Below are 114222 nucleotides of genomic sequence, written 5' to 3'. Positions count from 1 at the left end.
GCCGAGGTTCAGCGCATTCCTGCCCGGCAGCGTCAGCGGACGGGACGTGATGCGCGCCGAGAGCTTCAGGAACGCGACGATCGAGCCGGTGAAGGTGACCGCGCCGATGAAGACGCCGATGAACACCTCGGCGTGGTGGATGCCCAGCAGGTCGGCAGCGATCCGGGTCTGCGCCCTGCCGTGCGCTTCCACCTCCAGATAGCTGTTCCAGCCCACCAGCACCGCGGCGAGGCCGACGAAACTGTGCAGCACCGCGATCAGTTCGGGCATCTGCGTCATCTCGACACGCCGGGCCCGCCACAGGCCGACCGCCCCGCCGAGCGCCATAGCCACCACGATCAGGGTCACCGCGCCCGCAGTGATGCTCCGCGCCGCGAGCACGACCGTGGCGACCAGCGCGAGGACCATGCCGGCGATGCCGTAGACGACGCCGGCGCGGGAGGTGCGGTGCTGGGACAGGCCCGCCAGGCTCAGGACGAACAGCAGCGCGGCGACCAGGTCGGCGGCGTGGGACGCCGTCAGTGAAGTCATCTCGGCTCAGCCTTTCGAGAACATCGACAGCATGCGGCGGGTGACGGCGAAACCTCCGAAGATGTTCACGCTCGTCAGCAGGATCGCCACGAAGGCGAGCGCGGTGACGATCCGGTTCTCGTGCCCGATCTGCAGCAGGGCGCCGATCACGACGATCCCGGAGATCGCGTTGGTCACCGACATCAGCGGCGTGTGCAGCGCGTGGTGCACCTTGCCGATGACGTAGTAGCCGATCACGACCGCCAGGGCGAACACCGTGAAGTTTCCGGCCAGTTGGGCGGGGGCGAAGGCCACCAGCAGGAACAGGGAGAGCATGCCCAGCCCGATCAGGCCGTAGCGCCGAACGGGCGTCAGCCTCGGTCCCCTCGCTTCGGGTTCGCGCTCGGCGGGCACGGTCTGCGGCGACCCGGTCGGCGGGGCGGGTGCGGCCGAGACCGCCACGGGCGGCGGCGGCCAGGTGACGTCGCCGCCCCGCACCACGGTCACGGCCCGTTGTACGGCGTCGTCGAAGTCGATCGTCAGCCGCCCGTCCCCGCCGGGGGTGAGCAGCTTCAGGAGGTTCGCCAGGTTGGTGCCGAAGAGCTGCGAGGCCTGGGCGGGCAGCCGGGAGGCGAGGTCGGTGTAGCCGATGACGGTGACACCGTTGTCGGTGACGACCGCACGCCCGGGCACGGTGCCCTCGACGTTGCCGCCCTGGGCGGCGGCCATGTCGACGATGACGCTGCCCGGCTTCATGACCGCCACGTCCCCGGCCGTCAGCAGGACCGGCGCCGGCCGGCCCGGGATCAGCGCGGTGGTGATCACGATGTCCACGTCCCCGGCCTGCTCGTGGTAGAGCTCGGCGGCGGCGCGATCGTAGTCGGCGGAGGTCGCCCTGGCGTAGCCGTCGGTGCTCGCCTCCTGGACGACGTTCACCGGGAGGTACTCGCCGCCCAGCGACTTCACCTGGTCCGCGACCTCGGGCCGCGGGTCGGTGGCCCGCACGATCGCGCCGAGGCTGGAGGCGGCGCCGATCGCCGCGAGACCGGCCACGCCCGCACCGGCGACCAGCACCTTCGCCGGCGGCACCTTGCCCGCCGCGGTGACCTGGCCGGTGAAGAACCGGCCGAAGACGTGGGCGGCCTCGATCACCGCCCGGTACCCGGCGATGTTCGCCATCGACGACAGTACGTCCATCGTCTGGGCGCGTGAGATGCGCGGCACCGCGTCGAGCGCCAGCGCGGTCACCCCGGCATCCGCCAGTGCCCGCAGCAGTTCGGGCTGCTGTGCCGGGGCCAGCAGGGCGATCACGGTGGCGCCGCCGCGCAGCCGGGTGATCTCCGTGTCGGAGGGAGCGTTCACCTTCAGGACGACATCCGCGTCCCAGGCCTGGCCGATGGCGGCGCCGGCGTCGAGGTAGGCCTGGTCGCCGAAGCCGCTGGCCGCGCCGGCCCCGGACTCCACCACCACCTCGTAGCCCAGGCCCAGCAGGTGACGTACCGTCGACGGCGTCGCCGCGACCCGTGTCTCCCCGGACAGGGACTCGACCACGACGCCGACGCGCTGGGGCGGGTGTTGCGCAGGTTCTTGTGCAGACATGTCTCGTGTTCTCTCCCGGTAGGAGGGTCTGACGGGTATCCGCGGTCAAACGGGCGTCCACAGGACTCGTTCCGTGGACGCGGGCCGCAGGAAACCTACCCCCCGAACCGGGCCGGGCCGACGGACACGGCCCTGGTGTATTTCACTCGGCGGTGCCGCCGCCACGGCGCCGCACACGTACCGCGGTCTCCCAGGACAGGGCGGCGACGGACATCAGGGACAGCAGCAGGTAGAACACGAAGAGCTTGCGCAGGTCGTCGAGGACGTACCAGACCGACGCGGTGGCGCAGAACCAGAAGGCGACCAGTGAACCGGCGCCGCCCCCCTTGCGGCGTGCCGCGCTCACCAGGCAGCAGGCGGCGGTCAGCGCCAGCAGTGCGGCGATGCCGACGTACGAGTGGGCCCACCCGTCATTGGCGCGCCGCAGTTCCGAGTTCACCGCCACGGCCTCCGCCACGGGACCCCAGCCCACGACGCACGACAGACGTGCCGACCAGGGCAGGGCCACCAGCCCCAGCAGGCCGGCCGCGGAGGCGACCCAGCCGAAGTGGGCCGTTTCCACCACGTGGCCGCGTGCGCACAGCAGCGACAGCAGACACCCCGCCAGGGCCAGGACGCTGTCGGCCGTGAGGCGCGGCACGAACCTGCGGCCGGGCGTGGCGGGAGTGCCGGGGCGCGGCGCCGGCGGGAGGGGTGAGGGGGCCTGGGCCGTCGGCATGGCGGACCGGGCCAGGGCCTCGGCGAGAGCGGCACCCATCTGCCGTGCGTCAGCGAATCGTTCCTTCGGATCCTTGCGCAGAGCACGCCGGATCACCGCCTCCACCGCCGGCGGCACCTGCGGACGGAGCCGGGAGACCGGCTCGGGTTCGGCGAACAGATGCTGGTGCATGACGGCGAACGGCGATTCGCCGCGGAACGGCGGCTGCCCGGTCAGCAGTTCGTGCAGCAGGCACCCCATCGCGTACAGGTCGGCCCGGTGGTCGACCTCCGCCCCGTTGATCTGCTCGGGCGAGAGGTAGGCGGGGGTGCCGATAGCGGCGCCGCTGCCGGTGATGCGGGTGGCCGTCTCGGTGAAGGCTTTGGCGATGCCGAAGTCAAGGACCTTCACGGCGCCGGGGCCGGTGCGCATGATGTTCGAGGGCTTGATGTCCCTGTGCACGATGCCGTGTTCGTGGCTGTGCTGCAGCGCGTCCAGCACGGCGCATGCCGTCTCGATGGCCTCGGCGACGGGCAGCGGGCCGTCGCGCAGGGCCTCGGCGAGGGTCGTGCCCGGTACGTATTCCATCACCAGATAGGGCCGCGGGCCGTCGGCGTCGGGCTCCTCCCCTACGTCGTGGATGGTGGCCACTGCGGGGTGGTTCAGCGCGGCCGCCGCGTGTGCCTCGCGCCGGAAGCGGGCTCGTGACTGCGGATCGTGGGCCAGCGCCGAGGAGAGCAGCTTGACCGCGACAGTGCGGCGCAGCTGGCGGTCCACCCCTCGATGAACCGTTCCCATGCCGCCCTGCCCGAGCCTCTCGACCAGCTCGTACCGGTCACTGAGGACTGATTCCCGCCCCACGCACGCCTCCCCGCTCGTCACAAACCCGAGGAAGCTTACGACCCCCGCGACGCATCCCACGTGCCGACGAGGCACGTGGGATGCCCACCACGCCTCGGACGAAGCGAGGTCAGACGTCCTCGACATCGGTGAAGAGGAGGCGCACACCGCCGGTCGCCAGCTCGAAGGCCTTGGCGACGAACGCCGATGCCTCTCCGGTCGTCACGGCCCTGCTGGCCGCGGCGTAGTCGGTGAAGTACATGTCGAGTACGCGATAGGCCGGTGTCGCGCTGCCGTCCTCCTTCGGCCAGACCTTCGCGCTCTCGATCCGCTGGACTCCGGGGATCTTCTTCGCCAGCGCGATCTGCTCGTGGTGACCGGCCTCGAACTCCTCGGGGGATTTCGGGTTCTCGTAGATTGCGGTGATCTTCGTCGGCACTATTCCTGCTCCTTGTCCGTTACTGTTACTGGGTCTTCCATTTCGCATTCTCGGGGATCGATTTGTCGGGCACGTGGACCTGGATGATGGACGGGCTGTCCGAGTTCTTCAGGGCACCCGTCACGGCAGCCGTCAGCTCTCCGTACGTGCCGACTTCCCACCCTCGGCACCCGAACACCTCCGACAGCCGGCTGTAGTTCCACCGGTGCAGGACACACGGCTTGAAGAACGGCTTGTCGGCGTGGAAGACCGACGCATCGCCGAGCCACTGCTCCACGGCGTAGACGCCGTTGTCGATGACGAAGACGATCGGGTTGAGCCTGAAGCGAGTCTGCGTCGAGAGGCACTGGGCGGTCATCTGGAATCCGCCGTCACCCGAGAAGACCACGACTCTCTGGTCGGGCGCCTTCGCCAGGCAGATACCCGTCGCAGCCGCCGCGCCGTAACCGATCGACGAGTAGGACGACTGAGCGATGAACCCGCCCGGCCGTGGCACGTCGAGCAGCAGGCTCCCGAAGTAGTTCATGCTCGCGTCGGCGGCGACGATGGTCTTCCGGTCGATGTACTGCTGGATGAAGTTGTAGAACCCCTGGTACGTGATCACGTCGGACGAGCCCGTGGTCGGCGCGCCACGAGCGGGTTTCTCCGGGAGTTTCCGTGTTTTGGGCGCGACCTTTTGTGCCAGGATGCCGTCCATCAGGTGCTCCAGCGCGACCTGTCCGCCGAAGAAGGTCCCGAGCTTGACCGCGTCGAACGACGCGAACGCGGTCTTGTCGTAGTCCGGCTCCCAGCCGAGCGAGTTGATGTCCGTCAGCCACACGCCGAGGGCCAGCACGAAGTCGGACGTCGCGGCCAGATCCGTGACGGCCGTCGATGACGCCTGGCCGTCGAGCACGCCGGCGAACAGGGGATCGTCCTCGGAAAGGACGGCCTTGCTGAGGAGTTCCGTGACGAAGGGGACGTTCAGCTGCTGGATCAGACTCATGGCCTTGTCCTGAAGGCCGAGCCGGTCGATCTCCACACCGACCCAGACGAGCGGGTTCTCGGCGCTTTCGAGCCTGGCGCAGATCTGCGCCACCGACTGTTCCAGGCTGGTCTCGTCCGACAGGATCCTGGCCAGCTTCAGAACACCCCTCGGCGGCTCGCACGTCAAGTCGACCATGTCCTGGAGAAGCTCGATGTAGATCGGGCGCCGTTCGCTGATGCACCGGGTCAGCGCGTAATCTATCAACGTCGGTGCGACGTCCGGGTTCTCGATGCGTACGGCTGCGACCGTGATGTGCTCGAACGACTGAAGGTCCGTTTCACGTCCGCTGATGAAGTGATGCGCGCTGAAGCCGGTCTGCTCGAAGACGATGGTCTTCTTGATGCTCGGTGTGCCGTTGATCAGCACGAGCGGAACCTTCTCGACATAAGCGCCGGCGACGGCGTTCACGGCACACAGTGCGCCCGCGGAGTAGGTGACACAGAGCGCCCCGACGCCCTTCAGCCTCGCGTATCCGTCCGCCGCGTAACCGGCGTTCACCTCGTTGACTTCCTCGATGATCTCGATGCCGCTCGGCGCGACGTAGCGGTTCAGCCATTCGATCGAGTAGTCGCCCGCGATGGAAAAGAGGTGACCCAGCCCCAGTTGGCGGAGCCGGTCCACCAGGTACTGCCCTACGGTGCAGGTCTCGTTCATGGTCCGAATGCCTCCGGGGTCAGTAGTCGCTCGCGCCGCCGAACAGCCGGGGCAGGTAGATGTCGAATATCCCCGGGCACTTGCGTTCGGGATACCGCTGGAGCATGAAACCCTTGAAGGCGTCGCCCGTCAGCCCGTTGCCGATCGCCTGCCGGGCGGCCGAGAGGTACTCGATGTTGCGAGCGACCTCGTTCTTGTCGGCCGGCAGGCCGTGGCCCGGCATGAACAGGTCGTAGTCGGACAGCAGCATTTCCTGGAGCACCTGGATCCAGTGGTCCATGTGCTGTGTCAGGTACAGATGGGTGCCGCTGTAGATCAGGTCCTGAGTGAAATAGACTCCCAGATCAGGAAGCCTGATGGTCAGGTGGAAGTCGATTTCTGTCTCTGTCACCCGGTCGAAGAGGTACCTGACCCCGTCGATCGTCTCGGTGCCGGGGCCGACGGCCTGCTTGGGCACGACGATCCGGTCCGGGACGAGGTCGCCGAGTTTCCAGTGGTCGCTCCTCGACGCTTCCCCGTGCTCCTGGATGAAGCTCATGGTCTCGGGCAGCGCGTGGATCGGGACGTCGCCGAACGCCGCCCCCACACCGAACCAGTGGTCGGGGTGCCGGTGGGAGACGTACAGCCGCTCGATCGGCTTGCCGAGGCTGTCCGCGTAGTCCCTGAACGCCCTCGCGTAGGGAACGAGAAACTGCCCGTCGACGAGCACCAGTTGGTTCCTGGTCTCGATGATGTGCGTGGCGTTCGCGATATTGCTGTACGCGAAGGAGGCGACGAAGGTGTGAATGCGGACGTCGCCCGACTGCTTCACGACCATGATGATGGGATCCGACACCTGGGCTAGCATGCGGCACCTTTCCCGGGCACTTGGGCGGAAGGAGTGATGACCTGCTCCCGCAGTTCCTCCAGTGCGGCCCTCGCGACGTCGTAGGCGCTGTCGACGCCGGGCACCGGGTCGTCCTCGCCGGGCCGCCAGAACCGCCGGCGTGCCATGCGCATGGAGCTGACGAAGGGCGGGATCGCGTTGAACACCTCGACGAGGTACGGCCCGCGATACACCGGCTCGATCTCGTTCCGGACGACGTCCCACGGGATCCAGCTGTCCTTCACCGCACCCCGGTCGGGCGCGGAGATGTGGACGTAGTGGAGCCGGTCCCGCCGGACCGCTCGCGCGACGTTGTCCCGGAAGACCGACGGGCCCTGGCTCTCCATCACGACCTGCGCGGTGTCGATCGTCACGCCGGCCCCCGAGTGCTCGAAGCCGTCGAGGAAGTCCAGTGCCTCGGAGACCATGTTGGGTGGCGGCGTCTCCCAGCTCTTGACGGGCTCGATGGCGAGCTTCACCTCGCGCGCCGCGGCGTACTCCGCCAGGTCCTCGAAGACGGAACGCGCCGCGCGATAGCGCGACTTCATCCAGTCCTGGAGGGCGTCGCTCCACAGCGGCTCGTCGGCGTCCGTGACCGGGAAGACGCCGTACGGGTAGAGGAACGGCCCCGACATGATCGAGTCGCCGCCCAGGACCCGTGTGATGTCGACGCGTGACGTGAGGTAGGACAGGGCCCGCCTGCGCTGCTCCTCGTAGGGCGACGTCGGGTCGAAGGTCCGCGTGGTCCCGACATTGGTCGTGAACTTCACGTCCTTCAGCCCCGCCTGGTCGAACGCCTTCTTGAGGGCGACGTAGCTGTCGGTTTCGAGCTTGTGGTCGACGGTCGCGGGCTGCGGGGCGATGTGCAGGTCGAAGCCGTCGTAGCCCATGTCGGTGAGGGCCTTCAGATGATTGATCAGGACCGCGGTGTACCGCGCGTCCTGCGGCCTCAGGTCGGCCGTGAACATGAAGAAGCTGAAGAACACGTCCCGTTCGAATGTCTCGTTCATTCCCGGGTCCTCCGTTCGCTACCAGCCCAGGACGTCGGCGAGATAGGCGCGGGCCTTCTTGGCGTATTCGAGCGGGTTGGCCTTGTTCGGGTCCTGCTCGGCCTCCACGACCAGCCACCCCTGGTAGTCGGCGTCGGCCAGCACCTCCAGGATCGGCCGGAAGTCGATCGCGCCGTCCCCGGGCACGGTGAAGACGCCGAGCTCGACGCCCTCCTGGAACGACAGGCCTTCTTCCCGCACCCGGCTCACGACCTCGGGCCGGATGCTCTTCAGGTGGACGTGGCCGATGCGGTCGGCGTGCGCCCTGGCCAGGTCCAGTGGATCGTCGCCCGCGAAGGCGATGTGGGCGGTGTCGAGCAGGAGGTGGACCAGTGCCGGATCGGTCGAGGCCATCAGCCTGTCGACGTCGGCCCGGGTCATGACGCCGGTACCCATGTGGTGGTGATAGCTGAGCTTCATCCCGGCCGAGCCCGCGATCTTGCCGAGCTCGTCCAGGCCCGACGTCAGGGCGTCCCACTGGGCGTCGGTGAAGACGGGACGGTTGGCGAACACGTCGACGGGGAGCAGGTGCGACGAGGCTCCGAACTCGGCCACGACCAGCTCGGTCCCGCCCAGCGCCTTGATGTGGGCCAGCGTCTCCTCGAAGGCGGCGATCGTCTTGTGCCGCATCTTGCCGATCGTGAAGTACGTGCTCGTCCAGGGCTCGGACACCCGCAGGCCGCGCAGATCGAGGGCGGCCTTGAGCGCGGCGGCGTCCGAGGGGTACTTGTGCCCGATGCTGCAGCCCTGGAAGCCGGCGAGCGCCATCTCGCTCACGGCCTGGCCGAAGGAGATGCCGGCGTCGATGGCGGGGAAGTCGTCGTTCCACCACAGGGTGCAGCAGACGCCGAGCTTCACCTTGTCCGGGCCGAGGCGGCCCGCCAAGTCGGTCATTTCGTCGCCCCATTCAGGTAGCGGTCCTCGATGCGGGGTGGCTGGGCCCAGGAGCCGTAGCCGGGCCCCTTGGCGCCGGGAGGATTGGCGCCGATGGCCCGCCACAGCAGCCCCTCCTGGTAGGAGGCGGCGGTGACCGTGGAGGCCTCGCCCGCGGCGTGGGCCCCGTAGCGGTCGGTCCACTCGGGGGGCAGCGCGTACCACATCCCGGCGTACCAGAGCTTGATCACACCTCGGGCCACCGGTCCGAGGCGTTCGTCGCTGAAGATGCGGTGGCGCAGGGACCGGTCGAGCAGGATCCGGTCGAGCAGCATCCGGTCGGGGCTGCCGGCGTCACCGGCCGCGTCGGCCCGGGCCGCCCGGTGGGCGTCCAGGAGGGCGGTGACGATCTCGTCGCCGCAGGCGGCCCGCACCTTGGCCAGGTACTGCCGGGCCAGACCGGTGCCGAGCAGTTCGGTCTCCCCGAAGGCGGTGAGGTCGACCGACAGGCGCAGGAACTCCTCGAACGACGGGGCGGTCACCGTGCCACCGCCCGCTCCGTCTTGCCGGCGGACCGGGAGGCCCCCGGATCGGACCCGACCGCGGCCGGGATCTCGAAGGTCGGGGCGGCGTGCAGGCCGTCGCTGCCCGGCAGGGGGTTGCGAACCAGCTGGGTGAACCCGTCACGCAGGCGGAACATGTCGCAGACGGCGTCCTGCAAGAGGCCCGGCTGCCCGGTGAACGCCCTGGTGAGCAGGGCGAGGAAGGCCCCGTACGCGGCGTTGAAGTCCCGGGCGGCACGGGCGAGTTCCGATCCCGCCGGGAAGTCGGCCAGCCGGGGGCTCACCTTCACCGGGTACACGTCGTCCCAGCTGACACTGAGCGGCGGCCCGGACGGCGCGTCGGGGTCGTCGCCCACCTGGTAGTAGCGGCCGAGCTGCAGCTGCCGGAACCGGTAGTAGTGGGCCAGCTCCCCGTCCGCGTCGTGGATGCCCGAGTCGAGGCCCTCGCCCTGCGCGGCGATGAAGCGCAGCGCCCGGCAGGCCGAGTCCAGGTCGGAGACGACGATCACCGACCCGCCGCCGGAGTAGAAGTACTCGGGCCCCACCTGCAGCGCCGGGTCTCCGGAGAAGAGCCCCGGGTCGCCGGCCGCCACCTTTTCGAGGCCTTCGATGATCTCCGCGTAGAACTCGCCGATGCTGTAGAAGCGCATCCCCTCGGCCGTCGGGCTGAACGCCAGCACCGGACTCCCGCCGTCCGGTGTGCGCAGCAGCCGTGCGTCGGCGCTGGGGGCCCGGCCCGGCCGCTCGATCTTGCAGAACGTCTCCACCGCCTCCGGGGACAGGGACCGCAGGTCGACGGTGAAGTCGCTCTCCCCGTCGGGCAGGTAGGCCGGGTAGGACGGCACGAAGCCGGGGCGGGTCAGGTCGGGCCTGCCGCCGATGGCGTTCAGGACGTTGGCGACGAGGGTCAGGTGCAGCATCTCCTCCACCGCGACCACCCGGATGATGTGGGCGGCGTCGGAGTTGGTGGTGGAGTGTATGGAGTAGTACGCGGTCAGGTACGGGGGGATGGTCGCGTGCTCCAGCGCCATCGCCACGTGCAGATAGCTGATCAGGTCGTCACGGTCGTCGATGGTCGACGCGGTCACCGGGCCACCTCCACGGCGATCGGTGCGGTCTCCGCGTCGAGCCGGGCCAGCATGGCCCGGACGCTGCGCAGGCACAGGGCGGCGATGGTGAGCGTCACGTTCGACGTGCCCACGGTGGGCATGCTTCCCCCGCCGACCAGGTAGAGGTTCTCGTGGTCCCAGCTCCGCTGGTCCGCGTCGACGACCGAGGTCGACGGGTCGCTGCCCATCGTGTGGGTGCCGGCAAGGTGGTTGCCGCCCCGGATCTCGTATCCCTCGCCTGCGTGCACGGCGTAGCCCCAGAAGTTCGGGTCGTACGCCGTGTGGTCCTCGGCTCCGAGGCGGGCGAAGATCCGCCTGGACAGCTGCCGGGCGTACGCCACGCCCCGCATCGTGTAGTCGGGGATGTCGTAGGTGAGGATGGGCCGCATGTTCCCCAGGTGGTCGGTGTAGGCCGGGTCCACGGTGATCCGGTTGCTCGGGTTGGCGGGGACCTCGACCATGAACGCCAGCTGCAGCTGGCGGGAGACCCGGTCCACCAGGCCCTGGCGGAGGGACTCGCCGTAGCGGCCGCCGGCGTCCACCAGGTCGGCCAGGTCGGTCATCGGCGCCCCCCGGGCCCAGCCCCAGCCGTCGTTGTGGATGTCGACGCTGAAGGCCGCCTGGCGGCGGCGGAAGCGGCCCCCGCGCAGGTCGGTGATGCCGCCCGTGCAGTTCGTGCCCCGGAAGGTGCCGGCCACCTCCGGCAGCAGGGCCCACGCCAACAGGTAGGCGTGGTCCATGAAGTTGCGCCCCATCAGGCCGCTGGAGCCGCGCAGCCCGGAGGCCAGCATCAGCCGGGGGTTCTCCACCGCGTTGGCGGCCAGGACGAACAGCCGGCCCCGGGCTCGCACGGTGGTGAAGCCGGGGCTGTCGGGCCGGTCGTAGCGGCGGTACTCGATCTCGGTCACCCGGCCGGTCCGCTCGTCGACGTGCACCTTGTAGGCCACCGCCTGGGCCACCAGGTCGACCCGGCCGCTCTGCAGGGCCACCGCGAGGGTCTTGCCGGCGTGGTACTTGGCCTGCACCGGGCAGATGGGCACGCAGTTGTTGTTGCCCTGGCACCGCCCGCCGACCTCGACCTGGTACGTGCTCACCGCCCCTCGCGGCTGGTAGCCCTTCCCGCCGTCGTAGGCCGGGTTCGGTATCCCGTTGCGTCCCTGCGGGAACGGCCGCACCCGCAGCTCGCGCCGCTCCCCGTCGAGCTCGACCGGCATCCCGTCGAGGTCCCTGGCGACCATCCGGTCCAGGTACGAAAGGGGCAGCCCCTTCATCGGGAACACGTAGTCCTCGTCGAAGGTGATCCCGAGGTAGGCCTGGTCCGCCACGTCGGCGCAGACGCCGATCTCGCGTTCGGCCTCGGTGTAGTACGGGGCGAGGTCCTCGTAGGTGAGCGGCCAGTCGGCCCCCTCGCCGTAGAGCGTGCGCATCCGGAAGTCCTCGGGGAGCATCCGCAGCGTCTTGGCCTCCCAGTGCATGGTGGTGCCGCCGAGGACCCGGGTGTAGGTGGTGTCGGAGGCGAAGGGCCCGCTCTGGACGAGGTAGGCCGAGGCGTCGGGCGCGCCCGGGGGGATGCGGCGTGCGTCGGTGCCGCGGGGCATCGGGGCGGCTGCGACGACCGGGTAGGGGGACTGGTTGTCCTTGCCGGTGGCCGAGTAGAAGCGGTCGAGGTAGCTCTCGTAGCCCCTCAGGGTGAGGTCCTCGGCCGGGCCGGCTTCGAGTATCAGTACCCTCTTGCCGGCGGCGCTCAGCCGCGAGGCGATGAGGGCGCCGGCGATCCCGCCGCCGACGATGACGGCGTCGTAGAGGATCTCGGCCGCCGCCGCGGGGTCGGTGCGCTGTGCCGCCCCCTCGGGGAACTTCGCGTACATGGGGCAGTCACTCCTCCGCTGCCGGGCGTGGCCGGGACCGGTGTGGGGTTGGGGTTGCGCGTCGGTCGGCCATGGGTCACACGGCCTCGGCCCGGGCCCGCATGGCGGACAGGTAGGCGGCATAGCTCCACGTCAGGTTGTGCACACTGCGCTCGAAGCCGGTGGTGCCGTCGAACTGCTCGGAGAGCTCCAGGTTGTCACTGTGGTAGACGACGGCGCGCACCATGGCGTCGCCGGTGGCCGCCAGGGCGGCGGCTGCCGCCGCCGGGGCCGTCGACGCGTCGATGCCGGACTGGGCGAAGAAGGGTGCGGACAGGTCGTCCAGGGGGACCTTGCCGCTGGACTTGATCGCGGCGGCCAGCTTGTAGTGCAGCTCCGCGACGTTGCACGTGGACAGGGCCCAGGGGTGGCCGCCGAGCACCGGGTGCGCGGTGTCGCCGTCGTAGACGTCGCCCGGGTAGCGGCCGAACAGCGGCCCGATGCCGAACGCTTCCTTGTCGGCCTTGTTGATCGGGTAGAAGGCGATGCCGCCCTCCTCCCACTGCGAGCGCAGTCGGGCCGCCGTGGCCAGCAGTTTGGTGTCGGTGACGGGAACGGCGCCGTAGACGGCCGACTGGACGATGTCGATGTTCGGGTCGTAACCGCTGACGACCGGGTTCTGCGGCGACGGCTGGGCCCCGTCACCGGGGTCGGCCAGCATGCTCACGTACACGCTTCCGTCCCAGTGGCTCGCGAGCGCCTGGCGCAGCCACTTGATGGCGGGGCGCAGCCCGGTCGGCTTGTCGATGCCGACGACCGTCGAGGCCTGGATCTCCTCGAAGCAGCGCAGTTGGGCGGAGCGGGCGAAGAAGCTGTAACCGCTGTGCTCCTCCCACAGGTTCGTGGTGGGGGCCTGGTAGACGCCGAGGAGGTAGGCCACGTTCGCGTTCACCAGGTCGACCGCCCGTTTCTGGGTGCCGACGTCGAGTTGGTCGTAGGCGGCCAGGACGGTGATCGTCTGCAGGGCCGGACCGTCGTTCTGCTCGGTCCACGGGCGGGCGTCGCCGGCGATGTTGAAGCAGGCGTGCCCCTTGGTCAGCGGCGGCTGGGCGTTGGAGTGGCACAGGTCGGCGAACTGCACGTAGTCGTTGAGCGTCTGCACCGTCCCGCCCGGGCGGGCGGGCATGTCGGCCTTGGCCACCTCCATGGCCGTGATGGCCCCGTCGCGCACCCAGTTGAAGACGTAGTCCTCGTCGATGCCGGGGGTGTCGGCCGGGAAGGAGGGCGCGGCGATGATGCAACCCGGCTTCGAGTTCCGGGAGATGTCGCCCGGCGACTGAGGATCGCTGAAGGCGAAGCCGTCGCTGGAGATGTTCCGGAACATGAAGGTGTACATGACCGGCACGAGCGACGGCAGATCGATGGCTTCCGGATCCATGGTGATCTGGGCGTTCGCCCGCACGCGGGATGTGTCGGCCGGCCGGTTCGTGCGGGCGGGCGTGCCGGTGGGTGTGCTGGTGGGCTCGGGCATGGCGGAACTCCCCCGTCGTCTTTCGGGCGGAACTATCGGATCCGGTCGGCGCCCTGGTCGCGTGGATCGAAAGGCCGGGAACCGACCGCGTCCATGGGGTGCCTCCACGGGATGCGTGGGCTTGTGTGGCGGGCGCGCCGGATGGACGGCGCTAGAGGGTGCGGATGGTGCACGGGCACGTCGCCGGTGTCGGCCCGCGTGTTGGTATCGCCGCTGGTCATGCCTGATGCGGGGACCACGGCCGCGTCACCGGCGGTGCGCGGGAACGCTCGCGATCGCCGAATGGGCCGCGGGCGCGTTCCGGACGGCTCGGCCGGCCCCGGGCACGGCCCGCCGCCCCTCGCCGGCACCCTGGCGGCCGCACGGGTACGGCAGGCTCCTCGTGAGCCACGCGCGCGGATGGGCCGGGAGGATGGGCGGGCGGTCCCGGACCCGTGTGTTCGCCCCGGGGTCGCGGTGAGGAGAGTGGCGCGCGACAACACCGTCAGGCCTGCGACGACACTCAGAATCAGGCGCCCGAGTCGACACCATTCCCATAATCGCGTCAATAGGGAATACATCCCTCTGTCCCCCCGGTTTTCTCAAAGCGCGCGCGATGCAGGGACTTTCATTTGAATAAGCCTGAGATGTGACCGTGCCACGCGGCGGGTACGCTGCTTCGCAGCACCCTCAACTTTGCGTGCCACACGCTACAGCCGGCCGGGTAGGGCCGCAAGGGGAAATTCGACTGTTGCGTACGAGGCTGGGGTAATCCCGTGCAGCCTACTGTTGCATAACTGTACGTCGGTTCCTGGTGGGGTTTATGGAGTTCCCTTTGGGCAAGGACGAATTCCTGTGCGGTAATTCAGTGCGTTCCGGTCGCCTGGAGCGAGGAGTCCTGCGAGACGGGCATGACAGCGCCCCCTTCTCCGTCCTGCCGGTGCGGAGGAGAATCCGCGGGAGGACTGCGGCGCCGCCTTCCTCGGCCGGCGCGCGAGGACGGGGGCGAGATGGAGACGGAGCAGCGGTACCGCGAGGCCGCCCAGGCCGGAGACCCGGAAGCGATGGTCGAGTTGGGCATCCTGCTCAGGGACCGCCGTGACGTTGCCGAGGCGGAGGTGTGGTTCCGCAGGGCCGCCGAAGCGGGACATGCCCCCGGGATGGGCCATGTCGGCTGGTTGCTTCTTCAACGAGGAGAGCCGGAGCAGGCAGAGCGCTGCTACCGGGAAGCCGCCATGGCCGGCAGCCCCGAGTGGATGGTCCGGCTCGGCGCGCTGCTCCACGAACGCGGGAACCTCGCCGACGCGGAGGAGTGGTACCGGCGTGCTGCCGATGCCGGCCACGTCCCGGCGTGGGGGGCCATGGGAACCGCGCTGGAGGAACGCGGCGACGTCACGGGTGCACAGCGGTGGTACCGGGAGGGGGCGGAGCGCGGGGACGCCCTGGCGGTGCTCAGGGGCGGGGCCCTGTTGGAGCAGCGGACGGACCTCGCCGGGGCGCAGGCGTGGTACCGCCGGGCGGCGGAGGCGGCTGTGAGCCCCTTGGCGCAGGCCCACGCCCTCAACGCGCTCGCCCGGCTCGCGGCCGGGCGCGGAGAGCCGGCCGATGAGGAGCGGCGGTTGCGGGAGGCCGCACGGGTCATCACCGAGGCGCCGTACGACCCGGACTTTCCCGAGCTGTTGTCCCATGTGCTGACGGGATTGGGGCTGCTGCACGAGGACCGCGGGGAAGTGGCCGACGCGGAGGAGTTCTACCGGGTGGCCGCCGAAGCCACCGAGCGTGTCGAGCCCATGTTCCACCTGGGGTCGCTGCTCGAACGCCGAGGCGATCTGGCGGCAGCGGAGCAGTGGTACCGCAAGGGCTCCGAGGGTGGGCATCTGCGGTCGATGCTCATGCTGGGAATGCTGTTGGACGAGCACGGGCGCAAGGCCGAAGCCGAGCAGTGGTACCGGCGGTCCGCCGAGGAGCCTGCTGCGATGGAGCTGTTGGGCCGACTGCTGGAGCAGCGCGGCGACACCGCCGAGGCCGAGGTGTGGTACCGGAAGGCGGCAGCCGCCGGGCTCGCGGGTTCGATGACGAGGATGGCCCACCTGCTGGAGGAGCGCGGGGAGGCTGCCGAGGCGGAGCGTTGGTTGCGCGGCGCGGCCGAGGGCGGGGACGTCCTGGCCATGGTCTCACTGGCGTTCAGGCTGGCCCGGCACGGCGAGCAGGCCGAGGCCGAGCGGTGGTTCCGGGCGGCGGCCGAGGCGGGAGATCCCTCGGCCATGTTCCTCGCGGGAGAGATGGCCTCGCGACGCGGTGACGAGGCCGAGGCGAATCGGTGGTGGCGCAGGGGTGCCGAGGCCGGCAACGGCCGGTCGATGGAGCTCCTGGGGCTGGGTCTCGCCATGGCCGGGGACGTGGCCGAAGGCGAGCAGTGGTGCCGGAAGGCCGTCGAGGCCGGCGTCCCCGAGGCGCTGGAGCATCTGGGGGCAGTGCTGCGAGCGCTGAGCAACGGCTGAGCGGCATTAGGAAGTTGGCGCTTCCGCGGCAGGTCTCCCCCGTGTCGGGCGGTTGTTCCAGCGGCTGCCGACGCCGGGCCGGCCCGGACCATGCCGAAAGGGTGCGCTGCTGCGGCAGCGGCCGGGGGGCGACGGGGCACGCGCGTGGGCGCGGGGCGCGGGATCAGCGGCCGGTGTGGGTGTACGCGGCCCACAGGCTGGGGGTGTTGGGGTAGCGGTCGCGCAGGCGTGTGGTGGCCCGGTGCAGTGCGTGGGCGCTGCGGTGGGTCTGGGCCGGGGTGGTGCCACCGCAGGTGAGGTGGGTGTAGAAGGCGGTGGCGACTTCGGCGGCGGTCCGGTCGTCGACGGGCCACAGGGTGCCGATGACCTGCTGGTAGCCGGCGAGGTGGAAGGCGCCGGTGATGTGCAGGGACTCGTCGACGAGGCGGGGGTCGGTGACGCTGGTGTCGCAGGCGGAGAGGTAGGCCAGGTCGGCGGTCAGGTCCAGGGTGGTGATGTCGGCGAGGGTCAGCGGGGTGGTGGCGTGGTCGGGGAGGACCAGGCGGCTTCGGGACGGGTCGTTCCAGTCGGCGTGGCCGTGGCAGGAGAAGTGGGCGACCCGATGGCCGGGCAGCGCGCGCAGGACCGCGGCGCGTGACGCGGGGTCGAGCAGGTGGGCGTCCGGGATGAGACGGGTGAGGGCCCTCGTCTCGGACCGGACCCCGGGGAGGGGGACGGTGCCGGGGGTGTCGGCGGCGGGGACGATCAGGGTGCCGGGGGTTGCCGGGCCGGCGTGGCGGGTGCGGGCGTGCGCGAGGGCGCGCACGGTGGTGGCGTAGGAGGAGACGACGCGGTCGAACACGGTGCGCGGGCCGCCGGACCGGTCAGGGGCGTCGGCGTGGTGGCCGGCGGCGTGCAGGGGGAAGGCGGACAGCACCCCGACAGGGCACCACCACAGACGGTGCCGGGGCGCACCGGGGCGGGGGGCGGCGGTGTGGCCGAGTCGGGTGAGGACGGGTTCGGTGACGGTGTCCCACAGCCAGGCCAGGACCGCGAGGATCTCCCGCTGGGCTGCGGCGCGTTCCCTGGGGGCGAGTCGGGGGTCGGTGGTGGCCTGAACGGCGGCCTGCAGGTGGTCCGCGTGGGCGACGGCGATCTCGTGGGTCAGGCCGTTCAGGGGCACGGCCTGGACGGGCCTGTCGGGGGTGTCGGACAGGACGAGCGCGTCGCAGCGGCCGGGGCTGGTGGTGACGAAGACGATGGGGCCGTCGTGCGCGTCCCGGGCGAGCCGGTCGATGGGGGGCGCCTGGAGGAAGTCCTCGAACTCCGGCAGGCCGCGGATCCGCCCGAGCAGGCTCTGCCACGCCGCGTGCGTCGCGCGCCGGTCCTCGGCCAGGCGCCGGTCCGCCGCGAGGGTCGCCTCGGTCGCGGTGCTCTCCTGCGCCAGTACGGAGCGGGGACGGTTCAGGGCGTCGAGTCGGGCGCGCAGCCGGTCGAGTTCGACGGCGAGGTGGGGCGCGCGCTCGCGCAGGCGGGCCGTGTCGCGGCTGCGGATGCCGAGGGTTTCGGCGGCGAGGATGCCGCGGGTGCGTTCCAGCAGCTCCACGGCGCGCACGGGCCGGCCCGCGCCCAGCGCGGCGGCCGCGGCCTCCCCCGCCAGACCTGGCAGGCGGCTGAGCTGGTGCTCGCGGTCCGCGCGGGCCAGACTGCCCGGAGCGAGGGCGCCCACCAGATCGATGGCGTCCTCCACGGCCTTCAGTGCGGCCTGGGGAGCACCGGGGCCCGAGGTCAGGAGCGCGAAGGACCGGTACGCGCGGATCCGGGACATCGTCTCACCGGTCGAGGTGTCCGCGGCCTCGCGGTAGCAGGCACACGCCTGTGCCACGAGGTCGGTCTCCGCGGTGCGCTCGGCCAGGAGCCGCAGGGCGTTGCCGAGGGGATTCAGGTAGACGGCGCGGTCGGGATGGTTGGCGGGAGTGGCGGCCACCGCCGCACGGCCCGCCCGCACCGCCTCCTCAAGCGCCCCCACGTCGTCGGTGTGCCCGAACTGCCTCTGCAGGGCGATCCCGAGATTGCTCAGGTACATGGCGCGGTCGGGGTGAACGTCGGGCGCGGCCTCCACCGCCCGACGGCTCACCCGTACCGCCTCCTTGAGCGTCCCCATCTCGCCGGTGTGCTCGAACTGCCTCTGCAAGGCGTTCCTGAGGCTGTTCAGGGTCGCGGGGAGGTGGGGGTGGTCGTCGGGCGTGGCGGCCACCGCCCGACGGCTCACCCGTACCGCCTCCTCAAGCACCCCCTCTTCGCCGGTGCGCTCGAACAGAACCCGCAGGGCGTTCGCGAGATTGCTCAGGGCCGCGGCCCGGTCGGGGCGGTCGTCGGGGGTGAGGGTGACGACGCGACGGCCGATCTCCACGGCTTCCCGCAACGCGGCGATCTCGCCGGTGTGCTCGAAGCGGACCCGCAGGGCGAGCCCGAAGTTGTTCAGGTACATCGCGAGGTTGGGGTGGTCGTCCGGGGTGGCGTCGATCGCCCGACGGCCCACCCGTACCGCTTCCTCCAGCACCTCCGCCTCGCCGGTGCGCTCGAACCGGGCCCGCAGGGTGAACCCGAGATTGCTCAGGTACATCGCGAGGTTGGGGTGGTCGTCGGGGGTGAGGGCCACCGCCCGACGGCCTGTCGACAACGCTTCCTCCAGCGCACACGCGTCATCGGTGCGCTCGAACCGCCTCAGCAAGGCGGCCCCGAGGTTGTTCAGGTACATGGCACGGTCGGGATGGTCGTCGGGCGCGGCAGCCACCGCCTGACGGCTCACCCGTACCGCCTCCTCAAGCACCTCCGCGTCGTCGGTGCGCTCGTACAGGAACCGCAGGGAGGCCCCGAGGGGATTCAGATGGACGGCGCGGTCGGGGGCGTCGTCGGGGGTGAGGTCCACCGCCTCACGGCCTGCCCGCACCGCCGCCCTGAGCAGATCGACGCGGCCGGTGCGCTCGAACAGGGCCTGCAGATCGATCCCGAGGTCGGTCAGACGGGCGGCGTGGCCAGGGTCGTCGTCGGGGGTGGCGGCCACCGCCCGACGGCCCACCTCGACCGCCTCCTCCAGCACACTCACCTCACCGCCCGCTCGTTCGAACAGCATGTGCAGTGCGTGTTCGAGGTTGCTCAGGTGCTCCGCCCGGTCGGGGTGGTCATCGGGGGTGAGGGCCACCGCCCGACGGCTCACCTCGACGGCCTCCGCCAACAGGCCCACTTCCCCGGTGCGTTCGAACAGGACGCGCAGGTCGATGCCGAGGTCGCCCAGCCGCCCTGCACGGTCGGGATCGTCGTCGAGGGTGGCGGCCACCGCCCGACGGCCCGTCTCGACCGCCTCCGCCAACAGGCCCACCTCGCCGGTGTGTTCGTACAGAAGGCCCAGAGCTGTGTGGAGGTTTTTCAGGCACATGGGACGGTAGGGGCCCTCGTCCGGGGTGAGGGCCACCGCCCGACGGCCCGTCTCGACCGCCTCCTCCAGCAGACCCACCTCGCCCACGCGCCCGAACTGGAACCGCAGGTGGCTCCCGAGGTTGTTCAGGTACAAGGCGCGGTCGGGATCCTCGCCTGGGGTGGCGGCCACCGCCTGACGGCTCGCCCGCACCGCCTCCTCCAACAGGCCTGCGTCGCCGCCGCGTTCGACCAGGCTTCGCAGGGAGGACCCGAGGCTGTTCAGGACCGCGGCGCGGGCGGGATGCTCCTCGGGAAGCATGGTGATCAGCGTGCGCATCACGGAGACGGCCTGTTCCAGCAACTCCCGCCGCTGCGTGCGCTCGTAGGCGCGCAGCAGGTCGACGGCACGGACATGCAGGGCGGCTGCGGCGCTGTCATCGGCATCCGGCACCGGGCTCTCGGCGACGAGCCGCTGCAACGTCCCGTGCAGAGCTTCGGGGGTGGACCGCGGGTGTGTCCGGTGGACCAGGGCCAGCAGGCGAACCGCGGCGGCGAGATCGTCCCGGTCGAGGCCTCGGGGAAGGACGAGGTGACGCACCCAGTGGTACCAGCCCAGGGCGTGGGCGGCGGCGAGGTCGCAGGCGGGATCGGCGGCGCCGGCGAGGGCGTGCGCGGCGTTCATGGCCTGCGCCCCGAGCAAGTGCGCGGGGTCGCCGACGGCGCGGTCGAGGTGGTGGTGGAGGGCGGCGAGCGCCGCCTCGCGGTCCGGCATGACAGACATCCCCCCGGAGAACGGCTCACCCTGGAAGCCGATCAACACACCTGCCCAGACGGTGTGGTGACGACGTGGCACGAGCGGTGTGCGTTTGGCAGATGCTACCCACCGCACCGGCTGACGCGGCCTATGCTCGTGCTGCTTCGGGAGGAGCGGCTTCACCCGCCGGCGCGGGGCCGGTGCCGGGGCTCGTGCCGCCCGTCCGAGGCCGGCAGAGGGGGCAGGCATGGACGAAGCGGTGAGCGACCGGGTGGGGATGCTGTGCGATCAGCTCAGCCGCTGGCCGGAGTTGGCGACGACGATCCGCGACGGCGGAGCCCAGGCACAGCTCGCCGAGTTGCTGACGCTGCTCGCCGGCCGGGGCGCCCCCGACGATCGTCGCGTGTCCGCGCTGATCGACGCGATCGAGGACGCATGCGCCCGGCAGGGCCTGCCCGGACTCACCCGCCGCCTGCCATCCCTGCCGCCGGGACTGGGAACGGCGCGACGCACACCGCAAGACGGTGAACCTGCGGGATGGACATGCCCGCTGGACAGGTGCAGCCGCGTCGTCCTCCCGGAGGAGACCCCGTCCGCGCCGATCTGCGCCGCCCACGGCGAGGACGCGCGCATGAGGCCCTACCGCCCCCGTCCGCGATGACGGGCGCCTTCCTGGCCGGCATCGGCACCAGACTCGCCGACCGGTGGGTCAACGCCCTGCTCCTGCCCGGCCTGCTGTGGACCGGGCTGCTCGCCGCGGGCGTGCACCTGGGCCAGGCGCACGCCTTCGCCACGGACCACTTGAGCGCCTGGCTCCAACAACTCGCCGCCCGCCCCGCCGCTCACGCCCCCGGCACCGTCGCGCTCGCCGCCTGCGCGATCCTGCTGGCAGGCGCCGGCGCCGGACTGCTCGCCGGTGCCCTCGGCGGCCTCGTCGAGCGCCTGTGGGCGCTGCCCGGTGACCGGCCCGCCGCCGCCTGGCTGCTCGCCCGGCGCCGACAGCGGTGGGACACGGCGCAGCGGCGACTGAAGACCGCGATCCTGCAAGCCGCCCGGGACACCGGCGGCCGGGACGACGCGGCCCACGACGCCCGGGTGCGTGCCTGTCAGCGCCGCCGCGCCCGCCTCGGCCCCGCCCGCCCGGAGCGCCCCACCCGGACCGGAGACCGCTTCGCGCGCACCACCACCCGCATCGCCCGGTTCAACGGCCTGGACGACCTCGCCCTGGCCTGGCCCCGCCTGTGGACCGTCCTCCCGGACCAGTTGCGCACCGACATCGCCACCGCCCGCGACACCTACGCCGCCACCGCCCGCCTCGCCGCCTGGGGCCTGCTCCATCTCGCCCTCACCGCCGTCTGGTGGCCCGCCGGGCTGATCGGCACCGCCGTCCTCGCCACCGCCACGGTGCGCGCCCACGCCGCCGCGGACGTCCTGGCCGACCTGATCGAAACCGCCTGCGACCTCCACCTCGGCGACCTCGCCGAACGCCTCCGCCTCCCCGCCACCTCGGACACCACGCCGATCGGCCACGCCATCACCGCCCGCCTGCGCACCCCCGCCTCACCACCGGCGCGCACCGGGACACCGACGCCTCGGGCGGAACCGTGAAGCAGGTGGGGTCCGCCGGGCGGGGCCCAGGTGCGACGACACCGGCGCAGAGCATGGCTATCGTGTAACCCGACGGAAGTGGACGATCATGCGGGGTGGACGTGGGTGAGGCGGGACGGCTCCCCGCGGCGTTGAGCAGTGACGGACGGCGCTGGAGCACGGTACTCGCCGAGCGTTCTGTTCTCGGAGTCGTACACAACATCACCTCCGCAACTCGACTGCTGGATCTGCTGTCCGCCTTCGAGAGCGATGAGCGGGTCCAGGTGTTTTTCACCAGTACGGGTTCGTCGGCGCTCGACGAAGGCACGAGGGAATTCCTCGCTTCACGGGGCATGCTCTATGTTCCGTGGGAAGACGCGCTTTCCCAGGATTTCGATGTCGCCATTTCCACCAGTCGGGGCGGAGATCTGCACAGGATTCCTTTCCCTCTCATATGTACACCACACGGAGCCGGTTACAATAAAACGCTGGCAGGGAGCAGGGAGCAGGGAGCAGGGAGCAGGGAGCAGGGAGCAGGGAGCAGGGAGCAGGGAGCAGGGAGCTTTCGGCCTCACGCGTGAGTGGCTCGTGCATGACGGGAAACTGATCCCGTCCGCGATCGTGCTGTCCCATCAGGAGCAACTCGAACGACTTGCTGAGGGGTGTCCTGAAGCTCTGCCGGTAGCTCACGTCGCGGGCGACCCCTGTCTCGACCAGTTGAAGGCCGGTCTCGCCTTCCGCCCGGCATATCGGCGCGCTCTCGGACTGCTGCCGCGCCAGCGTCTGGTCGTTGTGTCGTCGACGTGGGGCCAAGGCTCTGTCCTGGGATCGCCACAGACCGATGTGCTGCGGCGCACCCTCGCCGAACTACCGGCGGACGAATTCCGCGTGTTGGCGGCTGTTCATCCCAACGCCTGGTACGGGCACGGAGCCTGGCAGATGCATTCCTGGCTCGCTCCGCTGATCGACGCGGGTCTCATGCTTCCCCGCCCTGAGACGGAGGTATGGAAGGCCGCTCTGTGCGCTGCTGATTTCCTTGTCGGCGACCACGGATCACTGACGACGTACGGAGTCGCGCTCGGCATTCCCTGCGTTCTCGGCGCGTTCCGGGACCTGGTCGTCGCTCCTGGATCTCCGATGGAGCGACTCGGTGAAGTCCTGCCCCGGCTCGCCACGGCACAGCCGCTTCCGGCCCAGCTCGCGCGCGCCGCGCAAGCCCAGCGCGGCGATCCGGAACTGATCGCCCTGAGGCACCGCGTGACATCGGAACCCGGCAGGTCAGCGGCCCTGTTGCGGCGGCTCTTCTACTCCTGGCTGCGCTTGCCGGAGCCCTCCCGCCCCGCCGCGACTCGACCGATACCCGTTCCATCGGTCTCACCGCTCCACGAACGTCGCCTTCCCCACCTGCCCGCCATGCTGGTCACCACGACGTCGTACGACAGCGGCCTCGCGCCGGGCGTCCGCGTGCACCGTTTCCCCGCCGCGCTCCAGCGAAGGTGGAACACCCCCGTCACCGGTGCTCATCTGGTCGCCGACCCGGATGACCCCGACCTCCGGTGGCCCCGGTCCGCCGATGTCCTCGTGCTTCCGCACGAGCGGTATCCACAGCCCGAAGCGGTGAAGTGGTCCGACGTCGCCGCTCGGTTTCCCGGGTGCGGTCTCATCGCGGTGGAGGCGGCGGACCAGGGCTGCACCGTGCTCTTCGCCGACGACACCAGGCTGCGCGCGCACTGGGTCGACCGCACCGCTTCGACCTCGTACCCCCTCGCCGCATCAGCCGTCCACGCATGGGCGCAGATGTCTCCACTGCGACACCACCTGCGGGGCACCGTCCGGATCGAAGTCCGCGCGAGCGACCAGCTCCCCCCTGCCCTACTGGAGCTCGCCCCCGTTCCTTGAACCGGTCAGCCGTTCCCGCGCTTCCTCCGCGCGATTGCTGCGGGCTGCCGTGAACAGCTCCCGGGAGCACTCCCAATCGGCGGTCGCCCGGCCGTCGTCGCCCAGGTCCCGGTACACGTCGCCGCGGAGCAGATGAGCGGCGGCGAGAACGTAGGCGGAGTCCGCCTCGGCCAGTTCCGCGACCGCCTCGTCCAGAGCCCGGACAGCTTCGCCGGGCCGCCCGCAGGCACGCCGGTCCAGCGCGGTCCGTACCCAGCACTTGCCGACGTTGAGGGCGATGTCCTTGCCCGCGCCGAGTGCCTCGAAGCCTTCGCGCGCCTCCCGCAGGGCGCGCTCTGCGTCGTCGTGACGCCCCAGTGCGGTGTACGTGGCGGCCCGGTGATAGGCCAGCAGGGCGAGACCGCGGGGGTGGTTCACCCCGTCGAGCGCTGCCACGGCCTGGTCGAAGCGTGCGAGCGCGTGCTGCGGGCGCTTGAGCTTCTGCTCCAGGAGCGCCAGTCCTTCCCACGCACTCGACCGCGTACGCTGCTCCGCCTCGCTCCGATCGGGCGTTCCCGCACCGACGATGTCGAGTGCCGCTCCGAGATGTTCGCGGGCCCGGCTCGGGTCGCTCTCCTCCACGCTCCAGCGGTCCAGGTGTGCGAAGCCCAGCTGGTAGTGCATACGTGCCGCCGCCATGCGGTCACCGCACGCCAGGGCCGAGGCGAGGCCGACCTCGTGGGACTCGATCCACTCCGCGTGACTCGCTGTGCGGAGGTAGAAGGTCCACAACCCCTGGCACAGTCGCCAGGCCTCCATGTGCAGCCCGCTGTCGTGGGCGAGGTGCACAGCGGCGAGCAGTCCCGTGCGGCGGCGGGCGAGTTCGCGTTCCGTGTACGTCGCCCGTTCCCCGGTCGATCGCGCCTCGCCGGTATAGACGTTCATGGGGTCGTGTCGCCAGCGGGACGACAGTGCCGCCTCGCCCGACTCGGCCGTGTGAAGGTAGTGGCGCACGATCCGGCCGCGTACCCCGTCGCGTTCGGGCCCTGTCCCGTCCCGTTCCGCGACGGTCGCGGCGTGGTCGTGGACGAGCGGGTGCAGTCGATAGGTGTCGACTCCCTCTCGTTCCACGAGCCGGGCCGAGATCAGCGTCTGGAGACCGCGCCGCGCCGTGGAAGCGTCCCGGTCCGGCAGGAGCGCGTACACGGTGTCCATCTGGAAGTCGACGTGAGGCAGGATGCCCAGTCTCCGGTAGAGCACGGCCGTTCCTTCGGCCAGGTTCGCGTAGCTGACGTCGAGTGCGCCGGGCAGGTCCTGCGCGTCGTCCACGGTCAACAGCTCCTGTCGCGAGGCTCGATCCGCGAGAAGTGCGGTGATGTCCTCCAGGATTCCCGGCACGGGCGACTTCAACTGCCCCGCGATGAGCCGTACGGCGAGCGGCAGGCCGCCCAACTGCCGTACGACGGGCCGAAGCCGCTCGGGATTCTCGGTACTGCGGCTGACCTTCACGAGCAGTTCGAGGGCGTGCTCGTCGTGCAGGGGCGCGACCTCGACCGGTTCGAAGTCCAGCAACGACTCCAGCCCGGTCGGCACCTGCTGACCGGTCATCAGGAGCACGGTGTGGGGCGAGTCCGGGAGCAGCGGGCGGACTTGGGCGAGTCTGGTGACGTTCTCCAGCAGAACGACCATCCGCCGGCGGCGAAGCTGCCCGCGCACCTCCGACGCCTTCTGCTCCAACCCGGCGGGGCGCTCCTCGCGAGGGACACCCAGCTGCTCCAGCCAGCGCTCCAGGATCGCGGCCAGATCGGCGGGCCGGCCCCGTTCGTCCGGTGCCAGATCGGCCTGGAGGACCTCTTCCGGTAGCGCGTCGCGGTGGGACTGGAGCCAGTGGCGGGCCGTGGTGCGCTTGCCCACTCCCGGCAGGCCGCAAAGGAACAGCGCCGTCATGTGGTGCGCCGTGGTGCACCGCGCCCAGTAGGCGTTCATCGCCTGGAGTACGGCGGTGTTGTTGACGTAGTGGAGGATGTTGGCGAACGCCACCGGGGCGGGACTCCGCTCCACCACCTCTCCGACGACCGCCCGCATCCGGTCGGCGGCCTCGGGGTGCTGGGCGAGCAGGCTCTGGAAGCGCTGCGTCCAGGCCCCTTCAGCGGTGGCCACCGCGTCCTCGTCACCGGTGCGGCGCGCGTCGAGCAACTCCTGCCGCAGACGTTCAAGTGCCTCTTCGGCTGCCGCTTGTCCGTCGGAGCCGCCTCGGCCGAGGAGCGTGGCGAACTTCTTCTTCCCCCACCCCCACAGATCCTGCACCGCCAGTGTGGTGAGGCTGCTGGCGCCCATGGCCGCCAGAGCCATCAACTCGGCTTCCACCGTTCTCCCCCATGCTCCGGTCGCTCGTCGTGTGCCGACGGGAACAACCGTAGAGATCGTTCCAGCGATCTGGCACGTGAAACGGGAGGGAACGAGCCAAGCCGTTGCAGTGGGTCATATCCAGTCTTTACGTTTGAAGACCCAGTAGAGCAGCACGGACGCCACGACCATGACACCGGTGGACGTGAGGAAGCCGACATGGGTGTTGACTCCGGGATACGGAACGTTCTGCCCGTAGAAGCCGGTGACCGCCGTGGGCACGGCCACTATCGACGCCCAGCTGGTGACCTTCTTCATGATCAGGTTCATGCGATTGCCCTGAACGGTCAGATTGGTCTCCATGATGGACGTGATCATGTCCCGCAGTGACTCGGTCCACTCGGTGGCCCTGAGGACGTGGTCGTACACGTCCTGGTAATAGGGAAGCAAGGGCTCGGCGACGATGTGCAAGTCACGCCGGAGGAGGCTGTTGACGACCTCCCGCATCGGCAGCACCACGCGGCGCAGCTTGGTGAGGTTCTTGCGCAGTGCGTAGGAATCCCGCTGGACGGAGTCCATCTGCTCGCGTCCCTCGTCGAAAAGCAGGTCCTCCACCGCTTCGATACGGTCGTCGAGGTCCTGCACGGCGGCGAAATGTCCATCGACGATGTGGTCGAGGAGTCCGTGCAGCAGGAATCCCACTCCGTACTTGGCGAGATCGCTGTTGTTGTCCCAGCGTTCGACGACCTTCTCGATGTCGAACCGGTGGTCGGGGCGGATGGTGATCAACGCTGTGGGCGTGATGAACACCGACAGTTCGCTTGCGGTCAGCCGCCCTCCGGTCTCGTCCGCGCTGATGGCGTAGGCGCTGAGGAAGGCATGGGTGCGGTAGCGGTCCAGCTTCGGCCGCTGATGCTCGTGTCGCGCGTCCTCCACCGCGAGCTCGTGCAGACCGAACTCCTCGCTGATCATCGCGAAGTCGGCGGAGCACGGATCGCACAGGTCGAGCCAGACCGCCACGTCCGGATCGTTCACGTATTCCGAGATGTCAGCGGTCGGAAAGTCCTCCAGGATGAGGGAGCCGTTGCGGTAGAGACGTGTACGAGTCATGGCGACGCACCATAAGCCGCCTCGGTAAGAAGCCCCGTGAGTGTGGCGGATCCCGCAGTCGACGGCGAGGGTCTTGCCGGACCCTCCTGCTTCACGCCCCCGCCGCGGGCGGCGTGCTCCCGGACCGCGGCCCGGCCACGGCCGGCCCGTCACCGGGTGGTGCCTGCTCGGCCGACGACCCGGCGCCTGACGACCGCGCAGTGTGCGGGCCGTGCCGGCGCCGGGCAGTGAGCGGTCAGGTCAGGTCGAGTTCCAGTACGGTGACCGAGAGCGCGGGCACGGTACTGGTGAAGGACGCTGCCGCGCCGGTGACGGTGCTCGTCCTGGGCACCAATGTGTCCGGTTCCGTCAGCGTGTTGGTGGCGGTGCGCGAGGTGCCGGTCAGGACCGTCGCGGTGGCACGCCTCTTGACCCCTCTGGCCAGCCCCTTCAGTTCGACCGGCACGCTCACCTTCTGCGTCCCGCAGTTGACGACCGCGAGGTGGAGGCGGTTCCCGGAGCGGGTGGCCACGGTGGCGAGGCCGGGCAGCGCACGTGCGGTGGCGGGCAGCACCGTGGTGCCGAGCCTGCTCGTCAGCATGTGCTGTGCCCAGTAGCTGGGCGACACGTAGCTGGTGAGGTTGTCGTAGGCGATCAGGTTGGTGGCCCAGACGTTGTTCCTGACGTGTGAGAAGAGCGGCGCGTAGCACTCCATGAGGACCTGGTCCGAGTTGCGGATCAGTCCCGCCAGCCAGGCCGCGTCGCCGAGCGCCGCGTTGAGGTCGGGTGTGGGGCGGCCCTCCTGCGCGGCCCACTCCCCGACGAACACCTTCGTGGAAGAGCGGTCCCGGTTGTCGTACTTGTGGGTGGCGGCCTGGGCGGCGGACGGCGCGAGGTAGTAGTGCTCGTCGATCAGGTCCGGCGTGCGGCTCGTCACGGGCGTCGTGGCGATCAGCTTCAGATGCGGGTACTTCGCCTTGATCGCGTCGTGGAAGGCCGCGAACCGCTCGTCGTACGACCCCGAGGAGTCGAACCAGTCCTCGTTGCCGATCTCCACGAACTCCAGCGGGAACGGCTCCGGATGTCCGTCTGCGGCACGTCGTGCGCCCCAGGTGCTGGTGACGGGGCCGGTGACGTACTCGATCTCGTCGAGTGCGTCCTGGACGAACGGCCCCAGCGCGTGACCGGTGACGTGTTCGCCCTTGAGCGAGTAGCCGGCGTAGACGGCGAGGACCGGCTGGGCGTGCATGTCCTCGACCCATTCCAGGTATTCGAGGAGTCCGAGGCCGTCCGTGGACCAGTAGCCCCAGGCGTCGTCCATGTGGCCCGGGCGCTCCCAGACCGGGCCGATGGTGTTCTTCCAGTTGAACCGTGTCGCGACGGTGTTGCCCTCGACGAAGTTTCCGCCCGGGAAGCGCAGGAACTTCGGCTTCAGGGCGACCAGTTTGTCCATCAGGTCGATGCGCAGGCCGTTGGGCCGGTCGTTGTAGGTGGGCGGGAAGAGGGACACGTGCTGGAGCCACAGGGTCTCGCCCGCGGCGGCGGGGTCGGCCGTGGTGACGGTCAGCCTGGCGTCCCCGGTCACGGGGGGGCGCGAGCCGGTCCGCAGGGTCAGCTCGAACGGGCGGCGGGGAAAGGCGGTGCCGATGTGGGGCACATGGGCGGAGGCGTACACCGTCTTGCCGTCCGCCGACTCGATGGCCACCCTGAGCGGGCCGACACGTCGCGACGCCTTGGCGAACAGTCGGGCGGTGTAGACGGTTTCGGGCCGCACCGGTATGCCCCAGAAGCCGTCGTTGGCGACACCGGCCCGGCTTCCCGCCCCCGTGCTGCTCGGCAGCACGACCTTGAGGGACCGGTCGAGCGCGGCATTGAGCGGGGTGTCGGTGTCGAGTGCGAGGGTCGCCTCGCCGACGGCGGACCAGTGGAGGGGCGTGGTGTCGCTGGCCATCATCGAGCGGTTCTGCACCAGTTCGGCGTAGATGCCGCCCTCGCCGGAGTGGTTGATGTCCTCGAACATCAAACCCGGCAGGACGGGGGACACGGCGTGCGCGGGGTTGCCGACGTCCACGCTCAGCAACGGCGTCGTGTTCTCCACCGGGACCCCGGCCAGCGCCGCGACCTGCTCGGGGGCGAGGGCGGACGGGAACATCCACACGTCGTCGATCAGCCCGTGCCACTGGTCGACGTGCCCACCGCCGTAGAGGGCGCGGCCGACGGCGGTGTCGCCGCTGCCGGCCCAGCCCGCGCTGTAGGCGGTCTCCCCCTCCAGCACGCCGTTGACGTAGAGGCGGATGACGCCGGCGGTCGGGTCGCTGACCCCGGTCAGGTGGGTCCAGGTGCCGGTGGTGGGCGCCGAGGCGGCTGCCGCGACCGCGGCGTTCTGGGTGGCGTCCGAGCCCAGCCGGGCGAAGGCGAAGGTGCCGGTGTCGTCGCGCAGCCCCAGGTAGAAGGAGCTGACGACCTTGCCGTCGATGCTGACGGCGGTCTGGTAGCCGCCGAGTTGGGCGAGGTTGACCCATGCGCCCACCGTGAACGCCCGGGAGGTGTCGAGGGCCGGCCCGGACGCGGTGGCGTTGCCACCTACCGTGAGGTTCAGGCTGTGCGCGCCGGCCTTGCCGGTGCCCCAGCCCGCCGCGCCCTGGAGCGTCGCGGTGCGACCGGTGCCGGAGGAGTCGGCGGCAGTGGTGCCGGAGCCCTCGTCGAAGGTCCAGTGGGCGGCCGCCGCGGGGAGCTCCGCGGCGGTGGCGCGCGCGGTCGTGCCGGTGAGTTCGGCGGCCCCGGCGGGAGCCGCGGCGAACGTCCCCGCGAGGGAGGCGGCGCCCAGGACGGTGAGGACGGTTCTGCGGGGCACTCCGGCATCTGAAGGCATGCGGCTCATTCCTTCGTTCGATATTCCGTACGATGGTCGACACTTCGAGCAGAGGGATCTTAGGGTGCCGACGAGCCCCGTCAACACCCCTTGCACAGCAATGCTTTTCAGCCCCCGCCGACCTCACGGCCCTCACAAGACAACGGTGTTCGAGGTCTTGCGCCGCCCTCGCCGACCCGCAACACTCCTCACACCAACAGATTCGCACATAATTCAAACCTCTGAAGCCACGAGTTCTGGTGCAAGTGGTTGGTATTCGGGGGGCGATCAGCTTGCTGGAGGACCAGATGAAGGCTCATGGCCCGGGTCGCCGGGCAGTCAGACGTCGCCTGGCGGTCGCCGCGACCATCGCCCTGGTATGCGGAGCGGGCATGGGCGCACAGCCCGCGGCGGGCGCCGTCCCGGCGTCCTCCGCCGCGCCGGCCGCGGCCTCGCCCGCGGCACACTCGGTGACGTACGACGGCTACTCGTTCATGATCGACGGGAAGCGGACGTACCTGTGGTCGGGAGAGTTCCACTACTTCCGGCTGCCCAGCCAGGCCCTCTGGCTCGACACCCTGCAGAAGATGAAGGCGGCGGGCTTCAACGCGGTGTCGCTCTACTTCGACTGGGGCTACCACTCCGCGGCACCCGGCGTCTACGACTTCACCGGCGTCCGCGACGTGGACAAGCTCCTCGACATGGCCAACGACCTGGGCATCTACGTCATCGCCCGGCCGGGCCCGTACATCAACGCCGAGGTCGACGGGGGCGGCTTCCCCGGCTGGCTCTCCACCACGGCGGGCAACACCCGCACCTCCGACCCCGAGTACCTGAAGTACAGCGACGAGTGGCAGACGCAGATCGACCGCATCATCAAACGCCACCAGCTCACCGACGGCACCGGGTCGGTCATCGAGTACCAGGTGGAGAACGAGTACTACCACGGCTCGGCGGCCGGCCGTACCTACATGAAGCACCTGGAGGACAAGGCGAAGGCCGACGGCATCACCGTGCCGCTGGTCGGCAACAACAACGGCACCTTCAACTCCGGTGACGCCGCCCTGGACGTGGACGGCGCCGACTCCTATCCGCAGGGCTTCAACTGCTCCGATCCCACCAAGTGGAACGGTGTCCCCGACATCAGCTACGACCACGCGGCCGGAAAGCCGCTGGCAACCGCCGAGTTCCAGGGCGGCGCCTTCGACCCGTGGGGCGGCCCCGGCTACGACAAGTGCGCCCAGCTCATCAACGACCGGTTCGCCGACGTGTTCTACAAGCAGAACATCGCGGTCGGCGCGACCTCGCAGAGCTTCTACATGACCTACGGCGGCACCAACTGGGGCTGGCTGGGCATGCCGGAGAACTACACCTCCTACGACTACGGCGCCGCCATCCGCGAGACCCGCCAACTCGACCCCAAGTACGACCAGGACAAGCTGATCGGCTACTTCACCCATGCCGTCACGCCCCTGACCAAGACCGACGCGCTGCCCGCCACACCCACCGACAACCCGAAGATCGTCGACACCGCGCGCGCCAACCCCGACACCGGCACGCAGTTCCATGTCCTGCGGCACGCCGACTCCACCGCCACCAGCAGCGACAGCGCCCATGTGACGATCGACCTCGGCGCCCACACCGGGTACACCTACGACGACCCGGACCCGGCCCTCACGTACACCGGCGGCTGGTCGCACGTCGGCGCGGAGCAGAACTACACCGGCGGCGACTACCAGCACACCGAGTCGTTCTCGAACACCGCCGGCGACACCGTGTCCGTGCCCTTCACCGGCACCGGCGTGAAGTGGATCAGCAACCTCGACACGAACCACGGCATCGCCGACGTCTACCTCGACGGCACCAAGGTCAAGACGGTCGACACCTACGGCGCCGCCAAGCAGAACCAGTACGTGGCGTACCGGGCGAGCGGTCTCACCAAGGGACCGCACACCCTGAAGATCGTGGTGACCGGCACCAAGGACGCCGCGGCCTCGGGCAGTTTCGTGACGGTCGACGCCGTCGACGTGACCACCGGCTCCGCCGCGACGGCGCCCGTCTACACCGTCCCGCAGCAGCCCGGCACCGCCCTCACCCTGGACGGCCGCGAGTCCTCGGTCATCGTCGCGGACTACGACCTGGGCGGCAACCGCCTCCAGTACTCCACCTCGCAGATCATGACCGACGCCACGATCGCCGGACGGGATGTCGCGGTGCTCTACGGCGACCACGGCTCGGACGGCGAGACGGTCCTGCACTACGCGTCCAAGCCGACGGTGACCTCCACGGGCAGCACCGTCACCTCCACGTGGGACCCGGCCACCGGCGACCTGCGCCTGAACTACCGGCACACCGGCCTGACCCGGGTCACCGTCACCGCAGGCTCCCACCCGCTGCTCCTGCTGCTCGCCGACACCGCGACCGCCAAGACCTTCTGGCGGCAGGACACCGCGGCCGGCCCGGTGCTGGTCCGCGGCACACACCTGCTGCGCGGAGCTGAATCCAGCGGCAGGTCCCTGCGTCTGACCGGCGACACCGGCACGGACGGTTCGGTCGAGGTGTTCGCCGACGCCGACTCCCTGACCTGGAACGGCACATCGGTGCGCACGACGGCCTCGGCGGACGGCAGCCTCACCGGCACCGTACCCACCGCCGCCCCCGTCACCCTGCCGGCCCTCACCGGCTGGAAGCACATGCAGGAGTCCCCCGAGGCACAGCGCGGCTTCGACGACTCCACCTGGCAGGTGGCCGACCGGACCACCACCCACAGCACCACACAACCAGGCAGCCTCCCCGTGCTGTTCGCCGACGACTACGGCTTCCACACCGGCAGCACCTGGTACCGCGGCAGGTTCACCGGCACCGGCAAGGAGACCGGCATCACCCTGGCCGCGCAGAGCGGCGGCCGGGCCGCAGCCTCCTCGGTCTGGCTCAACGGCACCTTCCTCGGCAGCTCCACCACCGATGGCCAGAAGACCTACGGCTTCCCGGCCGGAGCGGTCAGGACCGGGGGTGACAACGTGATATCCGTGCTGACGGTCAACATGGGGCACGAGGAGGACTACAACGAGTCCAACGGCAACAAGGCCGCCCGCGGCCTGACCGGCGCCCTCCTCGACGGTGACCCGCTGAACACGGTCACCTGGCGGCTGCAGGGCGTCCGTGGCGGCGAAACCCCCGTCGACACCGTACGCGGCCCACTGGCCACCGGCGGCCTGTACGGTGAACGGGCCGGCTGGATGCTGCCCGGCTACCCCACCGGCGACTGGACCCCGACCAGCCTCCCCGCCACCGACACCGCCCCGGGCGTCTCCTGGTACACCACCGACGCCGCCCTCGACCTGCCCAGGGGACAGGACACCTCGCTCGGCCTGACCATCACCGACGACCCGTCGCGCAAGTACCGCGCCGAGATCTACGTCAACGGCTGGGACATGGGCAACTACGTCAACTACCTCGGCCCGCAGCACAGCTTCCCCGTCCCCGACGGCATCCTGAACCCGAACGGGAACAACCGGATCGCCATCGCCGTATGGAACCTGGACGGCTCCACCGGCGGCCTCGGCAAGGTCGCGCTGACCGACTACGGAACCTACGCGTCCTCGCTGAGGGTCCCGCAGAACGACAGCCCGCGCTACGACCGGACGCGGTACGCCATGCCTGCCGCGCCGGGCGCGCGCCTCACCCTGAACGCGCCCGGGTCGGCCGGCGCCGCACAGCACTTCACCGCCACCGCGACCTTCCGGGTGCCCGCAGGCGCACCCGCGGCCTCCGGCGTGACGGCGCACCTCACCGCACCCGACGGCTGGACGGTCTCCCCCAAGCCCAAGCCCACGCCCACCGCGGCTCGACGGATCCCGCCCGGCACCTCGGTGACCTTCAGCTGGGACGTCACCACCTCCACCGGCATGGCGAAGACCAACACGCTGAAAGCCACCGCGGCGTTCGTCCAGCGCCACCGGTCCGCCACCGCCGCCGACGAGCGGATCGTCGCCACCGTCCCACCCCCGCCACCCGCCGGGACCGACCAGGTCAGCGACCTGCCGTTCCTGTCGGCCAGCAACGGCTGGGGCCCGGTCGAACGCGACCAGAGCGTCGGCGGCACCGCGGCGAACGACGGCACACCGCTCAAACTCGGCGGCACCGTCTACGCCAAGGGCCTGGGCACCAACTCGCCCAGCGACGTCATGGTCTACCTCGCCGGGCAGTGCAGCAGGTTCACCGCGACCGTGGGCGTCGACAACGGTGACCCCGGCACCGTCACCTTCTCCGTCCTCCTCGACGGCAAGGTGCTCACCACCACCCCTGTCCTCAACGGCAAGTCGGCGCCCCTCACCCTCGACGTCCCCGTCCCCGGCGGGCAGGTCCTCGACCTGTCCGTCGGGGACGGCGGCGACGGCAACGGCAACGACCACGGCGACTGGGCGAACCCGGTGCTGACCTGCGCATGACCTCGGGACGAGTGGTGCGCCGGGCGCCGGACAACCGGCGCACCACCGAGCCGCGGCCCTCTGCCACCGCCACACCCGACCGTTGGCCTGCGGCGCGTACGGCCCACCCGCGTCAGCCGTTGTCGGTGCGACCCCCGGCCCGGACGACTTCATCACTGGGCTTCTCCGCGGGGCCGACCGGTCAGCCTCGGCGCATGACCAGCGGCTCATGGCGTCGGAGGAGCACCAGCACCACGACGATGCCGACCAGCCCCAAGCCCTCCAGCACTCCCGAATCCAGCCACCATTGGTGGGCGGTGTGGACCCACAGCGGATCAGCGGAGTGAGGGTGTTTCTCGTCCGTGGGCGGACCGATCCGGCTCAGATCGATGGTGGCCGCCTGTGCGGCGACCGCCCAGCGGGACGGGGCGAGCCAGGAGAGCTGATTCAGGCCCATCTGGTTGAACAGCGGGAAGACCGCGCCGCTGAACATCACCTGGACGACTGTGGCGAGCACCAGCAGGGGCATGGTCTTCTCGGCGGTGCGCACCAGGGCGGAGATGATCAGGCCGAGCATCATCGAGGTGGTGGAGAGCAGTACCACCACCAGCACCAGCTCGATCTCGGACGGTGTGGTCACCAGTCCCACCGTCGGCAGTCGACGGCCGGCCAGTCCGATCGCGACCACCATCAATCCCTGTACCGCGGTGATCAGCCCCAAGACCATCACCTTTGCCAGGACGTAGGCGGACCGGGACAGCCCTATGGCACGCTCCCGCTGGTAGACCACGCGCTCCTGGACCAACTCGCGCACCGAGTTCGCGGTACCGGTCAGACATGCGCCGACTGCCAGCACCAGCAGGACGGGCTGGGCGTCGACGTTGTAGTTCGGAACACAGGACACCGCCTTCACGCAGCTCTGTGTGGCGGCCATGAAGCCGTACTGAGCGGGCACTGTCACGCTGAGCACCCCCATGATCAGGGGCAGGGCGAGCAGCAGACCCGCATGGCCCCGGTCCGCTGCGATGACCGAGAAGTTGCGGCGCATCAGTGTGGTGAACTGGGAGCGCCAGCTCGGCGGACGAACCGATGGGGTACCGGAGGACTCCCGTGACCCGCTCCCCGCCTTCGGTCGTTTCCGCGGCTTCTTCAGTTTCTCCTGTTGCTCCGGATCCCCCGCATCAGGGTTCTTGTTCTGCGCTCCGTCGTCCGGTGCGTCGGTACTCCGGGCCGCCAACTCCTCCATCACCGCGGCGTAGGTGTGGTGGTGGATCGATTCGCGGTAGCGGGCCGCCCAGTCCCGATCGGGATGAAGGTCGAAGGCCTGGAAGACATCCGCCCAGTCGTCGTAGCCGAAGAACTCCAACGCGTAGTGCGACGGGCCGAAATACGCGGTACGGCCGCCCGGCGCGAGGACCAACAGGCGATCGCACAGATGGAGGTTGGCGACGCTGTGCGTGACCACTGCGACGCGGCGGCCACCGTCCGCGAGACCGCGCAACATGTGCATGACCTGCCGGTCCAGCCCCGGGTCGAGGCCGGAAGTCGGTTCGTCGAGCAGCAGCAGAGCGGGTTTGGTGAGCAGTTCCATAGCGACCGAGACACGTTTGCGCTGCCCGCCGGAGAGCGCGGTGATCCGAGTGTCCATGCGGTCCGAGAGTCCCAGTTCCTCAAGTACCTCCTTCACGCGCTCTTTCCGGGCCGCGGCATCGGTGTCGCGCGGGAAACGCAGCTTGGCTCCGTAGTTCAGTGCTTTGCGCACGGTCAGCTGCGGGTGGAGGACATCGTCCTGCGGGACAAGAGCCACGCGCTGGCGGAGTTCCGCGAAGTGCGTGTAGAGGTTGAGGCCGTCGTAGAGCACCTCGCCCTCGTCGGCGGGCTGGTAGCCCGTCAGCGCCCGCAGGAGGGTGGACTTACCGCAGCCGGAGGGCCCCACGATGCCCACCAGGGACTTCTCAGGAAGGTCGAGGCTGACCTGACTGAGCAGGGTCTTCGCCTCACCACGCTGACGCACCCGGACCGTCAGGTCCCGGGCGGTGAAAGAACTTGTGCCTCCGTCGGGGCAGACCAGCCGACCGTCAGTCAGATGAAGTCTGGAATGGCCGATCACCACGGTGTCACTCGGGCCGAGCACGTGCCGGGCAACCTGATGGCCATTGACATACGTGCCGTTGGAACTGTCGAGATCCGCGATTTCAGGCTCGCCCTCGCCCGTCTGCCGCAGCACCGCATGGTACTTGGAGACCATGGGGTCCGGTACGACGAGGTCATTGTCGGGTGCGCGGCCTATTCTGAGGACCCGCTCGGCGTTCGACGACGTCTTATCTGTCATTCCCTGAGCGCCAGTCCTGTTCAGCAGCATATAGAGGCATGCATGGCGCGCGTAAGTCGAACCGCGCCACCGGGACGCGTGACCGCCCCCGGCTCCTGTGGCCGACAGAGTAACCCTTCAACTCTCAGGGCAAGTTCATAAATTTACTTACGTTTCACAATCCGGCGATCTCTCGCTAAAACGGACAGGTGGTCTGCTGGGTCCTGCCGTCGTACGCGGGTCGGACGGCACCGGTTACCAGGGCGAGGAGGCGGGCCTGCCCACCCGGGCGTCCGGTCCGTACCGTGCCGGGGACCACGCGGTCGGAGGGGCCGCGGTCGCCTTCCTCGGGCGCCAGGGCTCGTGGACGCCGCACCGTGCACAGCCAGCAACTCACGTCATTCTCACCGACTGCCAACCCAAGATCCGGACCGGTCCCGGGCCCGGGCACCGTGCGCAACCCTGCTGGCCGCTCCACCGACTTCGGCGAGGAGCTGAGGCAACGGCGTCTGGACGCCGGACTCGGTCTCACCGCACTGTCTGTCGACCATGGTCGCCACGACCGCTTCCGGCGTGCCGGCCACAGGAGTGACGAGCAGGATCGACGAGGAGGAGTGGAGGATGCAGTTGTCACCGGACGGTTCGAGCTGGTTCCAGCCCGTGGGTCGCGTACCCGCTCGCAGTGGTCAGGAAGCTCGCGGTCAGCAGGCGGGCCCGGTTGTGCGACCGGCGCCCGTGTCGCAGTTGCCGCATCGCTGCCCGGTCGGGCTCTGCGGACAAGAGCGATGCTGATACCGGCATTCTCACCGGCAGCCTGGCTGTCATCGGAGCGCCCGAACCACGCCGGTCAGCCGCGGGCGAATGCGAGGAGGTCGGCATTGAACCGTTCGGCGAACTCGGGGACCATCGACAGACCGTGCGGCGCACCCGAGTAGACCGTGAAGGTCACGTCCTTGACGAGCTGTGACGATTTCTGCGCGGAGGCCACGATGGGCACGATCTGGTCGTCGTCGCCGTGAATGATCAACGTGGGAATGTCGAACGTCTTCAGGTCCTCGGTGAGGTCGGTCTCCGAGAACGCCTTGACGCAGTCGTAGGCGGCCTTGATGCCGACCGTCATGCTCCAGAGCCAGAACTCGTCGCGGGTTCCCTGGGAGACGGTCGTTCCTTCGCGGTTGGCGCCGTAGAAGGGGGCACTGAGGTCCTTGTAGAACTGGGAACGGTCCGTCAGCACGCCTTTCCTGATCTCGTCGAAGACCTCGATCGGCAGCCCCTCCGGATTCGCATCCGTCTTGAGCATCAACGGGGGGATCGCACCCAGCAGGACCGCCTTGGCGACACGGCCCGTGCCGTGCCGACCGATGTAGCGCGTGACCTCTCCGCCACCGGTCGAGTGACCGACCAGGATCATGTTGCGGAGGTCGAGGGCCTCGATGACGGAGGCGAGATCCTCGGCGTACGTGTCGAGGTCGTTCCCCTTCCAGGGCTGGCCCGAGCGGCCGCCTCCGCGCCGGTCGTGGGCCACGGCCCGGAAGCCGTTGTCCGCCATCAGCATCAGCTGCGGATCCCATGCGTCCGCGGTCAGCGGCCAGCCGTGGGAGAAGACCACCGGCTGACCCGATCCCCAGTCCTTGAAATAGATCTGCGTGCCGTCCTCGGCAGTGGCGAAGGCCATGATCGCCCTCCAACACTTGTCCGGAATTTTCGCTTCATCAGAATTCGGCGCACGGGCCGCAAGGGGAATGTCACGCCACGGCCGGCAGCGGACGCAAAAGGTGACGGAGAGGCCGACAGCGGAAGCGGCCGATGAGCGCGTCGTATCAGCCACGCTACTCGCAAAGCCCCACTCCAGCGCGCCGGGCAGACCACGGCGACCGGACAGGACGCTCGGCGTTCACCGCCAGCCCGTCCGGCGACGCGCCGGTATCGAACAGCAGCGTGCAGCTCGCGTTCCCGCTGTGGACGGTGACCAGGGCGGAGAAGCCGTGCTCGGCACGCAGCCCCGCGAGGGCCTCGCCGCCGGCGAACTGCCGCGCGGCGGTCCGCCCGGCGTCCACCGACGCCCTGGCGACGCCTTCGGCAGGGGCCAGCAGGGCGTCGAAGGTGTTGTCGACCATCGTCGTGACCCTGACCTCGTCGACCTCGGGCAGTGTCACCGGGTCGACAGCCGGTCCCTCCGCGACGCGAGGCGCCGACCACGCCGCCTCGGCCGCCGAGTGCCCGTGATCGTCGCACATGCTAGAAAGCGCCTCCCCGCCGATACGACCGGCCAGGGAAGCAGATCCCGGTACAAGCCGCAGGCCCACAGCGGTCGTGCCGGCCGGACCGGCCGCGGGCGCCGTGCGGGGTCATGCTTCCACCCGCGCGGGCGGGACGACGATCTCGATGAGCCCGGTGGCCACGTCGTACACGAGCCCTGAGACGATGGCTCCGGCCCGAAGCTCCTGCTTGAGGATGCCGACGTCGACGCGGACGGCGGTGACAGGGTCGGTGACCGCCCGGGCGTCCAGGTCCCCGGCCGGAACGTCGAAGTAATCGGCCAGCAGCTCGGGGAACGCGGCCAGGTCGGTGATCCCGCAGTCGGTGTGGTGCAGGACCGCATAGTGGACGTCGCCCGGGCGAGGGCCGGCCGTGCGGGCCTGCACGACCTTCGAGAGCATCTCCAGCGTCCGGAGTGTCGCGGGCGTGACCCGACCTCCGACGTTGCGGATCACCGCCGCCTCGCCGAGCTTGAGCCCGAGCACGTCGGAGGGGTCGACACGTGGGTCGACGCAGCCGATGACCGTCAGGCTGCCACTGGGCATGAGCTTGAGGCCGGCGAATGATCCGCCGTCGGCGAATCCGGCGTTCCGCTTGGCTAGCTCGTCCGTGTCGATCACTGTGACGGCAACCCCTTGTCGCTCTGATCCTCCCCCCCGGTGACGCCGACGGCGACCTCCGGTTGCCGCCAATCCTGGCCCGCCGTCGCCTCCCATGCCACTCGGCCTTGTGCCGGGCCGCCGGCCACTCGCGCGCGGGTGGCGACTTCGGTGACCCCGAGCGGCGCCTTTGCGTTCACCCGTCCCGAAAGCTCCCGGATGATCGACTCGCCGGCCGGGAAGTCTGCCCGGAAGGGGCCGGAGTCAGCGCGCGTGGTCACGGTGGTCGTGACCCGGGGAGCGTTGTGCCAGGGTTTGGGCACGTGCGATGACCTCGTCCGTGGACACGGCGCTGAGGCCGGCGAGTACGTCCTCCAGGGCGCCCAGCCATAGTCGGTAGTAGGGGTAGGGCTCGTCGTGCTCCCGTGAGGCCGTCCAGGCGGCGATCCGGGCGATCAGCGCGGTCTGGAATTCCGGCCAGCTGACGACGCCCGCCTCGTACAGGGTGACGGCCATGCCGAAGGCTCGGCTTTCCCACGGCTCGGCGAACACCAGCTCGCCGTTGGAGCGGGGAGGTGCTGCCGGGCCCTCGATGTCCAACGGCGCGCTCACGGTGTCGCCACCTTGGCTACGCCGACCATCGCATCCCTGGTGATCAGCGGCACGAGTTCTTCTTCCGTGAGGCGCTCGGTGCCGGGCGGGCGCTCGGGCAGTACGAGCCAGCGCACCTCGCTGGTGGAGTCCCGGACGATGATCTGCACATCGTCGTCGAGCGTGAGTCCCATCTCGGCCAGCACCGTGCGCGGCTCCCTGACTACGCGTGCGCGGTAGGCGGGGTCCTTGTACCAGCTCGGCGGCAGGCCGAGGACCGGCCACGGGTAGCACGAGCACAGCGTGCACACCACGACGTTGTGGGTGGTCGGGGTGTTCTCGACCACGACGATGTGCTCGCCCTGCTGTCCCGAGAAACCGAGTTCCTTGATGGCGGCGGTGCCGTCTTCGAGCAGACGCCGCCGGTAGTCGGGGTCCGTCCACGCCCTGGCGACGACCTTGGCACCGTTGAGTGGACCCACGCTCGTCTCGTAGCGGGTGATGATCGCGTCCATGGCCTTCGGGTCGATCAGGCCGCGCTCGGTGAGCAGTTGTTCGAGCGCCTCGGTGCGCAGCGCCACGGAAGGGCTCTCGTCGGAGCCGCCGGTGGGGGTCATGCGGTCGTCTCCAGATAGCTCTCGTACATGTCCACGATGACGGTGAAGGGTTCGGCGTCGGAGCCCCATAGTTCGCGTGAGTCGAACCGCACCGAGTAGACGTGTTGGGGGTTCTCGCCCATGAAGTGTGCGTTGGTGTCCGGCAGCACATGGGCGGGCTGGATGATCTCGACGACGCCGCTGTGTCCCCGGACGTAGCGCGGCAGTCGAGTGTGCCCGGGCACGGACATGTCCCTGGCACGTACACGCTCGCCTACGCCGAAGGCCGGTGAGGTCTCCACGGACCGCAGTGAGCCCTCGGCGGTGGGTGTGTACCGGGGCAGGGCAGGTATGGGGACCGGTGGCTCCTCCACGTGTTCGCCGTGCAGGTTGCGGGCGCGGGCCTCGACCGCACCGGGCGCCAGGACGGAGTGTTCGGTGAGCATCAGTTCTCCGGCGTTGAGCCATCGCCCGAAGTAACCGTCGTCCAGGTAGGCGGCGCGGTCCAGGCGCTCCAACGCGTGCCGGAAGGCATCCGTGTTGACGCCGCCGCAGGCAACGCGGCTGGAGAGAATCGCCAGCGCGAATGCCTTGCGCTGCCAGTCCTCCGCGAAGACGCGCTCCTCGCGGTCCGGTGGATGAACGTGTCCCCAGCCCTGGGTGCCTCCCATGTCGGCAATTCCGTCCATGGCATAGCCTCCCATTTGCCGCAGAAGCGGACACGCAGTTCCATCGTATTCGGCTGATATCCGTGACGTCGCGCCGTACGCCGTACTGCCATCCGTTCACTGCGGTCGGCGACGGGGCGGCGTGGCGCGGGCATGGGCCCGACGCTGCCGGCGCTCGGGCGGCGGGGGCCGGCCGCCCAGGACCGGTTCACGGGCTCGCGCCCGCGGCAAGCCGGACGGTGGCGGCCCTTCCCGTTGTCGCTCGGTGGGTCGGGCAGACCCGGGTCCTCGATGGGGCAACGGCTGATCCGGAAGGCGAGGGCCCGCTCTGTCGTGCCGGCGGGCACGGTGTGGCCGTACTCCCCGGAGCCGCTGTATACACCCGACCACCGTGCGCTGACCTGCCGACCGCCGGTGGTGCCCTCGGCGGCGGAGTAGGGACTCCGCGTGCACCGGTGCCACCTCACCCAACGGTGTGCTCGCCGCGTATATCCACCGCCCGCGTACCGGCGTCCTGTTCACCGCCGGGCAAGTGGCCGGCCGGCTCGGCTCCAGATGGGGCTCGCGGGCCCCGTACGAGGCGTTCCGGACTGCCGACGGCCGGCTGGCCGTCGGCACACCTGCTGTCACTCAACTCCGGGGGTCGGGGCCCGTCTCAAGGGTTGCGCGAAGGGTGGCCAGGGTCGAGGCGATGCGGGCCAGGTCGTCGGGAGGAACCGCCGCGGTCAGTGAGTTGAGCTCGCTTTCGACAACGGGGCGGGAAGCGGACAACTGCTTCTCACCCGCGGATGTGAGGCGGAGGACGGACGAGCGACGGTCCTGGGGGTGCGCGACCCGCAGGCACCAGCCCGCAGCGACCAGCCGGTCGACCGCCTTGCTGACGGCCCCCACGGTGATCGCCAGTTCGCCGACGATGTCGAGCACGCGGCACCCCGGCACGCGGTCGATGATCTCCAAAAGCTCGAACTGTCCCAGCCCCAGCCCTAGTTCGGCGCGCAATCGGGCGCTCACCGCGTTGTAGAGCCGGGTCTCGACGCGGACCAGATCGGAGAAGATCGGGGTGACGTAGCTCACATTCGCTCCAATAGATTCCCGGGAAGCATCTTCCCTGTAATCCGGTTGGGGTCAGGCAGGTGGATTCCCAGGAATCCATCCTCGCACCCCGACCCATGGAGGCCCCGCATGTCCCGACAGCAGCGCGACGCCCTGGACGCCATACTCCGCTCCGCCCCTCGCAGCGAGACGCGGCCCACTCCCGAGGAGCAGCGCAGCGGTTTCGCCGCGGCTGTCACCCGCCCCGCGCCGGAGGGCGTGATCACCCGCAGGACCGTCCTGGGCGGGCGGCCGGCCCTGGAGCTGGAGCCGGCCGAAGCCTCCGGCCGCGGCCGACTGCTCTACCTGCACGGCGGCGGCTACGTCATCGGCTCACCGGACACCCACGCAGGGCTGGTCGGTGAACTGGCCCGCCGCGCCGGGCTGCGCGCGACGTCGGTGGACTACCGGCTGGCGCCCGAGCACCCTTTCCCCGCGGCTGTCGACGACGGGCTCGCGGCCTACCGGGAACTGCTGGCGTCGGGCACCGACCCACAGGACCTCGTCATGGCCGGTGACTCCGCCGGTGGCGGATTGAGCATCGCCACACTGCTCGCCGCCCGGGAGGCCGGGCTGCCGCAACCAGCCGCCGTGGTCGTCTTCTCCCCCTGGGCCGACCTCACCCTCGCTGGAGGAAGCATCCGTTCCAAGGAGAGCGCCGACCCCATTTTCACCGAGGCCGACGTGCGCGCCTACGCCGATCTCTACGTCGGCGCAGGCGACAGGGCGCACCCTCTGGCCAGTCCGGTGTTCGCCTACCTCACCGGACTGCCCCCACTCCTCGTGCAGGTCGGGGCGAACGAGGTGCTCCTCGACGACGCGGTCCGGCTGGCCGGCCGCGCGGGCGCCGACGGAGTCGAGGTCACGCTCGAAGTCGGCCCCGGTCTCCCCCACGTCTTCCAACACCACTACGGCCGCCTCGACGAGGCGGACGCCGCACTCGACCGCGCCGCCCGCTTCCTCACCGCCCACCTGAGCGCCGGGCGCCCTGACGCAGACCATCTCGAACCGGTCCACTGACACCGACCCCGGCGGCCTCCACGGGTTCGATTTCAGTGAGTTCAACGCCTCTGCGAGGGCATCGGCGTGCTGGACGGCACCGGGTCCCGCTCTTCTTGCCGAGTGTGGGGCGACGAGCTCCTGAAGTCGGGACATGTGACGGGCTACTGCCAGGAGGCCCGGCTCCAGTTGGCTGCGGTGGTCTCTCCGGGAGCGGCCGAGGGCAGGGAGTTTGCGGCTCTCCGGCTCGCCCGGTGCCAGAGGTCCGGGATCCCGAGAAAGCCGGCGGCCTCTTCCAGCGTCATGCCGGCGGCGATCATCACGAGTTGGACGGCGACGAAGCGGCGCAGAGCAACTCCGCTGCCCACCGCCTGCGCTGCGGGACGCACTCGGACTCGCATCCCGCCCGGAATGATCGGAATGAGGTGAGGACCCGGCCGGCTTGCCGGAACGCGCCACCGGCACGATCGTGGAGGCGGCGGGGGCGCACATCCGCCCGTCTGCTCCCCACAGCCGGGCACTCCCAGCGCCGATGCACTGGTCCTGCTGCGGAGCCCGGCCGGTGACACGCTCACCGAGGATCCTGTCCCCGGCGTCGAGGCCCCCCGGCCCGCTGACACCGCCGCGGTGCGTGGGGCCGCCGCCGTCACACGGCGACGTCGGCGTCCAGGAACGGCTGGATCAGTGCGAGCAGGGCCTCGGGGCGATCCAGCGGGATGATGTGACCGCAGTCCTCGATGACATGGCCGGTCAGGTCGTCGGCGATCGGGCGCAACTGCTGTTCGAGCGCGGCACCGACAGGGTGTGCCCCGATGGCCATGGTGGGCATCGTGAGCCGGGCCGTCATGGTGGCATCCCTGATCTGCCGGGCGCTGCCCGGCAGGGCGCGGTAGTAGGAGAAGGCGCGGCGCAAGGCGTCCTCGCCGGTGTAGGCGGCGATGAACGCCTCACGGAGCGCGCCGGGTACGCCGCGACCGAGCGTGCCGTTGTCGAGGAACCAGCCGATGTAACGGTCCTCGTGGCCGGTCAGCACGGATTCCGCGAGACCGGGCTCGGAATGGAATCCGAACCACCATCGGGGTCCGCCCGCCGTGGTCTGCCCACTGCTCGGCAGGCCGCCGAGCAGCGCCTCCATCAGCACCAGGCGCCGGACGAGGCCGGGACGCCGCAGGGCGAGCAGGAAGGCGGGAGGGCCTCCCGCGTCGATGCCGGCCACCGCTACGTCCGTCACGCCGAGCGCCTCCAGCAGGCATTCGGCGTCCCGCGCGAGCGTCGCGGCGTCGTAGCCCTCAGCCGTGGCCTCCGTGCCGGACGCAGCCTTGTCGGTGCGCAGCCACCGCATGTCCGGCGCGATCACCCGGTGGTGCCGGGCCAGCGGGCCGACGACCGCCCGCCACACTTCCCAGGTGTGCGGGAAACCGTGCAGCAGCAGGAGGGCGGGGCCTTCGCCGGCGAGGGCCACCTCACGGGTCATGCCGCCCGCCGTGACGGTCCGTATCTCCACGTCCGGATCGAGGTCTGGACCGGTGGTACGGCTGGCGGGCGAGGGGGTGTGAGGCGTCACATCTGCTCCCATGGCAGTAACTATTGGTTACAAGATGAAAGTAGGTGACTAGGCTCGACGTACCAAGACGGCACTTTCCCGAAAGATGGTGAGCTCCGGGTGACCACCCCAGCCACGGGCCCCGCCGCCGCGCGCGGGGACCTCTTCGATCCGGACTGCCCGACGCGTCGGCTGCTCGACAGGGTCGGTACGAAGTGGACGTCCATGGCGATCAAGGTGCTGTCCGAGGCCGCTCCGCAGGAGGTGCGGTTCGCCGAGTTGCAGCGCAGGATGCCCGGCGTGTCGCAGAAGATGCTGTCGGCCACCCTGAGGAGCCTTACTCACGACGGCCTGGTCTCCCGCCGTGTCGAGCCGACCGTCCCGCCGCGCGTGCACTACCGGATCACCCCACTGGGGCTGTCTCTGGAGGTGCCGCTCGCCGCGCTCCGCTCCTGGACCGAGGAGCACATGGCCGAGATCGACGCCAACCGACGTACCGAGCGGGACGGAACCGGCGAGGGCTGAACCGGTTCCGTCTCCCGACGGGTTCCGCGGTCGACGCTGCCGCGTGGCCCTGTTTCACCCGGTCAGCGCCACGCGGCCGCGTACTCCATCCGGCTTCCGCTGACGTGCGCCATGCGGCCGCAGTGGGGGCGCGTGGCCGGCCGGGCCGTCTGTGTCGACCCGCCCGCATGGGCGTCAGGCCGTGTGCTGGTAGGCCGGATAGGTGAGGTAACCGGTGTCGCCGCCCTGGTAGTACGTGGCTTCGTCGACGGGGGCGATCGGCAGGCCGGTGCGGAGGCGTTCGACGAGGTCGGGGTTGGCGAGGAAGCCGCGGCCGAAGCTGATCAGGTCCGCGCCGAGGCCCAGCCAGTGGTCGGCTTCCGCGCGGCCGGTCTGCTTGGGGCCCATCGGGAGGACCGGATTGACGATCAGGGTGCCGGGCCAGGCGCGGCGCAGGCCGATGAGCACCTCCTCGTCCGTGGTCATCTCCAGGTGGACGTAGGCGAGTTGGAGCCGGGCCAGTTCCGTCAGCAGCGCGGTGTTGAGGGTGAGCGCGTCGGTCTCCTCGACGCCCCAGAAGCCGCCCCCCGGGGAGAGGCGGATGCCCGTCCTGGCCGCGCCGATCGCGTCCACCGTCGCGGCCACGGCCTCTACGGCGAACCGGATCCGGCCCGCGACCGTGCCGCCGTAGCGGTCCGTGCGCCGGTTGGCGTTGGAGGAGAGGAACTGGGAGATCAAGTAGCCGTTGGCACCGTGGAGTTCGACTCCGTCGAAGCCCGCGTCGATCGCGCGGCGGGCCGCCTCGGCGTACGCGTGGGCGTGCTCGGGCACCTCGGCGGTGTCCAGTGCGCGGGGTGTGGGTGCGGGCTGCGGGCCGGTCGGGGTGAAGACGTCGCCCACCGCGGCGATCGCCGAGGGGCCGACGGGCTGGTGGCCGGTCGTGTCGGGGTGCGAGACCCGGCCGCCGTGCATGAGCTGGGCGAAGATCCGTCCGCCGTTGATGTGTACGGCGTCGGTCACGGCACGCCACGAGGCGGCCTGCTCCTCGGTGTGCAGTCCGGGCGTGCCCGGGTTGGACTGCCCGATGAGGCTGGGCTGCACACCCTCGGACACGATCAGTCCGGCTGTCGCGCGCTGCGCGTAGTACGCCGCCATGGACGGTGTGGCGAGGCCGCCGGACGCGGCCCTGACGCGGGTCATCGGGGCCATCACCATCCGGTTGGGCAGGGTCAGGTCGCCGAGTCGGTAGCTGCTGAACAACCTCGTCACGTCGGGCTCCTCCGTCTGTATCGCGTGCCCGGATGCCGGGCACAGCGCTACGCTAAAACCTGACATGGATGTCAGAGGCAAGCGCTGTGGCGTGGTTCACCAAGGGAGGCAGTCGTGCGGATCGGCGAGCTCGCGGCGCGTACCGACGTCAGCGTCCGGTCGCTGCGCTACTACGAGGAGCAGGGGCTGCTGACCAGCAGCCGTAGCGCCAGTGGCCAGCGGCATTACACGGAGGCCGAGGTGGAGCGGGTGCGATTCATCCAGCGCCTGTACGCGGCGGGTCTGTCCAGTCGTACGATTTCCGAGCTGCTGCCCTGCGTCGACACGCCCAGCGAGGGCAACTACGACGCCGCTCTTGAGCGGATGGCACAGGAGCGCGACCGGCTCTCCGAGCACATCGACGAACTCGTGCGGACCCGGACCGCGTTGGACGTCCTGATGGCCACGGCCCGGGCCCATCGGGAGAGCCACGCGCTCGCTCAGGGTGTCCGCTGTGCGTCAGGTGACGGGGCGAGCGCCCCACGCGTTCTGGAGAGCTGACCGCACGCCTTCCCCAAGAACCAGGTGCGTCATGCCGCCTGGCAGGGTGGGCAGCTCAGCCCAGTGAGTCACGGTCTCATCACTGGCAAGGCCGAAAGGCAAACGGACAACCCCGTCGGAATCGACGAAGCAGTCCCTGTGCTCCGCCCCGTCCTCACTCCAGTGCACAGTCGTGAAGACCATCGGCCTCACCAGCCAGAATTCCTCACCCAACGCCGTATCGGCCGCGGACTCAGCGGCGATGTCAGCTGGATACCGGCCCGTGATCGCCGCTGCCACCGGTGTACCGTCCCGAGGCAGCCTCTCGCGTGCGTCGACCCACGTCACCACGGTGTTCGGATTCGTCATCTCCACCCTCACTCGCGCACTCGGCACATCGTCTTCCACCCCCGAACCGGCGCCCGGCAAGGGCACTGCCCCGACCCCGGCATCCGGCAAGACCGAGCGGCGCGCGCGAGGGTTGCTCAAGCCGGAACGAGCACGGCCGGCGGCATCAGGAGCGTTCCGGCCCGTTCGTCTCCTCGGTGGCTGCGGTCCGGGCGCGACGGCGGCTGAGCAAGGTGCCTCCGGCGATCACGAGGCCGATGGCGATGACCCTGGCGGCCTGGTAGTAGCCGGACGCCGACTCCTCCGGGGTGCCGGGCAGCCGGAAAAAGGCCCACGCTGCGGCGAGCCCCCCGAAGACGATCAGTGCGACAGCCCCCCACGTCCCGAGGCCCGCCCACCAGGGCCCCGGGCCGTAACCTCGCCTGTCGGTCTGCTCAACGTCCTTGTCGGCCACGTCTGTTCTCCTGGGCGTGTGGTGGCGGTCGCGCGGGAAGACGCGGGCCGGGGGCGGAAGGTTCACCGGGCCGAACGTTCCCTGCTGAAGCCGGCATCCGGCCGGCCGGCGAGATCTCCCGTCGCCCGACCCCGGCGTTCCAGGAGTCGGGCCATCCGGTGCTGCAACCGCCTTTCCGGGTGCCGCGTCTCCTCGACTGCGAGGAACTCGGCGTGCCGGACGGAACGGGAAGAGCGGTCGATGTCGAACGGAACTACGGGCGCGGTGCTGTGTGCTTTGGCAGCCGTGCTGCTCTTCGCCGTCGCGTGGCGGGAGGCGGCTGTGGTGCGGCGGCTGCGGCGGGACGGCATTCGCGCGCGAGGCGTCGTGGTCGACAACACGCGGGTCGCCGAGGACGACGGGCACATCTGGGTGCCGGTCATCGCCTTCCATGACCAGCAGGGACACCGCGTGGAGTTCTCGCCCCGGATGCGGGGGACCGGGATGGGCCTGGAGACCGGGCGTGAGGTTCCGGTGGTGTACGAAGGTCGGCACCCCCAGACGGCACGGGTGCGCATGTGGCGGCACATGATGGGGACGGCGGTGTCCCTGCTGCTGGGCGGGATGGTCTTCCTCGGTGCCGGTGTACTGATCGTCCTGACGAAGTGACCGCTTCGTCCGGCAGCGGCCCATGGCGGTGCTGCGCGCGGCCCCGGCGTCTTCCGGCCACCCCCTTCCTCTCTCTGGAGCTTGTCGACCATGCGTAACCGGATCTTTCCCCGTCGCTCCGCTGTGGCTTGCGCGGTGTCGGTCGCCGTCGCCTCGTTCCTCGCCATCGCCTGTTCGCGCGGCGAGGATACGGAGCAGTCGCCTTCCTCGTCCGCGACCGCGTCGACCGGGGCCGACGCGGCGTCGGGGAACGCGGTCGAGGGATCGTCCAAGGTGACGCTTCCGCCTGTGCACGCGGGCTTCGACTACCAGCTCGGCGGTCCCTACACCCCGCCGGCCGGGGTGTCCGTCGTCGTCCGTGACCACACGGCGCCGCCCGCACCGGGGCTCTACAACATCTGCTACGTCAACGCCTTCCAGGCCCAGCCGGGCGCGGAGAAGGAGTGGGATGCCGATCTGCTGCTCCGGGACAGGGCGGGCAAGGTCGTCATGGACAAGGACTGGGGGGAGGCCATGCTGGACGTTCACACCGACGCCAAGCGCAAGCGGATCGCGCGGAAGGTGAACGCCTGGATCGACGGATGCGCGGCCAAGGGCTACAAGGCCATCGATCCGGACAACTACGACAGCTACACACGCGTACCCCACGGGCTGCTCACCGCGAACGACGCGAAGGCGTTCCTGTCCCTGCTCGCCGTCCACGCGCACGCGCAGGGCCTGGCCATCGGTCAGAAGAACACGGCGGCGCTGGCTCCGTACCGCAAGCAGGTCGGCGTCGACTTCGCCGTGGTGGAGGAGTGCGGCCAGTACGACGAATGCGGGGACTACGCCGCCGCGTTCGGCCACCACATGATGGTGATCGAGTACACCGAGCAGGGCATGAGGAAGGCGTGCCGGGGCTGGGGCGACAAGATCAGCATCGTCCGGCGGGACCTGAACCTCGTGCCCGCCGGCGACAAGGACTACCACCGGGAAACCTGCGGCACGTCCTGATGCACCGGCATTCGACGCCCGGCTCGATCCGTTCCTGTCGGCCGCACTTCGGCAAGCGCCTGCGGGCCGCCGAGTTCGCCCCGACCGGGCACCGTCACGGCGGGCTGCCTGGTGAACGGCGCGCCGGCGTCCGGCACTTCGACCACCTGGTCGGCCTGGCCGACGGGCACGGTGCCGGGCGCGGGGTGGTCGCGGCGAACGAGGGCGCCACGAACCCGCTGATTGCTACGGCAGTCTCCCCGGACCGAGCCTGACGGCCTCCTCATCCCCGGACTGCGGCGACCGCCTCGTCGAAGGCCCGCTCCATGTCGATCGTGCCGCCGCTGCGCACCCAGGCGTCCGTTGCGGTCTCCAGGCAGGCCAGGGCGCAGGCGGCGAGCGCGCGGGACCGCAGCTCGTCCATCGGGTCCGTGGTTGCGCCCAGGCGTCGCACGATGTCCGGGACGAGCAGGTCCGTCCACTGCTGGCGCTTCTCCAGCTGGCGCGCCCGGAGAGAGGACGAGGCGTGCAGCATGCTGGTGATCTTGAGGAAGTCCTCAGATGAGTAAGGGAGCGAGTCGTAGAGCGCTTTGAGGGCCGCTCGGAGAGCTTCCCAGGGCGGTTCGCCGGCTGGACGCGCTTCCAGTGCGGTCCGCAGGGCCTCGCCGTGCTCGGCGTGGTCGCCGAGCACGATGTCCTCCTTGGTGCCGAAGTAGCGGAACAGCGAGCGTCGCGAGATGCCGATCTCGTTCGCGATCTGCTCCATGGTGGTGGCCTCGAATCCGTGCTCGAGGAACAGCCGCATCGCAGTGGAGACGATCTCGGCCTGCACAGCTCGCCGGGTGCGCTCCCGCAGCCCCGCCGGATTGCCCGCGCGATGGTTCATGACTCCGTAGCCTACCGCGTTCTGCACTCAGTACCGGTCTGGCACTGTGTGACAGATTCGGCGTACAGTGCCATAACAGTGTCATCGCCGAGAGTGTCCGCCCTTTCCCGGGAGCCGCCCATGAGCACCGTCGACTACCACGGCCAGACCACCCTCATCACCGGTGCCAGCGCCGGCATCGGCGCCGAGTTCGCCCGGCAGATGGCCGCCCGCGGCTCGGACGTCGTCCTCGTCGCCCGCCGCGCGGAACGGCTGGAGACGCTCGCCGCCGCACTCACCGCGGCTCACGGCGTAGGGGCCGCAGTCATCCCCCTCGACCTGAGCCTGCCCGCCGCGGGGCAGACCCTCGCCGAGGAGGTGGCGCGCCGCGGCCTGGGGGTGACCAGTGTCGTGAACAACGCCGGATTCGCTACCTTCGGGCCGTTCCACGCCGAGGACCCCAAGCGGCTCGGCCAGGAGATCAGCGTCGACATCGCGGCCGTCGTCGACATCAGCCGGGCATTCATCGAGCCGCTGCGGACCGCCGGCACCGGAGTCCTGGTCAACGTCGCGAGCATGGCCGCGTACTTCCCCATCCCGAACATGGCCGTCTACGCGGCGGCCAAGGCGTTCGTGCTGCACTTCACCGAGGCGCTGTGGCACGAATCCCGCGGGACCGGGCTGCGCGTGCTCGCGCTGTCGCCCGGTGCGACCAGCACCGAGTTCTTCGACGTCGTCGGCACGGACGCGGCAGACGGCGGCAGCAAGCGCCAGTCCCCGCAGGAGGTCGTCGCCACGGCACTGCGCACGCTCGACCGCCGCACACCACCGCCGAGCGTCATCTCCGGCCGCCTCAACCGCACGATGGCGACCCTGGCCCGCACGGCCGGCCGACGCCGCACGGTCCAGTTCATGGGTTCCACGACCTCCGCCCGCCAGCCGGCGCCGTGACCGCGCACACCGACGGGCTGCTGCGGAGGAGACGCGGGCCCGGTCGGGGATCACGTTCCGTGCCGCCACCGTCCAGTCAGTGCTGCGGCAGGGCTACTTTCCCGCCGAGATCGCCGAAGGCAAAACACCTTCGTGCAACGCCGACCACGACAACCGGCACCGCCCGTTCCATCGAGTGGACCGGGCCCGTGTTCTGTCCGCAAAGAGCGCAACCACCCTCCGGGGTGACGCAGTTACCCAAGGCATGGAGAACACGGGCAGTACACATGTCACCCGGCGGGCCCTGCTGTCAGTCGGCGGATTGATGCTTCTCGGCGCCTGCACAGCCCCTGGCGCTACGCCTGAACACGAAGGGAGGCCGGCACCTGACACCGTGAAGCCCACTCATCCGGGCGACTCTCACGCCAGCGAGCCGGCCTACGTCGAGCTGCCGGGTCGGCCGGAGTTCTACGTTCACCAGGGCCCGCGGGCGATCGCGCTGACCATCGACGACGGTCCGAACCCGGAATGGACTCCGCAGGTGCTGGACCTCCTGCGCCGCTACGCCGTGACCGCCACGTTCTGCCAGGTCGGTGCCCGCGTCAGCGCGTACCCCAACCTGGTGCGGGCGGTGGCCGCCGAAGGCCACCTGATCGCCAACCACACCTGGACCCACGCCGACCTGGCCCGGGCATCCGCAGCGACCGTCCGCTCCCAGCTGGAACGCACCAGCGACACGATCGAGAAGGTCACCGGCCAGCGCCCCACGATCTTCCGCGCCCCCTACGGAGTCTGGTCGGAGCCAACCCTGGCCACCTGCCGCGCGATGGGCATGCGGCTCCTGGACTGGTCCGTCGACCCCCATGACTGGTCACGACCAGGCGCTTCGCTCATCGTCGAGCGGATCATGGCTCACGCCCATCCCGGATCGATCATCCTCGAACACGACGGCGGAGGCGACCGCTCCCAGACAGTGGCCGCCCTGCACCTGGTGCTTCCCCGCCTGCTCGATGCCGGCTACCAGTTCGTCACCCCCTGACGGGAGGTGCCGACGGCGGCCGAACAGCGGCCTTCTGCGGGTAGCGCTTGCCGGACGCCGTACCTCCACTTCTACCGAACCCCGCTGCGGTCCTGTTTCCAGGCATCGCGGGCCCCGCGATTCATCCGGATGTGGCAGCCCGTCAGGGTCGCGCCGGGGCCTGGTGGCCGTCGTCACCCGTTCGGTGCACAGCGGTCGCTGTCGCACGGGGAGTCGGGTTCGCTGGCCAAGGGCCCTGTGTCGCGACCCGGGGCCTTCCAGCATCGTCGACCGAAGGAGACACGGCCGTGCCCAGAGGCAGGATTCACGAGTGAGCCCTGGATCAGGGTCAGGGGAAGATCCGGAATCTGCACAAGGGGGACACCGATACCCGGTCTCCGTGAGGGCGCCGGGCTCGGCGAGAGCCGCCAAAAAATGACGAATCGCGGGGCAACGGCGCTCGGGCATTCTCTCTCTGACAGGGTGCGGTCGGTGAACTGATACGGCGGCTGCGGACCGGGGACGGTCTCGGGTACTCCGCTTTTCGCCGTTGCCACGGCCGAGACCTCGAAGGGCTCGAAGGGGGAGACAGACGATGGGCTTTCTCGACCGACGTGCTGTACGTGCGGCCGTCGTCACGGCAGCAGGCGTGGCAGCACTTGGGCTGAGCACGGTGACAGCTTCCGCGAAGATCAGTTACGACTTCAAGGTAAGCCCGCACACCGTGAAGGCCGGCGAGCGCGTCCACGTGAAGGGGGACGCCTCGAACGACTCGGAAGACTTTCAGAAGTTCTGTGTGCAGCAACGACAGGGCAAAGGACCCTGGCGTACGGTGAAGTGCGCTCACGGAGGCATCGGCCTTGGTGGCGCAGTCGATACCTGGGTACAGGCGAAGCGCCGAGGCACGCTGCAGTTCCGCGGCGCGCTCTACGAGACGGGCTGGACCTCGCACAGGCTGCACCTGCAAACGGTCACGCCCACCGAGACAGTCCGCGTTCGCTGACCGCGGACCCGCACGGTCTCGAAGCTTGCGACGCGTCTGCTCGGCCCTGCCGTTTCGATGGCAGACGGGACGGGGGTACGAGCGCGGACGGATCGAACTCAAGGCGATGCACTGCGACGGATGCCGGAGCAACTTCGCCGACGACATGGCCGAAGCCGACGGAGCCACGACTCCCCCCAGACCCGAAGTCGGCCCCGGCGACGTCACATGGATGAGCCACCGGTCCACCCAAAGTGCGGCACATTGGCTCGCGTTCAGAGGCCTTCAGATGGCGCTTGATGCCGCTCCCGGCCCCCCCCCCACGCCCACCGATATCGTGGCCGTGCGAGTCCGTGCGCGGGCCCGGGAGGTCGCGACCGCCACCAGGACGGCCGCGGGCACCGGCTCGCCCACTCACCGGACGCGCCCCGTACGCTGCTCGACCACGCCGCCGAAGCCCTGCACCGCCTTCCGGCCGACCCGGCCCTGTCCCTGCCCGCCTTCGCCGCCCGCGTACTCGGAGACGCCCACGCCTCGTCCTGTCCGGTGCCGGCGCCCTCCCCCGATCGAGGAGAAGACGGTAGTGACCAACCTCCTGACCGATCTGACGGCTTGACGGCAAGCGCGACGGAATGATCAAGACTCGGCGATTCGGCTGTGCACATGGACGGCGTGGCCGTAAAAGCCCTCGGGTTGCTGAGCCAGGAGTGGAAACACCCGGCGAGTCACCGCCGCGACCGGTTCGGAACGGGTGACCGCGTCGTGCGCTTCCTTGTCGATCCACAGCTGTGTCAGCCAGACCGTATCCGGCTCGTCAAAGGCCGTGTTGATGCTGTAGGCAAGCAGGCCGCTGTCCTCGCCGCCGGCGCGGAACCCGTCAAGGAGCAGAGTGATCAGTTCGTCACGCCGCCCAGGCAGTGCGGTCATCCGCCCGTAGACACTGAACATGTTCTCACTGGACACGCGCGTTCCCCCTTCGCCGGACGTCCGCCTGCGAGACTACCCGTCCGCGGGCTCCGCAGCCTCCGTCGACGAAGCTCGCGTCGGCACGGACGACGCATGATGTTGGGCGGCAATTTCCCTGCGCCCTCGATGGCCGACCGCACCGTGGTGCCGTCGCCGGGAACGGCCCGAAAGAGACAGCCGGCGGGGTCGGCCGAGGCGGACACCACATCGTCGGCAGGGGCGGTGGCGGATCGCGCCGTACCCCTGACGGGCAGCTCTTCGGCGCCGAACAGCTTGTCCTTCGGGCGGCGACTCAGAACAGGCAGGGTGGCCCGCCCTCTGCCATAATTGCCATATTGCGCAACTGTACAACCATTGGGTAGAGCCAGTCGTCCCTTCTGTATGACGCGGACGGACGGGGGCGCCCGGATGACCACCACAAGGGACGGCAGGACAGCACGGGGCCGCAGGCGCAGCCCGTGGCGAACAATGCTGCTCATCGCGCTGGTCGTCGTGATGCTCGGCGCGGTGGGCCTCGGCTGGATCTACCTGAAGCTGAACAGCGGCATCCACACCTTCGACGCGGGCGGCCTGTCCGGGCACCGCCCCGCGGCAGGCCCGTCCCGGAGCGAGAACGTCCTGGTCATCGGGTCCGACGCGCGCAATGACGGCAACAGCTCACTGGGCGGCGGCGATACGAACGACATCGGCCGTTCCGACACCGCGTTCCTGCTGCACGTCTACGCCGACCACAAGCACGCCCTCGCCGTGTCGATCCCCCGCGACACCCTGGTGACCATCCCGCCCTGCAGACTGCCGGACGGCTCCTGGACGAAGTCACAGACCGACGCCATGTTCAACTCCGCGTTCTCCGTCGGGCAGACGGACAAGGGCAATCCGGCCTGCACCCAGAACACCGTCGAACAGCTCACCGGTCTGCGCGTGGACCACACCGTGGTCGTGGACTTCAAGGGCTTCGCGGCGCTGACCGGTGTGGTCGGCGGGGTGCAGGTCTGCCTGCCGCAGGACGTCTACGAGAAGGACCTCGACCCCAACCGCGCCACCCGGGGCAACCTGCTCTTCAAGAAGGGCGAGCAGACCGTTTCCGGGCAGCAGGCCCTGGACTACGTCCGTATACGGCACGGTCTCGGTGACGGCTCCGACATAGGGCGGATCAAACGGCAGCAAGCCTTCCTCGCCGGCCTCGTCAAGAAGGTCAGGAGCGACGGGATCACACCCGTCAACCTGCTGCCGCTGGCCGACGCCGCCACGAAGTCGCTCACGGTCGACCCCGGACTGGGCACGGCGAACAAGCTGATCTCCTTCGCCATGTCGCTGAAGGACATCGGCCTGCACGACACCAAGTTCGTCACCCTCCCCTGGCGGTACGCCGGCGAACGCGTCGCCGTCGTCGAGCCGGACGCCTCCAACCTGTGGGCAGCACTCAAGGCGGATCGCACCATCGACGGCAAGGACGCCAGCGGGAAGAAGCAGCCTCAGGGCGGCGCGGCCGCATCGCCCAGCCCCACCCAGAGCGTCTCTGGCGCCGGTATCGACGTCGCCGTATACAACGGCACCACCCTGAGCAGCCTCACCTCCAGGGCCGTCTCGGCACTCACGGAGCACGGCTTCACCGTCACCGGCACCGCCAGGGCGAGCAGCCAGGACGACACCACCACCGTCATCGAGTACGGCGCCGCCCTGAAGCCACAAGCCGAGACGGTGGCCCGGCTCTTCCCCGGCGCCCAACTCCATTTCATCGGCGGATCGGGCATCAACGTGGTCCTGGGCGCCTCTTACGCCACGGGCGGTTCCTCCGCCTCGGAAACCCCGACCGCCGTGCCCGGCTCCGTGACGGGCGACGCCCGCTCGGCGGACGACGACCCGTGCTCCGATCTCACGTACGGATCAGGTGGCTGACGAGGCGCCGCGCGGTCAGCAATGGCGAGGGAGGCCGCCACTGACGTGGCCACGCCGCCCACGAGCAGCGGGCCGCGCGGGCCGTTTGACGACGAGCGCGAGCGCGGGTGACCGGACGGAGTACGACCAACTCGTCGTGGCAGAGGGACCCGTCGGCGGAGACGTCCCGGTCGTGCTGCCTCCACACGTGCACGAAGCGGGCCGCGTCGGGAGTCGGCGTCTCGGCGCGCTGCCTCAGGCCGGGCAGTCCCAGGCCCCGGTCCTGCGCGACTGTCCCCGCAGTGGCATCGATTCCCCGGTACGCCGGGCGAGCTGACCGACCATCAGCCGGACGACGAGGACGACGTCGGGGTCGTCGATACGGTAGATCTGCCGCCGGCCCTCGCGGCGGGAGCGGACCAGGCCCGCGAGCTTCAGCTTCGACAGGTTCTGACTCATCGCGGGCAGCGTCCCGCCCACCCGTTCCGCGAGCCGGCTCACATCGCTCTCGCCCTGGGACAGCGCCCACATGATGTGGAGCCGCGGCGTCGAGGCCAACAGCCCGAAGGCGGTGACTGCCTCCGCGAGCGCCTCGGCGGACAGATCCTCGAAGCCATCGACGATCTGCGCCACAGTCCTCTCCCGTCCGTACCTCAAAGACGCTTCACACGCGCCCGCCCAGTGTAGGCGTCATGGACTCAAGAACGCCTTGCAATACCGCGCCGCGGCTGAGGTCATCGTCATCGGCTCCGACGGTCGCGTCCACGGCAACAACGCGCCGGGCGGCGGAAGCAAGAACGACGTCGGGCGCTCCGACAGCGCATTCCTCCTGCACGTCTACGCCGACCACGGCATGCCCTCGCGGTCTCGATCCCGCGTGATGCGCTGGTCGTGATCCCGCCCGTGCGGGTGCCACAGGACGTCGACTCCGGCCTGTGAACGACTGACGCGCTGATCTCTTTCGCCATGTCGCTGAAGACCATCGACCTGCACAACACCAAGTTCGTCACCGTGCCCTGGCGTTACGGCCACGCGCGTGTCGCTCTTGTCCAGCCGGACGCCGACGAGTTGCGGGCGACGCTGAAGGCCGACCGCCCCGTCGGCACCGAGAGGACCGGTCGTGCCGGGCCCGAACGCCGGGCAGCCACCGACCCGCCGAACGCCGACCTGCTACGGCTTCACCGTCGCCGGCACAGGCAGCGACGCCCGCCGCGACCAGGTCGTCACCGCCATCCAGTACGCCTCGGCCCTCAGGCCCCGGGCCGAGCAGGCCAAACATCAGCGTGGCCCTGGGGCAGGGCTACGCCGTCTCCGCCCTGCCCGCTACACCCCGGCGCACGCCAGTCACCTCGAACCTCCGCTCCGCCGACGACTCCCCCTGCCCCGACCTCTCGTAGGGATGAGCGATGGCATCGAAGCGCGTGCCGTCGGCCAGGACAACGCGGCGTGGCGGATCACCTACGCAGCGATGTCCCCACCTGTGAATCGAGGCCGACTGGTGAGCAGCAGCCCGTCCGTTTGCTAGATTGCGCAATCACGCAACTGAAGTGCCGCCCCACTTCGCCCGACGGACCGGCCGCAGACCACCGGCCGCACCCCCGAGGGACTGCTGGGCGCAACCATTGCCGGGAGTGGGACATGAGTGACCTGCGGGACGGCTCCGCCGGCCGAGCCACGCGCCGCCGCACTGCCCAGGTGCCCCGCCGGCACACGGACAGGCCTGCCGACGAGCGCCCGCCAGGTGGCCGGGCGGCGGCACGGGCGGCGTCCCGGTCCTCCGGCCGCGGGAACTCGCGGCGCCGCGTCCGGCCGACGCGCAGGGGCAGGCGGGCGCTGCGGATCGCCGGGACGTGCCTGGCCTTCCTGGTCCTGGTGACCGCCGGCGCCGGGTGGTGGTTCTACGAGCACCTCAACGGCAACATCAACAGCGTCTCACTCGATGGGAAGGGCGGCAGCGAGAAGGCGGACGCCTTCGGCCGTACCCCGATCAACCTGCTGGTGATCGGCTCGGACGGGCGCACCAGCGCGGCCGACTGCAGGCTGGGCGGCGGCTGCTCCCGGACCGGGGTGCAGTCCGGCAACGGCAACGCGGACGTGGAGATGGTGGTGCACATAGCCGCCGACCGCTCCAACGCCACGGTGATGAGCGTCCCCCGCGACACCATGACCAACGTCCCGGCCTGCACCGATCCCACGTCGAAGCAGTCCACGTCCGGCTACTACGGACAGATCAACAGCGCTCTCTCGTACGGCCCGGCCTGCCAGGTGGCCACCATCCACCAGCTCACCGGCATCCCGATCGACCACTTCGTCAAGCTCGACTTCTCCGGCGTGGTCAGCATGTCCGACGCGGTCGGCGGCGTGGACGTGTGCGTCAGCGACAACGTCTACGACACCTACTCGCACCTGAAGCTGTCCAAGGGCACTCACACCCTCAAAGGCGTCGGGGCCCTGGAGTTCGTCCGCTCCCGGCACGGCTTCGGCGACGGCAGCGACCTCGGGCGCACGGTCTCGCAGCACCTCTTCCTCGGGGCGATGATCCGCAAGTTCAAGAGCGCCGGCACGCTCACGGACCCCGCCAAGGTCTACGGCCTCGCCGACGCGGCCACCAAGGCGCTCACCGTCGACGACGGGCTGGGCAGCATCAGCAAGCTGGTGGGCCTGGCCTCCGACCTGGACAAGGTCCCCTCCCACCGGATCACCTTCACCACCATGCAGACCGCCGCCGATCCCCATAACAGGGACCGTGTCGTGCCGGGCGCCGGGGCCAGGTCGCTGTTCGCGAGCATCGCCAACGACCAGTCGCTGACCGCCGGTTCGGGCAAGAAGTCCGCAGCACCCTCCGCCACCGCCCGGTCCGTCACTCCCTCCCGGATCGCCGTGACCATCGAGAACGGCACCACTGTCGGCGGCCGGGCCTCCGAGCTGGCCACCGCCCTGACGGACAAGGGCTTCAGCCAGGGCACCACCACGGCCAACGCCCCCACCACCGCGTCCGTCACCACGCTCGCCTACGGCACCGGGCAGGAGCCCGAGGCCCAGGCGGCGGCCAGCGCCCTCGGCCTGCCTTCCTCACACCTCAAGCAGGGCGGCGGCACTGGCCTGACCCTGGTCATCGGCAGTGACTGGCCCAGCGGCACCAGCTACCCCGCCGGCCACGGCAGCACCGGCGCCTCCTCCCCTGCCCCCGCCGACACCCACGCCGCGGTCTCCGACGCCCACGCCCAGACGGCCGACCAGCCCAAGGGGTGCGCTCAGGTCAGCCCCTACAGGACCGTCTCCCTCAACGGCGTCAGCATGACCCCCGCCCAGGCGTACGCCGCCGCCCGCAGCCAACCCGACTCCGACTCCTGAACCGTTCGTCGCGGCCGGTGCTCGTTTCGCCACCCTCAGCGAAAACCTCATCAGTTGCGCAATGATGGAAGCGTCCACAGAGGCGAAGGGGAGGGGCCGGCCATGCGGGAGACAACCGCCGCGGAAGGCGTGCTCGACGAACTGGCGCAAGGGTGTCCGCTGCCGCCCGAGGACGAGGTGCGTGACACCTATCAGCCGGTCGAGGTGTACGACGGGGAGGGATGGCCGTGGCCGGGATCCACCACCGGATGGTGGACGGGCCCCGACGGCGTCACCGCCTGCCGGCTGCGACTGTCGGGCGTGGCGACTGCGCGATGGGTCCTGTTCGACCCGAACCGGATCGTCGCCCGGGTCCAGAGCGGCACGTAGACCGCCCGCCTGTCGGACGGCGGACCGGACCAGCGAGCCGGGCGACCACCTCGGTGCGTATCCAGCCAGTGGAGGTGTTCTACGGCGGAGTCCTGCCATCGCGCGGAGAACCCTTCGCTGCCAAGGGGCCGCGCTCAATGAACGCCGGTCCGGTCGGCCCGAGGGCGACCGGATACAGTGCGCGAGACGGCAGCCCGGTCAGGGAGGGGAAGCATGACCGCCACCAGTAACACCCGGCCCGCCGAGGGGGAAGCGCAAGCTCCGCGGCAGAGTCGACTGCACCGCCTGATGCGCTACATCCCCCTGATCGCCCCCGTCCTGCTGTGGGCCGTGCCCTGCTGGGTGCTCCTGTACGCCGGCCAGCACTGGCCGCTGCCCGTCACGCTGGTCGGCACCGGCCTGTTCGCCCTCGGCCTTGTCGGTATGCCGCTCGCGATGGCGCGCGGCCATGGCCGGCGCCAGCAGGACCGGGCGGCGATCGTCGGTGACACCCTGCTGGGCACGAGCTGGGTTCTGTTCACCTGGTCCGCTCTGCTCGGCGTCCTCTTGCGGCTCGCCCTGACCGTGGCCGGCGTCGGCGGGAGTCAGGACCGGGCCCGGATCGTCACGTGGGCCGTCCTCGGTGTCACCGCCGTGCTGCTCGCCTGGGGGTACGCCGAGGCCCGCCGCGTGCCACGCGTGCGCCGACTCGACGTGGAACTCCCGCGGCTGGGCGCGGGGTTGGACGGCGTCCGCGTCGTCCTCGTCACCGACACCCACTACGGCCCGCTCGATCGCGCTCGCTGGTCGGCGCGGGTGTGCGAGACGGTGAACACGCTGGAGGCCGACCTGGTCTGCCACACCGGCGACATCGCGGACGGCACGGCCGAACGCCGCCGCGCCCAGGCCGCCCCACTCGGTACGGTGCAGGCAACCCGGGCCCGGGTCTACGTCACCGGCAACCACGAGTACTACAGCGAGGCCCAGGGCTGGGTCGACCTGATGGACGAGCTGGGCTGGGAGCCGCTGCGCAACCGCCACCTGCTGCTCGAACGCGGAGGCGACACCCTCGTGGTCGCCGGTGTGGACGACGTCACGGCCGAGTCCTCCGGCCTGGCAGGCCACCGCGCCCACCTCGCCGGAGCCCTGGACGGCGCCGACCCCGACCTGCCCGTCCTGCTCCTGGCACACCAGCCCAAGTTCGTCGACCGGGCGGCAGCAGCCGGCGTCGACCTCCAGCTCTCCGGGCACACCCACGGCGGCCAGATCTGGCCCTTCCACCACCTGGTCCGCATCGACCAGCCCGCCCTCGCCGGCCTCAGCCACCACGGCCCCCGCACCCTCCTCTACACCAGCCGCGGCACCGGCTTCTGGGGCCCGCCCTTCCGCGTCTTCGCCCCCAGCGAGATCACCCTGCTCGTACTCCGCTCCCCGCACCTGCCCACCTCGCCGTAGCACGCGGCGGGCCACGCCGACAGTCTGCATGCACGGACACCGCACCCGGACAGCGAGTTGACGGCAGGAAGCCGCTGCGCTGGCCGCACGCATCGGGGCGGTGACCGTCACGTGGGGGCCCGGGAATGCGCCCCCTTTCACGCTGCGGCTGAGTGAATCCGAACGCCGGACGGCCGGTGCGTCCCCGGGAACGGGGTGCGCACCGGCCGTCGTCAGCGTTCGGGACGTACGGGGCGTGATCAGTCCTTACGGGCCTTGAGGCGCCGTACGTCGAAGGACCGGATGCCGCGTCCGTGCGTGGCGGCGTACAGCTTGCCGTCGGGGCCGAGGCGGAGCTGCATGACGGCCGTGGTGGGCAGGTCGTGTCCCAGGACCTGCCACTGGGTGGCGCCGGCGGGGCGGTAGAAGGTGGCGAGGTCGGTGCCGAGGGCGAGGCCGCCGTTCGGGAGGAGCTTGACCGTGTCGGCGGGGACGTCGGGCAGGTTGGCCGAGATGTCCGTCCAGCTCGCGCCGCCGTCCTTGGTCTCGAAGACGTGGCCGACGCCCGCGCCGGGGCCCTCGGTGAAGCGGCGGGAGAAGCCGTTGATCGCCACGTACACGTGCTGGGCGTTGGCCGGGTCGATCTCGAAACCGGAGATGTACCGGTTGGGGACGGTGCCGTCGACCGGGAGGTTCAGCTGGTGCCATCCGGTGCCGTCGGCGTTGCCGACCGCGATGCCGCGGGTGAAGCCCTGGTTGTTGCAGGGCCCGCACCAGCCGACGTAGACCGTGCCGCCGGAGGACGCCACGGCGGTGGCCACGTGGCCCTCGCCGAGGTCGTACGCGTTCGTCCACTCCTTGCCGGAGCGGATGGCGAAGCCCTTGGTGTTCACCCACACGTGCCGGCCGCCGGCGATCCAGGTGTTGGTGTCCTTGGCGTCTGCGGCGATCGGCGCGATGAAGCGGGCGCCCGCGCCGCCGAGGTCCTTGTCCGGCGGGGCGACCTCGAACTCGGTGGCCTTCGTCGGGTCCGTCGACCAGGAACCGTCGTTCACGCCGCAGTTCTGCGTCACCCACATGTCGAGGTAGACGTACTCCTGGGCGATGTTGCAGCCGTTGGCGGGGTCGGTGATGGTGTCGCCGCCGTCGCCGCCGAAGTTGGAGCCCATGACCTTGTCACGGCCGCGCAGGATCGACTGGCCGTTGTCCTGGAGACCGCCGGTCACCGAGACGCCGCCGTACGTGAGGTCCTTGCCGACGCCCACGGAGTAGTACTGCAGGGTGTCGATGGTGCCGTCGTTCAGTGACTGCCAGTCCTTGGCGTGACCGCCGGAGTCGACCGCGCCGTTCAGCGGGCGGCGGTAGATGCCGCCGTCGTTGCCGACGTACGCCCAGGTCTTGCCCCGGTAGCTGCCGATCGCGACGGCGTGCTGGTCGGAGTGGACGGTGGGCGAGCAGTCACCGGTCTGCTTGGCCGGGTCGTTGCTCCAGCAGGGGAAGGGGAAGTTCCAGTACGGGCCCGGGGTCGTCCAGCTCTGGCCGGCGTTCTTGGTCTCGAAGACCTCTTCGAGGCCGAGGTAGAGGTGGTCGGCGTTGGCCGGGTCGACCTGGAGGAACTGGTTGTACCAGGACTGGATGCCGGGCATGTAGCCGGCGGTCTGCAGCGCCGACCCGGACGCCTTCAGCTTGGTGTAGTCCGCGATCAGCGTCCACGGCCCGAACGGCGAGCCGTTCTTCGAGACGTACACGCCCTTGAGCCCGCTGTCCGGGTTGGCGGCCATCTGCGCCGGGGACTGGTCGATGGCGTACAGGCGCGAGCCGTCGGCAGCGGCGGCGAAGGTCATGTTGCCGACGTCGCCGCTGCCGGTGGGCAGGTCGCCGAGTCCGGTGACCGGCTTCCAACTGCCGTCGCCCTGCTCGGCGTACAGGCCGTTGTAGGTGTCGCCGCCGCGCCAACCGACCGCAAGCAGAACCTTGTTCGGATCCTTGGGGTCCACGGCGATGTCGTTGGCGATGTTCTTGTACGGCGCGCTCGAGTCGTCCGCCTTCGAACCGCCCGGCAGATAGTCGGGGTTGGGAGCGAACTCCTGCTTCCAGGGCCCGGACAGGGTGGTCGTCGAGTGCGACCACACGCCGGTGCTGGTCGCCGCCCACACCTTGGCGCCGGCGAAGCGCAGGGCGTGGATGACGGTCGACTCCAGTTCGGCGCCACCGACGCGGTCACCGGGCTGGAACTGCCCGTGACGCGGGTCCTTCAGGACGTACACGCCCGTGCCGACGAAGGACGTCGCCCCGGTGTTGGACTCGCCCGTGGCGTACCAGAGCCGCTTCTGGCCGTCGAGGGAAAGGGTGCCGGTCGACAGGGACGGGAGCCTGTCGGAGATCGGCTTCCAGTGGCCGCCGCCGGTCGTGGACCGGAAGACCCCGCCGTTGGCGCCGCCCGCGTACACATAGCCCTGGTCGTCGGCGGCGATCCCGGTGATCCGGCCGGTCACCTCGCCCGCGCCGCCACTGGAGTTGGAGTTGACGTCGCGGTAGCGGGGGTCGTCGGAGTTGTATGCCTTCTTGGTGACGTGGTCCCAGCTGCCGCTCGTGTGCTTCATGGACTGGAGCTGCTGCCAGGCCGCCCCGTAGGCGCCGGGCGCGACCACGCCGGGGGCAGTGCGTGCCTCGGTGAACTGGGCAGTCGCCTCGGCGGAGTTCTCCGCCTCGTCGGCGCCCCCGTCATCGCCCCCGGAGGCGGCCAACGCGGACAACCCATGGCCCGCGTGCACCGCCTTGATGTGCTGGCGGCCCACGGCGGCTTGGTGGCGTGCCTGCCAGGGCCGCGGTCTGGCGTTCGACGCCGCGAACGACTGGGTGCTTACCAGTCCGAACGCGGCCGCTACGACGGTGCAGGTGATGAACCGTCGCTGGTACTTCGGGGGCAACATGCCCTCTCCTCCCTGCACCGGGCATATGGGGGTGTCCCGGCACAGAGGGGATCTTGGCGTGACCACAACAGTCACACAAAGGGCTCACAGGAAAAATGGTGGGCTGTTTACCTTGCGGCGCGTCAGCACATCAACGGACGATCCTGTACGGCCTGGCCGCGTGCCGAACTGCCGCCTGCGGTGTGGCCGTAGCCCCCACAGAGGGGCCGTAAGACCCACCCGTCAGGAACAGGCCGCTGTATGCGTCCGTGGAGTCCTGCGGCGCGTCGGCATTGGTCTCGACGAACAGCGGCCGTACGGCGACGGGACCGTCAGTGGCGAGGCCCTCGTAGTCGCCGAGGAAGTGGCCTCCTGCGTAAGGGGCCCGGAGCCAGTCGAAGACCCGCGAGATGCGGCGCTCGGTGGCGTGGTTCTCCGCGCCGCGCGGGAAGGTGAGCAGCCAGGCCGCGGCGGGGAGGGTGGTCGTGTTCCCGGCGGTGAGGTAGCGCAGGTCGTAGTAGGTGATCGCGACCGAGCCACGCGCGTCCACGCTGATGGAGGGCGTGAAGGCGGGTGCGGAGGCGACGGAGTTGACCCGCTTCGGAGTCGACCAGGTCCGGCCGCCGTCAGCGGAGTGGACCATTTCCACGGAGTTGTGGGCACCCCCGCTGAAGTCCGAGCCCTCGTAGGCGACGTAGAGCTCGCCGGTGTGCGGGTCGATGGCGACGTTCGGCAGGTCGCCACCCGCCCGCAGGGACTTGGTCGCGTCAGTGGGGGCGTTGGGATCGACTTCGGGTACGGACGTGTCCTTGGCGACCGTGACCGGCTTGCTCCACGTGCGGCCCTGATCGGTCGATCTCACGACGGCGAAGTGGAGGTCGGTGGGCGTGAAGGTGCCGGTCGCGTAGTCGATGTCGTATGTCTGCCAGTCGAAGACGTCGTAGAGGGTGTCGGTGCGCGGGTCGACGACGATGACGTTGCCGATGGTCTGCGAGTGGGGCACGACCGAGGTGTCCACGAACGGGCGGGCCGTGGACCAGTGCCGGCCGCCGTCCCGGGTGACGGAGATGTAGGAGGGCCCGTCGTAGACCTTGGCGGAGTCGTCCTCGTCGATGCGGTCCCAGACCTGGTAGGCGACGCCCGGATGGACGGGGTCGGCGGTCACGGCGTTCTTGTCGTCGGTGAACTGGGCCTGTGTGTCGTCGATCAGGGGGGTGGTGTGGGTCCAGGTGCGCCCGCCGTCGTACGACGTCGAGGCGGCCACGCCGTTGCGCGCGTCGGTGGCGTCGAACACCAGGCCGCTGGCGTAGACCGTGCCGTCGGGGCCGGTGCTCACCCAGCCGTCGGACGCGCGCTGGTAGTTGAGCCCGCCCGGCGCGCAGTGCGAGAACGGCAGCGGGGTCTCGGTGAAGTGCCGACCGTCATGGGTGTACGTGGCGGTCAGCCCCCGGGCTCCGCCGTTGGACCAGCGGTCCTGCTGGAAGATCCCGACCGCGTCACGCGGATCACGGGGACTTGTGGTGACGTACGGTTCGGCCTCCGCCGACGGGTAGTTGGTACCGGTCCCGTCGCCGCTGATGTCACAGGCGGCGTAAGGATCACCGGGCGAGACCAGGCCAACCGGCTGGCCGTCGCCCGCGGCAGCCGAGTTGCCCACGGTGGCGACGAGCAGGAACGCGGCAGCAGTGGCCACGAGAGAGGCTCTTGTACGTGTGCGCATGGCGATTCCCCCAACTCTCCGAAGAACGGACCGTCTTGGGCTGTGCTGGCGCGGACACGGTCCCGGTGTCACCGGGACACGAGTCGCCTGGAGCCTAGTCCTGGGCCGTGGGAGCGGAGTTGAGGGAGCGGTCAAGGGCACGTCAATTATCGGATGCCGTCGATCAGCGGCGCAGGACCTCCGGGAACCGGCCGGGCGCCGGGGTGGCGCCGCCCGTGCGAGTGCCGTCACGGTGACCGGCGAGGCAGCAGGCAGCGCGGCGATGCGGCGGCTTTCCGGGCGTGCATCGTGCGGGGCGCGGACCCGTGCGGTGACCCGGTGGCGCAGTTACGCCAGTGCGGTAGCGGGGCCTGGGCCAGTGCCGGCGAGGGCGGCGCGGGCAGGAGAGCGGGCCGCGGGCGGCCGGGCGGCCACCGCCTGGGCGGCGTCCTCGTCGGCCCTGCGCACGGGACTCACCACCGTCCGGGCTACCGGTGCCGCCACGGCCTCACCAGCGCCACCCGGCCCGACCCCGGTCGCGCACCCAACGCCTGCCTGCGCGAAGACCAGGTACTGCCACACCTGCCGACCCTGCATCTCCGCCTCACCGGCCGCCTGGATCCTCCGGGCTCGGCACCCGCTAGCCGTGGCCCGACGCCGCAACGACGAACACCCGCCCCGGCCAGGAGCCGGAAGCGGGTGCCGATGTCCCCTGCTCTGAATGGGTGTGCCGGTGCGGTTAGAGCAGGGCTCCGACGAGACCGAGAACTGCCTCAAGCAGGCTGCTGAGGATCATCTGCATACTCCTTCTGTAGGGCGGTGCCGCCACGACCGATTCTCAATATAAAGTGCAAACCGGGCAATTTCTGATGATCCGACGGGGTGTCGGCCGGGCCGGGAACCGGCTCGATCTCGCGTGACGCCGAGTGCGCGGCATGGGCCCTGCCGCGAGCCGCGTAAGGCGGCTCCAGCCCGGTCGAGCGGACCTTCCCTCAACTCAAGCCCTGGCGCGTCTTCCGCCGCGCCCGCTGCAGCCCCAACCGCTCGACGTCAATATCCAAGGCCGTTCTCGCCCTGGAGCAGCACGGCGGAAGAAGCTCAATGGGTGTCTCCGGAGCGGCCACTGATTTGCCTTCAGTTCCTTGCCTGCCTCGCTCGATCCAGGCACTTTCCCGCCGCAGCCGCGCCGACCCGTCGCGGTCCGCGCCACCGCCCCGCCGGAGAGCCGGCCCCGCCCGTCGACTGCTTCGGCATCCTCCCGGAGACCAAACGGAGGCTGTGGCGGGCCACCGCACGGGGCTGGCACCTGCACTCCGCGTCACCGTCCCAGCCGGCCGAGGAGTACCGCACCTACCCACAGAACAACGCTGCGCACGCGGCGCGCGTTGACCAGCCCCTCTCTCCCCGGGGTGACGCGGGGCGTGCAGCGGTCGTCAGCCGTAAGCCGTACGCCGGGGCTGGCCGGCGTCCCGCGTCACCCGCCTCCTCGAACTTAGGTTAGCCTTACCTCATGAGCGCACTCCTGCTGGCCCAGGACACGGCCGGATACACCCTGCCCACAACCTGGCGGGCCGTGACCAAGACCGGCTACTTCATCGGCCTGACCGGTTCCATCGGCGGTCTCGTCACCTACGCCGCCACCGTCCGCCCCGCGTTCAGGAGTTCACCGGCCGCGAGCGACGACGTCGTTGTGGTGCGCCACCGCTCGGCGATATGCCTCGCCTGGTCGGGCGTGGTGCTGCTGGTGACCGGCTACCTCCAGCTCGCCGCGCGCGTCGCCCGGGCGGGCACGGGCATGCCGTTCGGCGACGCCCTCGCCCCGGAACACATATGGCAGTTCCTGCGGGCACCCGCCGACAAGGGCGCCTGGATCGCACAAGGCACCATATTCCTGGTGCAGAACCTCGTCCTCCTCGTCACCGCCGCCAGCCTCACGGCCCTGTTCGCACACAGCGCGCGGCGCCATCTGGAGCCGATCGCCCGCACCGCCCTGCCTCTCGCGCTGGCGGTGACGCTGATCACCGCCGTCCCGGCCATTGCCCCGCAGACCGCGGACGCGCTCCTGGACCTGGTCTTCACCCAGATCCACATCATCAGTGGCACGGTGTGGCTGGGCGGCCTGGTCCTGCTGAGCGTCCTCGCCGGTGCCCGCCGCCGCCTGGGCCCGGACGCGGGTGTGCTCTGGGCCGACATGTGGCGCCGCTTCAGCCTCGTCGCGATGATCTGCGTCGCCGCCGTCGTCGTCTCGGGTCTGTGGATGAGCTGGGAACACGTCGGTGGGATCAGCCAGTTGTGGAGTACCGGCTACGGTCTCGCCCTGCTGGTGAAGATCGTCCTCGTCCTGGGACTGGTCCTCGCGGGCGCCTTCAACCAGTTCTGGCTGATGCCACGCATGGTCCAGGCCCGCCGCGCAGGCGAGAGCGCCTCGCTCTTCCATCTGACGCTGCGACACTTCCCCAAGGTCGTGTGGAGCGAGGTCGCCCTGGGCCTGGCCGTCCTCGTGGTGGTTCCCTTCCTCACCGGCTCCGCCCGTACCGAAGCCGGCAGCCCGCAGGCCGAGCCGTCGGCCGGCGTCTTCGTCGCGGGCGCGACACTCGCACTCGCCCTCGCCGCGTCCCTCTACGCCACTGCCAAGGCATCCGAGGCACTCTCCCGCCGGCCGGCCACCACCACCGCCGATCCCGTCTGACCAGCCAAGTCGCCGGGCCCACTGCCTTGCCACCGCGCTGCACGCCGCCCTGTACGGAGACCTCCCGCCCTCGGACCGCGCCGAGCCCCCAGCATCACCACTCCACCACGACGGGACCTACACCACCGGCCGTGGTCTCGCCGGGCATGCCGTCCTGGCCGGTGAACAGCGGATCAACCTCATCTGGGAGGAATCCGTCAGCAGCGCCGGCCCCCGGGCGATCCGGGGGCCGGTTCATGCCGTTGAGCGGAGCCGTTCGGCCCGAGGCCCGGGGGTCAGCCGATCTGTGCGCCGTACGCTGCAAGGGCGGCCGGGACGGGCTGGAAGAAGGTCTGGCCGCCGTTGGTGCAGTCGCCGCTGCCGCCGGAGGTGAGGCCGAGGGCGCTCTCGCCGTCGAAGAGGGCGCCGCCGCTGTCGCCGGGCTCGGCGCAGACGTCGGTCTGGATCAGTCCGCTGACCGTGCCTTCCTGGTAGTTGATGCTGGCGTTCAGGGCTTGGACGGTGCCGTCGTGGACCTGGGTGGTGCTGCCGCTGCGCTGTACCTTCTCGCCGACGACGGCGTCCGCGGCCTTGGTGATCTTCTGGGTGCTGCCGTTGTAGAGGTCGACCTCGCTGGGGTGGTCGGTGTTGTCCGTGTACTTGGCGATCGAGTAGTCGTTGCCCGGGAACGTGGACTGCTGGGTGGTCGCGATCGTCTGGCCGCCTTGCTGGTCGGACCAGTCCTTGACGTCGTTGCCGCAGTGGCCGGCGGTCAGGAAGTACGGCTGGCCGTCCTTGACGACGTTGAAGCCGAGCGAGCAGCGGGCGCTGCTGCCCCAGATCGCGTCGCCGCCGGCGATGAGGGGCTTGAACTCGCTTTTGGTGTAGTGGATTTCGACGGTGTCGCCGAGGCTCTTGGCGACCTTGGTGAGCCGGTCCAGCTTGGCGCCGGTGACCGTGCGGTCGGCCGTCACCACGACCTTGTTGGCCCTGGGGTCCATGGCCCAGGCGGTGCCGGGGATGGTCGCCTGGGCCTTCAGGGTCTGCCGGGCCGCGTCGAGCTGCGCCATCGAGTGCCGGACGATCCTGGCCTCGGCGCCCTTGGCCCGGACGGCCGCCGCGGACGTCTCGTCCACCACGTTGACGACCAGCTTCTGGGCCTTGGCGTCGTAGAACGCGCCGGCCGTACCGCTCTTGAGCTGGGACGCCAGGGTGGTCGCGGCGGAAGGGGAGAGCCTGGCCGCCGGGGACGCGGGGGCGGCCTGGGCGTTGGTGAGGGTGAGGCTGGCGGTGGCGGCGAGCGCGAGCGCGCCCGCGCCGGCCAGCATCGTACGGCGGTGACGTATGCGGTTGTGCTTCAACTGACTGCCTCTCGTGGGGGGATGGGCCCTGAATGTGGGGAGTCACGCGGGCCCGGGAGGTAGGTGTGACATGCCTGGCACGGGACGAGTCACCCGCCCTAGCGGATGTCACGTCCATGCCAAGCACCGTCGCTTCAGTATTCGCACCTGCCCCACCCGTACACAAGGCCGGACTCCCGCCCCACGCACATAAGTTCACGCTTGCGCCACATCTTGTTCACACCGCTGTCCGCCCATCCGGATCCGGAGTCCGGACACCGGAGGGCCCCAGGCGAGGCCCGGCCGGTCGATGACAGTGAGACGATCAGGGCGCCTTGAGGTGCCTCGGTGAACTCCCGGGAAACTTCACTCGTTTAATGTTGACAGGGGCATGTCTACGCGCGTCATGCTGGGCGGCATGAACTTCCCCCCACAGATCACCAGGATCGGCACCGCGGGCGCCCTCGCCGCAGCCCTGCTCTTCGGCGGGACCGCCGTGGCCGCGGCACCCGCCGTCGCCGCCACCGCTCACGCAACGACGACGCACGCCAACGTCGTCCACGCCAGCGACATCGGGAACATCTGCTACTCCCAGCTCCCCTCCCAGGCGCACGACACCCTCAGCCTGATCGACCAGGGCGGCCCCTTCCCCTTCCCCAAGGACGGGACCGTCTTCACCAACGTCGAAGGCGTCCTCCCGCCCCAGAGCGCCGCCGACTACTACCACGAGTACACCGTGATCACGCCCGGTGCGCCGACCCGTGGCGCACGGCGCATCGTGACCGGCGAGCAGTCCCAGGAGGACTACTACACCGCCGATCACTACAAGACCTTCAACCTCATCGACCGCACCTGCTGACCCCCACCAGCACCGGCTGACGAACCGTCCGCACGGCGGCCAGGCTGCACCGGTACCCCGGCTTGCGCCGGGAAGTCACTTCGGCGGCAGCGTGATGCAGAAGGTGCCGAGGCGGTACTGGGCCACCTGTACCGCCACGGCACCGAACTCCGTCAGACCGAGCGGCCGAAGGCCGGCGGCCTGCCACCGCGACTGAAGCGCAATGCGCCAGAACCACACGGCAATTGACCCGCGTGCGTAACCACCAGTGCACCCGGTTGTTACGCACGCGGATCAGAGTGTCATGCACATTTCATACCCATGTTCACCTCAAACTTGGAGGATTCCTTGCTGACTCTGCGACGTCCCCAGCTGTCCTGGGCCAGGCGATTCGCGGTGCTGCTCGCCGCCATCGCGTCCGTGCTCAGCGTGTCCGCGATCAACAGCCCCGCCGCGAACGCGGCGGTCTACAGCTCCTGCAACATCGCCGGATGCTCCGACGCGGCCTCGGCCAACTCGACCTGGTCCGACCTCGGTTACCCCACCTCCCGGGGCTGGGTCGACTGGCCGGACGGCCAGTGCAGCTACGCGGGCGGCGAGTTCTACAACAACGACGGGCAGCTGCCCTCCGGCGACACGTTCTACGAGTACGACGTCTACCCCCGCGCCTGCGGCGCCCACCGGGACGCGGTCCGGATCGTCGTCGACTCCAACACCGGCGCGGTCTGGTACTCCCCCAACCACTACACCGACTTCTACCAGCTCTGACACACCAGCAGGCACCGCTCACGCGTGCAGGCCGGCACACTGGGCGAGAAGCCGTACCTGCCTGAGGACAGGGCCTCCCGGTAGCTCGGGGATGAGAATCCAACCGAGCAACACCGGGAGGCCCTGATGTCGTTGTCTCGCGCCTCCGAGTCCGTCCACGTCAACTCGTTCGCAGCATCGGGTGATTGCCTCGCGCACGCGTACGGCAACGCGGCCGACCAACCGGACCGGATGCGCCGGCGCAAGCAGATCCTCGCGTGATGTCGCATCGTGGCCGACGATCGTCGCGGTTCAAGCGGAGGCCGTCCGCGAATCCCAGTAGAGCCCGGATCTCGCCGGCGGCGACGGCGCGTTCAGTCGGTGACAGCGCTCCAGATCTGTGCCCGGTTGACAACTGATAGTGGTTCGGATCGCTTGTCGATCTTGTTGGATGAGGCGTCCACGGACGTCTACGGCCAGTCCGTTAGTCCGGCGCGGACGGCCAGCACCACGAGTTGGGCCCGGGAGCGGGCGTTGAGCTTGGTCATCACCCGGGTCACATGGGTGCGGACGGTGGCCGGGGAGAGGAACAGCGCGTCGGCGATCTCGTTGTTGGACCTGCCGGTGGCCACCCAGGCGGCGATCTCGCGTTCCCGTTCGGTGAGCGTGTCCAGGCCCTCGACTGCCGCAGGGGGCGCCCAGCGCTTGGCGAAGGTGCTCACCATGAGACGGGTGACGGAGGGCGACAGCAGTGCCTCTCCTGCCGCCACCACCCTTACGGCATGCACCAGTTCGGTGGGTGCGCTGTCCTTGAGGATGAAGCCGCTGGCACCGGCCTGAAGCGCCTCGAACACATACTGGTCGATCTCGAAGGTGGTGACCACGATGACCCGAACGGCACGCAGATCCGGGTCGGCGGCGAGGTGGCGCAGCAGCTCCAGCCCATCCATCCCCGGCATCCGGATGTCCAGCAGCATCACGTCGGGCAGGCTACGGCGCAGCTGCGCGAGGGCCTGTCGGCCGTTGTCGGCCTCGCCGACCACCTGCATGTCGTCCTCGCGGTCGACCATGACCCTCAGGCCCATGCGGACCAGCTGACTGTCGTCGACCAGCATCACCCGGATCACGCTGTCTCCTCCGGCACGGGAAGTCGGGCCTCCACCTGGAACCCGCCCCCTTCGCGTGGCCCGGCCTCCAGCCGGCCGTCCAGCTCTTCGACCCGGCGGCGCATGCCGGCCAGCCCGCGGCCCGGCGGCCCCACGGTATCGGGCCTGCCGCGCCCGCGGTCGGCGACGCGGACCAGCACCTCCCCGTAGTGCCGGCCGATGGTGACCCGGGCCGTCGTGGGTCCGGCGTGGCGCCGCACATTGGTCAGCGCCTCCTGCACAACCCGGAACACCGCGGCGCTCACCGGCTCGGGCAGCCGCTCGCCGAAACCATCGCCCGTCATCTCGGACTCCAGCTCCGACTCCACCTCGACCTCCACCGGCACCCCGCCGGCCCGGACATTCTGGATCAGGTCGTTGAGCCCCACGACCCCGGCCGGATCGGCGGGGCGCTCCGTCACAGCAGCCGATCGAGCCGGCACGGTCCTACCCGAATGCGGATGGACGGCGTCCAGCATCTTCCGCAGATCGGCCAGCGCGGTGGAGCTGGTGTCGCAGACCGCAACCAGAGAGCGACGCGCCTGCTCCGGCTGCTCCTCGAAGACCAGCAGCGCGACCTGTGCCTGCATGGTGATCAGCGCGAAACCGTGGCCGGCGATGTCGTGCACCTCGCCGGCGATCCGCATCCGCTCCTCCAGCGCGGTCCTGGCGATCAGATCCTGGCGGGCCCGCCGCCGGGCCGCGTCCAACACGTGGATCAGCGCGCCCAGCGACCACGGCAGCACACTCCAGCTGCTCCACGCCAGCGCCAGCAGTGCGACGGCGCGCAGCTCGCCGAACTCCCGGACGAGGATGGTCGCTGAGGAGAGCGCCGAGGCCGCTCCGCAGGCCGTCGCCGAGACCGTCAGCGGCCGCTGCCGCGCCACCTCGAACACCGCGATCACCAGGCACAGCAGCACCGGCCCGTAGGGGTAGCCGACCAGCAGGTAGGCGTTGACCAGCAGCGTCGTAGCGACGAGGGCCCCGAGCGGAGCCACTCGCCGGAAGGCCGTCGCCGCCACGGCGGCCGCCACCAGGAACAGCCCGCCGGGCACGTCCAGGCGGCGGCCGGTCTGTCCGGAGGCCGCCGGCACCGAGCCGGCGACGACCACCGCCGCGAACACCGCTGCGAGCAGCACGTCCGTTCGCGCCGGACGCGGAAGCCGCTCGCTGATCACCGTCACCATGCAGCCCAGCATGCCCCGCGAGGAGCGGCCGGGGCATCAGCGTTGCGCTGATGCGGCCGTACGTCAGCCGACGTACGCGCGCGGTTCCGATGCCGCTTTGCGCCCGATGCGGCCGCCGCCGCTCGGCGCCGACCATGGGTTCCGGCTTCGAGGATCCGGCTGTGTCAAGGGCGACCACCTGCCCATCGACCACCGTCCGTGGGACGACATCAACGCCGTCCCCTACCCATCACCACCCGTCAGCGAGGGAGGGCTGTCTCATGGCAGCACAGGCACGGCCCCACGACCACGGGATGTCGAATCCCGTGACACCGCCGCGGCGCGGCACGGCGGCGGCCTGGACCGCGATCGGCCGGACCCATGGTCGGCACCGTACGTTGCTGATCGCCACCTGCGCAGCCCTGATCCTGGCCGCCATCAGCGACGCCGCCACCGGCTACGACGGGCCGGGCCCGTTCATCTACCCGGGGTTCGCCGTGGCGGTGGCGCTGGTCCGGTGGCGGTTCACCCCGCTCTTCGCCACGGCGATGAGCGTCTTCTTCCTCTTCGGAGGAATGGCCTCGCCCGCCTTCGTGAACTGGCTGACCAGCCCGGACCGGGTGCTGAACTTCACCGCCGGCTGGGTGCAGATGCTCAGCTTCGCCGGCGCAGCCGTTCTCTCGGTCGCCGCGGTCGTAAGCGCCCGGCGCACCGTACGGACCTCCCACACCCACTCGTGACGCATAAGAGTAAGAAGGAGTCCCCCATGCTTCGACTGCCTGCCATGAGCCGCAGCACCCTCATCACCTTCGGCGGAATGCTCGTGGGCATCATGGGTCTGATCATCCAGTGGATCGCCGACCCCTCGAAATTCTCCGAGGCGGGTGGCACCTTCGGCATCCCGTTCCCGCCCGGCATCCTGTTCATCGTCGGATTCGGCCTGCTGTCGCTGTTGACAGCCCGCTGGTGGTGGCACCCGGTCTTCGCGGTACTCATCGCGTTCTGGATCGTCGGTGCCGGCAGTATGGCCGACAAGCTCCAGCCCAACCTGGTCTCCGACAACGACGGCACAGTGGCCGGCACCGTCATCATGGCCGTCGGCCTGATCGTCGCCTTCTCCGCCGGACTCGTCAGCATGTTCACTGCCCGCCGAGCCCGAAAGTCCACCCGGAACCACCCCAGCACCATCTGACTGACCGCACTGCACCCTCATCCCACCCCCGGCAAACCGGCAGCCCGGGAGGCAGGCTGGGGGGCAGTGGGTCCCAAGCGTGGCGGACCAGGCTCCTCGGCCTGGAACACGTGCAACAGGCCCGTGTGATGACCGGCTGCGGCGGCGTCCGGGCCGGGCTGTCGTCCTGTCCTACGCCGCAGCCCTGCTCGTGCCGGGTCCCGGCCTGTGGCTGCGCCACTCCCACGCGCTGCCACTCCCACGCGCTGCCACTCCCACGCGCTGCCACTCCCACGCGCTGCCGCTCGGACCACTGATCCGACTGTCGGTGTCCACCGCACCGTGCCTGCTGTGGCTGGTGCTGTTCCCGATCGTGGCGATGCCCGTGGCGGCCGGCGCCACGGTGTGGACCGGCAAGGGCGACGGCGACCAGCCCACCATGGTCGGCCTGGTCCTCGCCTCCACCCTCCTCAGCCCGCTCACCACACCGCTGGCCCTGCACGGCGGGCATTCTGGTCCGCCTCGCCCTGCCCCCGTCCCTGCTCGTCCGAGTACTGGGCACAGTCGCGCCTGCGGCCCTGGCCGGCTGGCTGGTCCTGACCTGCGTCAACGCCGACTGCGCCCTCGGCTCCTTCGTCGCCCGGCCACGCTCGCTGCTGCTAGGTGCCGCGCTGGTCGTGGCGGCACTGGTCCGCCGGCTGTCGTTCGTGCTCGGCCGGTGCGCGGCGCGGCTGCTGCGGCTGGACCCGCCCACTGCCGCCTCGCTCACCCTCGCCCGCGGCATGAACAACAGCAGCGCCGGCGCCGTACTGATCAGGGCAGGGGCGGCGGGCACCAGCGGCCTGCTCCCCTCCGTCAGGCGGCTGACCAGGGAAGATGGAGAACCGGGACGGGAGTATCTAGGGTCTGCACGTGGCCTTCATCATGGTGTGCGAGGACGACGCGGCGGTCCGCGGCGTCCTCAGGCGCGCCCTGGAACACGACGGCCACACCGTCTGCGTCGCCGCCACGGCCGACAGCCTGCTGCGGCAGCTCGCACCGGCGCCCCATCTGGTCGTCCTGGATCTCGGGCTCCCGGACGCCGACGGCCGCGACGTCTGCCTGGCCCTGCGGGCTCGCGGCGTCGACGCGCCGGTGTTGATGCTCACCGCCTTGGACGGCCTGCATCACAAGGTGGGCGGCTTCGAGGCCGGCGCCGACGACTACATGACCAAACCCTTCGACATCCCGGAACTGCTGGTCCGCGTCCGAGCGCTGCTGCGCCGGGCCACGGTGGCGCCCGCACCGCGCGAGGTCGTCCTCGATCCGGCGAAGCACGTGGTGACCTACGATTCGGTGAGCATGAGCCTGACCCCGACCGAGTTCCGGCTGCTGGGCCGCCTGATCGCTTCGCAGGGCGACGCGGTGCGCCGCCACGCCCTCATCGCTGCCGGCTGGCCGCACGGAGCGCAGGTCAACGACAACACCCTCGACTCCTTCGTGCGCCGGCTGCGGACCAAGCTCGGTCCGCTGGGTGTGGCCGAGCGTCTGGCGACCGTCCGCGGCGTGGGCTACCGATGGCAGTGACGGGACGAAGGCAGTGACGGGATTCCGCAAGCGAGTCGTCGCGCTCACCGTGCTGATCGCCACCGCCGTGGTCGCGATTCTGGTCGTGGTCTCGCACGTGCTGCTGAGCCGGGTCACGGACGCCGACGCGCGCGATCTGGCGCGTACCCGCGCCGAGGCGGTCGGGGCGAACGTCACCACCGTGGGCGGCCGTGTCGTGCTGACGGAGAACCGCAGCGAGGCGCTGGACGAGGTCGCCTGGGTGTACGCCGACGGACGCCTGGTCGACGGGAACGTACCGGCAGGCATGGTCGAGCGCGTCGAGGCGCTGGCAGGCGCACGGCGCTCGCAGACCGCCGCCGTCGGCGACTACCTCCTGTACGCCCGGAAGGTCCCTGTCCACGGCCATCACGTCATGGTGATCGTCCGGGTGGACCTCACGCCCTACGAGACTTCCGAGCGGCGCAGCCTGACCTTGTCGCTGATACTGGGCGGCCTCGCGGTCCTCCTCGCCGGTGGTGTCGCGCACCTCGTGGTGCGCCGCGCGCTGCGGGTCGTGCACGAGATGGCCGCCCTCGCCGACGACTGGAGCCATCACGAACCCGGGCGCCGCTTCGACCTCGGAGTCCCCCGCGACGAGTTCGGGGAACTGGGGCGGACCCTGGACCACCTCCTGGAGCGCGTCGACAACGCGCTGGCGGACGAGCGCCGGCTCACCGACGAGATCGCCCACGAGCTGCGGACACCGCTCACGGTCCTGCGGGCCGAGGCGCAGCTGGCGCAGCTGTCCGGTGAGCCGGTGGCGCCGGAGGCGGTGCTGAGCGAGGTCGACCGCCTCGATGCGGCGATCAGGACGATTCTGCGCGCCGCGCGCGCACGGACGGACGAGGGGACCCGGTGCGATCTGCGCTCCGCCGCGCGGCAGGCGATCGCCGGCCGCGCGGTCGAGGTCGCCTTCTCCGCGAAGGTCGAGGTCGCCGTCGCGGCCGACGTCGCCGTGTCGCTGCTGTCGCCCCTGCTGGAGAACGGCCTGCGGCATGCGCGCTCGCGTGTGTGGATCACCGCGCGCATCCAGGGTGAGGCAATCGTGGTCGATGTCCTGGACGACGGCCCCGGGTTCGATCCCGCGGAGGTCGACCGGGTCTTCGAAGCGGGTGTGACCGGCGGCGACGGGTACGGGCTGGGGCTGCCGGTGGTCCGGCGCATCGCCGCCTCGGCCGGTGTGGAGGTCCGCGCGATCGCGGACGGCCGCGGTCACGTCGAGGTGACGCTCCCGGCCGCGTGTGCGGCCACGTAGTCAGGTTGCGTGCAGGTTCCCCGCGTAAACCTCCCCGCATGACAACGACAACGGAAGCACGCACGCGCAGCGGGCGGCTCATGCTCAACAAGGTCCCCGAGGTCACCGTCTGGTTCTGGGTGATCAAGGTCCTGTGCACGACGGTCGGTGAGAGCTTCGCCGACTGGATCAACACCCAGCTGGGCGTCGGCCTGGTGAACACGGCCTGGATCTTCACCGGGGTTTTCGTGGTGGTCCTGGCCGTCCAGCTGCGGCTGAAGCGGTACGTCCCGTTCCCCTACTGGCTGACCGTGGTCGTTGTCAGCGTCACGGGCACCTTGTACACCGACATCCTGACCGACCAGCTGAACGTGCCGCTGTGGATCAGTTCCGCGGTCTTCTCGGTGCTGCTCGCGGTGGTCTTCGGTGTGTGGTGGGCGCGTGAGCGCACGCTGTCGATCCACTCGGTCACCACGCCCCCGCGGGAGTCGTTCTACTGGCTGACCGTCCTGGTCACCTTCGCGCTCGGCACCGCGACCGGCGACTGGACTCTGGAGCTGACCGGCTGGAGCCCGGGCGTCTCCGTGCTGCTGCCGCTCGGCCTCATCGCGGCGATCACGGCGCTGTGGAGGTTCGGCGCGAACCCGGTGCTGTCCTTCTGGCTCGCCTACATCCTGACCCGCCCGCTGGGCGCGAACATCGGCGACTGGCTCGCCTCCCCCAAGGTCGCACAGAACCCGGGCGACCCGACCGGTCTCGCGCTGGGCACGTTCACCACCAGTCTGATCTTCCTCGCCCTGATCCTGGCGACGGTGGTCTACCTGACGGTGACGCGCTCGGATGTGACCGAGACCCACCAGGCGACCCACGCCGCACCGGTCACCGGCGACCCGCGCAAGGAGCGCGTCGCGCTCGCCGGCTTCGGAGTGCTGGCCGTCGTCACCGCGGGCCTGCTGGTCTGGGCCCACGGTCAGCCGCACGTCGGCCCGGCGCCGGAGACCGACACCACCTCCGCCGTCCAGATGGCTCCCGGCCAGGCGGTGAAGAAGTTCCCGCCCGCGAAGGTCGGCGCGCTGCGGACCCTCGCCTCCACCTCGCTCAAGGACGCCCGCTCGGGGAACGCGGCCGGGGCCCACGCGGCCGCCCAGTCGCTGCGTGACCTGTGGGATGCCGATCAGGCTTCGCTGCAGCCGCTGGACGATACCGGCTGGACCTCCGTCGACGCCCAGATGGACAAGGTGCTCAAGACCTTCGGTATCGATCATTCGAACCCGCCGATGTCGCCGGCGCAGCAGGAGAGCGAACTGAACGCCCTCCTGGCGGACCTGGGCTGACCAGCCCCGCTGTTGCCCCGGGCTGGTCAGTCGCGGTGCCGGCGCATGCGCCGGAAGCAGGCGCCGGTGACTCGTCAGAGCTCGTACAGGCCCGGGGCACGACGCCCGCGTGCGCGTCGTCCCCGGGCTGATCGGAACCGCGGGCTGCGGCTCCTCACCCCGCTCCGTGCGACGCTTCCTCGCAGTGGACCGGGACGAGCAGGGTGAAGGTGGTCGGAGCGCTGCCGGTCAGGGAGAGCCGGCCGCCGAGGGCGATCGTCAGATCGTGGGCGAGGGCGAGTCCGATGCCCGTTCCCTGCCCGCCGTCGCTGTGGCCGCGGTCGAACAACCGAGCCGCCGGGCCGCGTACCTCGCCCTCGTCCGTGACATCGAAGGCGAGGGCGTCGTCGAGGTCGCGTACGGCCAGGCGGACCGTGCCGCGGCCGTGGACGCGGGCGTTGTCCAGCAGGATGTCGAGGATCTCCGTGACCGGTCCGCCGGGCACAGGGACGTCGTCCGGTGCGTCCCCTGCGTGGCATTCGAAGCGCCGGCCGGCCTGAGCGAACGTGCCGTGCCAGCGTTCCTCCGCGGCACGCAGCACATGGCCTATGGGACGCTCGGCCGCCCTGGGCCTGAGCGCGGCACGGGACGTGGACAGGCGCAGTACCTCCTCCACCGTGTCGTGCAGTCGCCGGGTGGTGGCGAGCGCCTCGGCCAGGACGGGGCGCAGCCGGGTGTCGTCGTCCTGCTCCAGGCCGGTCTCCAGCGTGAGCTGGAGACCGGCCAGGGGCGTACGCAGCTGATGGGAGGCGTTGGCCGCGAAGTCCCGTTCGTGTCGCAGGAGTTCGGACAGGCTGTGCAGCATCTCGTTGTGGGTGCGGGCGACCTGGTCGATCTCGGCGATGCTGCTGGGGGCCGCCCGGGCACCGAGGTCTCCTTCGGTGACGGCCCGGCAGTGGCGGGAGAGGTCCTCCAGCGGTGCGGCCAGGGCCCGCGCCTGACGGCGGGCGACGAGGACGGCGATGGCCAGCGCGACCACGGCCACACCCAGCAGAGCCGCCCACGTCAGGAAGACCCGGTCGCGCACGGCGGCGACCGGGGTGGAGGCCCGTACGACGCCGATCACCTGCTCGGCGTGCGAGACGGGCACGGTGACGACCAGGTCACCGCCCGACCGGCTCCGGACGGCCATACCGTCCAGGGCCTGGTGGACCGGGGCGTCGCCGTGCGCGGGGCCGCTGCCGGTGCGCAGCCGTGCCTGGGAGTCGTACAGGCCGACGTGTCCGCCCGCCGGGGGTGCGGGCAGTTCCACGGGGTCGCCGGTCACGTAGTCCGGGCTCACGCGGACGGCTGCGGCCAGGGCGGCCCGTTCCAGGGTGTCGCGCTGGTCGGCGTACAGGGCGGAGCGGATGGCGAGGGCTAGGGGGACGGCGAGGAGGACGACGGCGACCAGGGCGGCGACGACGGCGACTCGCACCACGCGCTGTCTCATGCCCTCATCATGCGGCCCAGCCGGCGGACCCGCCCCTGTGTGCCGCACGTTTTGCCGTCGTCTAACCGTCGGCGAGCAGGGCGTTAACCGGCCCGCTTCTAGCGTCGACGGTACGACCGTCCGGTCCGGGGGCTTCCCTTTGGAGGGCAGTGGACATGGCAGCACACGTACGGACGTCCGCATGCGTGGGCCTGGCGCTCGTCGCGGCGGTGACGGCGGGCTGTTCGGGATCCGGCTCGTCGGCTTCCAAGAGCCCGCCCGCCCCACGCTCGCCGTCATCCTCGTCGGCCCCGGGCACGCCGAACAACCCGGCGCCCACCGAGTCCAACCCGCCCGGTGACATCCCCGACAACCAGGTGTACGTCCCCTTCCACGGAACGGGTTTCACCGTGAAGGTCCCCGAGGGGTGGGCCCAGACCCAGCAGGGCGGCACGACGGCCTTCACGGACAAGCTGAACACCGTACGGATCCAGACGGCTTCGGTGCCGACCGCGCCCACGGTCGGTGAGGTGACGAACACCGTCGTCCCACAGCTGCGTGCACAGGTCCCGAAGTTCGCCGCGCCCAGGGTGTCCGAGGTGACCCGGCACGCCGGCCGCGTCGTCCTGCTGACCTACCAGGGCGACTCGGCGAAGGATCCGGTGACCGGCAAGGTCGTGCGGGACGCCTTCGAGCGGTACGCCTTCCACCGGTCCGGCCATGAGGTGGATCTGACCCTGTCCGGGCCGGTCAACGCCGACAACGTCGACCCCTGGCGCACCATCAGCGACTCCTTCGCCTGGCGGTGACCACCATGGCGGACGAGACGGTCCTCACCGCCCGGGAGCTGTACCGCTTCTACCGGGCCGGTGAGGAGGAGACGCTCGCCCTGCGCGGGGTGTCCCTGCGGGTGCGGCGCGGCGAGACGGTCGCGGTGGTCGGGCCGTCCGGGTCGGGCAAGTCGACCCTGCTGGCCTGTCTGGCCGGGCTCGACGAACCCTCCGGCGGCGAGGTGCGCGTGGGCGGCGTACGGATCAGCCACCGGCCGGAGACCGAACGGGCCCGGCTGCGGGCCCGCCACATCGGGGTGCTGCTGCAGACCCGCAATCTGCTGCCCCACATGAGCGTCGGCGACAACATCCGGCTGGCCCAGCGGGCCGCCGCGGGCAGGCCCGCGGTCTCCGCGAAGAAGCTGCTCGGCCAGGTGGATCTCGCCGGGCGGGGCCACGCCCTGCCCCGGCAGCTGTCCGGCGGTGAACTGGCCCGTGCCGGCCTGGCCGTCGCACTCGCCAACTCCCCCGACATCCTGCTGGCCGACGAACCGACCGGCGAACTGGACGGCGAGACGGAACAGGCCGTCCTCGCGCTGCTGCACGACCGGGCCGCCCGGGGCTGCGCCGTGCTGATCGTCACCCACAGCGCGGCCGCTGTTCGCGTCGCCGACCGGGTCATCGGCCTGGAGGACGGAAGAACAGTCGGCGCCCCGGCGGAGCCGGAGCGGCAGGAGGCCCCCGATGTCACCGCATGAGCCGCTCGTCGTCTGCCGGGACGCGGCCCTCACCTTCGGCCAGGGACAACAGGCGGTCGTGGCCGTGCACGGAGCCGACCTGGAGATCGGGTCCGGTGACCGGCTGGCCGTCGTCGGCCCGTCCGGGTCGGGGAAGAGTTCGCTGCTGCACCTGCTGGCGGGGCTGGAACAGCCCACCAGCGGCACCGTCACCCGGGCCGAGTCCCTCGGGCCGTACGGGATCGGGCTTGTCTTCCAGGGCGACAGCCTGATCCCCGCCCTCAGCGTCGCCGAGAACACCGCCCTGCCCCTGATCCTCGCCGACCGCCCTGAACCCGAGGCCCGTGAAGCCGCCCTCGCCGCGCTCGCCCTGGTGGACGCGGCCGACCTCGCCGACCGGCTGCCCGAGGAGATCTCCGGCGGCCAGGCCCAGCGCGTGGCCGCCGCCCGCGTCCTGGCCCAGGCCCCGCGCCTGATCCTCGCCGACGAACCGACCGGCCGCCTCGACCACGCCACCGGCGCCCGGGTACTGGACACCCTGCTCACGGCCGCCGACCACACCGGCGCGGCCCTCGTCGTCACGACCCACGACCCGGCCATCGCCGCACGCCTGCCCATCCGGCGCACCATGCGCGACGGGCGGCTGCTCGCTCCCGAGGAGGTTCCGTGACCACCGCCCGGTCCTGCGGCCCGGCCCGTCACAGCACCGGACATCTGTCGGCACCGCAGGAGGAGTCATGATCACCGCTTGGGCGCGCGGCCTGGTCCGCCATCGCTCCGGTCGTCTTCTGGCCGCCCTGACCGGGATAGCGCTCGCGGTCGCGCTCGTCGCCGCGCTCGGCTCCTTCCTCACCGCGTCGAAAGCGACCATGACCCAGCGCGCCCTGCGCTCCGTCTCCGTCGACTGGCAGGTCCAGGTCCAGCCCGGCGCCGACTCCGGCTCCGTACTCTCGCTGGTGCGCAAGACGCCCGGTACCCGGGCCGCCCTGCCAGTCGGCTACGCCCGCACCGCCGGCTTCAGCGCCCGCGTGCAGGGCAGCACCCAGACCACCGGCCCCGGCATGGCGCTCGGCCTGCCCGACGGCTACCGCGCCCTGTTCCCCGACGCGATCCGCACGCTGTCCGGCGCCTCCACCGGTGTCCTGCTGGCCCAGCAGACCGCCTCGAACCTGCACGCCGCTCCCGGGGACACGATCAGCGTCCAGCTGCCCGGCGTCGGAGTGCGCCAGGTGACGGTGGACGGTGTGATCGACCTGCCGCAGGCCGACTCCCTCTTCCAGACGGTCGGCGCCCCCAGCCAGTCCCAGCCGACCGCACCCCCGGACAACGTCGTCCTCCTGCCCGCCGCCCGGTTCGCCGCGCTCACGCACGGCTCCACCGGCACGACCACCCAGATTCACGTCGTCCGCGACACCACGCGCCTGCCCGCCGACCCGGCCGCCGCCTACACCGCCGTCACCCGCGCCGCCCACAACCTGGAGGCCCGCTCCACCGGTACCGCACTCGTCGGCGACAACGTCGGCGCCGCCCTCGACTCCGCCCGCCAGGACGCCCTGTACGCCCAGATCCTCTTCCTCTTCCTCGGGGTCCCCGGCGCGGTCCTGGCCGCCGCGCTGACCGTCGCGGTCGCCTCCGCCGGGAGTGAACGGCGCCGCCAGGAACAGGGACTGCTGCGGCTGCGCGGCCTGCGCCCCGGCCAGATCACCGCCCTGGCCGGCCTGGAAGCTGCGCTCATCGGTCTGCTGGGCGGGCTGGCCGGGCTGGGCATCGCCGCGCTGACCGGGCGCTTCGCCTTCGGCACCGCGTCCTTCGGGACCGGCGCCGGCACCTGGGCGGCCTGGTACGCCTTCGCCTTCCTCCTCGGCGCCGCCGTGGCCGCGGGTGCCGTCCTCGTCCCCGCACTACGGGACCTGCGCACGGTGACCGTCGCCGAGACCCGCAAGGAGTCCGGGGCACGTGGCACCCGCAGCCCCTGGTGGGCGCGCTGCGGCCTGGACCTCGCCCTGCTGCTCGGCTCCTGGCTGGTCTTCCGCGCCTCCTCCGGCAACCAGTACGCCCTGGTCCTCGCCCCGGAGGGCGTGCCCAGCATCTCGGTGTCGTACTGGGCGTTCCTCGGCCCCGCACTGCTGTGGCTCGGCGCCGCCCTGCTCCTGTGGCGCCTGACACTGCTGGCCCTCGCCCACGGCCGCCCGGCGCTCGCCCGGCTGGCCCGCCCGCTGACCGCGAACCTCGCCGGCACCACCGCCGCCACCCTCGCCCGGCGCCGCCGCCCGCTCGCCCGCTCCGTGGTGCTGCTCGCCCTCGCCGTGTCCTTCGCGGTCTCCACCGCCGTCTTCAACGCCACCTACAAACAGCAGGCCGAGGTCGACGCCCGCCTCACCAACGGCGCCGACGTCACCGTCACCGAACCACCCGGCGCCCACGCCCCGCCCAGCGCCGCGGACACGCTGAAGGTCTCCGGCGTCCGGCACGTCGAACCCGTCCAGCACCGCTTCGCCTACGTCGGCTCCGACCTCCAGGACCTCTACGGCGTCCGCCCCGGCACCATCGCCCGGGCAACCTCCCTCCAGGACGCCTACTTCGCAGGCGGCACCGCCCACCAGCTCATGCGGCGCCTCACCGAGCGCCCCGACAACCTGCTGGTCAGCGCCGAGACCGTCAACGACTTCCAGCTCTCCCCCGGCGACACCGTCAACCTGCGCATCCAGGACGCCCGCACCAAGGCTCTGCGCACGGTTCCCTTCCACTACGCGGGCATCGTCAAGGAGTTCCCCACTGCCCCCAAGGACAGCTTCTTCGTCGCCAACGCCTCCTACATCACGCAGGCGACCGGCAGCGACGCGGTGGGCGCCTTCCTCCTCGACACCGGCGGCACCCACCAGCAGCAAATCGCCGCCGACCTGCGCACACGGCTCGGCACCGGCGCCACCGTCACCGACCTGACCCAGACCCGGGGCACCGTCGGCTCCAGCCTGACCTCCGTCGACCTGGCCGGCCTCACCCGCATCGAACTGGCCTTCGCCGTCCTGCTCGCCGCCGGCGCCGGCGGCCTCCTCCTCGCCCTCGGCCTCGCCGAACGCCGCCGGACCTTCGCCATCGCCACCGTCCTCGGCGCCCGCACCCGGCAGCTGCGCGGCATGGTCCTCACCGAAGCCCTCCTCCTGGCCGCGGCCGGCCTCGCCGGAGGCGGGCTGATCGGCTGGGCCCTGTCCGAGATGCTGGTCAAGGTCCTCACCGGCGTCTTCGACCCGCCCCCCGCCGCCCTGGCGGTGCCCGGCGGCTACCTCGCCCTGACCGCACTGGCCGCCCTGGCCGCCGTACTGGCGGCGGCCCTGAACGGGATCCGCCGCGCCCGGCGCCCCGCCGTCGAGGAACTGCGCGACCTGTGAGCCAGCGCGCGACGACCGACGTGTCTACCCTGACGGCCATGGGCACGCCCACCGCACCCGACAACGGCCGCTTCCGGGTTCTCGTGGTCGAGGACGACGACGTCATCGGCCACCATCTCCAGTCCGGACTGCAAGGCAACGGTTACACCACCGCCTGGAGCCGCACCGGCACCGCCGCCCTCGCCGAAGCAGACCGCGCCCCCTACGACGCCCTGCTCCTGGACCTCGGCCTGCCCGACATGGACGGCCTCGACGTCGCCCGCACCCTGCGCGCCCGCTTCCGGGACCTGCTGATCGTCGTCCTCACCGCCCGCACCGACGACATCGACATCATCGCCGGCCTGGACGCCGGCGCCGACGACTACCTGGTCAAACCCTTCAGCCTCACCGTCCTGCTGGCCCGCCTCCGCGCTCACCTGCGCCGCCGGACCGTCACCACGGTCACCGACCAGCCGATCCACCTCGGCGACCTCGTCATCGACCCCGCGGCACGCCGCTGCCACCTGCACGACACGGAACTCCCCCTGCGTCTCAAGGAGTTCGAGCTGCTCGCCCTCCTCGCCCGGCACGTGGGCGAGGCCGTCTCCCGCGAGACCCTGATGGCCGAGGTCTGGGACGAGAACTGGTTCGGCTCCACCAAGACCCTCGACGTCACCATGGCCGCCCTCCGCCGCCGCCTCACCGACGCCGCCGGAACAGCCCCCGGCCCCAGCCACCTACCCCGCATCACCACACTCAGAGGCCACGGCTACCGCCTGGATCCGTGACCGGCTGGGTGGGTGAGAGCCACGCTGGGCTCAGCCCCAGGTCTTGCCGGCCGGTTCCTTGATGGTGCGGTTGATCCGGTTGAAGAAGTTGGTCAGCGCGATCTCCAGGTTGATCGCGCCGATCTGCTCCTCGGTGAAATGAGTGTCGGCCTCTTCCCAGATCTCGTCGGTGACACCCGGCGCACCGTCCTGCAACCGGGTGGCGGCCTCGGCCAGCGCCAGTGCCGCGCGCTCCGCGTCGGTGTAGAACGGCGCCTCACGCCACGCCGCCACGTTGTGCAGCCGCTCATCGGTGTCACCGGCCTTCTTGCCCCCGGAGACACTGGCGTAGACGCACGCCGAGCAACTGTTGATCTGGCTGACGCGCAGGTGGACCAGCGCCAGCAGCTTCGGGGGGACGCCTCCGGCGGCGATCGCCTTCTGGAGGTGCTGGATCGCGGTCCACACATCGGGGTTGTTCGTGTTCTTGTTCTTGTTCTTGAGCCGGTTCTCCATGTGGGAGTGCTCCCCTTCATCGGGTTACGTTGCGGCGCCTGTGCGCGTCATGCCTATGACGGAGCAGCTTCGACGGAGGTAACACCATGGCCGGCACTCATCCCGCGGACCCGATCGCCGATGCCTTCGAGTCCCACCGTGACCGGCTCCGCGCCGTCGCCTACCGCATGCTCGGATCACATGCCGACGCGGAAGACGTGGTCCAGGAGGCGTGGCTGCGTCTGTCCCGCCAGGACACCGACACCATCGACAACCTCGGCGGCTGGCTGACCACCGTGGTCGGCCGCATCAGCCTCGATGTCCTGCGCTCGGGCCGGACGCGCCCAGAAGTCTCCTTCGACGACCGGCTTCCCGAATTCACCGTGATGCTCGACGACGCTCCCGCTCCGGACGACCTCACGGCACTCGGGGACCGCGTCGGCCTCGCGCTCCTCACGGTCCTCGAATCGCTGCGCCCGGACGAACGACTGGCGTTCGTACTGCACGACGTGTTCGCCGTGCCCTTCGCGGAGATCGGCACCATTGTCGGCAAGTCCGCCGACGCGACCAAAATGCTCGCCAGCCGCGCCCGCAGGAAGGTACGGGCCGCCCAGCAGCCGGCAAGCGCCGGACGACAGCAACGCGAGGTGGTGCAAGCCTTCCTGGCCGCAGCCCGCGACGGCCGGTTCGAGCAGTTGCTTCAGGTTCTCCACCCTGAAGTGACGTTCACCGTTCACACCCCGAACGGCACGTTCGTCACGCTCGGGGCCACCGAAGTCGCCACCCGCGCGCGAGTGGCCGGCAGCGCGGCCCGAGGACATGCGGCGACCGTCAACGGCCGCCCCGGCGTCCTCTCCTGGAGCGAGGACGGCACCCCGCTTTCCCTCCTGGCCTTCACCGTCGCCGACGGCCGCATCACCGAGATCACGGCCGTGACCGACCCGGCGAAACTCGCGCTCATGGACCTGCCGGTCCCGGTGTGACTCCCACCGGCGAAGGCCGCGCATACGCGGAGCGCTCGACGACGCCGACGTACGTGCCCGGCCGGAGATCGGGGCCGGTGCGCATGACGGGCCTGGCCATGGCCTGCACAGCCCTGTGTGCGCAAGGCATGGCGGATTGAAGGACATCACGTGAGACCTGCGGCCGCATCGCCGTCGGGGGCGGGTGCAGCGCTACGCAGGTCTTGCCGGTGGTCGTCACCAGGGAGATCCTCAAGCGGGTACAGGGACAGGATGCACCGCGAGGAGCTGTGGTGAAGGCAGGCAACGCGCGCCGCCGGGAGGACAGTTGACGGACAGGGAGACCCACTCCGCACGACGGGGGCAGGGGCAGGAACCCGCGGCGGCCGGGTTCGGGCGGCGGAGATTCCTCGGCTACGTGCTGGCCGCCTCGACGCTGACCGTGGCCGCCGAACTCGGTGAGGCGGTGCTCGCGCCGGACGAGGCGGCGGCGGTCGTCCCGTCCCTGCCGGGTCCGGCGGAGATCTACGACCTCAACGACATGCTGACCCATGCGACGCTGCCGACGGCCGACCTGATCACGATCCGGATCGACGCCGACGGCACGGCGTCCTTCGCGCTGCCCCGGGCGGAGGTCGGGCAGGGCATCACGACGTCCAGCGCCATGCTGATCGCCGAGGAACTGGACCTGCCGCTGGAGCGGATCCGGGTCACACTCGCGGACGCGCGGCCGGAGCTGCTGTTCAACCAGCTCACCGGCGGCTCCAACACCACGATCTCCACCTTCACGCCGATCCGCGTCGCCGCCGCCGTGGCCCGGGGCCGGCTGCTGAAGGCCGCTTCCCTGGAACTCGGCGAGGCCCTGGGCACTCTGACGGCGAAGGCCGGTGTCATCACCTCCTCGGCCACCGGCCGCAGTCTCACCTACGGTGAACTGGCCGCGAGGGCAGCGGCGGTGACGACTGGCCGGGTCTCGGTGGCGCTCAAGGAACCGGCGGAGTTCAAGGTGATCGGCACCGCTCAGCGACGTGTCGACGCGGTCGAAGCGGTGACCGGTCGCAAGAGGTTCGCCATGGACCTGCACGTCCCTGACGCCCTGCCGACGATGGTGTGCCGACCGCCGACGATCAACGGCACCGTGCGCTCGGTGGACAACCTCGCCGAGGTGCGGGACATGCCCGGCATCACCGATGTCGTGGCCGTCTCCACCGGGGTCGCCGTCCGCGGCCGTACCTTCGGCCAGTGCATCGACGCCGTGCGCGCGCTGAGGGTCTCCTGGGGGCCGGGCAGTGCCGAGAACGCCTCCGACACCACGATCCGCGACGAGCTGACAAGGGCAGAACTTCCGCTCCCCGCACTGGGCTTGCTGACCAAGTCGGTCGACGCCCGGTTCACCTTCCACTTCGCGAGCAACAGCGCGCTGGAGACCAACTGCGCCATCGCCGACGTACGGAAGGACTCGGCCGAGATCTGGGGGAGCATGAAGTCCCCGATCGTCGCCCAGGAGGAGATCGCGCTGAAGCTGGGGCTGCCCGTCCCGGCGGTGACCGTCCATGTCACCGAGGGCGGCGGCTCCTTCGGGCGCAAGCTCTTTCACGACGCCGCCGCCGAGGCCGCGGAGGTCTCGAAGGCGATGGGCAAGCCCGTCAAGCTGATGTGGCACCGCACCGACGACTTCCGGCAGGGCCGCGCCCACCCGATGGCCACCTCGCGGGTGCGCGCCACCTACGCCCTCGGCCAGGTGCTCACCTACGACCAGCGGCACACCTCCGTCGCCACCGACTTCGGCCACGGGGTCGGCGAGATCATCACCTCCGAGGCCGCGCGGCTGCCGGTCGGTGATCTGGCCTTCTCCGAGACGATCTTCGCCCTCAGCCAGCAGACGCCGTACAACTTCGGCGTCGTCACCCAGTTGCTCAGCGAGACCGACAAGGGCTTCAACACCGGCTCCATGCGCAACATCTACTCGCCCAACGTCCGCTGTGCGCAGGAGCTGGTCGTGGACGAGCTGGCCGGGCGGATGGGCAAGGACCCGTACCGGTTCCGCCGCGAGTTCGTGAAGGACGAGCGGGTGCGGGCCGTCCTCGACAAGGTGGCGGACGTCGGGAACTGGGGCCGGAGCATGGCCGCCGGCACGGCACAGGGCATCGCGCTGCATCCCGAGTACCACGCCTGTGTCGCCGTCCTCGCGGAGATCGACTGCCGCCCGCAGACCACCGGCCGCAAGGTCCGCGACGCCTGCACCGGTCCCCGAGTCACCAAGGTCGTGTGCGCGGTCGACGTGGGCCTGGCGGTCAACCCGCAGGGCCTTCAGGCGCAGATGATGGGCGGCATCATGGACGGGATCGCGATCATCCTCAGCTCCGGCCTCCATCTCGACAACGGGCACTTCCTGGAAGGCAGTTGGGACAACTACTTCTACACCCGGCAGTGGAACGTCCCGCCCGAGCTGGAGATCGTCGTCATGCCGCCGACCACCGGGCGGCCCGGCGGCGCCGGGGAACTGGCCGTGGCGGCCGCGGCGGCGGCCGTGGCCTGCGCCTACGGCCGCGCCACCGGCACCATGCCGACGAGCTTCCCGATCAACCACGCCGGACCGCTCGGTTTCGAGCCGCTGCCCACCACCCCGCCGATCCCCGCGTCCCCGACCGACGGACTCAACCGCGCCTTCTAGGAGTTGCCGTGCCCGAACACACCTTCATCCTCAACGGCAAGCGGGTGACCGTCGACATCGAGGACGACGTCCGGCTGCTGTGGGTGCTCAGAGACGTCCTCGGGGTCACCGGACCGAAGTACGGCTGCGGGCTGGGCGTCTGCCAGGCCTGCACCAGCCACATCAACGGCAAGGCGTTCAACCCCTGTTCGGTGCCGGTCGGCGCGGTCGGACCGGACGACGAGGTCACCACCATCGAGGGCCTGCCCGCCACCGTCGGCAAGGATCTGCACCCCATGCAGGAGGCCTGGCTGGAGCACGACGTGGCGCAGTGCGGCTACTGCCAGCCCGGCCAGATCATGACCGCCGTGGCCAAGGTCCGCCAGGCCCGCGAGGAGGGCCGGGAGATCACCGAGACCGACCTCGACGAGATCCGCAACGTCTGCCGGTGCGGCACGTACCACCGCATCCGGGAAGCGATCGTGGCCGGCGCCAAGAAATACTGAGGCGGCGCCGTGCCGGAACTCGCCGCGCGGTTCACCGCCCCCAGGCTCCGCGTGTCGTTCGTCGACCGGCTCTGCAATTCCGATCCCTATGTATCGAAGATCTTTTCACCGGCGCCGCCGACGGCGCGTCGGCGGACCCCGTCGACCGGGATCCGCTGCGGGAGCCCGATGCCCTGCAGGAGGTCGGCCTCCTCGACTGCCGAGTGTGCCCTCTCACCGGCCGTACCGGGCTGCTCCTCGACATGCACACCTCCCTGCAGTACCGCGCGGGCAACGCGGCGCTTCTCGTCGTGCGCGGACTGAAGTCCTTCCGATGGAGCGAGGATCCGGTGGAGCGCGAGTTGATGTCCTTCGCGGTCATGAGGAGCAGTCCCACAGCCTGGGCGCCGCGCTCAACTACTTAGCGGCCTCGTCAACGAGTGCCGGCAAGCAGCCCTGACGGCAGGCTTGAGCCACTCGACCCATCGGCTTGGCGCGGCTAGGTTGGCGGCACAGATCCCCGCTGACCAGTGTTGGAGCCGTGCATGTCCTCGTTGGACGAGTTGCAGGCCCTGCTGGGCGCGCCCGTCGGCCGGCCATCCAACCCGGACGACTGGAACGAAGTCGAGCAATACGTAGGTTCCGCTTTGCCCAGCGACTTCAAGACGTTCCTCAACGCCTACGGCAGCGGGTCCGTCTCCGGTGAGCTCGTTGTCTTCCACCCGCACGGATCAAGTCCGCTGCTGGAGCGCATGCGCAGGACGCACCAGATGTTCACTGAGCGTCGAGACAGATCCCTGAGCATGGGGGACTCCGAACATCTCCCGTACCCCTTTCACCCCGAACCCGGTGGACTGATTTCGTGGGGGTACGACCACAGTGGTGACGAGCACTTCTTCCTGCCCTGCGGCCCGGACCCGGACCGGTGGAAGGTCGTCACGATGGTCCATGAAGAGGGCTGCGAGACCTTCGACGGGCCCTTCTCGGCCTTCGCGCTCGCGTTTGTGCGGCGGCTGCTCGACATGGACCGCTACCACGGCATCGAGCCGGAAGCCCTGGAGTACCTGGAGCCGGAGGACCTTGAAGAACTGGTCGCCGCCGGAGAGATCGGCCCTGTCCAGCCGAGCTTCGAGCCGTTTTAGACGGAGCGGCCCCGCGACGGACCTCGTCGTTGGGGCGGGCATGTCCCCGAACTCCACCAAAGCCCGGTCCCCTCATCTTCATCTGTTGCCCGGCGCGCAGCCGCCGGCCCTCCGCCGCCGTACCGTGAGCGCCGATACCGCCACCGACCTCCTCCTTCACCGGCCGGTCACGGCTGCGCCCCCTTCGGGCGGTTCGCTGCTGTCGAAGTAGACGACCAGCGTCTGCTCCGGCTGTTCGGCCAGGTGAAAAGCGGTGTACGCGTAATCGATCGCTCCCCGTTGGGGGTGTCGTAGCCGTTTCCGGCCACTGTGCCGAGCCTGCACCTCGTACTGCGGCCACCACTCCCGCACCTCCGGGCTGCCCTCGTTCAGGTCCTCGATCAGTCGGGTGTACCGCGGGTCGCCGGAATGGCGTGTCGCCAGCGTGCGAAGTCGGCCGAGCAGGCCGCGTGCCTCGGTTTCCCAGTCGACCAGAACGTCCCGGGCCACCGGTTCTGGTGCCGCCGATGATGTACGCCGGGTTCGGCTGGAGCAACAGGGGGACGGCCCCCGCCTCGGCCGTGAGCGGCTCGGGTTCCTCGGCTTCGGCCACGGGCGCGTGACCGGCGAGCTGAAGGAGATGATCGCGTTCGTGCCGGTCCAGCCGCAGCGCCGCGGCGAGGGCGTTGAGCACCTGTTCGGAGACGCCGATCTCCCGCCCCTGTTCCAGGTACGTGTACCAGGTGGCGCTGATCCCGGCCAGCAGTGCCAGTTCCTCTCGGCGAAGTCCCGGGGTCCGGCGGCGGCCGGTCCGGGGCAGGCCCACCTCGTCAGGGGTCAGGCGCTCTCTCCGGCTGCGCAGGAATTCACTCAGCTGACGGCGTCGGTCCGGCTGCATGTGCATGGCGGGTGGTGTCTCCAGTTCCAGAATAAACACGTTCTGGATGCCAGGCTAAGCGGGGCGGAGACTGGTGTGCGAGCACGGGCCCGAGGCACTGCCGACGGCCTCACACGGTCACACCGGCACCCGGCCGTCCAGTGCGCAGCGGCTTCCGTCACGCTCCTCCAGGACCCGCTGCCGCTCGGCACCCCGGCCCCGGTGCCGAGGATGGAGAGGGCAACTCATGTCCGGATTCAAGGGCAAAGTGGTGGCGATCACGGGAGCCAGCAGCGGCATCGGCGAGGCGACCGCGCTGCTGCTCGCCGAACGCGGCGCGCGGCTCGTCCTCGGCGCACGCCGGTCCGAACGCCTGGCGGAACTGGTGGCCCGGATCGAGAAGGCAGGCGGCACGGCCGTGCACATCCGCACCGACGTGACCCGGCGGGACGACCTGCGGGCCCTGGTCGCGCTGGCCGGTGAGTGCTTCGGCCGACTCGACGTACTCGTCAGCAACGCCGGAGTCGGCACCATCTCGCCTCTCGACGATCTACGCGTCGACGAGTGGGACCACATGGTCGACGTCAACGTGAAGGGCGTCCTGCACGGCATCGGCGCCGCGCTGCCGGTCTTCCGGGCACAGGGAACCGGCCACTTCATCACCATCGCCTCCACGGCCGCGTTTCGCATCGTGCCGACCATGGCCGTCTACGCCGGCACCAAGTTCGCGGTCCGGGCCATCTGCGAAGGGCTGCGCCAGGAAGCCGGCGACTCCCTGCGGGTGACCACCGTCTCACCTGGTGCGACTGCGACCGACTTCGCCGAGGCGTCAACCAACAGCCAGGTCAGAGCGGAGATCACGAAGATGCGGGACGACATCGCGATCCCGCCCGACGCAATCGCCCGGGCCATCGCTTTCGCGATCGAACAGCCTGCAGCGGTCGACGTGAACGAGATCGTCGTCCGGCCCACCGCCCAGAGCTGACCTCCCCCGCCCTTCCGCCCGTGAGGTGGGTGGCATGCCCGAGTGGAAACGACGGAGGGCGCAGCTCGTCTTGAATGAGGGCTCTTCCTCAGTCCGGGCAGGCCGCTTGTGGTCCTGCGCAGGCACTACAACGAAGCAGATGCGTTCGCGTCGCTCGCGGCCTTCCACCCGCATCTGGAAGTCGGCCCCGTGGCGGGGCGCCGGACTTTCCCGGGGCTCCGTTGCGTTGGAGGCCGATGTGCCGAACGCCGAGTCCGGCCGGTCAGTGCGACCGACGGCTCAACCGAGAACGCGAGCTGCAAAGGGTGCGAAGCGCCCTCCGCGCCGACTCCGGCCTGCGGACCTGACCCGTTTCCGGCCGCGGACGGCGTGCCGTTCCGTCGGCCACCTGCGGTCGGGCGGCTGAGCTCGCCGCTTGCCTCGCGGCGGCCTGTCAGGTGTCGACGCGCCCCGGTGCCGGCCGGGGAGCCTGTGCTAGCGTTTTTGGCGGACGTACGAAAGTCACGGTCCGGTAGGTAGTCCGGATGGCGAACAGTCGCTCGTACAGTGCCCGTTGAGGCACGTCCGGTGCGTCCCTTTTCGTTTCATGATCGAGAAGGGACACGACTGTGCCGGATCTGCACGTCATCATCGCCGGGGGCGGGCTCGGTGGCCTGGCCCTCGCACAGGGGCTCCACCAGGCGGGGATCAGCGTCGCCGTCTACGAGAAGGACCCCGGCCCGGCCTTCCGCAACCAGGGCTACCGCATCCGGATCAACTCCGACGGCATCACCGCCCTCAAGGCATTGCTGACGCCGCCGATGTACGAGGTCTTCGCCGCCACCGCAGGAACCCCCGGCCCGCGCATGGACACCTTCGACCACCGGCTCGACCTGCTGCACGCCCAGGAACTCCCGCCCGTACCGGTCCTGCCCGGCAACGGGAACCTGGCGGTCAACCGGATGACGCTGCGCCAGATCCTGCTGTCCGGCCTGGACAAGGCGGTGCACTACGGCGCCCGGCTCACCCGCTACGACATCAACGCCTCGGGTTCGGTGACCGCCCACTTCGCCAACGGCACCAGTGCCCGCGGCGACGTGCTGATCGGTGCCGACGGGGTCAACTCGGCGGTCCGCAAGCAGTACCTGCCCGAGGCACAGGTCGTCGACGCCGGACTGCGGTTGCTCTACGGCAAGATCCCCTTCGCCCGCAACGAGGCCCGCTCCCTGCTCCCGCCCGAACTGCTCGGACTGTGGACCACCGTGGTCGGCCCGCACCGGCGCTTCGTCGGACTCGCCCCCGTGCAGTACCGCGAACCGATGCACCAGGTGACAACCCGGCTGGCCCCCGGCATCGAGCTCAGCGACGACAGCGACTACCTCACGTGCGTCTTCGGCGCTCGCCGGGAGCAGTTCCCCTGCAGCGACGCGGAGCTGTTCACCATGAGCGGCGGGGAACTACAGGCGCTGACGCTGTCCCTGGTGCAAGGCTGGCACTCGCGGTTGGTCGAGGCCGTGTCCCGGCAGGACGTCGCCTCGATCTTCCCGGTCTCGGTGCGGACCAGTGTGCCCGTCGCCGCCTGGGAGACCACCTCGGTCACCCTGCTGGGCGATGCCATCCACGTCATGAGCCCCGCCATCGGCGTCGGCGCGAACACGGCACTGCGTGACGCCCAGGTCTTGACCGACCGCCTCGTCCAGACTGCCGAGGGTCGGCCGCTCGACGAGGCCCTCCATGCCTACGAGGAGGAGATGCTCGGGTACGGCTTCGACGCCGTGCGTGACTCGGCCGCCCGTGGCCACCGCCTGGTGGGCCAGAATCCGCTGCCCTCCCCGCGGGCACGGGCGTAGGCCGGTACGGCGCCCGACGGCACGCCCAACCGCACGAACCGGTGGCGGGCCAGGCCCTGGCTCGGCCACCGGGGAATGCCGGACCCAGGGGTGAACCCCGAGCGTCCGCGACACTCACGCAGAACAGACCGGCAACCCGCACACCCGGCGTCCTGCACATCGCCGTGCCCGACGCACGCACGGTCACCGGAACGCATCACCATGACATAGGCGCAGAAGACCCTCGGGTTCTCCAGCGGCGACCGCCAGTGGATCGTGACCGTCTGCGCACTCGCCGTCGACGGCCTGTTGCTTCTCGGTAGCCGCCTGGGCAACCGCTTCGGCGTTCGCGGAGGGCAGGCAGAGACGACGGCACACGCGGAGCGCGCGGCGTGCAGCGGCTCCTGCCGCGTCATTCCGAAGGAATGCGAAACTCGAATTCGGGACGGTCCCACGGCACGGCGGGCGGGTTCGCGAGCGCGGTCCCGGTCCGTACGGCACCGACGCGGAGATAGAAGTCCTCGGCGGGACGATGCGACACGACCTTGACACGGTCGAGCCCGGCGGCACGGGCCTCGGACTGCATGTGCGCGACGAGCAGCCGCCCAATGCCACGTCCTTGCGCTTCGTCGGCGACGAACAGCAGGTCCAGCTCCGGTGGAGCGAGGACGAGCGAGTAGAACCCGAGGACCCGGCCTCCATCCTCGTCGGCGCCGACGGCTACGAAGGCGCGGTGGGCTTCGATGTAATCAGGACCGACCCGGTAGCCCGCCACTGCGGCCGCGTACTTACCCTCGTAGGCGGCTGAGCCACGCACGAGCCGCGTGAGCCGTTTGGCATCCCGCGCGACTGCCCTCCGTATGGCGATCGGCCGGCTGCTCGGGGAAGTACGTGAACCCATCGGAAGAGTATGTCGCACCGGGGAGTGCCTTCCTGCGGCAGGCCAGGTGCTAGGGCTCCACGCGGATGGTCCCGTAGGAACGGCTTCTGGCGGGCGTCGCCGTATCACCATCCCTCACACAGGAATCACCGACCCCCTGGACGCTGCCCCTTGCGCAAGGCCCTGACCTGGACATACACGCCCGCACTGAGCCAGCTGGACGCCCCTGGACGGCTTTTACGACATGTGCCAAGTGGGACCGTCCGGTCAGGACCCTGGCCAGCGCCCGCGGCCAGGGTCGGCGGATTGTCGCCCTGCGGTAGCAGCGTGCGGGCTTCAGCGCGCAGGGCAGTGTGGCCGACGCCGATGTCCGACCGAGAGCACAAGCAGTCGCCACAGGCCCGACCACTGCCTGACGCCGAGCGGCCGCCCCGGGCCATGCAAGATCCGGACCGTTCCCGGGCCAACGACTCCGACGAGCTGTCCATGGCTGCCATGCGCGCGGGTCAGCGACGCGTTTCCGCTGGACCACCAGCAGACCAAGAAACAGCCGGACGCTCCGCTCAAGGTGCTGGGCATGACCGCTCGGCACGCTGAGAGTCCGCATGCGGAAGTTCACTTCCGGAAGTGGCTGGCAGGCGCCGGGGTCGATCACGTAGATCTGATCCCCCGCCTTGATCGCCCCGTTCGGGCACTCGGGCTCGCAGGCACCACAGTCGATGCAATCTTCAGTGATCTTGATGGCCATGACGGCTCGCACCTGTCTCTGGGCGCGGTCCGATGACCAGCGAGCCAGCAGCCGGGCAGTACCGCGCGGTGCGACACAAGAGGCCCACCGTCAGGGACTCTCCAGCGACCACCGGGTCCGAAGCCCTGCGGCGTGCCGCCTGTCGCCGCGGTGCCTGGTCAAGCTCGCCGCGTACCTCGCCGAGGGGGCGGCCGTGCACGGCTGGGTGGAGGACCAGATAGGGACCTCCGCGCGGGTGGTCACGTGGATCGGCCGGAAGTTCCACGTCGCCTACAGCGTCTCGGGCGGCCTTGCCGGGGATACATCTGCTACGAGGACGAGGCGGGGTCCACCCGCAGACCGCCCAAAGAGCGCACCCGGGGCCGGGGCGGCCACACGCAGGTCGTGACGGTGAGCGGACGGCGCTCAGGGCGCCTGTCGGCGGCCTGGGTGATCGCCGTGCGGCCCGGATCGCGCACCCGGCTGTGTCACCGGCTGGTCTGTCACCCGGCGGGTAAGGGCAAGCGGCGCAGTATGGGCGAGCAGGGCTTCATCGCGCTGATCGACGGCGTCCACCACCTCATCAAGGCGCCGATCGTGCTGGCGTGGGGCCGGCTGAACACCCATGTCTCCCGCAGGACGCGGGAGTTGATCGACCAGCGAGAGTGGCTGACGGTGTTCCTGCTGCCCGCCGCCACCCGGAAGAAGGAGCCGCACCTCACCCTGACCGCAGGCCCGCCGGGGCGGGCCTGCGGCGGGAGGTCACTTGCTCAGGAAGGTCAGGAGTGCTGTGTTGACTTCCTGCGCGTGGGTCCACAGCAGGCCGTGCGGGGCGCCCTCGATCTCGACGTAGTCGGCGGACGGGAGGGCCTTGTGGAACAGGCGCGCGGTCCCCTCGACGGGCAGGATCCGGTCGCCCGTACCGTGCAGGATCAGGGTCGGCACGTCGATGGCCGGGATGTCGGCGCGGAAGTCGGTGTACCAGGTCGACGGCGCGGCGGCCGCCGCGAAGAAGCCGCCGCCCGCGGCGACGTCCCAGCTGTTGCGCACGGCCTCCTCGCTGATCCTGGTGCCGAGGTTCTCATCCAGGTTGTAGAAGTCCTTGTAGAAGTCGGTGTAGTACGCGTAGCGGTCCGCCTTGACGGCCGCGACGATGCCGTCGAAGAACTCCTTCGGGGCGACCCCGTCGGGGTTGTCGTCGGTCTTGAGCAGGCAGGGCTCCAGCGAGGCCAGGAAGGCGACCTTGGCGACCCGGGCGGAACCGTAGGTGGACACGTACCGGGCGACTTCTCCGGTGCCCATGGAGAAGCCGACCAGGACGGCGTCTCGCAGGTCGAGGGTCTCCAGCACGGTGTTCAGGTCGGCCGCGAAGGTGTCGTAGTCGTACCCGGTGGTCGGCTGGCTGGACTGTCCGAAGCCGCGGCGGTCGTAGGTGATCACACGGTAGCCGGCGTCCAGCAGCGCGGCGCTCTGCCGCTCCCAGGAGTGGCCGTCGAGCGGGAATCCGTGGATGAGGACGACCGGCTGCCCGGTGCCGTGGTCCTCGTAGTAGAGGTCGATGGTGGTGGAGTTCTCCTGGCCCACGGTGATGTACGGCAAGGTGTCGTTCCTTCTTCCGGAGTGACTGGCGTGTTCGCGGCATGCGCGGCACGGGATGTCGTCACGCTAGGGCGGACGTCTCGCCGCCTGTTGTCCTTCAGTGCATCGCTGCTTGCCTGGAAGTGCCAGGAAGAGCAGGAAGAAGACGAGTGCCCGCACCCCTCACAGGCGCGGACGGACCACAGACGGTGCACCGGCGGACAAGGCGCCCCCGCCGGCGGCCCCTAGTGTGCTGTTCGAGCCCGCGGCCCGCACCAGCCGATCACCACGACCGACACCCACAGGGAGTTGTGCCTTGTCCCGTTCCGGCAGCCCGACCGTCGTGCTGGTCCACGGCGCCTTCGCCGACGCGTCCGGCTTCGCCCGCGTCATTCCCGAACTGATCGCCCGCGGCCTGGATGTCGTGGCCCCGGCGGTGCCCAACCGCAGTCTGCTCGGCGACTCCGCCTACATCGCCTCGATCGTCCGTGGAATACCCGGTCCCGTCGTCCTGGTCGGGCACTCCTACGGCGGCGCCGTCATCACCGTCGCCGGTGCGGAGGACAACGTCACAGCGCTGGTCTACCTGGCCGGCTACGCCCTGGAGGAGGGCGAGAGCCTGGGCGAGCTGCAGGGCGGCTTCCCGGATTCCGACCTCGCCGGCGCGCTCGTCCACACGCCGTTCCCGATCGACGGCTCCACCACTTCTGGCACCGATGTGTCGGTCGAGATCGACAAGTTCCCGTCCGTCTTCGCCGCCGATGTCGATCCCGACCTGGCGGCCGTCCTCGCCGTCTCCCAGCGTCCCCTGGCCGCACAGGCCTTCGCGGAGAAGGCGCCGAAGGCGGCGTGGAAGACCAAGCCCTCCTGGGGTCTGGTCGCCACGGCCGATCGCACCATCAACCCCGAGGTGGAGCGCTACGGTTACACGCGTGCCGGCATGACCACGGTCGAGGTCGACTCCTCGCACCTGGTGATGCTCGCCCACCCGGAGCGCGTCATCGAGTTGATCGAGGAGGCCGTCCGGGCCACCGCCCAGTGAGCCGATTCGGAGCTCGGGAACCGGCTGTCAAGGGGTCCTGCGGACACGGTGCTTGCTCAGGACGGAGACGCGGTTGAACGCGTTGATGGTGATCGCCACCCAGATCACCGCGGATATCTCGTCGTCGTCGAGGAACTGGCGAGCGCTGTCGTAGGCGCTCTCCTGCGCGGCGGCGTCAGCGGGTTCGGTGGTCGCCTCCGCCAGGGCGAGGGCCGCACGCTCCTGCTCCGTGAACAGCTCGGTGTCGCGCCAGGCAGCCAGCACGCCCAGACGCTGAGTGGTCTCCCCGGCGCGCAGAGCGGCCCTGGTGTGCACGTTCAGACAGTAGGCGCAGCCGTTGATCTGTGACACACGGAGGTTGATCAGCTCCACCAGACCGCGGTCCAGCCCCGCCTCGGCAGCGACCGCCCGGACCGCATCGGCCGTCTCGACCAGTGCCTGGTAGGCCTTGGGGCTCTGTTTGTCGATCAAGACCCGCCGGTTCACAGGCTGTGCTGTGGTGTCACTCAACGTGGGCTCCTTCGAGGCCGCTCCCGGCCCTTGCTCGCCGTGCCGTGTGTGTAGGGGAACACGGACTTACTATCAGGCATGATTGTTGAATATGAAATCACCTTGGGACGCGGGAAGGCCTTCGATGAGCAACGTCGAGACGAATCCGGCCGCAGTGCGCTGCGGTGCCGCCGCACACGGTGCGGCCACGCCGCAGGTCGACGTGCTGCCCCCGCGGGACGTCCCGTTGGGCGGGCCACGAGCCATGACGGTGCGGCGCACGCTGCCGCAGCGGGCGCGGACGCTGATCGGCGCCTGGTGTTTCATCGACCACTACGGACCCGACGACGTCGCCGACACCGGCGGCATGGACGTCGCTCCCCATCCGCACACCGGTCTGCAGACCGTGAGCTGGCTGTTCAGCGGAGAGATCGAGCACCGCGACAGCCTGGGCAGCCACGCGTTCGTACGGCCCGGCGAGCTGAACCTCATGACGGGCGGGTACGGCATCAGCCACTCGGAGGTCTCCACCGCCGGCACCACGATCCTGCACGGCGTCCAGCTGTGGGTGGCTCTGCCGGAACAACACCGGAACACGCACCGGGACTTCCAGCACCACGTGCCGAACCCGGTTCGGGTGGGCGGGGCAGACATCAGGGTGTTCCTGGGATCCCTCGCCGGTGACACGTCCCCCGTCCGGACGTTCACGCCCTTGCTCGGCGCCGAACTCGTCCTCGACCCGCGCTCGACGACCGCACTCCCGGTGGATGCCGCCTTCGAGCACGGCCTGCTCGTCGACCAAGGGGAGATCCGCATGGGCGGAACACTCCTGATCCCAGGGGAACTCGGCTGCCTCGGCACCGGAAACGACATCCTGACGCTGACGAACGAGTCGGACACTCCCGCCCGGGTGGTGCTGCTGGGCGGGACGCCGTTCGAGGAGCAGATCGTCATGTGGTGGAACTTCATCGGCCGCAGCCACCAGGACATCGTCGACGCCAGGGAAGCCTGGGAAGACGCGTCCGACCGCTTCGGCAGCGTCGAAGGTTACGACGGCCACCGCCTTCCCGCGCCCGCCCTTCCACATGCCACCCTCACGCCACGCAAGAACCCGACACGCCCCTGAAAGGCTCACGATGACACAGCCCGCCGCCGCTCCGACCGTCCAGCGTGTGGATGCCAGGCACCGGTACGAAATACTGGTCGACGGCAGCACCGCAGGCCTCACCGCCTACCGCGACCACGATGACCAGCGCGTCTTCTACCACACCGAGATCGACGACGCCTTCGCCGGGCAGGGCCTGGCTTCGGTCCTCGTCCAGCAGGCCCTGACCGACGCACGTGCCGCCGGGAAACGCATCGTGCCGGTCTGCCCTTACGTGGCGAAGTTCCTCAGGAAGCACGACGAGTTCGCCGACCTGGCCGACCCGGTGACCCCCGAAGTCCTGCGATGGCTGGAGACCGAGCTGGCGCGCTGACCCGGGGCACCGGCGGTACGGGCTCCGCAAACTCGCCCATCTCTGATGGAGATGACTGACATCCCGAACCATCGCCTCAGACGGGGAAGCACCCGGGGCGCGCAGACGCTTACGCCTGCGTGACGGCATCGAGGAAGCTGCCGGCCATCCACGGCACTACCGCCCGCGCCGGTCTCCCGGCTCGCCCCGCCAAGAAGGTGCACATGTCCGCATCATCCGAACTCAGGACCTCGCGGCCCGCGACGGCAACGGCCCCGCACGGCGTGCCGGGGTGGCTGGTCGCGCTCCTGGCCGTCGCCTCCGGCATGACGGTCGCCAACCTCTACTACGCCCAGCCCCTCCTGTCCTCGCTGAGCGGTGTCTTCCACACCAGCACGGCCACCGCGGGGGCACTGATCACTCTCACCCAGGTCGGGTACGTGATCGGCATGCTCTTCCTCGTCCCGCTCGGCGACCGGCTGGAGAAGCGCAATCTCGTCACCGTCCTGCTGGCGGTCACCACCCTCGCCCTCGTGGCGGCGGGAGTCGCCACCAGCTTCTCCATGCTGCTGATCGCCTCGCTGGTCAGCGGTGCCACCTCGGTCGTCGCCCAGATCCTCGTGCCGTTCGCCGCCGGTCTCGCTCCTGACCACGCCCGCGGCCGCATCGTCGGCCGGGTGATGAGCGGGCTTCTCACCGGCATACTGCTCTCCCGCACGCTGAGCAGCCTGGTCTCGGACGTCGCCGGCTGGCGCGTCGTCTTCCTCGGCTCCGCCGCCCTGATGGCCGTGCTGGCCGTGGCCCTGCGCGCCGCCCTGCCGCAGCACGCGCCGACCACGACCATCCCGTACCACCACGTACTGCGCTCCACCGTCCGGCTGGTGCGCACGCACCCCGCACTCCTGCGCCGCGGCCTCTACCAGGCGGCGATGTTCGGCGCCTTCAGTGCCTTCTGGACCACCGTCTCCTTCGTCCTGACCGGCCCCCGCTTCCACTACTCCCCCGTCGGGGTCGGCGTGTTCGCCCTCGTCGGCGCGGCCGGAGCGGCCATCGCCCCGTTCGCCGGGCACTGGGCCGACCGGGGGCTCGTCCGCCCCATCACCGGCATCGCCTTCGGGGCCGCCGCCCTGGCCTTCGCACTCGCCGGGTTCGGCGGACACAGCGTCGTGCTGATCGCCCTGGCAGCGATTGTCGTCGACATGGCCGTACAGACGACCCTGATACTCGGCCAGCACACCGTCTACCAGCTCGACCCCGCCGCCCGCGCCCGCCTCAACAGCGCCTTCATCGCCATGTTCTTCGTGGGCGGCGCGGTCGGATCGCAGCTCGGATCGGTCGTCTACCACGCCGGAGGCTGGACCGGCCTCACCGCACTCGGTGCCGCCCTCCCCCTCGTCGCCCTCCTCTACTGGACCACCGAACGTCGCAGGGGAGCGGCAGCAGAGCCGAGCCCGGCAGGCCCGTAACTCTGGTCCGCGCAGGTCGGGCTCAGCCCGCGGTCGGCTTGTCCCTCAGCCGGCCGCGAGTGGCCTGGACTCCAGGGCGCCCAGCAGCGCGTCCGCCTGGACGGAGGGAAGGCGGGAGACGCGAACGGCAGATGGGGCTCTGCCCGTACACCGTCGTGGCGGACACCGGAGCTGTGCCGCAACAGGGCGGAAGGACCGCCGAGTTCACCGGACTGCCCCGAGCGCGTGGCCGACCGACCGGCCCGCGACATCACCGACCTGGTGGCCACCCTCGTCACCGGCGGGCCGCCAGTGACGTGGCGGACCCGGTCGGGTGCCGATACGCCCCCGGTACCGGGCCGCGGCGGGTGTCGCCGGCGAACAGGGTGGTCTGGCCAGGGGGCTTCTTGTAGAGGTACGAGGAAAGGCGCCTGAACCGGGCTTCTGCCCGTCAGGCGCATTGCGTCGGGCTCACTCACAGGTGAGCCCGGGTTGCACTTCAACTCCCAGTTCTCTCATCGCCATCCCCTTCTGACCAGCTCATCTGGACCCGTCACGGACCAGGACTCGTCTTCAGCCAGCAGGGCGCCGCATTTCCGCTGGACGGCTGCCGGATTTCACTTCGTGGGGTGGCCGCGGACCGTGTCGCGGAAGGCGATCGGGGTCTGTCCGGTGCGCTGGTGGAAGTACTTGCTGAAGTGGGTCGCGCTGGAGAAGCCGAGCTGGCCGGCGATGCGGGCGGCGGTCCGGTCGCTGTGGGCCAGGAGGCGCTTGGCTTCGAGGACGACGCGACGGTCGATGAACTCCTTGGCGCCGAGGCCGGCGGTGGCGAGGGTGGCGCGGGAGAGGGTGCGGGCCGAGTAGCCGAGCGCCTCGGCGTAGTCCTCGACCCGGCGGGTGCGGGTGAAGTCCTTCTCCACGGCGTCACGGAACCGCAGATAGCTGGCGGCGGGCTCGGGTACGGGACTGCCGACGGGTTCGGTGAGGTGGGCCAGGCGCAGGACGAGGACGGCCAGCAGGTGGCGCAGGGCCGCGGTGTGGACCTCCAGGGGCAGGCGTCCCAGTGCGTGGAACTCGGCGGTGAGGTGGTCGGTGGCCAGCCTCAGGGCCGTCACGTCGTCGGGAAGGGGGCGGCGCAGGATCGGGGCGTGCGGATCCTCCAGGCGGGCGCCGTCGGTGGTGGCCGGGTCGAGGAAGTCCTGGCGGAACAGGATCAGGGTGCCTTCGGCGTGGGTGAGATCTCCCCACTGCTGGACCTGGCCGGGGCGTACCCAGAGCCATGAGCCGGGGTCGAGGGCGTAGGCGGTGAAGTCGACCGTGTGCCACAGGGTTCCGCCGGTGAGGGTGAGCAGGTGGTGGAAGTCCGGGCGCTGGGGAGCCGTGAGCCGCCCGGCGGGCATGCGCCGGCTCAGGTCCGCAAGGGGCAGCACTTCGACGCCCGCGGGGGTCCCGGCGGGAGCGGCGAAGGAGATCTTCGGGATGCCGCGAGCGGCATCGTGTCGCTTTCTGACCATCGTGAGTCGTCAGCGTATCTGATTCATCCTGTCCACCGCCCCTAATTTGGAGATGCCAGCTCGTCCGGCAACGACACGATGTCGGAAACCAACAAGGAGGAAGAGAGGAGGAGCGTGATGCCTTCGGCGGAGCGAGCCTCGCTGACGTACGCCTTCGACGCGTACTGCCCCTCGTGCTACGGCTTCGGCCCGGCCCTGCGGCCTTCGCCGAGGACAACGCACACCGCGTCCGGCTCGGTGTCCTGTCAGCCGGCCTCTACACCGGTGCCCGGGTACGGCCGGTGGCGGCCTACCCGCACCTGCCGGCCGCGCGGGACCGTATCGCGCGGTTGACCGGTGTCGTCTTCGGCTCGGGCCATGAGCGCGCGCTGTCGCGGGGGACGACCGTACTGGACTCGGGTCGCCGCGGCGGCGGGACTGTCCGCGCTGCGCGACCAGCCGGGCATCAGCGAACTCGATGCGGCCGAAACCGTGCAACGAGCGTGGTGCGTCGACGACCGCGGCCTGTCCGACGCCGCGGTCTACCGGGACATAGCCGATGAACTCGGCGGGGACGCGTACGCCGTGGCCGCGGCGTACGCGTCCCCGGCCGACACGGTGAAGGCCCGCGCGCCGACTTCCGTGGACTGCGCCGCCTGCGCGCCACCTCCTGCCCGACGCTGCTGCTGCACACCGCGCAGGGCGCCGACCAGATGGGCGGTGCGGCTTCCACGGCCGCTTCCCTCGCCACCGCACTCGACCAGCGTCTGACGACGACCATTCCCAAACCCTTCCCCATGACCTGACCTCGCAAGGAGAGGATCCGTCATGAGCAACGCCAAGAACACCGTCCTGTCCGCCGCCGGCGAGCTGTTCGGCCGGAAGGACCCGAGCGCGGTGGACCGCTGGGTCGCCGCCGACTACCGCCAGCACAGCTCACTGGCCGCCGACGGCCCCGAGGCCCTGCGTCAGCTGGCAGCCGGGCTGCCGGAGGGCTTCCGTTACGAGGGAGCCCGGGTGATCGCCGACGGCGACCTGGTGGCCCTGCACGGCACGTACCACGGCTTCGGCCCCGCCCCGCTGGTCGCCTTCGACATCTTCCGCGTCGACGCCGACGGCAAGCTCGCCGAGCACTGGGACGCCCTGACCCCGGTGGTCGAGGACACCGCTTCCGGCCACTCGCAGACCGACGGTCCCGCCGAGGTCACCTCGCCGGAGACGACCGAGGCCAACCGCGCCCTGGTCGCCGACTTCGCACAGAAGGTCCTCGTCGGTGCCGACTACTCGGTGCTCACGGACTACATCTCGACCGAGACCTACCACCAGCACAACCCGGAGGCCGCCGACGGCCTGGCCGCTTTCGGGGCCGCCGCCGCGAAGTGGGCCGAGCAGGGCAAGAACCTCCTCTACAAGACCGTCCACAAGGTCATAGCCGAGGGCGAGTTCGTCCTGCTCCAGTCCGAGGGCGAGTTCGGTGTCCCAGTGGCGTACTACGACCTCTTCCGCGTGGCCGACGGCAGGATCGTCGAGCACGGGGACGTCATCGCTCCGATCCCGGCCGAACTCCCCCACGGCAACGGCCTGTTCTGACGCCCGGAGCCGGCGGACGGCGGCCTCGCCGCCGAACTCCACACCAAATCCCCCCGAACCCGTCCGAACGTACGTACGCGCCGTCGCGCCTGCCCGGCAACGCCGGGTAGCCGTGGCGGCGCGTCCCGCACCGCCCGGAGACTCCCGTGCACACCACCGCACTGCCGCTCGACGCCTACGGCACCGCCATCGCCCTGGACGAACCCTTCCTGCCCGGTGTCCGGCACGCCGCGGCCACCCGGCCCGCCGAACAGGTCCGCGAGGCACTCGACCTGCTGGGCGACGACCCGATGGCCGTGCGGGCCGGTTGGCGACCCGGCATGGCGGACCGGCTCGACGATGCCGCCGCCCGGCGGCTGCTGCGCACCGTGCTGACCGTCCGGGAGCCGGACCCACTGCCCGCTGGAACCGCCGAGGCCCTGGACGCGCTCCTGGCCGGTGAACGCCTGGCGCGCGACACCACCGACGCGGCCTCGCTCCCCACCGTCCGCGACACGTTTCCCGGCACCACGTATCCGGCCGCCGACCGTACGGCGCTGTGGCAGGGCGACATCACCGCCCTCGGAGCGGACGCCGTCGTCAATGCCGCCAACAGTGCCCTGCTCGGCTGCTTCGCCCCGATGCACCCGTGCGTCGACAACGCCATCCACGCCGCGGCCGGACCCCGACTGCGCGCCGACTGTCACACGATCATGTCCCTGCAAGGTCACCCGGAGCCGACCGGCACCGCCAAGATCACCCGGGGCTACCACCTGCCCGCCCGCTACGTCCTGCACACCGTCGGGCCGATCGTCGACGGCCCGCTGCTCCCGCAGCACCGGCAAGCTCTGGCGGCCTCGTACCGCGCCTGTCTCGATCTCGCCGCCGAGGTGGACGGCCTGCGCACCGTCGCGTTCTGCGGCATCAGCACCGGCATCTTCGGCTACCCCAGGACTCCGGCCGCCCGCACCGCCCTGGACACCGTGGCCGACTGGCTCGACCGCCGCCCCGCACGCCTCGACCGCGTGATCTTCAACGTGTACGCGGACGACGACCGCGCCGCCTACGTTCGTGCACTGACCGAAGGGACCCAGCCTCGATGAACCACCCCGCCTTCGACCTGCAAGGCGCCGTCGGCACGCTGCGCGGCTGGCTCGCCGAGGCCGACCGCGTACTGATCACGGCCGGGGCCGGACTCAGCGCCGCCGCCGGATACGACTACGGCGACGAAATCCGCTTCCGCGAGCTCTTCCCCGCCCTGCACGGCCTCGGCCTGCGCTCCCGCTACCTCGTCGGCGTACCCCTGCCGCCCGAGCTGCTGTGGGGCTACTGGGCCGTCCACATCGACGACATCCGCTTCTCACCTGCTCCGAACCCTCTCTACCAGCGGCTGCGCGCACTGATCGGCGACAAGGACCACTGGGTGATGACGTCCAACGTGGACGGCCTCTTCGCCCGAGGCGGCTTCGCTCCCGACCGGATCTTCACCCCGCAGGGCGACTACGGCCGCTACCAGTGCACCACCCCCTGCACCCCCGCCGTCTGGGACAGCGAGCCGCTCGTCGCACGGCTCCTCGCCGCGTACGACCCGGCCACCGGAGCCGTCACCGACCCCGGCGCCCTGCCCCGCTGCCCGAACTGCGGGGGCAAGGTCGAGATCAACGTCCGCGTCGGCCCCGAGTTCGTCGACGCCCCCTATCTCCCCGCGTACCACGGCCTCCAGGACTGGCTGGGCGCGACTCCCTCCGGCACCCGTCTGCTCATCCTGGAGTTCGGCGCCGGATTCAACACCCCGGGCGTGGTCCGATGGCCCGGCGAACACCTCACCCGCCGCTTCCCTCAAGCACGCCTGGTGCGGATCAACCCCGCCCATCCCGAAACGCCCGCCGACCTCGCCGACCGGGCTCTGCCCGTGCCTGTCGACGCCCAGCACCTGCTCGACGCACTCACCGCCTCGCTCCCCGGCGCCTGAGCCTGCGGTGGCACACCGAGCGAGCTGTGGTGGAACACAGCGCCTTCCAGGACCCGCTGCACCACTCCCTTGAGCAGGCCGTTCTCCCCGACCGAGTGGAGGGCGCTCCCGTCTTCGCCCTGGCCGACCCGCGCCGACGGATCCGGCGCGACCCGGGCACCGCCTCCCGCCAGGGCGTCGTCAACGCCGACCTGGGCCGGGGGACTCGGCCGCGGGCTGCTCAGCATCGCCGAACAGCCCGCTTTCGTCATCTGGCCCCCCGCGCCGCGCGCGGCGTGCCCCTGACTCAGGCCGTGTGCAGGGCCGCGTGCAGCGTGCGCACTGCCATGGTGATGGCGGCCTCGGCCGCGTGGGTCCCACGCAGTGCGTTGAGCATCACGAAGTCGTGGATGATGCCCTGGAAACGGACCGCGGTGACGGGCACGCCCGCCTCGCGCAGCTTGTTGGCGTAGGCCTCGCCCTCGTCGCGCAGCACGTCCGCCTCGCCGGTGATGACCAGCGCCGGCGGCAGGTCCCTCAGCTGCTCGGTCGTGGCGCGCAGCGGGGAGGCGGTGATCTGGGCCCGCTCGGTCTCGTCGGTCGTGTACTGGTCCCAGAACCACTGCATTCCGTCGCGGCGCAGGAAGTAGCCGGTGGCGAACTGGTGGTACGACGGGGTGTCGAAGTTCGCGTCCGTGACCGGGTAGAACAGCACCTGCTGGACCAGCGGGATGCCGCCGCGCTCCTTGGCCATGAGCGTCAGCGCGGCCGTCATGTTGCCGCCGACCGAGTCGCCGGCCACCGCCAGCCGCGTACCGTCCAGCTCCTTGGTCGCGCCCTGCTCCACGACCCACTTCGCGACGGCGAAGTTCTGCTCGATGGCCACGGGGTAGCGGGCCTCGGGCGACAGGTCGTACTCGGGGAACACGACCGCGGCGTTCGCGCCGACGGCGAGTTCGCTCACCAGGCGGTCGTGGGTGTGGGCGTTCCCGAAGACCCAGCCCGCACCGTGGATGTAGAGGATCACCGGCAGGGTGCCCTCGGCGCCCGCGGGGCGGACGATGCGGGCTCGGACGGTGCCGGTCGGACCGCCGGAGACCGTGATCCACTCCTCGTCGACCGCCGGCTTGTCGATCTCGCCGGACTGCACCTCGTCGACCGCCTTGCGGCCCTCCGCCGGGGCCAGGTCGAAGAGGTACGGCGGGTTGGCGGTCGCCTGGGCGAACTCGGCTGCTGCGGGTTCCAGCACCGGGTCGACCGGCGCGAAGGCGTCAGACATGCGCGTCTCCTGAGTTTTCGTATGGGTACTGCGGTCGTTTCCGGGAGTCGATCCGGATCGTCGTGCTGGGCACTCCGGTGCCGCTGCACCGCACGGTAGACGCCGTGCCTGCGCGGTGATTGTCCGCAGGCGCACGTCCGATGTCCCCACAGCGCACGACGGCGCCGAGGGGACAATCGCCTGACCAGCGATCCCGTGCACCGCATCGCGCCGCGCATCCCGTGCGCTGTGTGCAATGTTCCAGTGCGCTGGCAGGACACACGCCGGCGTCCATCGCGCCTAGCGTGACGGCGCGGCGGTCATGGTTCGCCCATGCATGCGACGGATTCGACAGCGAGCGGCCGACCGTCACCGCACATCCCGTCCGTCGCGTTCGCACACGGCGGACATCGAAGTCGCTCATCCCGGAAGGGGTCCTGCACACGTGTCTCCAATGCCGGTAGGCGGACTGGTTCCCCAGGCCACCGACGATGCCGCAGAACTCGTCGTCCGCAACGCGAGAATCCATACGGGAGACCCGGACCACCCGCGGGCCGAGGCGCTCGCCGTCAAGAACGGCGTCATCACGGTCGTCGGCGCCGACAAGGACGTGGCTCCGCACGTCGGTGCCGCCACGAAGGTGGTGGACGCGCTCGGCCGGCGGATGATCCCCGGGCTCAACGACGCCCATCTGCATGTCATCCGCGGCGGGCTCAACTACGTACTGGAACTGCGCTGGGATGGTATCCGCACGCTGCGCCAGGGCCTGGACATGCTGCGGGAACAGGCTGCGCGCACGCCCAAGGGCCAGTGGGTTCGGGTGGTGGGAGGCTGGTCGGCCGAGCAGTTCACCGAACGACGGCTGCCGACCGTCGCGGAACTGAACGCCGCCGCTCCCGACACCCCGGTGTTCGTCTTGCACCTGTACCAGTCCGCGGTCCTCAACCGGGCGGCGGTGAAGGCGGCCGGATTCGACAAGGACACACCCGATCCCCGGGGCGGACAGATCGTCCGCGGCCGGGACGGGGAACCGACGGGCATGCTGCTCGCGGCGCCCGGCGCCCTCATCCTGTACTCGACCCTGGCCAAGGCGCCGGTTCTGGGGGAGGCGGACCAGAAGGTCTCGACCCGGCATTTCCTGCGCGAGCTGAACCGGTTCGGACTGACCTCGGCGATCGACGCCGCGGGCGGGTTCCAGAACTTCCCCGACAACTACAGCACCGTCATCGAGCTGGCGAAGGCCGGCCAGTTGTCGCTGCGCATCGCGTATCACCTCTTCCCGCAGACCGCGGGCCAGGAGATAGCCGACCTCACCCGCTGGGTCGACATGGTCCGTCCCGAGGACGGGGACGCGTGGCTGCGGCTCAACGGCGCGGGTGAGAATCTCACCTGGGCGGCGGCGGACTTCGAGAACTTCAACCAGCCGCGCCCGGAACTCGGGGACTACGAAGGGGAATTCGAGAAGGCCGTCCGTCTCCTCATGGAGCACGGCTGGGGATTCCGGCTGCACGCCACCTACGACGAGACCATCCGCCGGGACCTCGCGGTCTTCGAGAAGCTCGCCGCCGAGGGGCTCTTCCCGGCCGGGAACCGGTGGTTGTTCGATCACGCCGAGACCGTGACCCCGGAGAGCCTCGACCGCGTCGCCGCGCTCGGCGGTGCCATGTCCGTCCAGAACCGGCTGTCGTTCCAGGGCGAGGCGTTCCTGCGCCGCTACGGCCCGGGCAGGGCCGCCGACGCCCCGCCCCTCCAGGAGATGCTGCGGCGCGGGCTGACCGTTGCCGCCGGCACGGACGCCACCCGGGTGTCCACCTACAACCCTTGGGTGGCCCTGCACTGGCTGGTGAGCGGCCGCAGCGTCGGCGACCTGGTGCTCCGGCCGCCGGCCAACCGGGTCGACCGGGAGACGGCTCTGCGGATGTTCACCCGGGCCGGTGCCGAGCTGACCGGAGAGCAGGATGTCAAGGGCGTTCTGCGGCCGGGGTGTTACGCGGACCTCGCGGTGCTGTCCGAGGACTACTTCACCGTCCCCGAGCCGGAGATCGCGCACATCGAGTCGCTGCTCACGGTTACCGGCGGCCGGATCGTCTACGCCGCCGGCGAGTACGAGGGTCTCGACGAGGAACTGCCGTCCGTGAGCCCCGGCTGGAGCCCGGTCGCGCACTTCGGCGGCTACCAGTCCCGGCCGCACCGCGCGGGCGTGCGCCAGGCGGAGACCCTCGGGGAGGCTGTCGCCGAGTCGGAGCAGCACCGCGAGTGGCGCGTGCGGCGCGGTCTGTTCCCGGACGCCGCCGGCACGCCCTTCGATCCCTGCTTCGCCCTCTAGCACGCCCGGAAGGGGCCGGGCCACGAGCCGCCCCTTCCGGGACACCACTCGACGAACCGCCCACCGGGCGGCCTCCTGCCCGGCGCGGACGCCTGTCCGCGCCGATATCGATGGAAAGGAACTTTCACATGACCGACATCGCCGAGGTCACCGCGTCCCCCAGCCCCGACCTGCTGACGCCCGACAACTGTGCGGTCCTGTTCGTGGACCACCAGCCGCAGATGTTCTTCGGCACGGGCAGCGGTGACCGCACCGCGATCATCAACTCCACCCTGGGCCTGGCCAAGGCCGCCAAGGTGTTCGATGTGCCGGTGGTGCTGAGCACCGTGGCCGCCGAGTCCTTCTCCGGCCCGATCCTGCCGCAGCTGGCGGACGTCTTCCCCGACCACGAGGTCATCGACCGGACCACGATGAACGCCTGGGAGGACGCCGCGTTCGTCGAGGCCGTCAAGGCGACCGGCCGCAGAAAGCTCGTCATAGCCGGTCTGTGGACCGAGGTCTGCGTCGTCCTGCCCACGCTGTCCGCCCTCGCCCAGGGCTACGAGGTCTACGTGGTCACCGACGCGTCCGGGGGCGTCAGCCCGCAGGCGCACGAGCATGCCGTGCAGCGCGTGATCCAGGCCGGTGCCGTCCCGGTCACCTGGGTGCAGGTCCTGCTGGAGTTCCAGCGTGACTGGGCCCGTACCGAGACGTATGTGCCGGTGACGGAGGTCGTCAAGCAGCACGGCGGTGCCTACGGCCTCGGTCTGGTCTACGCGCAGGCCGTGATCGGCGCCCACGCCGCCGGCTGATCCCACCGCGTCAGCGAGAGAAGTGAAGCTCAGGAACAGGTAGGAAGAGATGGATGCTGGACTGCTGGTCCTCCGGCTGGTGGCGGGACTCCTCGTCGCCGGTCACGGAGTGCAGAAGGTGAGCTATCGGCTGGGGGGCCACGGCTTGGCGGGCGGTACCGAGGAGTTCCGTCACGACGGGTTCCGCGGCGGCCGGCTGACGGCGGTCGTCGCGGGGGCCAGTCAGATCGGGGCCGGCCTGTTCCTGACCGCCGGGCTGCTCACGCCCTTGGCCGCGATGGCGGCCATGGGCGTGATGACGGTCGCGGGCACCGTCAAGTGGCCCAAGGGCCTCTGGGTACAGAACGACGGCTACGAGTACCCGATGGTCCTCGTCGTCATCTCCGCGGCGCTGTCCCTCACCGGGCCCGGCCTGTGGTCCCTCGACCACGTGCTGGGAATCACCCCGTGGCCGCTGTGGATCGTCCTCGCCGCGATCGTGATCGGCCCCGCCAGCGGGCTGCTGACCCGCCTGGTTCTGCACCGTGTGCCCACCACGCCGGAGAGGACGCCTCATGCGCAGGCTGCTGACTGACGCGGCGCACACCCTGGTGCCGCCCAGGGACGACCGCCACGGCCCGCTGCCTCCCCTGATGCTGACGCTGACCGTGGTCACCGGCCTGGTGGACGCGGTCAGCTATCTGGCTCTCGGGCACGTCTTCGTCGCCAACATGACCGGCAACGTGGTGTTCCTCGGATTCGCGCTGGCGGGCGCCCCGAACCTGTCCGCGCTCGCCTCCGTCGTCGCGCTGGTGGTGTTCCTCCTCGGCGCGCTGGCCGGCGGCAGGCTGGGGACCCGGTTCGCCGCGCACCGCGGGCATCTGCTGCGGACGGCCACCGCCGCGCAGACAGTTCTGGTCGCCGTCACCGTCGCCGTCACGGCGGTCACCGACGGCCGGGTCACCACCGGGGTCCAGTACACGCTGATCGTGTGTCTCGGGCTCGCCATGGGTCTGCAGAACGCGGTCGCCCGGCGTCTGGGCGTACCCGACCTCACCACGACCGTACTGACGCTCACCCTCACGGGGCTGGCCGCGGACTCCACCCCGGCGGGCGGCGCGGCGCCGAGGCCGGGACGCCGGATCCTGTCGGTGCTGGCCATGCTGCTCGGCGCGTTCGTCGGCGCCGAACTCCTCCTGCACGGTCATCTCGTGCTCACGCTGGGCCTCGCCCTGCTGCTCCTGGCACTCATCACGGTGGTGACGCACCGGCTGGCCGGCACAGACGCCGTCTGGATCCGGCCACCGTCCTGAGCAACCGGCGCCTTGAAGGCCCCGGAGCGAAGTCACTGCGC

97 protein-coding genes and 5 pseudogenes (1 of these 102 running past the window's edge) are annotated in these 114222 nt (G+C 70.4%); 56 read left to right on the top strand and 46 right to left on the bottom strand.

Features of this window, described 5'->3' with window-relative positions:
- The 12 genes from pntB to AC4OXY_RS39795 form a co-directional block, all read right to left on the bottom strand.
- Nucleotides 1-531: the beginning of a Re/Si-specific NAD(P)(+) transhydrogenase subunit beta gene (pntB, locus tag AC4OXY_RS39850; protein ID WP_356025634.1), read on the bottom strand. 936 nt of this gene lie to the left of the window's left edge; only the first 531 of its 1467 coding nucleotides appear in the window; it begins with the start codon at nt 529-531; its stop codon lies beyond the left edge, outside the window.
- Between the two features lie 6 nt (nt 532-537).
- A complete protein-coding gene (locus AC4OXY_RS39845; RefSeq protein ID WP_376290546.1) occupies nt 538-2109 on the bottom strand; it encodes a Re/Si-specific NAD(P)(+) transhydrogenase subunit alpha in 1572 nt (523 codons plus the stop codon).
- 142 nt (nt 2110-2251) lie between these two features.
- Nucleotides 2252-3667 carry a protein kinase domain-containing protein gene (locus AC4OXY_RS39840; protein WP_376290543.1) on the bottom strand — a complete coding sequence of 472 codons (1416 nt, stop codon included), beginning with the start codon at nt 3665-3667 and terminating at the stop codon, nt 2252-2254.
- A gap of 109 nt (nt 3668-3776) precedes the next feature.
- Nucleotides 3777-4085, bottom strand: a complete 309-nt coding sequence (locus AC4OXY_RS39835) for an EthD family reductase (RefSeq protein ID WP_356025641.1) — start codon at nt 4083-4085, stop codon at nt 3777-3779.
- Nucleotides 4086-4110: 25 nt separating this feature from the next.
- Nucleotides 4111-5766 (bottom strand): alpha-keto acid decarboxylase family protein, encoded by a 1656-nt coding sequence (locus tag AC4OXY_RS39830; protein ID WP_491992156.1) that lies wholly within the window; start codon nt 5764-5766, stop codon nt 4111-4113.
- Between the two features lie 19 nt (nt 5767-5785).
- Nucleotides 5786-6601, bottom strand: a complete 816-nt coding sequence (locus tag AC4OXY_RS39825) for an MBL fold metallo-hydrolase (RefSeq protein ID WP_356025646.1) — start codon at nt 6599-6601, stop codon at nt 5786-5788.
- Nucleotides 6602-6606: 5 nt separating this feature from the next.
- On the bottom strand, nt 6607-7641 hold the full coding sequence (locus tag AC4OXY_RS39820) for a sugar phosphate isomerase/epimerase family protein (RefSeq protein WP_356025649.1): 1035 nt from the start codon (nt 7639-7641) through the stop codon (nt 6607-6609).
- A gap of 18 nt (nt 7642-7659) precedes the next feature.
- A complete protein-coding gene (iolE, locus tag AC4OXY_RS39815) occupies nt 7660-8574 on the bottom strand; it encodes a myo-inosose-2 dehydratase (RefSeq protein ID WP_376290537.1) in 915 nt (304 codons plus the stop codon).
- A complete protein-coding gene (locus tag AC4OXY_RS39810) occupies nt 8571-9095 on the bottom strand; it encodes a hypothetical protein (RefSeq protein ID WP_356025654.1) in 525 nt (174 codons plus the stop codon). The genes iolE and AC4OXY_RS39810 overlap by 4 nt, the downstream gene beginning before the upstream one ends.
- The gene (locus AC4OXY_RS39805; RefSeq protein ID WP_362819773.1) at nt 9092-10204 is read right to left on the bottom strand and encodes a ferritin-like domain-containing protein; all 1113 of its coding nucleotides are present in this window, start codon (nt 10202-10204) and stop codon (nt 9092-9094) included. Before AC4OXY_RS39805 ends, AC4OXY_RS39810 begins: the two co-directional genes overlap by 4 nt.
- Nucleotides 10201-12093 carry a GMC family oxidoreductase gene (locus AC4OXY_RS39800; RefSeq protein ID WP_356025657.1) on the bottom strand — a complete coding sequence of 631 codons (1893 nt, stop codon included), beginning with the start codon at nt 12091-12093 and terminating at the stop codon, nt 10201-10203. Before AC4OXY_RS39800 ends, AC4OXY_RS39805 begins: the two co-directional genes overlap by 4 nt.
- Before the next feature lie 76 nt (nt 12094-12169).
- On the bottom strand, nt 12170-13603 hold the full coding sequence (locus AC4OXY_RS39795; RefSeq protein WP_376290533.1) for a glycoside hydrolase family 15 protein: 1434 nt from the start codon (nt 13601-13603) through the stop codon (nt 12170-12172).
- A 989-nt stretch (nt 13604-14592) separates the two neighbouring features.
- Here AC4OXY_RS39795 and AC4OXY_RS39790 point away from each other — a divergent pair.
- On the top strand, nt 14593-16083 hold the full coding sequence (locus AC4OXY_RS39790; protein ID WP_402064784.1) for a tetratricopeptide repeat protein: 1491 nt from the start codon (nt 14593-14595) through the stop codon (nt 16081-16083).
- Between the two features lie 163 nt (nt 16084-16246).
- Here AC4OXY_RS39790 and AC4OXY_RS39785 read toward each other — a convergent pair whose 3' ends face one another.
- Nucleotides 16247-20254: a CHAT domain-containing protein gene (locus AC4OXY_RS39785; protein WP_491992155.1), complete on the bottom strand. Its 4008-nt coding sequence runs from the start codon at nt 20252-20254 to the stop codon at nt 16247-16249.
- Between the two features lie 229 nt (nt 20255-20483).
- Here AC4OXY_RS39785 and AC4OXY_RS39780 point away from each other — a divergent pair, with 229 nt between their 5' ends.
- The 3 genes from AC4OXY_RS39780 (at nt 20484) to AC4OXY_RS39770 (ending at nt 23722) form a co-directional block, all read left to right on the top strand.
- A complete protein-coding gene (locus tag AC4OXY_RS39780) occupies nt 20484-20897 on the top strand; it encodes a hypothetical protein (protein WP_362819778.1) in 414 nt (137 codons plus the stop codon).
- Nucleotides 20894-21844, top strand: a complete 951-nt coding sequence (locus tag AC4OXY_RS39775; protein WP_491992154.1) for a hypothetical protein — start codon at nt 20894-20896, stop codon at nt 21842-21844. Before AC4OXY_RS39780 ends, AC4OXY_RS39775 begins: the two co-directional genes overlap by 4 nt.
- Before the next feature lie 918 nt (nt 21845-22762).
- On the top strand, nt 22763-23722 hold the full coding sequence (locus tag AC4OXY_RS39770) for a hypothetical protein (RefSeq protein ID WP_491992153.1): 960 nt from the start codon (nt 22763-22765) through the stop codon (nt 23720-23722).
- On the opposite strand, the gene AC4OXY_RS39765 is transcribed toward AC4OXY_RS39770, so the two are convergent.
- The 3 genes from AC4OXY_RS39765 to AC4OXY_RS39755 all read right to left on the bottom strand — a co-directional run bounded on the left by AC4OXY_RS39765 (nt 23696) and on the right by AC4OXY_RS39755 (nt 30008).
- Complete coding sequence (locus AC4OXY_RS39765; protein ID WP_491992152.1) at nt 23696-26068, bottom strand: hypothetical protein; 2373 nt, start codon at nt 26066-26068, stop codon at nt 23696-23698. The two genes, AC4OXY_RS39770 and AC4OXY_RS39765, sit on opposite strands and share 27 nt — an antisense overlap.
- A 114-nt stretch (nt 26069-26182) precedes the next feature.
- The gene (locus AC4OXY_RS39760) at nt 26183-27157 is read right to left on the bottom strand and encodes a magnesium transporter CorA family protein (RefSeq protein WP_362819781.1); all 975 of its coding nucleotides are present in this window, start codon (nt 27155-27157) and stop codon (nt 26183-26185) included.
- A gap of 235 nt (nt 27158-27392) precedes the next feature.
- The gene (locus AC4OXY_RS39755; protein ID WP_491992151.1) at nt 27393-30008 is read right to left on the bottom strand and encodes an alpha-L-arabinofuranosidase family protein; all 2616 of its coding nucleotides are present in this window, start codon (nt 30006-30008) and stop codon (nt 27393-27395) included.
- A 371-nt stretch (nt 30009-30379) separates the two neighbouring features.
- On the opposite strand from AC4OXY_RS39755, the gene AC4OXY_RS39750 reads away from it, so the two are divergent.
- A complete protein-coding gene (locus AC4OXY_RS39750) occupies nt 30380-34438 on the top strand; it encodes a beta-galactosidase (RefSeq protein WP_491992150.1) in 4059 nt (1352 codons plus the stop codon).
- A gap of 181 nt (nt 34439-34619) precedes the next feature.
- Here the strand turns inward: AC4OXY_RS39750 and AC4OXY_RS39745 are convergent, their stop codons facing one another.
- The 8 genes from AC4OXY_RS39745 to AC4OXY_RS39710 form a co-directional block, all read right to left on the bottom strand.
- A complete protein-coding gene (locus tag AC4OXY_RS39745) occupies nt 34620-36779 on the bottom strand; it encodes an ATP-binding cassette domain-containing protein (RefSeq protein ID WP_491992149.1) in 2160 nt (719 codons plus the stop codon).
- Nucleotides 36780-37575: 796 nt separating this feature from the next.
- Nucleotides 37576-38403, bottom strand: coding sequence for an alpha/beta fold hydrolase (locus AC4OXY_RS39740; RefSeq protein WP_491994713.1), 828 nt, complete (start codon nt 38401-38403; stop codon nt 37576-37578).
- Nucleotides 38404-38557: 154 nt separating this feature from the next.
- Nucleotides 38558-38965, bottom strand: a complete 408-nt coding sequence (locus AC4OXY_RS39735) for a hypothetical protein (RefSeq protein ID WP_356025685.1) — start codon at nt 38963-38965, stop codon at nt 38558-38560.
- A 111-nt stretch (nt 38966-39076) separates the two neighbouring features.
- Entirely contained in the window at nt 39077-39607 is a 531-nt protein-coding gene (locus AC4OXY_RS39730) for a carbonic anhydrase (protein WP_491992148.1), read from the bottom strand.
- Between the two features lie 243 nt (nt 39608-39850).
- Nucleotides 39851-40198, bottom strand: coding sequence for a nitrile hydratase accessory protein (locus AC4OXY_RS39725; protein WP_491992147.1), 348 nt, complete (start codon nt 40196-40198; stop codon nt 39851-39853).
- Complete coding sequence (gene nthA / locus AC4OXY_RS39720; protein ID WP_491992146.1) at nt 40195-40794, bottom strand: nitrile hydratase subunit alpha; 600 nt, start codon at nt 40792-40794, stop codon at nt 40195-40197. Before nthA ends, AC4OXY_RS39725 begins: the two co-directional genes overlap by 4 nt.
- Nucleotides 40791-41462 (bottom strand): nitrile hydratase subunit beta, encoded by a 672-nt coding sequence (nthB, locus tag AC4OXY_RS39715; protein ID WP_491992145.1) that lies wholly within the window; start codon nt 41460-41462, stop codon nt 40791-40793. The genes nthA and nthB overlap by 4 nt, the downstream gene beginning before the upstream one ends.
- Before the next feature lie 609 nt (nt 41463-42071).
- Complete coding sequence (locus tag AC4OXY_RS39710; RefSeq protein WP_362819795.1) at nt 42072-42515, bottom strand: MarR family winged helix-turn-helix transcriptional regulator; 444 nt, start codon at nt 42513-42515, stop codon at nt 42072-42074.
- A gap of 108 nt (nt 42516-42623) precedes the next feature.
- Here AC4OXY_RS39710 and AC4OXY_RS39705 point away from each other — a divergent pair, with 108 nt between their 5' ends.
- On the top strand, nt 42624-43553 hold the full coding sequence (locus AC4OXY_RS39705; RefSeq protein WP_491992144.1) for an alpha/beta hydrolase: 930 nt from the start codon (nt 42624-42626) through the stop codon (nt 43551-43553).
- Nucleotides 43554-43696: 143 nt separating this feature from the next.
- On the opposite strand, the gene AC4OXY_RS39700 is transcribed toward AC4OXY_RS39705, so the two are convergent.
- Together AC4OXY_RS39700 and AC4OXY_RS39695 are read right to left on the bottom strand one after the other, a co-directional pair.
- Nucleotides 43697-43933, bottom strand: coding sequence for a hypothetical protein (locus AC4OXY_RS39700; protein ID WP_491992143.1), 237 nt, complete (start codon nt 43931-43933; stop codon nt 43697-43699).
- A gap of 245 nt (nt 43934-44178) precedes the next feature.
- The gene (locus AC4OXY_RS39695; protein WP_376290498.1) at nt 44179-45108 is read right to left on the bottom strand and encodes an alpha/beta fold hydrolase; all 930 of its coding nucleotides are present in this window, start codon (nt 45106-45108) and stop codon (nt 44179-44181) included.
- An 87-nt stretch (nt 45109-45195) separates the two neighbouring features.
- On the opposite strand from AC4OXY_RS39695, the gene AC4OXY_RS39690 reads away from it, so the two are divergent.
- The gene (locus tag AC4OXY_RS39690) at nt 45196-45600 is read left to right on the top strand and encodes a winged helix-turn-helix transcriptional regulator (protein WP_491992142.1); all 405 of its coding nucleotides are present in this window, start codon (nt 45196-45198) and stop codon (nt 45598-45600) included.
- A gap of 174 nt (nt 45601-45774) precedes the next feature.
- Here AC4OXY_RS39690 and AC4OXY_RS39685 read toward each other — a convergent pair whose 3' ends face one another.
- Nucleotides 45775-46848 (bottom strand): alkene reductase, encoded by a 1074-nt coding sequence (locus AC4OXY_RS39685; RefSeq protein ID WP_491992141.1) that lies wholly within the window; start codon nt 46846-46848, stop codon nt 45775-45777.
- Nucleotides 46849-46962: 114 nt separating this feature from the next.
- Between AC4OXY_RS39685 and AC4OXY_RS39680 the strand changes: the two genes are divergently transcribed.
- Nucleotides 46963-47388: a MerR family transcriptional regulator gene (locus AC4OXY_RS39680; protein WP_376290494.1), complete on the top strand. Its 426-nt coding sequence runs from the start codon at nt 46963-46965 to the stop codon at nt 47386-47388.
- Here the strand turns inward: AC4OXY_RS39680 and AC4OXY_RS39675 are convergent.
- Nucleotides 47347-47736 carry an AQJ64_40280 family protein gene (locus tag AC4OXY_RS39675; protein ID WP_491992140.1) on the bottom strand — a complete coding sequence of 130 codons (390 nt, stop codon included), beginning with the start codon at nt 47734-47736 and terminating at the stop codon, nt 47347-47349. The two genes, AC4OXY_RS39680 and AC4OXY_RS39675, sit on opposite strands and share 42 nt — an antisense overlap.
- Nucleotides 47737-47881: 145 nt before the next feature.
- The gene (locus AC4OXY_RS39670; protein ID WP_491992139.1) at nt 47882-48169 is read right to left on the bottom strand and encodes a hypothetical protein; all 288 of its coding nucleotides are present in this window, start codon (nt 48167-48169) and stop codon (nt 47882-47884) included.
- A gap of 240 nt (nt 48170-48409) precedes the next feature.
- On the opposite strand from AC4OXY_RS39670, the gene AC4OXY_RS39665 reads away from it, so the two are divergent.
- The 3 genes from AC4OXY_RS39665 (at nt 48410) to AC4OXY_RS39655 (ending at nt 50064) form a co-directional block, all read left to right on the top strand.
- Nucleotides 48410-48817, top strand: a complete 408-nt coding sequence (locus AC4OXY_RS39665; RefSeq protein ID WP_362819805.1) for a DUF3592 domain-containing protein — start codon at nt 48410-48412, stop codon at nt 48815-48817.
- Nucleotides 48818-48907: 90 nt separating this feature from the next.
- Complete coding sequence (locus AC4OXY_RS39660; RefSeq protein ID WP_491992138.1) at nt 48908-49810, top strand: endo alpha-1,4 polygalactosaminidase; 903 nt, start codon at nt 48908-48910, stop codon at nt 49808-49810.
- On the top strand, nt 49810-50064 hold the full coding sequence (locus AC4OXY_RS39655; protein WP_491992137.1) for a hypothetical protein: 255 nt from the start codon (nt 49810-49812) through the stop codon (nt 50062-50064). Before AC4OXY_RS39660 ends, AC4OXY_RS39655 begins: the two co-directional genes overlap by 1 nt.
- 8 nt (nt 50065-50072) lie before the next feature.
- Here the strand turns inward: AC4OXY_RS39655 and AC4OXY_RS39650 are convergent, their stop codons facing one another.
- Entirely contained in the window at nt 50073-50675 is a 603-nt protein-coding gene (locus tag AC4OXY_RS39650) for a TetR/AcrR family transcriptional regulator (RefSeq protein ID WP_491992136.1), read from the bottom strand.
- Nucleotides 50676-50795: 120 nt separating this feature from the next.
- Between AC4OXY_RS39650 and AC4OXY_RS39645 the strand changes: the two genes are divergently transcribed.
- The 4 genes from AC4OXY_RS39645 to AC4OXY_RS39630 all read left to right on the top strand — a co-directional run bounded on the left by AC4OXY_RS39645 (nt 50796) and on the right by AC4OXY_RS39630 (nt 54220).
- Nucleotides 50796-51605 (top strand): SDR family NAD(P)-dependent oxidoreductase, encoded by an 810-nt coding sequence (locus AC4OXY_RS39645; protein ID WP_491992135.1) that lies wholly within the window; start codon nt 50796-50798, stop codon nt 51603-51605.
- A 373-nt stretch (nt 51606-51978) separates the two neighbouring features.
- Nucleotides 51979-52623: a polysaccharide deacetylase family protein gene (locus AC4OXY_RS39640; RefSeq protein WP_402064749.1), complete on the top strand. Its 645-nt coding sequence runs from the start codon at nt 51979-51981 to the stop codon at nt 52621-52623.
- Nucleotides 52624-53197: 574 nt separating this feature from the next.
- Nucleotides 53198-53605, top strand: coding sequence for a hypothetical protein (locus tag AC4OXY_RS39635; protein ID WP_491992134.1), 408 nt, complete (start codon nt 53198-53200; stop codon nt 53603-53605).
- 414 nt (nt 53606-54019) lie between these two features.
- Nucleotides 54020-54220: a hypothetical protein gene (locus tag AC4OXY_RS39630; protein ID WP_491994712.1), complete on the top strand. Its 201-nt coding sequence runs from the start codon at nt 54020-54022 to the stop codon at nt 54218-54220.
- Here AC4OXY_RS39630 and AC4OXY_RS39625 read toward each other — a convergent pair whose 3' ends face one another.
- A complete protein-coding gene (locus AC4OXY_RS39625; protein WP_491992133.1) occupies nt 54221-54547 on the bottom strand; it encodes a putative quinol monooxygenase in 327 nt (108 codons plus the stop codon).
- A gap of 384 nt (nt 54548-54931) precedes the next feature.
- Here AC4OXY_RS39625 and AC4OXY_RS39620 point away from each other — a divergent pair, with 384 nt between their 5' ends.
- Complete coding sequence (locus tag AC4OXY_RS39620) at nt 54932-56449, top strand: LCP family protein (protein WP_491992132.1); 1518 nt, start codon at nt 54932-54934, stop codon at nt 56447-56449.
- A gap of 234 nt (nt 56450-56683) precedes the next feature.
- Here the strand turns inward: AC4OXY_RS39620 and AC4OXY_RS39615 are convergent, their stop codons facing one another.
- Nucleotides 56684-57061 carry an ArsR/SmtB family transcription factor gene (locus AC4OXY_RS39615; protein WP_402064739.1) on the bottom strand — a complete coding sequence of 126 codons (378 nt, stop codon included), beginning with the start codon at nt 57059-57061 and terminating at the stop codon, nt 56684-56686.
- A gap of 100 nt (nt 57062-57161) precedes the next feature.
- Between AC4OXY_RS39615 and AC4OXY_RS39610 the strand changes: the two are divergent.
- The 4 genes and pseudogenes from AC4OXY_RS39610 to AC4OXY_RS39595 all read left to right on the top strand — a co-directional run.
- Nucleotides 57162-57343 (top strand): annotated as a pseudogene (locus AC4OXY_RS39610) (LCP family glycopolymer transferase); the annotation flags it as partial.
- Between the two features lie 723 nt (nt 57344-58066).
- Nucleotides 58067-59782 (top strand): LCP family protein, encoded by a 1716-nt coding sequence (locus AC4OXY_RS39605; RefSeq protein WP_491992131.1) that lies wholly within the window; start codon nt 58067-58069, stop codon nt 59780-59782.
- 102 nt (nt 59783-59884) lie between these two features.
- Nucleotides 59885-60151, top strand: a complete 267-nt coding sequence (locus tag AC4OXY_RS39600) for a hypothetical protein (protein WP_491992130.1) — start codon at nt 59885-59887, stop codon at nt 60149-60151.
- A gap of 213 nt (nt 60152-60364) precedes the next feature.
- On the top strand, nt 60365-61585 hold the full coding sequence (locus AC4OXY_RS39595; RefSeq protein WP_491992129.1) for a metallophosphoesterase: 1221 nt from the start codon (nt 60365-60367) through the stop codon (nt 61583-61585).
- Nucleotides 61586-61824: 239 nt separating this feature from the next.
- Here AC4OXY_RS39595 and AC4OXY_RS39590 read toward each other — a convergent pair whose 3' ends face one another.
- Both AC4OXY_RS39590 and AC4OXY_RS39585 read right to left on the bottom strand, forming a co-directional pair.
- Nucleotides 61825-64497 carry a WD40/YVTN/BNR-like repeat-containing protein gene (locus tag AC4OXY_RS39590; RefSeq protein ID WP_491992128.1) on the bottom strand — a complete coding sequence of 891 codons (2673 nt, stop codon included), beginning with the start codon at nt 64495-64497 and terminating at the stop codon, nt 61825-61827.
- A gap of 130 nt (nt 64498-64627) precedes the next feature.
- A complete protein-coding gene (locus AC4OXY_RS39585) occupies nt 64628-66169 on the bottom strand; it encodes a sialidase family protein (protein WP_491992127.1) in 1542 nt (513 codons plus the stop codon).
- A 975-nt stretch (nt 66170-67144) separates the two neighbouring features.
- On the opposite strand from AC4OXY_RS39585, the pseudogene AC4OXY_RS39580 reads away from it, so the two are divergent.
- Together AC4OXY_RS39580 and AC4OXY_RS39575 are read left to right on the top strand one after the other, a co-directional pair.
- Nucleotides 67145-67258 (top strand): annotated as a pseudogene (locus tag AC4OXY_RS39580) (IS5/IS1182 family transposase); the annotation flags it as partial.
- A 427-nt stretch (nt 67259-67685) separates the two neighbouring features.
- Complete coding sequence (locus AC4OXY_RS39575; protein WP_491992126.1) at nt 67686-68864, top strand: copper resistance D family protein; 1179 nt, start codon at nt 67686-67688, stop codon at nt 68862-68864.
- 275 nt (nt 68865-69139) lie between these two features.
- Here the strand turns inward: AC4OXY_RS39575 and AC4OXY_RS39570 are convergent, their stop codons facing one another.
- Nucleotides 69140-70204 carry a S1 family peptidase gene (locus AC4OXY_RS39570; protein ID WP_491992125.1) on the bottom strand — a complete coding sequence of 355 codons (1065 nt, stop codon included), beginning with the start codon at nt 70202-70204 and terminating at the stop codon, nt 69140-69142.
- Between the two features lie 397 nt (nt 70205-70601).
- Here AC4OXY_RS39570 and AC4OXY_RS39565 point away from each other — a divergent pair, with 397 nt between their 5' ends.
- From AC4OXY_RS39565 to AC4OXY_RS39555, 3 genes are all read left to right on the top strand, one after another.
- Nucleotides 70602-71042, top strand: a complete 441-nt coding sequence (locus tag AC4OXY_RS39565) for a guanyl-specific ribonuclease (protein ID WP_356025833.1) — start codon at nt 70602-70604, stop codon at nt 71040-71042.
- Between the two features lie 327 nt (nt 71043-71369).
- Entirely contained in the window at nt 71370-71789 is a 420-nt protein-coding gene (locus tag AC4OXY_RS39560; protein WP_356025758.1) for a ribonuclease domain-containing protein, read from the top strand.
- Between the two features lie 126 nt (nt 71790-71915).
- Entirely contained in the window at nt 71916-72050 is a 135-nt protein-coding gene (locus tag AC4OXY_RS39555) for a hypothetical protein (RefSeq protein WP_491992124.1), read from the top strand.
- 188 nt (nt 72051-72238) lie between these two features.
- Here AC4OXY_RS39555 and AC4OXY_RS39550 read toward each other — a convergent pair whose 3' ends face one another.
- Entirely contained in the window at nt 72239-72895 is a 657-nt protein-coding gene (locus AC4OXY_RS39550; protein WP_362819823.1) for a response regulator, read from the bottom strand.
- The gene (locus tag AC4OXY_RS39545) at nt 72892-74100 is read right to left on the bottom strand and encodes a sensor histidine kinase (RefSeq protein WP_491992123.1); all 1209 of its coding nucleotides are present in this window, start codon (nt 74098-74100) and stop codon (nt 72892-72894) included. Before AC4OXY_RS39545 ends, AC4OXY_RS39550 begins: the two co-directional genes overlap by 4 nt.
- 260 nt (nt 74101-74360) lie before the next feature.
- On the opposite strand from AC4OXY_RS39545, the gene AC4OXY_RS39540 reads away from it, so the two are divergent.
- The 6 genes and pseudogenes from AC4OXY_RS39540 to AC4OXY_RS39515 all read left to right on the top strand — a co-directional run bounded on the left by AC4OXY_RS39540 (nt 74361) and on the right by AC4OXY_RS39515 (nt 79405).
- Entirely contained in the window at nt 74361-74819 is a 459-nt protein-coding gene (locus AC4OXY_RS39540; RefSeq protein ID WP_362819826.1) for a hypothetical protein, read from the top strand.
- 26 nt (nt 74820-74845) lie between these two features.
- On the top strand, nt 74846-75271 hold the full coding sequence (locus AC4OXY_RS39535) for a hypothetical protein (RefSeq protein ID WP_362819827.1): 426 nt from the start codon (nt 74846-74848) through the stop codon (nt 75269-75271).
- Nucleotides 75272-75629: 358 nt separating this feature from the next.
- Nucleotides 75630-75686: pseudogene (locus AC4OXY_RS39530) on the top strand (hypothetical protein); the annotation flags it as partial.
- A 476-nt stretch (nt 75687-76162) separates the two neighbouring features.
- The gene (locus AC4OXY_RS39525; protein WP_356025764.1) at nt 76163-76816 is read left to right on the top strand and encodes a response regulator transcription factor; all 654 of its coding nucleotides are present in this window, start codon (nt 76163-76165) and stop codon (nt 76814-76816) included.
- A gap of 13 nt (nt 76817-76829) precedes the next feature.
- Complete coding sequence (locus AC4OXY_RS39520) at nt 76830-78092, top strand: sensor histidine kinase (RefSeq protein WP_362819828.1); 1263 nt, start codon at nt 76830-76832, stop codon at nt 78090-78092.
- A 38-nt stretch (nt 78093-78130) separates the two neighbouring features.
- Complete coding sequence (locus tag AC4OXY_RS39515; RefSeq protein WP_376290455.1) at nt 78131-79405, top strand: COG4705 family protein; 1275 nt, start codon at nt 78131-78133, stop codon at nt 79403-79405.
- Between the two features lie 154 nt (nt 79406-79559).
- Here the strand turns inward: AC4OXY_RS39515 and AC4OXY_RS39510 are convergent, their stop codons facing one another.
- A complete protein-coding gene (locus AC4OXY_RS39510; protein WP_491992122.1) occupies nt 79560-80876 on the bottom strand; it encodes a HAMP domain-containing sensor histidine kinase in 1317 nt (438 codons plus the stop codon).
- A 155-nt stretch (nt 80877-81031) separates the two neighbouring features.
- Between AC4OXY_RS39510 and AC4OXY_RS39505 the strand changes: the two genes are divergently transcribed.
- From AC4OXY_RS39505 to AC4OXY_RS39485, 5 genes are all read left to right on the top strand, one after another.
- On the top strand, nt 81032-81664 hold the full coding sequence (locus AC4OXY_RS39505) for a hypothetical protein (protein ID WP_491992121.1): 633 nt from the start codon (nt 81032-81034) through the stop codon (nt 81662-81664).
- Nucleotides 81665-81669: 5 nt separating this feature from the next.
- Nucleotides 81670-82383 (top strand): ABC transporter ATP-binding protein, encoded by a 714-nt coding sequence (locus AC4OXY_RS39500; RefSeq protein WP_491992120.1) that lies wholly within the window; start codon nt 81670-81672, stop codon nt 82381-82383.
- A complete protein-coding gene (locus AC4OXY_RS39495) occupies nt 82370-83032 on the top strand; it encodes an ABC transporter ATP-binding protein (RefSeq protein ID WP_356025779.1) in 663 nt (220 codons plus the stop codon). Before AC4OXY_RS39500 ends, AC4OXY_RS39495 begins: the two co-directional genes overlap by 14 nt.
- A gap of 67 nt (nt 83033-83099) precedes the next feature.
- Nucleotides 83100-85751 carry an FtsX-like permease family protein gene (locus AC4OXY_RS39490; RefSeq protein WP_491992119.1) on the top strand — a complete coding sequence of 884 codons (2652 nt, stop codon included), beginning with the start codon at nt 83100-83102 and terminating at the stop codon, nt 85749-85751.
- 38 nt (nt 85752-85789) lie between these two features.
- Complete coding sequence (locus AC4OXY_RS39485; protein WP_402064655.1) at nt 85790-86518, top strand: response regulator transcription factor; 729 nt, start codon at nt 85790-85792, stop codon at nt 86516-86518.
- Nucleotides 86519-86548: 30 nt separating this feature from the next.
- Here AC4OXY_RS39485 and AC4OXY_RS39480 read toward each other — a convergent pair whose 3' ends face one another.
- Nucleotides 86549-87013 (bottom strand): carboxymuconolactone decarboxylase family protein, encoded by a 465-nt coding sequence (locus tag AC4OXY_RS39480; RefSeq protein ID WP_491992118.1) that lies wholly within the window; start codon nt 87011-87013, stop codon nt 86549-86551.
- An 86-nt stretch (nt 87014-87099) separates the two neighbouring features.
- On the opposite strand from AC4OXY_RS39480, the gene AC4OXY_RS39475 reads away from it, so the two are divergent.
- The 5 genes from AC4OXY_RS39475 to AC4OXY_RS39455 all read left to right on the top strand — a co-directional run bounded on the left by AC4OXY_RS39475 (nt 87100) and on the right by AC4OXY_RS39455 (nt 92234).
- Complete coding sequence (locus AC4OXY_RS39475) at nt 87100-87975, top strand: sigma-70 family RNA polymerase sigma factor (RefSeq protein WP_491992117.1); 876 nt, start codon at nt 87100-87102, stop codon at nt 87973-87975.
- A gap of 397 nt (nt 87976-88372) precedes the next feature.
- A complete protein-coding gene (locus AC4OXY_RS39470) occupies nt 88373-90628 on the top strand; it encodes a molybdopterin cofactor-binding domain-containing protein (RefSeq protein WP_491994711.1) in 2256 nt (751 codons plus the stop codon).
- Between the two features lie 8 nt (nt 90629-90636).
- Nucleotides 90637-91113, top strand: coding sequence for a (2Fe-2S)-binding protein (locus AC4OXY_RS39465; protein WP_362819835.1), 477 nt, complete (start codon nt 90637-90639; stop codon nt 91111-91113).
- A 242-nt stretch (nt 91114-91355) separates the two neighbouring features.
- The gene (locus tag AC4OXY_RS39460) at nt 91356-91517 is read left to right on the top strand and encodes a hypothetical protein (protein WP_491992116.1); all 162 of its coding nucleotides are present in this window, start codon (nt 91356-91358) and stop codon (nt 91515-91517) included.
- Between the two features lie 120 nt (nt 91518-91637).
- On the top strand, nt 91638-92234 hold the full coding sequence (locus tag AC4OXY_RS39455) for an SMI1/KNR4 family protein (protein WP_491992115.1): 597 nt from the start codon (nt 91638-91640) through the stop codon (nt 92232-92234).
- Nucleotides 92235-92390: 156 nt separating this feature from the next.
- On the opposite strand, the pseudogene AC4OXY_RS39450 reads toward AC4OXY_RS39455, so the two are convergent.
- A pseudogene (locus AC4OXY_RS39450) lies at nt 92391-93117 on the bottom strand (helix-turn-helix transcriptional regulator).
- 220 nt (nt 93118-93337) lie between these two features.
- Between AC4OXY_RS39450 and AC4OXY_RS39445 the strand changes: the two are divergent.
- Nucleotides 93338-94075 carry an SDR family oxidoreductase gene (locus AC4OXY_RS39445; RefSeq protein WP_402064645.1) on the top strand — a complete coding sequence of 246 codons (738 nt, stop codon included), beginning with the start codon at nt 93338-93340 and terminating at the stop codon, nt 94073-94075.
- A 608-nt stretch (nt 94076-94683) separates the two neighbouring features.
- Nucleotides 94684-95904, top strand: coding sequence for an FAD-dependent oxidoreductase (locus AC4OXY_RS39440; protein ID WP_491992114.1), 1221 nt, complete (start codon nt 94684-94686; stop codon nt 95902-95904).
- 391 nt (nt 95905-96295) lie between these two features.
- Here AC4OXY_RS39440 and AC4OXY_RS39435 read toward each other — a convergent pair whose 3' ends face one another.
- Nucleotides 96296-96784: a GNAT family N-acetyltransferase gene (locus tag AC4OXY_RS39435; RefSeq protein WP_491992113.1), complete on the bottom strand. Its 489-nt coding sequence runs from the start codon at nt 96782-96784 to the stop codon at nt 96296-96298.
- Nucleotides 96785-96833: 49 nt separating this feature from the next.
- Complete coding sequence (locus tag AC4OXY_RS39430; protein WP_491992112.1) at nt 96834-97511, bottom strand: 4Fe-4S binding protein; 678 nt, start codon at nt 97509-97511, stop codon at nt 96834-96836.
- Nucleotides 97512-97644: 133 nt separating this feature from the next.
- On the opposite strand from AC4OXY_RS39430, the pseudogene AC4OXY_RS39425 reads away from it, so the two are divergent.
- A pseudogene (locus AC4OXY_RS39425) lies at nt 97645-98204 on the top strand (IS630 family transposase); the annotation flags it as partial.
- Nucleotides 98205-98252: 48 nt separating this feature from the next.
- Here AC4OXY_RS39425 and AC4OXY_RS39420 read toward each other — a convergent pair.
- The gene (locus AC4OXY_RS39420) at nt 98253-99089 is read right to left on the bottom strand and encodes an alpha/beta fold hydrolase (protein ID WP_376290422.1); all 837 of its coding nucleotides are present in this window, start codon (nt 99087-99089) and stop codon (nt 98253-98255) included.
- A gap of 295 nt (nt 99090-99384) precedes the next feature.
- Between AC4OXY_RS39420 and AC4OXY_RS39415 the strand changes: the two genes are divergently transcribed.
- Nucleotides 99385-100110, top strand: coding sequence for an alpha/beta fold hydrolase (locus AC4OXY_RS39415; RefSeq protein WP_356030824.1), 726 nt, complete (start codon nt 99385-99387; stop codon nt 100108-100110).
- Nucleotides 100111-100137: 27 nt separating this feature from the next.
- On the opposite strand, the gene AC4OXY_RS39410 is transcribed toward AC4OXY_RS39415, so the two are convergent.
- The gene (locus AC4OXY_RS39410) at nt 100138-100620 is read right to left on the bottom strand and encodes a carboxymuconolactone decarboxylase family protein (RefSeq protein ID WP_356030823.1); all 483 of its coding nucleotides are present in this window, start codon (nt 100618-100620) and stop codon (nt 100138-100140) included.
- A 124-nt stretch (nt 100621-100744) separates the two neighbouring features.
- On the opposite strand from AC4OXY_RS39410, the gene AC4OXY_RS39405 reads away from it, so the two are divergent.
- From AC4OXY_RS39405 to AC4OXY_RS39395, 3 genes are all read left to right on the top strand, one after another.
- Complete coding sequence (locus tag AC4OXY_RS39405; protein WP_356030822.1) at nt 100745-101725, top strand: pirin family protein; 981 nt, start codon at nt 100745-100747, stop codon at nt 101723-101725.
- A gap of 10 nt (nt 101726-101735) precedes the next feature.
- Entirely contained in the window at nt 101736-102077 is a 342-nt protein-coding gene (locus tag AC4OXY_RS39400) for a GNAT family N-acetyltransferase (RefSeq protein WP_376290411.1), read from the top strand.
- 203 nt (nt 102078-102280) lie between these two features.
- A complete protein-coding gene (locus AC4OXY_RS39395) occupies nt 102281-103522 on the top strand; it encodes an MFS transporter (RefSeq protein ID WP_491992111.1) in 1242 nt (413 codons plus the stop codon).
- A gap of 596 nt (nt 103523-104118) precedes the next feature.
- On the opposite strand, the gene AC4OXY_RS39390 is transcribed toward AC4OXY_RS39395, so the two are convergent.
- On the bottom strand, nt 104119-105015 hold the full coding sequence (locus tag AC4OXY_RS39390; protein WP_491992110.1) for a helix-turn-helix domain-containing protein: 897 nt from the start codon (nt 105013-105015) through the stop codon (nt 104119-104121).
- A gap of 357 nt (nt 105016-105372) precedes the next feature.
- Between AC4OXY_RS39390 and AC4OXY_RS39385 the strand changes: the two genes are divergently transcribed.
- The 4 genes from AC4OXY_RS39385 to AC4OXY_RS39370 all read left to right on the top strand — a co-directional run bounded on the left by AC4OXY_RS39385 (nt 105373) and on the right by AC4OXY_RS39370 (nt 108535).
- Nucleotides 105373-105765 carry a hypothetical protein gene (locus AC4OXY_RS39385; RefSeq protein ID WP_491992109.1) on the top strand — a complete coding sequence of 131 codons (393 nt, stop codon included), beginning with the start codon at nt 105373-105375 and terminating at the stop codon, nt 105763-105765.
- Between the two features lie 57 nt (nt 105766-105822).
- Nucleotides 105823-106584, top strand: a complete 762-nt coding sequence (locus AC4OXY_RS39380) for a nuclear transport factor 2 family protein (RefSeq protein WP_491992108.1) — start codon at nt 105823-105825, stop codon at nt 106582-106584.
- Nucleotides 106585-106730: 146 nt separating this feature from the next.
- Nucleotides 106731-107666 (top strand): protein-ADP-ribose hydrolase, encoded by a 936-nt coding sequence (locus AC4OXY_RS39375; RefSeq protein WP_491992107.1) that lies wholly within the window; start codon nt 106731-106733, stop codon nt 107664-107666.
- Nucleotides 107663-108535, top strand: a complete 873-nt coding sequence (locus tag AC4OXY_RS39370; protein WP_491992106.1) for an SIR2 family NAD-dependent protein deacylase — start codon at nt 107663-107665, stop codon at nt 108533-108535. The genes AC4OXY_RS39375 and AC4OXY_RS39370 overlap by 4 nt, the downstream gene beginning before the upstream one ends.
- A 286-nt stretch (nt 108536-108821) precedes the next feature.
- Here AC4OXY_RS39370 and AC4OXY_RS39365 read toward each other — a convergent pair whose 3' ends face one another.
- Nucleotides 108822-109793 carry an alpha/beta hydrolase gene (locus tag AC4OXY_RS39365; RefSeq protein ID WP_491992105.1) on the bottom strand — a complete coding sequence of 324 codons (972 nt, stop codon included), beginning with the start codon at nt 109791-109793 and terminating at the stop codon, nt 108822-108824.
- A gap of 433 nt (nt 109794-110226) precedes the next feature.
- On the opposite strand from AC4OXY_RS39365, the gene AC4OXY_RS39360 reads away from it, so the two are divergent.
- The 4 genes from AC4OXY_RS39360 to AC4OXY_RS39345 all read left to right on the top strand — a co-directional run bounded on the left by AC4OXY_RS39360 (nt 110227) and on the right by AC4OXY_RS39345 (nt 114181).
- Nucleotides 110227-112098 carry an amidohydrolase gene (locus AC4OXY_RS39360; RefSeq protein WP_491994710.1) on the top strand — a complete coding sequence of 624 codons (1872 nt, stop codon included), beginning with the start codon at nt 110227-110229 and terminating at the stop codon, nt 112096-112098.
- A 128-nt stretch (nt 112099-112226) separates the two neighbouring features.
- Nucleotides 112227-112889 (top strand): hydrolase, encoded by a 663-nt coding sequence (locus tag AC4OXY_RS39355; protein WP_491992104.1) that lies wholly within the window; start codon nt 112227-112229, stop codon nt 112887-112889.
- Nucleotides 112890-112938: 49 nt separating this feature from the next.
- Nucleotides 112939-113463 (top strand): DoxX family protein, encoded by a 525-nt coding sequence (locus AC4OXY_RS39350; RefSeq protein WP_491992103.1) that lies wholly within the window; start codon nt 112939-112941, stop codon nt 113461-113463.
- The gene (locus AC4OXY_RS39345) at nt 113444-114181 is read left to right on the top strand and encodes a YoaK family protein (RefSeq protein ID WP_491992102.1); all 738 of its coding nucleotides are present in this window, start codon (nt 113444-113446) and stop codon (nt 114179-114181) included. Before AC4OXY_RS39350 ends, AC4OXY_RS39345 begins: the two co-directional genes overlap by 20 nt.
- Nucleotides 114182-114222: the final 41 nt, after the last annotated feature.

It is taken from the genome of Streptomyces sp. HUAS MG56, from assembly GCF_058673395.1.
This window is presented reverse-complemented; position numbering and strand designations above follow the sequence as displayed.

Excerpts from the sequence above, each read along its gene's own strand:
- AC4OXY_RS39460 (WP_491992116.1), top strand. The coding sequence starts at position 91,356 with ATGCACACCTCCCTGCAGTACCGCGCGGGCAACGCGGCGCTTCTCGTC.
- AC4OXY_RS39370 (WP_491992106.1), top strand. The coding sequence starts at position 107,663 with ATGAACCACCCCGCCTTCGACCTGCAAGGCGCCGTCGGCACGCTGCGC.
- AC4OXY_RS39795 (WP_376290533.1), bottom strand. The coding sequence starts at position 13,603 with ATGCCCGAGCCCACCAGCACACCCACCGGCACGCCCGCCCGCACGAAC.
- AC4OXY_RS39735 (WP_356025685.1), bottom strand. The coding sequence starts at position 38,965 with ATGTGCGACGATCACGGGCACTCGGCGGCCGAGGCGGCGTGGTCGGCG.
- AC4OXY_RS39390 (WP_491992110.1), bottom strand. The coding sequence starts at position 105,015 with ATGGTCAGAAAGCGACACGATGCCGCTCGCGGCATCCCGAAGATCTCC.
- AC4OXY_RS39675 (WP_491992140.1), bottom strand. The coding sequence starts at position 47,736 with ATGACGAATCCGAACACCGTGGTGACGTGGGTCGACGCACGCGAGAGG.
- AC4OXY_RS39770 (WP_491992153.1), top strand. The coding sequence starts at position 22,763 with ATGCATTCCTGGCTCGCTCCGCTGATCGACGCGGGTCTCATGCTTCCC.
- AC4OXY_RS39455 (WP_491992115.1), top strand. The coding sequence starts at position 91,638 with ATGTCCTCGTTGGACGAGTTGCAGGCCCTGCTGGGCGCGCCCGTCGGC.
- AC4OXY_RS39535 (WP_362819827.1), top strand. The coding sequence starts at position 74,846 with ATGCTTCGACTGCCTGCCATGAGCCGCAGCACCCTCATCACCTTCGGC.
- AC4OXY_RS39495 (WP_356025779.1), top strand. The coding sequence starts at position 82,370 with ATGTCACCGCATGAGCCGCTCGTCGTCTGCCGGGACGCGGCCCTCACC.
- AC4OXY_RS39745 (WP_491992149.1), bottom strand. The coding sequence starts at position 36,779 with ATGCTGCTGAACAGGACTGGCGCTCAGGGAATGACAGATAAGACGTCG.
- AC4OXY_RS39590 (WP_491992128.1), bottom strand. The coding sequence starts at position 64,497 with ATGTTGCCCCCGAAGTACCAGCGACGGTTCATCACCTGCACCGTCGTA.
- AC4OXY_RS39385 (WP_491992109.1), top strand. The coding sequence starts at position 105,373 with ATGAGCGCGCGCTGTCGCGGGGGACGACCGTACTGGACTCGGGTCGCC.
- AC4OXY_RS39700 (WP_491992143.1), bottom strand. The coding sequence starts at position 43,933 with ATGCGAGTCCGAGTGCGTCCCGCAGCGCAGGCGGTGGGCAGCGGAGTT.
- AC4OXY_RS39545 (WP_491992123.1), bottom strand. The coding sequence starts at position 74,100 with ATGGTGACGGTGATCAGCGAGCGGCTTCCGCGTCCGGCGCGAACGGAC.
- AC4OXY_RS39555 (WP_491992124.1), top strand. The coding sequence starts at position 71,916 with ATGTCGTTGTCTCGCGCCTCCGAGTCCGTCCACGTCAACTCGTTCGCA.
- AC4OXY_RS39430 (WP_491992112.1), bottom strand. The coding sequence starts at position 97,511 with ATGGCCATCAAGATCACTGAAGATTGCATCGACTGTGGTGCCTGCGAG.
- AC4OXY_RS39565 (WP_356025833.1), top strand. The coding sequence starts at position 70,602 with ATGAACTTCCCCCCACAGATCACCAGGATCGGCACCGCGGGCGCCCTC.
- AC4OXY_RS39490 (WP_491992119.1), top strand. The coding sequence starts at position 83,100 with ATGATCACCGCTTGGGCGCGCGGCCTGGTCCGCCATCGCTCCGGTCGT.
- AC4OXY_RS39365 (WP_491992105.1), bottom strand. The coding sequence starts at position 109,793 with ATGTCTGACGCCTTCGCGCCGGTCGACCCGGTGCTGGAACCCGCAGCA.
- AC4OXY_RS39705 (WP_491992144.1), top strand. The coding sequence starts at position 42,624 with ATGTCCCGACAGCAGCGCGACGCCCTGGACGCCATACTCCGCTCCGCC.
- AC4OXY_RS39405 (WP_356030822.1), top strand. The coding sequence starts at position 100,745 with ATGAGCAACGTCGAGACGAATCCGGCCGCAGTGCGCTGCGGTGCCGCC.
- AC4OXY_RS39485 (WP_402064655.1), top strand. The coding sequence starts at position 85,790 with ATGGGCACGCCCACCGCACCCGACAACGGCCGCTTCCGGGTTCTCGTG.
- AC4OXY_RS39540 (WP_362819826.1), top strand. The coding sequence starts at position 74,361 with ATGGCAGCACAGGCACGGCCCCACGACCACGGGATGTCGAATCCCGTG.
- iolE (WP_376290537.1), bottom strand. The coding sequence starts at position 8,574 with ATGACCGACTTGGCGGGCCGCCTCGGCCCGGACAAGGTGAAGCTCGGC.
- AC4OXY_RS39650 (WP_491992136.1), bottom strand. The coding sequence starts at position 50,675 with ATGAACCATCGCGCGGGCAATCCGGCGGGGCTGCGGGAGCGCACCCGG.
- AC4OXY_RS39845 (WP_376290546.1), bottom strand. The coding sequence starts at position 2,109 with ATGTCTGCACAAGAACCTGCGCAACACCCGCCCCAGCGCGTCGGCGTC.
- AC4OXY_RS39645 (WP_491992135.1), top strand. The coding sequence starts at position 50,796 with ATGAGCACCGTCGACTACCACGGCCAGACCACCCTCATCACCGGTGCC.
- AC4OXY_RS39800 (WP_356025657.1), bottom strand. The coding sequence starts at position 12,093 with ATGTACGCGAAGTTCCCCGAGGGGGCGGCACAGCGCACCGACCCCGCG.
- AC4OXY_RS39830 (WP_491992156.1), bottom strand. The coding sequence starts at position 5,766 with ATGAACGAGACCTGCACCGTAGGGCAGTACCTGGTGGACCGGCTCCGC.
- AC4OXY_RS39435 (WP_491992113.1), bottom strand. The coding sequence starts at position 96,784 with ATGGGTTCACGTACTTCCCCGAGCAGCCGGCCGATCGCCATACGGAGG.
- AC4OXY_RS39510 (WP_491992122.1), bottom strand. The coding sequence starts at position 80,876 with ATGAGACAGCGCGTGGTGCGAGTCGCCGTCGTCGCCGCCCTGGTCGCC.
- AC4OXY_RS39395 (WP_491992111.1), top strand. The coding sequence starts at position 102,281 with ATGTCCGCATCATCCGAACTCAGGACCTCGCGGCCCGCGACGGCAACG.
- AC4OXY_RS39790 (WP_402064784.1), top strand. The coding sequence starts at position 14,593 with ATGGAGACGGAGCAGCGGTACCGCGAGGCCGCCCAGGCCGGAGACCCG.
- AC4OXY_RS39345 (WP_491992102.1), top strand. The coding sequence starts at position 113,444 with ATGCGCAGGCTGCTGACTGACGCGGCGCACACCCTGGTGCCGCCCAGG.
- AC4OXY_RS39360 (WP_491994710.1), top strand. The coding sequence starts at position 110,227 with ATGCCGGTAGGCGGACTGGTTCCCCAGGCCACCGACGATGCCGCAGAA.
- AC4OXY_RS39635 (WP_491992134.1), top strand. The coding sequence starts at position 53,198 with ATGGGCTTTCTCGACCGACGTGCTGTACGTGCGGCCGTCGTCACGGCA.
- AC4OXY_RS39760 (WP_362819781.1), bottom strand. The coding sequence starts at position 27,157 with ATGACTCGTACACGTCTCTACCGCAACGGCTCCCTCATCCTGGAGGAC.
- AC4OXY_RS39515 (WP_376290455.1), top strand. The coding sequence starts at position 78,131 with ATGACAACGACAACGGAAGCACGCACGCGCAGCGGGCGGCTCATGCTC.
- AC4OXY_RS39575 (WP_491992126.1), top strand. The coding sequence starts at position 67,686 with ATGAGCGCACTCCTGCTGGCCCAGGACACGGCCGGATACACCCTGCCC.
- AC4OXY_RS39355 (WP_491992104.1), top strand. The coding sequence starts at position 112,227 with ATGACCGACATCGCCGAGGTCACCGCGTCCCCCAGCCCCGACCTGCTG.
- AC4OXY_RS39695 (WP_376290498.1), bottom strand. The coding sequence starts at position 45,108 with ATGGGAGCAGATGTGACGCCTCACACCCCCTCGCCCGCCAGCCGTACC.
- nthA (WP_491992146.1), bottom strand. The coding sequence starts at position 40,794 with ATGACCCCCACCGGCGGCTCCGACGAGAGCCCTTCCGTGGCGCTGCGC.
- AC4OXY_RS39380 (WP_491992108.1), top strand. The coding sequence starts at position 105,823 with ATGAGCAACGCCAAGAACACCGTCCTGTCCGCCGCCGGCGAGCTGTTC.
- AC4OXY_RS39350 (WP_491992103.1), top strand. The coding sequence starts at position 112,939 with ATGGATGCTGGACTGCTGGTCCTCCGGCTGGTGGCGGGACTCCTCGTC.
- AC4OXY_RS39820 (WP_356025649.1), bottom strand. The coding sequence starts at position 7,641 with ATGAACGAGACATTCGAACGGGACGTGTTCTTCAGCTTCTTCATGTTC.
- AC4OXY_RS39655 (WP_491992137.1), top strand. The coding sequence starts at position 49,810 with ATGCACCGGCATTCGACGCCCGGCTCGATCCGTTCCTGTCGGCCGCAC.
- AC4OXY_RS39665 (WP_362819805.1), top strand. The coding sequence starts at position 48,410 with ATGTCGAACGGAACTACGGGCGCGGTGCTGTGTGCTTTGGCAGCCGTG.
- AC4OXY_RS39750 (WP_491992150.1), top strand. The coding sequence starts at position 30,380 with ATGGGCGCACAGCCCGCGGCGGGCGCCGTCCCGGCGTCCTCCGCCGCG.
- AC4OXY_RS39605 (WP_491992131.1), top strand. The coding sequence starts at position 58,067 with ATGAGTGACCTGCGGGACGGCTCCGCCGGCCGAGCCACGCGCCGCCGC.
- AC4OXY_RS39445 (WP_402064645.1), top strand. The coding sequence starts at position 93,338 with ATGTCCGGATTCAAGGGCAAAGTGGTGGCGATCACGGGAGCCAGCAGC.
- AC4OXY_RS39780 (WP_362819778.1), top strand. The coding sequence starts at position 20,484 with ATGGACGAAGCGGTGAGCGACCGGGTGGGGATGCTGTGCGATCAGCTC.
- AC4OXY_RS39755 (WP_491992151.1), bottom strand. The coding sequence starts at position 30,008 with ATGCCTTCAGATGCCGGAGTGCCCCGCAGAACCGTCCTCACCGTCCTG.
- AC4OXY_RS39505 (WP_491992121.1), top strand. The coding sequence starts at position 81,032 with ATGGCAGCACACGTACGGACGTCCGCATGCGTGGGCCTGGCGCTCGTC.
- AC4OXY_RS39600 (WP_491992130.1), top strand. The coding sequence starts at position 59,885 with ATGCGGGAGACAACCGCCGCGGAAGGCGTGCTCGACGAACTGGCGCAA.
- AC4OXY_RS39660 (WP_491992138.1), top strand. The coding sequence starts at position 48,908 with ATGCGTAACCGGATCTTTCCCCGTCGCTCCGCTGTGGCTTGCGCGGTG.
- AC4OXY_RS39620 (WP_491992132.1), top strand. The coding sequence starts at position 54,932 with ATGACGCGGACGGACGGGGGCGCCCGGATGACCACCACAAGGGACGGC.
- AC4OXY_RS39740 (WP_491994713.1), bottom strand. The coding sequence starts at position 38,403 with ATGGCCTTCGCCACTGCCGAGGACGGCACGCAGATCTATTTCAAGGAC.
- nthB (WP_491992145.1), bottom strand. The coding sequence starts at position 41,462 with ATGGACGGAATTGCCGACATGGGAGGCACCCAGGGCTGGGGACACGTT.
- AC4OXY_RS39480 (WP_491992118.1), bottom strand. The coding sequence starts at position 87,013 with ATGGAGAACCGGCTCAAGAACAAGAACAAGAACACGAACAACCCCGAT.
- AC4OXY_RS39785 (WP_491992155.1), bottom strand. The coding sequence starts at position 20,254 with ATGCCGGACCGCGAGGCGGCGCTCGCCGCCCTCCACCACCACCTCGAC.
- AC4OXY_RS39595 (WP_491992129.1), top strand. The coding sequence starts at position 60,365 with ATGACCGCCACCAGTAACACCCGGCCCGCCGAGGGGGAAGCGCAAGCT.
- AC4OXY_RS39400 (WP_376290411.1), top strand. The coding sequence starts at position 101,736 with ATGACACAGCCCGCCGCCGCTCCGACCGTCCAGCGTGTGGATGCCAGG.
- AC4OXY_RS39500 (WP_491992120.1), top strand. The coding sequence starts at position 81,670 with ATGGCGGACGAGACGGTCCTCACCGCCCGGGAGCTGTACCGCTTCTAC.
- AC4OXY_RS39775 (WP_491992154.1), top strand. The coding sequence starts at position 20,894 with ATGACGGGCGCCTTCCTGGCCGGCATCGGCACCAGACTCGCCGACCGG.
- AC4OXY_RS39475 (WP_491992117.1), top strand. The coding sequence starts at position 87,100 with ATGGCCGGCACTCATCCCGCGGACCCGATCGCCGATGCCTTCGAGTCC.